This is a genomic window from Myroides albus (assembly GCF_024722315.1).
GTDB classification, from domain to species: Bacteria; Bacteroidota; Bacteroidia; order Flavobacteriales; family Flavobacteriaceae; genus Flavobacterium; species Flavobacterium album_A.
This window is the reverse complement of sequence record NZ_CP102754.1, coordinates 3,192,571-3,307,913: the sequence shown is the minus strand read 5'-3', so window position 1 is coordinate 3,307,913 and position 115,343 is coordinate 3,192,571. Positions and strand designations below refer to the sequence as shown.

96 protein-coding genes (2 of these 96 only partly in view) are annotated in these 115,343 nt (G+C 34.4%); 29 read left to right on the top strand and 67 right to left on the bottom strand.

Features of this window, described 5'->3' with window-relative positions; genetic code table 11:
- Positions 1 to 2,129 carry the 3' portion of a cold-shock protein gene (locus NWE55_RS14665; RefSeq protein WP_258204349.1) on the top strand. The gene continues 1,360 nt to the left of window position 1, outside the view, so 2,129 of the gene's 3,489 nt are visible here — the last part of the coding sequence; its start codon lies off the left edge, out of view; its stop codon occupies positions 2,127 to 2,129.
- A gap of 725 nt (positions 2,130 to 2,854) precedes the next feature.
- On the opposite strand, the gene NWE55_RS14660 is transcribed toward NWE55_RS14665, so the two are convergent.
- Positions 2,855 to 3,403 carry a GNAT family N-acetyltransferase gene (locus NWE55_RS14660; protein WP_258204348.1) on the bottom strand — a complete coding sequence of 183 codons (549 nt, stop codon included), beginning with the start codon at positions 3,401 to 3,403 and terminating at the stop codon, positions 2,855 to 2,857.
- Between the two features lie 286 nt (positions 3,404 to 3,689).
- On the opposite strand from NWE55_RS14660, the gene NWE55_RS14655 reads away from it, so the two are divergent.
- Positions 3,690 to 3,992 (top strand): hypothetical protein, encoded by a 303-nt coding sequence (locus tag NWE55_RS14655; RefSeq protein WP_258204347.1) that lies wholly within the window; start codon positions 3,690 to 3,692, stop codon positions 3,990 to 3,992.
- Positions 3,993 to 5,031: 1,039 nt separating this feature from the next.
- On the top strand, positions 5,032 to 6,342 hold the full coding sequence (locus NWE55_RS14650) for a DEAD/DEAH box helicase (protein WP_258204346.1): 1,311 nt from the start codon (positions 5,032 to 5,034) through the stop codon (positions 6,340 to 6,342).
- Positions 6,343 to 6,416: 74 nt separating this feature from the next.
- Here NWE55_RS14650 and NWE55_RS14645 read toward each other — a convergent pair whose 3' ends face one another.
- Positions 6,417 to 7,565, bottom strand: a complete 1,149-nt coding sequence (locus NWE55_RS14645; RefSeq protein ID WP_258204345.1) for a leucine-rich repeat domain-containing protein — start codon at positions 7,563 to 7,565, stop codon at positions 6,417 to 6,419.
- A 153-nt stretch (positions 7,566 to 7,718) separates the two neighbouring features.
- The gene (locus NWE55_RS14640) at positions 7,719 to 8,768 is read right to left on the bottom strand and encodes an ATP-grasp domain-containing protein (RefSeq protein WP_258204344.1); all 1,050 of its coding nucleotides are present in this window, start codon (positions 8,766 to 8,768) and stop codon (positions 7,719 to 7,721) included.
- 202 nt (positions 8,769 to 8,970) lie between these two features.
- Between NWE55_RS14640 and NWE55_RS14635 the strand changes: the two genes are divergently transcribed.
- A complete protein-coding gene (locus tag NWE55_RS14635; protein WP_258204343.1) occupies positions 8,971 to 10,200 on the top strand; it encodes an MFS transporter in 1,230 nt (409 codons plus the stop codon).
- 46 nt (positions 10,201 to 10,246) lie between these two features.
- Here NWE55_RS14635 and NWE55_RS14630 read toward each other — a convergent pair whose 3' ends face one another.
- The 5 genes from NWE55_RS14630 to NWE55_RS14610 form a co-directional block, all read right to left on the bottom strand.
- Complete coding sequence (locus NWE55_RS14630) at positions 10,247 to 10,741, bottom strand: GNAT family N-acetyltransferase (RefSeq protein ID WP_258204342.1); 495 nt, start codon at positions 10,739 to 10,741, stop codon at positions 10,247 to 10,249.
- A gap of 285 nt (positions 10,742 to 11,026) precedes the next feature.
- Positions 11,027 to 12,343, bottom strand: a complete 1,317-nt coding sequence (locus tag NWE55_RS14625) for an outer membrane beta-barrel protein (protein ID WP_258204341.1) — start codon at positions 12,341 to 12,343, stop codon at positions 11,027 to 11,029.
- Positions 12,340 to 12,903, bottom strand: a complete 564-nt coding sequence (locus tag NWE55_RS14620) for an RNA polymerase sigma factor (RefSeq protein ID WP_258204340.1) — start codon at positions 12,901 to 12,903, stop codon at positions 12,340 to 12,342. The genes NWE55_RS14625 and NWE55_RS14620 overlap by 4 nt, the downstream gene beginning before the upstream one ends.
- 60 nt (positions 12,904 to 12,963) lie before the next feature.
- A complete protein-coding gene (locus tag NWE55_RS14615) occupies positions 12,964 to 13,518 on the bottom strand; it encodes a hypothetical protein (RefSeq protein WP_155092252.1) in 555 nt (184 codons plus the stop codon).
- A 195-nt stretch (positions 13,519 to 13,713) separates the two neighbouring features.
- Entirely contained in the window at positions 13,714 to 15,093 is a 1,380-nt protein-coding gene (locus NWE55_RS14610) for an MFS transporter (protein WP_258204339.1), read from the bottom strand.
- 235 nt (positions 15,094 to 15,328) lie between these two features.
- On the opposite strand from NWE55_RS14610, the gene NWE55_RS14605 reads away from it, so the two are divergent.
- On the top strand, positions 15,329 to 16,429 hold the full coding sequence (locus tag NWE55_RS14605) for an enoyl-CoA hydratase/isomerase family protein (RefSeq protein WP_258204338.1): 1,101 nt from the start codon (positions 15,329 to 15,331) through the stop codon (positions 16,427 to 16,429).
- An 81-nt stretch (positions 16,430 to 16,510) separates the two neighbouring features.
- On the opposite strand, the gene NWE55_RS14600 is transcribed toward NWE55_RS14605, so the two are convergent.
- The 7 genes from NWE55_RS14600 to NWE55_RS14570 all read right to left on the bottom strand — a co-directional run bounded on the left by NWE55_RS14600 (position 16,511) and on the right by NWE55_RS14570 (position 25,968).
- Positions 16,511 to 17,488, bottom strand: coding sequence for a tetratricopeptide repeat protein (locus NWE55_RS14600; RefSeq protein ID WP_258204337.1), 978 nt, complete (start codon positions 17,486 to 17,488; stop codon positions 16,511 to 16,513).
- A gap of 30 nt (positions 17,489 to 17,518) precedes the next feature.
- On the bottom strand, positions 17,519 to 17,704 hold the full coding sequence (locus NWE55_RS14595) for a hypothetical protein (RefSeq protein ID WP_258204336.1): 186 nt from the start codon (positions 17,702 to 17,704) through the stop codon (positions 17,519 to 17,521).
- 112 nt (positions 17,705 to 17,816) lie between these two features.
- Complete coding sequence (locus tag NWE55_RS14590) at positions 17,817 to 18,851, bottom strand: threonine aldolase family protein (protein WP_258204335.1); 1,035 nt, start codon at positions 18,849 to 18,851, stop codon at positions 17,817 to 17,819.
- 136 nt (positions 18,852 to 18,987) lie between these two features.
- Positions 18,988 to 20,019: an efflux RND transporter periplasmic adaptor subunit gene (locus NWE55_RS14585; RefSeq protein ID WP_258204334.1), complete on the bottom strand. Its 1,032-nt coding sequence runs from the start codon at positions 20,017 to 20,019 to the stop codon at positions 18,988 to 18,990.
- Between the two features lie 178 nt (positions 20,020 to 20,197).
- Positions 20,198 to 21,595 carry an efflux transporter outer membrane subunit gene (locus NWE55_RS14580; RefSeq protein ID WP_258204333.1) on the bottom strand — a complete coding sequence of 466 codons (1,398 nt, stop codon included), beginning with the start codon at positions 21,593 to 21,595 and terminating at the stop codon, positions 20,198 to 20,200.
- Positions 21,596 to 21,628: 33 nt separating this feature from the next.
- Positions 21,629 to 24,784, bottom strand: a complete 3,156-nt coding sequence (locus NWE55_RS14575; protein ID WP_258204332.1) for an efflux RND transporter permease subunit — start codon at positions 24,782 to 24,784, stop codon at positions 21,629 to 21,631.
- 38 nt (positions 24,785 to 24,822) lie between these two features.
- Positions 24,823 to 25,968 (bottom strand): efflux RND transporter periplasmic adaptor subunit, encoded by a 1,146-nt coding sequence (locus tag NWE55_RS14570; RefSeq protein WP_155092244.1) that lies wholly within the window; start codon positions 25,966 to 25,968, stop codon positions 24,823 to 24,825.
- Positions 25,969 to 26,337: 369 nt separating this feature from the next.
- On the opposite strand from NWE55_RS14570, the gene NWE55_RS14565 reads away from it, so the two are divergent.
- Entirely contained in the window at positions 26,338 to 26,910 is a 573-nt protein-coding gene (locus NWE55_RS14565) for a hypothetical protein (protein ID WP_258204331.1), read from the top strand.
- Positions 26,911 to 27,031: 121 nt separating this feature from the next.
- Here NWE55_RS14565 and NWE55_RS14560 read toward each other — a convergent pair whose 3' ends face one another.
- The 10 genes from NWE55_RS14560 to NWE55_RS14515 all read right to left on the bottom strand — a co-directional run bounded on the left by NWE55_RS14560 (position 27,032) and on the right by NWE55_RS14515 (position 35,424).
- Positions 27,032 to 27,661 (bottom strand): response regulator transcription factor, encoded by a 630-nt coding sequence (locus NWE55_RS14560; protein WP_258204330.1) that lies wholly within the window; start codon positions 27,659 to 27,661, stop codon positions 27,032 to 27,034.
- Positions 27,662 to 27,663: 2 nt separating this feature from the next.
- A complete protein-coding gene (locus NWE55_RS14555; RefSeq protein WP_258204329.1) occupies positions 27,664 to 29,922 on the bottom strand; it encodes a sensor histidine kinase in 2,259 nt (752 codons plus the stop codon).
- Between the two features lie 12 nt (positions 29,923 to 29,934).
- The gene (locus NWE55_RS14550) at positions 29,935 to 30,525 is read right to left on the bottom strand and encodes a hypothetical protein (protein WP_155092240.1); all 591 of its coding nucleotides are present in this window, start codon (positions 30,523 to 30,525) and stop codon (positions 29,935 to 29,937) included.
- Positions 30,526 to 30,563: 38 nt separating this feature from the next.
- On the bottom strand, positions 30,564 to 31,325 hold the full coding sequence (locus NWE55_RS14545; RefSeq protein WP_155092239.1) for a hypothetical protein: 762 nt from the start codon (positions 31,323 to 31,325) through the stop codon (positions 30,564 to 30,566).
- A gap of 28 nt (positions 31,326 to 31,353) precedes the next feature.
- Positions 31,354 to 31,935, bottom strand: coding sequence for a DUF4303 domain-containing protein (locus NWE55_RS14540; protein WP_155092238.1), 582 nt, complete (start codon positions 31,933 to 31,935; stop codon positions 31,354 to 31,356).
- Positions 31,936 to 31,944: 9 nt separating this feature from the next.
- On the bottom strand, positions 31,945 to 32,460 hold the full coding sequence (locus NWE55_RS14535; protein WP_155092237.1) for a hypothetical protein: 516 nt from the start codon (positions 32,458 to 32,460) through the stop codon (positions 31,945 to 31,947).
- Positions 32,461 to 32,704: 244 nt separating this feature from the next.
- Positions 32,705 to 33,664 carry a hypothetical protein gene (locus tag NWE55_RS14530; RefSeq protein ID WP_258204328.1) on the bottom strand — a complete coding sequence of 320 codons (960 nt, stop codon included), beginning with the start codon at positions 33,662 to 33,664 and terminating at the stop codon, positions 32,705 to 32,707.
- Positions 33,665 to 33,668: 4 nt separating this feature from the next.
- Entirely contained in the window at positions 33,669 to 34,535 is an 867-nt protein-coding gene (locus NWE55_RS14525) for an IS3 family transposase (protein WP_258204062.1), read from the bottom strand.
- A 5-nt stretch (positions 34,536 to 34,540) separates the two neighbouring features.
- Positions 34,541 to 34,840, bottom strand: a complete 300-nt coding sequence (locus NWE55_RS14520; RefSeq protein ID WP_240142878.1) for a transposase — start codon at positions 34,838 to 34,840, stop codon at positions 34,541 to 34,543.
- Positions 34,841 to 34,863: 23 nt separating this feature from the next.
- Entirely contained in the window at positions 34,864 to 35,424 is a 561-nt protein-coding gene (locus NWE55_RS14515) for a hypothetical protein (protein WP_258204327.1), read from the bottom strand.
- 289 nt (positions 35,425 to 35,713) lie between these two features.
- Here NWE55_RS14515 and NWE55_RS14510 point away from each other — a divergent pair, with 289 nt between their 5' ends.
- Genes NWE55_RS14510 through NWE55_RS14495 form a run of 4 tightly spaced genes read left to right on the top strand, consistent with a single transcriptional unit; the run spans position 35,714 to position 38,295 of the window.
- Complete coding sequence (locus tag NWE55_RS14510) at positions 35,714 to 36,130, top strand: hypothetical protein (protein WP_155092235.1); 417 nt, start codon at positions 35,714 to 35,716, stop codon at positions 36,128 to 36,130.
- A 6-nt stretch (positions 36,131 to 36,136) separates the two neighbouring features.
- A complete protein-coding gene (locus NWE55_RS14505) occupies positions 36,137 to 36,796 on the top strand; it encodes a J domain-containing protein (RefSeq protein ID WP_155092234.1) in 660 nt (219 codons plus the stop codon).
- Positions 36,797 to 36,803: 7 nt separating this feature from the next.
- The gene (locus NWE55_RS14500; RefSeq protein ID WP_258204326.1) at positions 36,804 to 37,199 is read left to right on the top strand and encodes a hypothetical protein; all 396 of its coding nucleotides are present in this window, start codon (positions 36,804 to 36,806) and stop codon (positions 37,197 to 37,199) included.
- A gap of 31 nt (positions 37,200 to 37,230) precedes the next feature.
- Positions 37,231 to 38,295 carry an ankyrin repeat domain-containing protein gene (locus NWE55_RS14495; RefSeq protein ID WP_160339925.1) on the top strand — a complete coding sequence of 355 codons (1,065 nt, stop codon included), beginning with the start codon at positions 37,231 to 37,233 and terminating at the stop codon, positions 38,293 to 38,295.
- Between the two features lie 165 nt (positions 38,296 to 38,460).
- On the opposite strand, the gene NWE55_RS14490 is transcribed toward NWE55_RS14495, so the two are convergent.
- From NWE55_RS14490 to NWE55_RS14460, 7 genes are all read right to left on the bottom strand, one after another.
- The gene (locus NWE55_RS14490) at positions 38,461 to 40,044 is read right to left on the bottom strand and encodes a P-loop NTPase fold protein (RefSeq protein WP_258204325.1); all 1,584 of its coding nucleotides are present in this window, start codon (positions 40,042 to 40,044) and stop codon (positions 38,461 to 38,463) included.
- A gap of 113 nt (positions 40,045 to 40,157) precedes the next feature.
- On the bottom strand, positions 40,158 to 40,649 hold the full coding sequence (locus NWE55_RS14485; RefSeq protein WP_258204324.1) for a hypothetical protein: 492 nt from the start codon (positions 40,647 to 40,649) through the stop codon (positions 40,158 to 40,160).
- Between the two features lie 10 nt (positions 40,650 to 40,659).
- A complete protein-coding gene (locus NWE55_RS14480) occupies positions 40,660 to 41,862 on the bottom strand; it encodes an ImmA/IrrE family metallo-endopeptidase (protein ID WP_160339241.1) in 1,203 nt (400 codons plus the stop codon).
- A 683-nt stretch (positions 41,863 to 42,545) separates the two neighbouring features.
- Positions 42,546 to 42,815 (bottom strand): LytR/AlgR family response regulator transcription factor, encoded by a 270-nt coding sequence (locus NWE55_RS14475; protein WP_258204730.1) that lies wholly within the window; start codon positions 42,813 to 42,815, stop codon positions 42,546 to 42,548.
- 73 nt (positions 42,816 to 42,888) lie between these two features.
- Positions 42,889 to 44,058 (bottom strand): IS4 family transposase, encoded by a 1,170-nt coding sequence (locus NWE55_RS14470; RefSeq protein WP_160339887.1) that lies wholly within the window; start codon positions 44,056 to 44,058, stop codon positions 42,889 to 42,891.
- Positions 44,059 to 44,143: 85 nt separating this feature from the next.
- Positions 44,144 to 44,659 carry a LytR/AlgR family response regulator transcription factor gene (locus tag NWE55_RS14465; protein WP_258204323.1) on the bottom strand — a complete coding sequence of 172 codons (516 nt, stop codon included), beginning with the start codon at positions 44,657 to 44,659 and terminating at the stop codon, positions 44,144 to 44,146.
- An 11-nt stretch (positions 44,660 to 44,670) separates the two neighbouring features.
- The gene (locus tag NWE55_RS14460; protein ID WP_230381520.1) at positions 44,671 to 45,783 is read right to left on the bottom strand and encodes a sensor histidine kinase; all 1,113 of its coding nucleotides are present in this window, start codon (positions 45,781 to 45,783) and stop codon (positions 44,671 to 44,673) included.
- Between the two features lie 671 nt (positions 45,784 to 46,454).
- On the opposite strand from NWE55_RS14460, the gene NWE55_RS14455 reads away from it, so the two are divergent.
- The 4 genes from NWE55_RS14455 (at position 46,455) to NWE55_RS14440 (ending at position 53,046) form a co-directional block, all read left to right on the top strand.
- Positions 46,455 to 47,132: a response regulator transcription factor gene (locus NWE55_RS14455; protein ID WP_155092224.1), complete on the top strand. Its 678-nt coding sequence runs from the start codon at positions 46,455 to 46,457 to the stop codon at positions 47,130 to 47,132.
- A 2-nt stretch (positions 47,133 to 47,134) separates the two neighbouring features.
- Entirely contained in the window at positions 47,135 to 48,502 is a 1,368-nt protein-coding gene (locus NWE55_RS14450) for a sensor histidine kinase (RefSeq protein ID WP_155092223.1), read from the top strand.
- A 79-nt stretch (positions 48,503 to 48,581) separates the two neighbouring features.
- Positions 48,582 to 51,659: a SusC/RagA family TonB-linked outer membrane protein gene (locus NWE55_RS14445; protein ID WP_258204322.1), complete on the top strand. Its 3,078-nt coding sequence runs from the start codon at positions 48,582 to 48,584 to the stop codon at positions 51,657 to 51,659.
- 19 nt (positions 51,660 to 51,678) lie between these two features.
- A complete protein-coding gene (locus NWE55_RS14440) occupies positions 51,679 to 53,046 on the top strand; it encodes a RagB/SusD family nutrient uptake outer membrane protein (RefSeq protein ID WP_258204321.1) in 1,368 nt (455 codons plus the stop codon).
- A gap of 226 nt (positions 53,047 to 53,272) precedes the next feature.
- Here the strand turns inward: NWE55_RS14440 and NWE55_RS14435 are convergent, their stop codons facing one another.
- Entirely contained in the window at positions 53,273 to 54,190 is a 918-nt protein-coding gene (locus NWE55_RS14435; RefSeq protein WP_258204320.1) for a helix-turn-helix transcriptional regulator, read from the bottom strand.
- Positions 54,191 to 54,565: 375 nt separating this feature from the next.
- On the opposite strand from NWE55_RS14435, the gene NWE55_RS14430 reads away from it, so the two are divergent.
- The 4 genes from NWE55_RS14430 (at position 54,566) to NWE55_RS14415 (ending at position 57,936) form a co-directional block, all read left to right on the top strand.
- Positions 54,566 to 55,249, top strand: a complete 684-nt coding sequence (locus NWE55_RS14430; protein ID WP_160340120.1) for a response regulator transcription factor — start codon at positions 54,566 to 54,568, stop codon at positions 55,247 to 55,249.
- 2 nt (positions 55,250 to 55,251) lie between these two features.
- The gene (locus tag NWE55_RS14425; protein ID WP_258204319.1) at positions 55,252 to 56,529 is read left to right on the top strand and encodes a sensor histidine kinase; all 1,278 of its coding nucleotides are present in this window, start codon (positions 55,252 to 55,254) and stop codon (positions 56,527 to 56,529) included.
- A 62-nt stretch (positions 56,530 to 56,591) separates the two neighbouring features.
- Entirely contained in the window at positions 56,592 to 57,044 is a 453-nt protein-coding gene (locus NWE55_RS14420; RefSeq protein ID WP_258204318.1) for a PepSY-like domain-containing protein, read from the top strand.
- Between the two features lie 7 nt (positions 57,045 to 57,051).
- Positions 57,052 to 57,936 (top strand): PepSY-like domain-containing protein, encoded by an 885-nt coding sequence (locus NWE55_RS14415; protein WP_258204317.1) that lies wholly within the window; start codon positions 57,052 to 57,054, stop codon positions 57,934 to 57,936.
- Positions 57,937 to 58,219: 283 nt separating this feature from the next.
- Here the strand turns inward: NWE55_RS14415 and NWE55_RS14410 are convergent, their stop codons facing one another.
- The 4 genes from NWE55_RS14410 to NWE55_RS14395 form a co-directional block, all read right to left on the bottom strand.
- Complete coding sequence (locus NWE55_RS14410) at positions 58,220 to 59,050, bottom strand: CvfB family protein (RefSeq protein WP_155092216.1); 831 nt, start codon at positions 59,048 to 59,050, stop codon at positions 58,220 to 58,222.
- Positions 59,051 to 59,061: 11 nt separating this feature from the next.
- The gene (locus NWE55_RS14405; RefSeq protein WP_258204316.1) at positions 59,062 to 60,093 is read right to left on the bottom strand and encodes a DUF8439 domain-containing protein; all 1,032 of its coding nucleotides are present in this window, start codon (positions 60,091 to 60,093) and stop codon (positions 59,062 to 59,064) included.
- A gap of 62 nt (positions 60,094 to 60,155) precedes the next feature.
- On the bottom strand, positions 60,156 to 61,238 hold the full coding sequence (gene dnaX / locus NWE55_RS14400) for a DNA polymerase III subunit gamma/tau (protein ID WP_155092258.1): 1,083 nt from the start codon (positions 61,236 to 61,238) through the stop codon (positions 60,156 to 60,158).
- A gap of 49 nt (positions 61,239 to 61,287) precedes the next feature.
- A complete protein-coding gene (locus tag NWE55_RS14395; protein WP_155092214.1) occupies positions 61,288 to 61,983 on the bottom strand; it encodes a DUF4294 domain-containing protein in 696 nt (231 codons plus the stop codon).
- Positions 61,984 to 62,061: 78 nt separating this feature from the next.
- On the opposite strand from NWE55_RS14395, the gene NWE55_RS14390 reads away from it, so the two are divergent.
- The 4 genes from NWE55_RS14390 to NWE55_RS14375 all read left to right on the top strand — a co-directional run bounded on the left by NWE55_RS14390 (position 62,062) and on the right by NWE55_RS14375 (position 66,457).
- Positions 62,062 to 63,153, top strand: coding sequence for a M42 family metallopeptidase (locus NWE55_RS14390; protein ID WP_160338892.1), 1,092 nt, complete (start codon positions 62,062 to 62,064; stop codon positions 63,151 to 63,153).
- A gap of 215 nt (positions 63,154 to 63,368) precedes the next feature.
- Complete coding sequence (locus tag NWE55_RS14385) at positions 63,369 to 64,148, top strand: enhanced serine sensitivity protein SseB C-terminal domain-containing protein (RefSeq protein ID WP_258204315.1); 780 nt, start codon at positions 63,369 to 63,371, stop codon at positions 64,146 to 64,148.
- A gap of 7 nt (positions 64,149 to 64,155) precedes the next feature.
- On the top strand, positions 64,156 to 64,821 hold the full coding sequence (locus tag NWE55_RS14380) for a chloramphenicol acetyltransferase (RefSeq protein ID WP_258204314.1): 666 nt from the start codon (positions 64,156 to 64,158) through the stop codon (positions 64,819 to 64,821).
- A 109-nt stretch (positions 64,822 to 64,930) separates the two neighbouring features.
- Positions 64,931 to 66,457: an AbgT family transporter gene (locus tag NWE55_RS14375; RefSeq protein ID WP_155092210.1), complete on the top strand. Its 1,527-nt coding sequence runs from the start codon at positions 64,931 to 64,933 to the stop codon at positions 66,455 to 66,457.
- Between the two features lie 51 nt (positions 66,458 to 66,508).
- Here NWE55_RS14375 and NWE55_RS14370 read toward each other — a convergent pair whose 3' ends face one another.
- Together NWE55_RS14370 and NWE55_RS14365 are read right to left on the bottom strand one after the other, a co-directional pair.
- On the bottom strand, positions 66,509 to 67,192 hold the full coding sequence (locus tag NWE55_RS14370; RefSeq protein ID WP_160338896.1) for a phosphoribosylaminoimidazolesuccinocarboxamide synthase: 684 nt from the start codon (positions 67,190 to 67,192) through the stop codon (positions 66,509 to 66,511).
- Between the two features lie 136 nt (positions 67,193 to 67,328).
- Positions 67,329 to 68,108: an OmpA family protein gene (locus tag NWE55_RS14365; RefSeq protein WP_160338897.1), complete on the bottom strand. Its 780-nt coding sequence runs from the start codon at positions 68,106 to 68,108 to the stop codon at positions 67,329 to 67,331.
- A 270-nt stretch (positions 68,109 to 68,378) separates the two neighbouring features.
- Between NWE55_RS14365 and NWE55_RS14360 the strand changes: the two genes are divergently transcribed.
- Positions 68,379 to 68,864: a hypothetical protein gene (locus NWE55_RS14360; RefSeq protein WP_155092207.1), complete on the top strand. Its 486-nt coding sequence runs from the start codon at positions 68,379 to 68,381 to the stop codon at positions 68,862 to 68,864.
- A gap of 182 nt (positions 68,865 to 69,046) precedes the next feature.
- On the opposite strand, the gene NWE55_RS14355 is transcribed toward NWE55_RS14360, so the two are convergent.
- The 3 genes from NWE55_RS14355 to NWE55_RS14345 form a co-directional block, all read right to left on the bottom strand.
- Positions 69,047 to 71,056, bottom strand: coding sequence for a S41 family peptidase (locus tag NWE55_RS14355; RefSeq protein ID WP_155092206.1), 2,010 nt, complete (start codon positions 71,054 to 71,056; stop codon positions 69,047 to 69,049).
- A gap of 18 nt (positions 71,057 to 71,074) precedes the next feature.
- On the bottom strand, positions 71,075 to 71,209 hold the full coding sequence (locus NWE55_RS14350; protein ID WP_258204313.1) for a hypothetical protein: 135 nt from the start codon (positions 71,207 to 71,209) through the stop codon (positions 71,075 to 71,077).
- Between the two features lie 346 nt (positions 71,210 to 71,555).
- The gene (locus NWE55_RS14345; RefSeq protein ID WP_258204312.1) at positions 71,556 to 72,212 is read right to left on the bottom strand and encodes a hypothetical protein; all 657 of its coding nucleotides are present in this window, start codon (positions 72,210 to 72,212) and stop codon (positions 71,556 to 71,558) included.
- A gap of 365 nt (positions 72,213 to 72,577) precedes the next feature.
- Here NWE55_RS14345 and NWE55_RS14340 point away from each other — a divergent pair, with 365 nt between their 5' ends.
- On the top strand, positions 72,578 to 73,096 hold the full coding sequence (locus tag NWE55_RS14340) for a hypothetical protein (RefSeq protein WP_160338901.1): 519 nt from the start codon (positions 72,578 to 72,580) through the stop codon (positions 73,094 to 73,096).
- 130 nt (positions 73,097 to 73,226) lie between these two features.
- On the opposite strand, the gene NWE55_RS14335 is transcribed toward NWE55_RS14340, so the two are convergent.
- The 7 genes from NWE55_RS14335 to NWE55_RS14305 all read right to left on the bottom strand — a co-directional run bounded on the left by NWE55_RS14335 (position 73,227) and on the right by NWE55_RS14305 (position 88,428).
- The gene (locus NWE55_RS14335) at positions 73,227 to 74,807 is read right to left on the bottom strand and encodes a calcineurin-like phosphoesterase C-terminal domain-containing protein (protein WP_258204311.1); all 1,581 of its coding nucleotides are present in this window, start codon (positions 74,805 to 74,807) and stop codon (positions 73,227 to 73,229) included.
- Positions 74,808 to 75,568: 761 nt separating this feature from the next.
- Positions 75,569 to 77,530 (bottom strand): OmpA family protein, encoded by a 1,962-nt coding sequence (locus NWE55_RS14330; RefSeq protein ID WP_160338902.1) that lies wholly within the window; start codon positions 77,528 to 77,530, stop codon positions 75,569 to 75,571.
- An 18-nt stretch (positions 77,531 to 77,548) separates the two neighbouring features.
- The gene (locus NWE55_RS14325; RefSeq protein ID WP_258204310.1) at positions 77,549 to 78,478 is read right to left on the bottom strand and encodes a PorP/SprF family type IX secretion system membrane protein; all 930 of its coding nucleotides are present in this window, start codon (positions 78,476 to 78,478) and stop codon (positions 77,549 to 77,551) included.
- A 15-nt stretch (positions 78,479 to 78,493) separates the two neighbouring features.
- Positions 78,494 to 79,741, bottom strand: coding sequence for a T9SS type B sorting domain-containing protein (locus NWE55_RS14320; RefSeq protein ID WP_155091706.1), 1,248 nt, complete (start codon positions 79,739 to 79,741; stop codon positions 78,494 to 78,496).
- A gap of 17 nt (positions 79,742 to 79,758) precedes the next feature.
- Complete coding sequence (locus NWE55_RS14315) at positions 79,759 to 80,391, bottom strand: phage tail-like protein (RefSeq protein ID WP_155091705.1); 633 nt, start codon at positions 80,389 to 80,391, stop codon at positions 79,759 to 79,761.
- A gap of 103 nt (positions 80,392 to 80,494) precedes the next feature.
- Positions 80,495 to 82,582 (bottom strand): phage tail-like protein, encoded by a 2,088-nt coding sequence (locus NWE55_RS14310; RefSeq protein ID WP_258204309.1) that lies wholly within the window; start codon positions 82,580 to 82,582, stop codon positions 80,495 to 80,497.
- 32 nt (positions 82,583 to 82,614) lie between these two features.
- A complete protein-coding gene (locus NWE55_RS14305) occupies positions 82,615 to 88,428 on the bottom strand; it encodes a DUF11 domain-containing protein (RefSeq protein ID WP_258204308.1) in 5,814 nt (1,937 codons plus the stop codon).
- Positions 88,429 to 90,070: 1,642 nt separating this feature from the next.
- On the opposite strand from NWE55_RS14305, the gene NWE55_RS14300 reads away from it, so the two are divergent.
- The 3 genes from NWE55_RS14300 to NWE55_RS14290 all read left to right on the top strand — a co-directional run bounded on the left by NWE55_RS14300 (position 90,071) and on the right by NWE55_RS14290 (position 94,175).
- Entirely contained in the window at positions 90,071 to 91,273 is a 1,203-nt protein-coding gene (locus tag NWE55_RS14300; protein ID WP_258204307.1) for a response regulator transcription factor, read from the top strand.
- 811 nt (positions 91,274 to 92,084) lie between these two features.
- Positions 92,085 to 92,924 carry a helix-turn-helix domain-containing protein gene (locus NWE55_RS14295; RefSeq protein ID WP_258204306.1) on the top strand — a complete coding sequence of 280 codons (840 nt, stop codon included), beginning with the start codon at positions 92,085 to 92,087 and terminating at the stop codon, positions 92,922 to 92,924.
- A 66-nt stretch (positions 92,925 to 92,990) separates the two neighbouring features.
- Positions 92,991 to 94,175, top strand: coding sequence for a multidrug effflux MFS transporter (locus tag NWE55_RS14290; protein WP_258204305.1), 1,185 nt, complete (start codon positions 92,991 to 92,993; stop codon positions 94,173 to 94,175).
- Positions 94,176 to 94,566: 391 nt separating this feature from the next.
- Here NWE55_RS14290 and NWE55_RS14285 read toward each other — a convergent pair whose 3' ends face one another.
- The 7 genes from NWE55_RS14285 to NWE55_RS14255 all read right to left on the bottom strand — a co-directional run bounded on the left by NWE55_RS14285 (position 94,567) and on the right by NWE55_RS14255 (position 105,330).
- Positions 94,567 to 97,239, bottom strand: coding sequence for a phage tail-like protein (locus tag NWE55_RS14285; protein WP_258204304.1), 2,673 nt, complete (start codon positions 97,237 to 97,239; stop codon positions 94,567 to 94,569).
- Between the two features lie 106 nt (positions 97,240 to 97,345).
- On the bottom strand, positions 97,346 to 100,042 hold the full coding sequence (locus tag NWE55_RS14280) for a phage tail-like protein (protein ID WP_258204303.1): 2,697 nt from the start codon (positions 100,040 to 100,042) through the stop codon (positions 97,346 to 97,348).
- Positions 100,043 to 100,065: 23 nt separating this feature from the next.
- On the bottom strand, positions 100,066 to 101,553 hold the full coding sequence (locus tag NWE55_RS14275) for a phage tail-like protein (protein ID WP_258204302.1): 1,488 nt from the start codon (positions 101,551 to 101,553) through the stop codon (positions 100,066 to 100,068).
- A 341-nt stretch (positions 101,554 to 101,894) separates the two neighbouring features.
- Positions 101,895 to 102,344, bottom strand: a complete 450-nt coding sequence (locus NWE55_RS14270) for a carboxymuconolactone decarboxylase family protein (protein ID WP_155091696.1) — start codon at positions 102,342 to 102,344, stop codon at positions 101,895 to 101,897.
- 107 nt (positions 102,345 to 102,451) lie between these two features.
- A complete protein-coding gene (locus NWE55_RS14265; protein WP_155091695.1) occupies positions 102,452 to 103,033 on the bottom strand; it encodes a Crp/Fnr family transcriptional regulator in 582 nt (193 codons plus the stop codon).
- A 29-nt stretch (positions 103,034 to 103,062) separates the two neighbouring features.
- On the bottom strand, positions 103,063 to 103,902 hold the full coding sequence (locus tag NWE55_RS14260; RefSeq protein WP_155091694.1) for a hypothetical protein: 840 nt from the start codon (positions 103,900 to 103,902) through the stop codon (positions 103,063 to 103,065).
- Between the two features lie 1,041 nt (positions 103,903 to 104,943).
- Positions 104,944 to 105,330: a hypothetical protein gene (locus tag NWE55_RS14255; RefSeq protein WP_160340010.1), complete on the bottom strand. Its 387-nt coding sequence runs from the start codon at positions 105,328 to 105,330 to the stop codon at positions 104,944 to 104,946.
- A gap of 441 nt (positions 105,331 to 105,771) precedes the next feature.
- Between NWE55_RS14255 and NWE55_RS14250 the strand changes: the two genes are divergently transcribed.
- Positions 105,772 to 106,851, top strand: a complete 1,080-nt coding sequence (locus tag NWE55_RS14250) for a hypothetical protein (protein WP_258204301.1) — start codon at positions 105,772 to 105,774, stop codon at positions 106,849 to 106,851.
- A gap of 4 nt (positions 106,852 to 106,855) precedes the next feature.
- A complete protein-coding gene (locus tag NWE55_RS14245) occupies positions 106,856 to 107,650 on the top strand; it encodes a hypothetical protein (protein ID WP_258204300.1) in 795 nt (264 codons plus the stop codon).
- 97 nt (positions 107,651 to 107,747) lie between these two features.
- On the opposite strand, the gene ggt is transcribed toward NWE55_RS14245, so the two are convergent.
- The 11 genes from ggt to NWE55_RS14190 form a co-directional block, all read right to left on the bottom strand.
- Entirely contained in the window at positions 107,748 to 109,424 is a 1,677-nt protein-coding gene (gene ggt, locus NWE55_RS14240) for a gamma-glutamyltransferase (RefSeq protein ID WP_258204299.1), read from the bottom strand.
- 285 nt (positions 109,425 to 109,709) lie between these two features.
- Complete coding sequence (locus NWE55_RS14235; protein ID WP_258204298.1) at positions 109,710 to 110,939, bottom strand: ATP-binding protein; 1,230 nt, start codon at positions 110,937 to 110,939, stop codon at positions 109,710 to 109,712.
- Positions 110,933 to 111,298 (bottom strand): hypothetical protein, encoded by a 366-nt coding sequence (locus NWE55_RS14230; RefSeq protein WP_258204297.1) that lies wholly within the window; start codon positions 111,296 to 111,298, stop codon positions 110,933 to 110,935. Before NWE55_RS14230 ends, NWE55_RS14235 begins: the two co-directional genes overlap by 7 nt.
- Positions 111,295 to 111,642 carry a hypothetical protein gene (locus NWE55_RS14225; protein WP_258204296.1) on the bottom strand — a complete coding sequence of 116 codons (348 nt, stop codon included), beginning with the start codon at positions 111,640 to 111,642 and terminating at the stop codon, positions 111,295 to 111,297. The genes NWE55_RS14230 and NWE55_RS14225 overlap by 4 nt, the downstream gene beginning before the upstream one ends.
- A gap of 3 nt (positions 111,643 to 111,645) precedes the next feature.
- Positions 111,646 to 111,996: a hypothetical protein gene (locus NWE55_RS14220; RefSeq protein ID WP_258204295.1), complete on the bottom strand. Its 351-nt coding sequence runs from the start codon at positions 111,994 to 111,996 to the stop codon at positions 111,646 to 111,648.
- A gap of 10 nt (positions 111,997 to 112,006) precedes the next feature.
- The gene (locus NWE55_RS14215; protein ID WP_258204294.1) at positions 112,007 to 112,408 is read right to left on the bottom strand and encodes a hypothetical protein; all 402 of its coding nucleotides are present in this window, start codon (positions 112,406 to 112,408) and stop codon (positions 112,007 to 112,009) included.
- A gap of 31 nt (positions 112,409 to 112,439) precedes the next feature.
- The gene (locus tag NWE55_RS14210) at positions 112,440 to 113,297 is read right to left on the bottom strand and encodes a helix-turn-helix transcriptional regulator (protein ID WP_258204293.1); all 858 of its coding nucleotides are present in this window, start codon (positions 113,295 to 113,297) and stop codon (positions 112,440 to 112,442) included.
- Between the two features lie 91 nt (positions 113,298 to 113,388).
- Positions 113,389 to 113,991 carry a uracil-DNA glycosylase family protein gene (locus tag NWE55_RS14205; protein ID WP_258204292.1) on the bottom strand — a complete coding sequence of 201 codons (603 nt, stop codon included), beginning with the start codon at positions 113,989 to 113,991 and terminating at the stop codon, positions 113,389 to 113,391.
- A 157-nt stretch (positions 113,992 to 114,148) separates the two neighbouring features.
- A complete protein-coding gene (locus NWE55_RS14200) occupies positions 114,149 to 114,358 on the bottom strand; it encodes a DUF6140 family protein (protein WP_258204291.1) in 210 nt (69 codons plus the stop codon).
- 195 nt (positions 114,359 to 114,553) lie between these two features.
- Positions 114,554 to 114,940, bottom strand: a complete 387-nt coding sequence (locus NWE55_RS14195; RefSeq protein ID WP_258204290.1) for a (deoxy)nucleoside triphosphate pyrophosphohydrolase — start codon at positions 114,938 to 114,940, stop codon at positions 114,554 to 114,556.
- A gap of 47 nt (positions 114,941 to 114,987) precedes the next feature.
- Positions 114,988 to 115,343, bottom strand: the 3' end of a protein-coding gene (locus tag NWE55_RS14190) for a CNNM domain-containing protein (protein WP_155091683.1). Its footprint extends 709 nt past the window's final position; only the last 356 of its 1,065 coding nucleotides appear in the window; its start codon lies beyond the right edge, outside the window — the gene reads right to left on this strand; its stop codon occupies positions 114,988 to 114,990.

Sequence of the window (115,343 nt, the reverse complement as noted above, 5' to 3'; positions counted from 1 at the left end):
AAAGTAACGATGAGCAGAAATACGAACTCTTCCTAAAAGGATATGTAAAAAATGTTCCTCAAAACATAGTAAGGCAAAACATACATCAACTTGAAAATGAAGATTGCAAAAAGGTATTTAAAAACATATCAGAAGATAAGCCTTTCATCAAAGACATTTTAACTGAAAAGGTAACACTTGACAATACAGGTTCTTTGAGTTGGCTTTATGATTTGGCAATAGAATTTTTAGATCAAGAAAATTTCAATTCTTTTGACAAGAGAGTATTTGACACAACTAAGCAATTAGAATATTTTCAATTATGGGAAACGGGAAAAGCAAAAATTTTTCCACAAAGTCACGTTTCAGAATTGCTAAAAGATAGATTTGAAAACTATGCTCAAATTGATAAATGGATTAAAAATAAGGTGACAACAACAGAAGATATATCCAAATTTTTGTTCTCTTTTCTAAATAAACAGATTCCCGTAACAGATAGAATAATATTCTATAAGCACCTAAATCACATAAAATATCTGTTGCAGTCAAATGAATTGCATTTAGAACAGATAAAACAAATCCAAAACGATTTTTACAATATTATTCTATGGACATTAGACAAAGAAAACGTTTTGGATTTTGAATTACTCAAACATAAATTCATCTATTTTGCCCCCAATGAACAAGTAAGAATAGTAAAAAAATTATTCTTCCTTAAAGCGAGTGGTCAATTTGATTTAACCATTGAAAAGCTAAATGAACTTACAAGGTTTGATTTAGATTTATACAAAACGAATTTAGAATTCAATCCTGACATACCAGTTGACATTTCAACAGATGTAGTTATTAAAGCGTTGTTGTCATATCAGCAAAATAGCCGTTTCATTGTTAAAAGCGAACTATTGACCATTATATTTGATGATTTAAAACTTGATAAAACAAGACGCTTTAGATTATCAAACTATTTTGAAGGTTGCTTAGGACGACAGACTGCAAAATTTGATTGGTCAAGAGAAGGCGAAATCAGCAAAGTAAAATTCGGTAACAACCAGTTCTACTTTGCTATCAGCTTTTCAACAGGAGAAACAAGATGGGTAAATAATCGTTGGGGAGGCAGAGAGGTTTATTCACCTAATCCAAACTTTGAAAACCTAAAAGAAGCTGTCAAGAAAATTTCAGGTGTTAAGTGGAACCCAAATGAAAAGCATTGGGGTGTTCCATCAAAATACGAAACAGAAGTTTTGACCTTTGCGAAAGAACAAAGATTTTTCCTTGATTTTGAGGGAAGTAATTATGCAAATAACACTCATTTAGCAAACTTTAAAAGAGAAGACATTCCAAACGGCATTTCATTTTGCGAGGGAAGATTAGCAAATAAACCACACGAAATGTTTAAAAAAGAGTTTTGGTGGTGTGCCGGGCAACCTTGTTTCAGTAAATGCGAAACAATTCACGAAATAAATGCATGGGAAAAATATACATTGCTCGACTTTTGTGAAATTTTGGGCTTAAATACTGATGAAACGAACAGAGTTGGTGACCATATCCCCAAAGGACATTACTATCAATTTATTGCACTTATAAATCGGTTTAATAGCTTACTTGATAAATTGTATTGTCAAGATTGTAATCACATTTTATTTCCTGTTGATACAAGTCATTTTGCAGCCCATACTGTTGTAAGATTTCATTGCGTAAATCAAGAGTGTTCAAACAATGACATAATTTATCTTAACCATTGTCTTAACGGACAGTGTAACTGCATTATAGATAGTAGAATTTCAAAACGGTGCGACAATGGTTTATTTATCTGTGATAATTGCGGTAGTTGCTGTTCTCACAATATGCTACAAAGACGATTATCAAATTTGCTACAAACAGGAGGCTATATACACGACAACTTAGTAAAATGCGTAAATGAAAAGTTAGGACACCTTGAAAGAGCCGAATATTTTTGCTACAAATGCAAATCCGAAATGACGGAAATAAGCAATGACATTTTTCAATGTTCGAATTGCAATGTGAAATATGACACAACAAAATACAAATTCAAAAGACCACATTTACATTTAAGAAAAGCGAGAGCAACGACAGAGAACAATGGAAAAGACAATGAAAGTAATGACGATGACTTTGACTTTCTATTTTAACCAACGCTTTTGGTGGCACATTTGCATTTTTGTCGACACACAAAGCCAAACAGAAAAAGTAAAAGAGTAACCAGCCAACACGCCACGACAGAGTAAATGAACGGACAATAAACATATAGACAAGCAGGGCGAACCGCTAACAAAGTATTGCCAAAAGCGGATCTGAGCGGCTTCTACTGGACATTTGTGCAAGGTTCAACATTCATTCTTCGATTGAACTTTTGTGCTTGAATCCCAGCCTTTGGCAATACCCAAAACGTTAGTAAGTTTTCTAAAATAGCATAAAATATTCCAACAAAGTTATTCTATATAATTTTAATTAATATTTTACTCCTTTTTTCTCCACTCTTTGAAAGACTTAGCGATCTTAGTATTTTCTACAAAAAACTGATTTACATTTTCTAATTGATTTATTATTTGCCGCTTTTTATTTGCTAACACTCATACTGGGCTAACCCTCTTTCTCCGCAAAGAAAACCGATAACGAATGTCATCGGTTTTTTTAATTATAAATAATTCTCTAAGAATCTGTAACCAAACAGTTGCAAATAAAAATAAATACCTGTCCCCCTACCCTATATCACCAAAACCATACAAAAGGGCGTACATCTAAACACAGAAAGAAAAAATAATCTTAACAAAGAATTAGTCAATGTGAATCTTTTAAGCAAGACACTCTTTATACTAAACAAAAAAAACACCTCTATAAGGTGTTTTTTATTCTGCTAACGATTGATTAAAGAATACACAGCTGTATCAATAAACCTACCATTGAAATATTCGTTCTCTGTGAAATGAGCCTCTTTAACAAACCCGCACTTCTCAAGCACACGCATAGAGGCAACATTCTCTACCTGAATAATAGCCTCTAAAGAGTGAAATCCCAATTGCTTGAAACCATATTCGATCAAGCAACGAACTGCTTCTGGGACATATCCTTTACCCTGATATGAAGGGTGTAACATATAGCCAACCTCTGTTCGATAATGATTGAGCTTCATTCGATAAAAACCGATTGTTCCTATCATTTTTGAACTGCCTTTTTCAGTTATTGCCCAATTAATACACTCTTTATCTTCCATGCGCTTTGCTAAGGACTCAATATAAGTCACTGCCTGGTCTTGTTGCTGCGCTAAGGCAACAGGTATGTATTTCATCACATCTGCATTGGAACGCATTTCAAACATTTCTACAGCATCGTTTAGATCAACACAACGCAACGTCAAACGCTCTGTTTCCAAAATAGGAAAGGGAACAATATTTATATCTAACATCTTTTATCTTCTTTTAAGTATCAAAGTAAAAATAAGAATTATTAGGCTTGATAAAGGATAAAATCAATTTCAATTGCACAATTCCTACCGCTATGGAGAAAACGCATGAAGAAGATGAAAATTTACCCCTTAATACACAATTACTTACAACAATCAGTAATTAGCACAACCAATGCCCTCATTACCTAAACTTGCTCTCTGGAAAGCACCTTATCTTTGTAAAGAACCGTTACAAAAGGGCAACTCCTTTTTTTAGCAAAAGTATTAAACACTAAAATTATTGACCATGAAAAAGATTGTTTCGGCATTAGCTATAGCTGTACTATTTAGCTTTAGTTTATCAGCTCAAGATGTAAAGTCTAACACCAAAGAACAAAAGCAAATCTGTACACATGTGTGCACCCAAGATTGCAATCAAGATTGTGAACACATCAAAAATCACTACAATAGACATCTCAATTGTGACCAGAACTGCAAAGCAACACACGATTGTGCAGCATTCTCAAGAGAATACAAACAGAATCACAAGAAACATTGCAATGAACAACAGCATAATCACAGAAGATGCAGTGATCAGAGAAACGCCTAATTTAGTTACATACGAATACAATTATTAAAGCTTTTTAGTTTTCTACTAAGGAGCTTTTTTACGCTTAAAACGTAAATCTAAAAGCATCCTACAGCTGTTTTTAGCCCATTTAAGAGCTTATCTAATATTTTACTACATTACCTCTTTATAGAAATTAGATCGTTTGTGTCAAGGCTAATTTAATCAATGGATTAGCTTTGATTATATGCGTTATAGCACAATACAGCTTGACAGATTTATTATCAGAATATCCACTCCATTTTACTGCTCCTTATACAACTTCTTAATCGGCCTTTCTCTCACTTTTCTTGGGGTATTCTTGCACCTTTCTTCGAGAAAACAGCACTTTTAGCTAAGAACCCCCCAGCAAACCCCTAACATACCCCAAGAAAGTGCAAGAAAAATAGCACTGATTTACAAAACAACACGCTGAAAAGTTGATGATAGCAGGAAAAAAAATTCGGTGAGAAGTTGTATAATAATAACACAAGACAAAATCTAACATAAGTACAGCTCATTACTCTTACCAATAGACATAAGACAAAGTGCAACTCCTCATTTTTGTAAGGGTGCCCCAATTTGACTACAGAGTCAGGATATAGCATTTAGAGCCAACAGCAAAACAACCGATTCCAATCGAAATATTAAATTATAGCAAGTAGCTAATTACGCCTACTCAACAAAGTGAGTATTCCTCGTTATAAAACAGACAGAAGTAAAGAGGTTCCCTTTTCTCCTTTAAAAAGAAAACCGATAACATTCGCTATCTTATTGAAGAAAAAAGAAGTACGAACTCCCTCCACAAATTCAACAACTAAGCTTGGCAGAATATCTTGAATCTGATTCTTACTATCTATTGGGTGTAATAAACTTTTACAATATGAAGATTTCCAATACTTGAGTATTGATAGGCGATCGCAATAATTTTTGCCCAATGCGGGGCAATGTATATGGACTTCAAGACAATCTTTTCGCCTTTGAACCTGATTTAGATTAAAAACTTCCTTTAGCAAATCTATTTATGCACTACCTTTGCCCTATGGATAAAGCACGAATACTAAAGAATTTGGATATATCTGCTCTGAATACAATGCAAGAGCAAACGTATCTTACTGCACAGAAAAATCAAAATGTCGTTTTACTTTCACCGACAGGTTCTGGAAAGACATTAGCTTTCTTATTTTCTATTTTGGATCGCTTGAATGCCAATGCAAAAGGCGTACAAGCAGTTATCTTAGTACCGACAAGAGAACTGGCATTGCAAATAGAAACTGTCTTCAAAAAAATGGGGACAGGCTTTAAGATTAATGCCTGTTATGGAGGTCATTCAACACGTGTAGAAATGAATAACTTTAGTACTCCACCTGCTGTTCTTGTCGGAACTCCTGGGAGAATTGCTTTTCACATCAAACAGAGTTCATTTGAAACAGATAGCGTAAAGAGCTATGTAATAGACGAATTTGACAAGGCTTTAGAATTGGGGTTCCAAGAGGATATGGACTTTATCATTAACTCCTTTGCCAATACGTCTTTTAGAATGCTTACTTCTGCTACAAAACTCGACAAAATCCCTGTTTTCACAGGTATACAAAAGCCTGCTGTAATTGAATTTTTAAGTACTGAAGAAGTTAAACCTGACTTGACATTCAGCAAGGTAATTGCTCCAGCAGAAGAAAAACTGGAAACTACAATTAAACTATTGGCCAAAATTGGCAGAGATACTACGCTGATTTTCTGTAATCACAGAGATGCTGTAGATCGAATTAGCGAGACCTTAACCAATAAAGGTGTTAGCAATAGCGCATTTCACGGTGGTATGACACAAGAGGATAGAGAACGCGCTATCCTAAAGTTTCGAAACAAAAGCTGTCATATTTTGATCTCTACGGACTTGGCTTCACGTGGATTAGATATTCCCGAAATTGGCCATGTCATCCACTATCAAATACCTGACAAAGAGCAGACTTTTACACATCGAAACGGGCGTACTGCGCGAATGAAAAACAAGGGAAAGGTGTATATCATCACAACCAAAGAAGAAGAAATAGACTTCATAGACCCCAATTTGCCAATCGAAGTACTGAAGGGAAATCACAAGATAGATAATCGCACAGACTTTTTGACTGTTTATATCAGTGCTGGAAAGAAAGACAAAGTAAATAAAGTGGATATCGTTGGTTTCTTTATCAAAACCGGAGGTTTACACAAAGAAGATATTGGGCTCATTGAAGTAAAAGATACACAATCGTTTGTGGCTATCAATGCCGTCAAAGTCAAAGCGATTCTGAAAAAACTCGAACAAGCAAAAATTAAGAATAAAAAAGTTAAAATTGCTATTGCCAAGAGTTAATCAAATTGAGTATTGCAAGAACAACATATAGAAATATCGCATCAACCAAATCTGTGGTAGATGCGATATCTTTTTTAATAATCTCTATAAGTATCAAACCATAAATTAGCTTGTTCATCTGTGACGATCCTTTTAGAAGCTTTGGCTAATAAAGCAACAGCCTCTCCTATATCTTCTCGTTCAATGGTTTCAATATCCTCAAGGGTGTTGAAGAATTGAATAAAGTCTTGAAATAGAATTTCAATTTGATTTTCTGTCTGTGCCTTCGCTACCTTCTTTAAAGTTTCCTTGTACTTTTTCGTAGCTGCTTTCTCATTCTTTCCCTCCCACCCCTTAAAAGGCAGGGTATATTCGGTTAAGAACCAATTTTGCTTTTTGAGTTTACTCACATTTGAATAACTCATTTTCCTTTTGACTAGTAACTCTTTCAACTCTTTCTGTAATTGTTTACCTCCTTGTTCTTCAACAATCCATCCAATAAAGCTGGTCAATCCACTCCAAGTATGCAAAGAGGGAAAACCTTGCAAATTAGGAGCATTTCGAATGCCAATGGAATTCAAATGCTTTAGATCACTTAGCACCTCAAGGTTTATCAAATTTCCACTTAGATTTAATACTTCTACATTCGGGAACTGAAGAAGACTCTGACAATCAAAAGGTTTTCCAATGGCTGAATTTTCAATATCAATAATCTGCAGCTTTTCAAAAAGTGAATGAGTAGGCAGACAGTGAATCGCATTTACAGTTGAATCACTGTGCAAGCTATAGGTCAGCCTTTGAAGTGCGCATATCCCTGTAAAAATAAAGGCTTCTAAATCACCTGATAAACACAGTTCTCTAACCTTAGTTCCCAATTGCAAGTGAACTTTATTCCCAAAAGAGTGAATGTGCAATCGAGAAATATTGCATTCACTAGCGTCTAATACAACATCTTCATAGGGTCTCCAAGAGAACATTTCAATTCGCCTATCAATAGACCACTGGGCAAAAGAACAATCATTACCTGAATAGTAAAAAAACCTTGGCCAAGCGTAGGTGCTCTCAAATTGACTTTCTTGAAAAACAGGCCAATTAACTTTAGCTCCAGCATCTACTACGGCATCAAATTTCCCTTGGGAGATACCTTTGGTTCCTATAGAAAAACTACCTTGCCCGTCGGGGATCTTTATCTTGTGACTATCTACTCCTGTCAAAGAGATTAAAAAAGGCTTGCCATTATTCATACACTTCTTGGGTTAAAAACATTAAAGTTCAAAGATAATATTATGTCGGTCTTAATGACTCAACAATAGTAATAATTCAAAAAGGTAAACGGGTATAGAACCAACGACTTGAGCACAAAAAAAGCTCAGTAAGAATTTACTGAGCTTTATATATTATACATACTCCCAACGAGTACCGAGTACGTTTACAATTAAATCTCGATATCCCCATGGTACTAATCTCGCGGCGATAGAGGATAAACTATCTTGCTCTTTTCGGTGAGATCTTGAAGCACCAGTCATATTCGGTTTTAAGTTGACGTCAAAAATGAAGTACTTCCCTTGTTTATTAGCGCGACAATCAATGCGTATCGGCGCGTGACCATTAATAATACTTGCCGATTTCTCACACTGTTTTAAAATATCTACAACTTCCTGCGAAGATTGTAAACTTGCTTGTAAGACTTCACTATTCTCAGTAACAGCAACCACACCATTATAGGGCATCACATTGTTTATGTGATTAAAACGCCTTAAAGCAGGAAAACACCAATAAGTTTTTTGTATGCGTATTTCACCTTGTACTACATAAGTCCCTGGAGGTAATACTGTAACAGTGATTTCCTCTCCAGGTAGAAAGTCTTCTGTGTAAATAGTATCGCCAAATCGACCAGAATTAATTAGCTCCTCAGCTGTCTCTACAAACTGTTTTTGATTCTCCACAACCCTTACCCCCTCACTTCCTCTACCTCTTATTGGTTTTAGGACGTTTGGATATGTGACTATTTTCGATAACTCTTTGTGATTGTCAAGACTTATCATCTTAGATTCCAACACAGGCAAACCTTTGCTTCTTAGCAAATTATTAGTATACACTTTATTGTCAAATAGATCAACTGCTTCCGTTGATTGTCCTACTATTTTTAGCCCCTTGTCTTTATACTTCTCTATCGGATGCCCTTTATACAAAACAGTATTCAGCCAAATTATCTTGGCTCCTTTTGCGATTGCCTCATCAATCCCTTCTTCTGTATCGGGAAACACCCAATCTAAATCATTTGTATCTTTTGGATTGTCAACTGGAGTGACTACCTCTATACCTGATAACTTCAGTGAGAACGCGATATCAGCACCACTATCAGCATATCCTCCGACCTTCATAGGTTTTATAATATTGTTCTTACTCGCTACGGGATTAGCTTGATAAACTATTGCTACTTTCATGTACAAATGGGATTAGATTAAACTTTTCCGACAAATAGCAATTATTATACCTTTGCCTGTAATAAAGTTACTAATTTTAACAATGACATGCTTTATTCTTCTCAAATTAATTTTTGCGAAATACCAAAGTCATTGGTATAATTCAGAATTAATCAAAACGCATAATGCAGTATCTTTGCTCCCCTATAGCAACCACAAATAAATGACAACAATAAGCAAACAAACTTTTTCAACCTACGACAAATTTGTCATATTCATTTTATCGATCACCCAATTTACTATTATCCTGGATTTTATGGTAATGGCTCCTCTTGGGGATCTCTTGTTAAAAGACTTACACATAAGCCCTAAGGATTTTGGAATTGTCGTATCAGCCTACGCTTTTAGTGCAGGAACTTCAGGTCTATTGACTGCCGGATTTGCAGATAAATTCGACCGTAAAAAATTGCTGCTACTATTTTACTTTGGGTTTATTATCGGAACATTCTTATGTGGATTGGCCAATTCATATCTCACGTTAGTTATGGCAAGGATAATCACAGGTCTTTTTGGTGGAGTGATAGGTTCTATCTCTATGGCTATTGTCACTGATTTGTTCTCATTACAACAAAGAGGAAGAGTAATGGGGTTTGTACAAATGGGATTTGGAGCAAGTCAAGTATTGGGGATCCCCATTGGTCTTTACATAGCCAATAAGTTCACTTGGGAAGCACCTTTCTTTATGATAGTGGCTTTATCCTTGTGTATTGCCATCGCCATTGTTGTAAAGCTCAAACCCGTTAATGCCCATTTACTTGAGAAAACAGACAAAAAACCCTTGTTACACCTTTGGCACACTATTAAAAACAAAGAATACCGCATTGGTTTTTTAGCTACTGTGTTTTTGTCAGTAGGTGGATTTATGATGATGCCCTTTGGAACAATCTTCGCAGTAAATAACTTAGGGGTTCACCCTGATCAACTCCCCTTCTTATTTATGGTTTCGGGAACTTGCTCTTTGGTTATCATGCCATTTATAGGCCGATTAAGTGATGCAATGAGCAAATATAAACTATTCGTAATCGCAACTTTGTGGATGCTCTCAATCAGTATCATCTACACTAACTTATTTGCCATTCCTTTGTGGTTAGTAATGATATTAAACGTCTTGCTAATGATAGGAATTATGAGTAGAATGGTACCATCACAGGCTTTGACAAGCGCGGTACCTATGCCAAAAGACAGAGGAGCTTTTATGAGTATCAACTCGTCTATACAACAAATATCAGGAGGTATTGCTGCTGCAGTAGCTGGGTTTATTGTCTATCAAGACACGGAGACCTCGCCTTTGATGAATTACAATATCGTCGGTTACGTTGTGGCAGGTATTGGAATCTTGGGAATTATCCTAATGGGTAGAGTCAATAAAATGATTGCTAAAAGACAATTGTAACGATAAAAGAGGTTTGTACACGCGATGTTACAAACCTCTGTTTTTATTATTCGCTTAGACTCAATGTTCTAAGCATCCATATTGTACATGAGAAATGCCCTGTATCTCCAAGGGGTTTGTCCAAAGATACAAAACCAAGCTTCTCGTATGCAGACACTGCAGCACTAAGTTCAGGCATCGTTTCTAAGTATATCTTTTCATAGCCGAAATCCGATGCTTTCTCAATACATTGTAGCATGAGTTTCTTGCCCACTCCTTGCCCTCTGCAAGAGGACTTAACATACATCTTTACAAGCTCGACCGTATCTGAAGGCAATCCTTGAGTGGGATATAAACCTACCCCACCCACAAGCTCTCCATTGAGCTCTGCTACATAATACACTTGCTTATCTCCTTGAAAACTCTGATAAAGTCTATCTGTACTTTCATCAAAATAAGCTGTTCCAGGGATGTTCAATCCAAAATCTTCTAAACTATCGCGAAGGATCTTAGCCATCTGCTCATTGTCTGAACAAGTAATTTCTCTAATCTTTAATTCCATATATTGTTTTTAGGTTCGTCTAATTTCAAATATAAAATAAAAAAAGTGAATCAAAGTACGATGAACAGTGGCGTTCGTATAATTGTATTCTACATTCACTACACTTTTGTCAACCCAGTATAAGCTAACTTACTCACAGACAAAAGTTAACTCATCGAGCATAATCCGTCTGCTGTAAACTATCTTTTTTAAACTTTGAGCAATAGTAGAAAGCATAAGAGCCAAATGAAATAAATCATTTGGCTCTTAAAGGTTATTAATAATAGTTAAAGTATGTTTCTTGTTTTAAAAATTAAAGCGCAAACCAGCTTTCATATTGAAATTGAATGGTTTCTCTTTATAGATTGTACCAACATCACTACTGTTTTCAAAGTGATACTGAACACCTGGTTCCACATAGATACCTACAAGCTTAGATAATTTGTACTCCATCCCTATAGCTGTATTAGCAGATACCTGTAGTGTTTTGATATTTACATTACCTGTTACGCGATCACTCACTACATTATTGACAATATAACTGGTCTCTGTCTTTCCTGATACAGACTTTTCAAAAAGTGTACCAACTGTAGCATAAGTTGAGAAATCACCTACTTTAAATAAATTGTAATTAACTTGTAAGGGAATACCGATAAAATGTATGGTTTGTTCACTCACCATACGGTTTGACCCCGCACCCGCTTTTAACTCAGAAGACAAACGTGTATAAGTCACTCCTGTTGCTAAACTCCATTTATCTGTCAACTGGTATCCTATCGAAACTCCTGCTGTAATAGGAGCTTTGTGCTTTACATCTGTTGCGATACTTTTATTGCGATTCGCTTTATAAATATCCGAAAAGGGATTACTCCCCGGGGTAATATAATCTAAGACATTCGCATCAAAGGTCAACATATTTCCATTCATCTTCGCATATCCGCTAATTGATTGACTTGCATTAGAGAAAGTTCCATTAGTTTCAACTGCTCCAGTCCACCCTCTTTTATTTAGTTTGTTTTTAGACGTAGTCGCCATTTTTTCTTCATCTTCCCAATATTGTTTCTCCTGATCAATTAACTCCTCTAAAGTCTCTGATACAATTTTACTTGAAAAAGGTAGAGTAGTTTCATGTAGAGAGTTAGCCATATCCCCCTGGCTTTCTAACTGTTCTAATTCAACAAGATCACTTAAGTAATCTTTGCTAAAAAAAGGATACTCCTCTGCTCTACCCTTTACACCATTATTTTGTTTCTTTGTTTTTGAATCCTTTGTTTGTTCAGCTATAGAAACATCGCTTTGATTGTCTTTACCAGCTTCAATCTTCTCTAAATGCTTAAAATTCAAAAGACTTGAAAAGTACTTCTGATTCTCAACCACAATAGGTCTAACTACCAAAAATACTATAATAGCTGCGGCTGCAACAGATAAGTCAACACCAAACATAGGTAGCTTCCCTCTGTACCAAGCCTTCTTAGTCTGTTTCTCAATGGGAAATACAATCGCTTTTTTCACCTTTGGAGATTCAAATAGCTTGTGCTCTATTTCTTCCCATAATCCTTGTGGAGCCTGTTGTCCAAAACCATCCATCTTATCGCGTAGCTGCTCTTTCCAATCTTTACTCATAATGCCACTTTTAGTTTTTTAAACTCTCTTATTCTCTGGCTCAACATACTCTTTGCTCTGTGAAATTGTGAAGCAGATGAGTTCTCCGCAATTCCCAGTAAATGTCCAATCTCTTTATGACTCTTTTGCTCAAATACATAAAGGTTAAACACGGTTCTATACCCTTCTGGTAACTCTCTAATCATCGCAAATATTTCTTCTTGACTTAAGCCATCAAACTCAGGCTCATCTTCATCAGCTATATCGACAATATTATCTTGATTATAGATTACCTGGTGTTTCTTTTCTTTTCTTATAAATTTCAATGCCTCATTGACTACTATACGAGTAGACCAAGCCTGTAAAGCTCCCTTTCCTCTATAGTCAAATGATCCGATAGCGTGATACATTTTAACAAAGCTCTCCTGTAATACATCTTCTACGTCATCTTGTTTGTCAAGATAACGCATACAGGCATAGGTCAAGCTGTTGGAGTAAAAGTCATAAAACTCTTTCCAAGCACTTTGCTCTTTCTTACCTAATCGATCAACCAAAAGTCTCTCTTGATCCTCTGTTAACATCTATCCTTTTTAATGTCTTGTTTTGTAAAGAAAAAAGGAACTATCTCTTTATATCTATAGTTACTTTCGACGGGCATCTATATGATACACAATAGTTTTTGACAAAGCTAATACTTTATTATCTACAACAATATTTTTGACTTCTAACTCAAACTTTAACTTGTGTCCTAAATCTACGTATAGCCCTTTTTCCTTTGGTTCAAACAACAATCTTAATTTCTTTTCTCGACCATCTACTATTTTTTGATTAACTTCTATATCTTTTGATCTTAGCATAACTTCAATACCTGTTTGGTTCTCTGTTAACCATTTATCAAACTCCATGCTAAAACTCGTATAACCACTGAGCCCAACTAATTCTTCATTGGATTCTATAATCGGGGACAACGGAAATGCATCAAAGAATATACTATTTCCATTAATTTCAAAATTCACTTCTTCATTTTGAAAAGTATTAAGTAAACTAACGTATTGACCATTAATACTTTCTATTGAAACTCGGTCCATAATGGTCAAATCACTTGTATCTGATGTACTGCATCCTAATGCACTAAATAACAGCACACTTAATAACCCAATTGTTAGTTTACTTATTAATACTTTTCTTAACACCATAGTTAACGAACTATTATTACAAACTACTTTCCTTTTCAGCTTGTACTATATAAATCCATGATGTTGAAAATCTTGCATCACAATTCAAACTTTTTTTTTAAAAAAAAATAACACAAACATAAATACAATTGTAAATCAAATAGTTAGCAAATAAAATATTTTTATAAATCATATACTTTTTTATATTTAATCACTTTACTTCTCCTTGATTAGCATACTAAATCCTATTGCAATAAGTTGTACAATAGTCAAAACCAGCAGAACGATACCAAAAGCATGTGAGTAATCACTTTTGTGAGCTACTATAAAAAAGACACTACCTATGGCCGCTACTCCAAAGGCTGAACCTATTTGAAGAGCACTATTAATCAACCCAGAAGCTAAACCTGCAAAGGCTGAAGGCACACCTTTCAAACTTAATCTTACAACTGAAGCTAAAGTTAGCCCCATTCCACATCCTATAATCAAAAGAGAAATACGCAGTAAAACAGAAGAAAAGCAATAGAGATTAAACAACATCAAAGCAAATCCCAATGCATAAGTACATAGACCAATTATAAGCGCCTTGCTCTTAAAATAAGTATTGAGGTGACTTGAAACTAAGGATGAACATAAAAAGCCTATACCAAAGGGAATTATGGCTTTACCTGCTTCTATTGTGCCCCACCCTAATTCTTCTTGTAAGTAAATACCAAATGCTAAGTAGAAAACTCCACTACAATAATATAAGAAACAGACTATGATACCATATTTCAAATTGCTGTACTTAAAAACTGACAAGTCTATTAAAACACTCCTCTCTTGCTGTTTGCGCTTTCTTTGGAGCTTAACAAATAGAACAAGTAGCATAATAGACAAAATAAAATACATTGCAGTAGTAAGGGTAAAACCAGTATTGGACAAGGTTACTAAGGGATATATACCTATAATTAATCCAACAACTAAAACAATAGAACCAAGTGAATCAATAGAGCTAACTCCTTGATTTATTTCTGATTTTGGAAGAGTAAATAGTCCTGCCATAAAAGCTAATAAACCAATTGGAAGATTAATAAGAAAGATAATCCTCCATCCCAAGTTAAATAGATTCCACTGTATCAACACGGCTCCTAAATACTGACCAAATGCAGCAGCAAGACCAAATGTAAAACTGTACAATGCCATTACTTTTGTCTTTTGTTTGTCCTGGAAAATCACGTGAAGAATTGCCAAAACTTGAGGAATCATAATAGCTCCAAAAACTCCTTGCAATATCCTTCCTATAATCATCATAGTAGTACTAATTGCTAAGCCACATACCACAGAAGACAGTATAAAACCCAGTAAACCAAATAAGAACACTCGCTTTTTGCCAAATATATCACCTATCCTTGCTCCTGATATCTGAAAAACGGCATAAGCACACGTATAAAAAGAGATAATCATTTGCAGTTGACTATTGTTTGCTTCTAATGATTTTCCAATAGCTGGTAGGGCCAAGTTAACAATATAAAAGTCTAAAGGCGATAAAATAGTTGCCATTAACAAGATAAATAGAGCAAACCATTTGTTGCTAAAAATTTTACGTAACGTCATTTCATTATTTTTTAATCTTGTAAATTTCCCTATTCTACTTAGTAGCATTACAACGTTAAAAGACATTTAAATAACCCTAACGGTTATTTATAAATTACTTAACCGATTTAAAGCAACAGAAAGCTAAAGCAATATATAGCTGTACATTCTACTTTTAATTAAGGGACTATTAACAGGCTGTTTTCTTGTATTGCAGAAAATTTATGTAACTTTTGACTTTAAAAACCACAATACTATGAATGTTATACTAAGCGAAATAAAGAATCACATTGGCATTATAACCCTAAACTCAGAGCGTACCTTAAATTCCCTATCCTTAGAAATGGTAGAAGGTATCTTAGCACTACTCGACAAGTGGAAACAGGACGACTCAATCAAAAGTGTATTTTTACAAGGTAGCGGTGAGAAGGCTTTCTGTGCTGGAGGAGATATCCGCCAGATGAGAGAAGCTATTATTGAACAACAAAAGATAGATCCTACTCAAGTACCACAAAAATGCGCAGACTTTTTTGAGAAAGAGTACTTGCTGGATTATACTATTCACACTTATGCAAAACCAATTATAGTTTGGGGAGATGGTATTGTAATGGGAGGTGGATTAGGTTTACTGGCTGGAGCTTCACATAGAATTGTGACAGAGAGAAGTAAACTGGCTATGCCTGAGATAACCATCGGTCTATACCCTGATGTGGGGGCATCTTATTTCTTAAATCAAATGCCTTCTGCCTATGGACTTTACCTTGGAATGACGGGAACGCGATTTGACGGGGCAGATGCTTTATTCTTAAACCTTGCTGATTACCATATAGATGCTGCCCACAAGCAGGCTCTATTGCAAGATTTGACTCAACTTTCTTGGAGTAACACACCTGCTGAGGATATTGATCTGCTTTTGCAAAAGCATTCGTCTAAAGACATCCCTACTTCTCAAGCTCAAGAAAATGAATCTATCATTCGAGAATTTGAATCAGTCAAAGATACTTTAGCTTTCAGTGATCTTATCCAAAAACACGCCTGTGACAATACGTGGGTAAATGCTGGATACCAAATATTCAAATCAGGCTCACCAAGCTCTGCTTTTGTCATTTTTAAACAAATAAAAGACAACAATGGTAAGTCCTTAGAACAAGCATTTAAATCAGAGTTAAATCTATCTTGCCAATGCAGTATACATCCCGACTTTCCAGAAGGAGTCCGCGCTTTATTGATAGATAAAGACCTTTCTCCAAAATGGCAGCCGAGTTCATTAGATAAAGTTTCTCCTGAATGGGTAGAGAGTTATTTTACCCCTTTATGGTTAGAAAACGAACACCCTTTTAAGGATTTAGGAAAATAATCCAATTAAAATCCCCTTTTACAGTATGTAGTATACATATTGCAAAAGGGGATTTATATATTTTGTGCTTGTTTGAGCTACTTATTTAATATTCAAGTGTTTTAGAATTTGTGGTAGTTGTTCTTTATAAGTATCAATATTCCACTCCTGACCAAGCATGGTAGACATATATTCCTCTATGGTCTGTGTAATACCCATTTGCTTTCTCAATTCATTAATTTTACCAATATCCTCTATAGGCCACAATAAGATTTCTCCCTTTTCTATACTGACAACTTGCGTTCCATAGATTTGTTTTCGACCTTCATACATAGCTATTCTATCAGCCATTGTCGCATAATCTTTGGCATCTACCTTACCCTTTTTTAAAGCGTCAGCAATCATTGTTTGATACTTTTGTTGTACAGTTAAATCGGCGTGTTGAATCACAAGAAAAAGTGTTTTATTCGCTTTATATCCGATCTGATCTGCACCAAGCCATCCGTGCTTTACCAAAATAGCCTCCACTTCTTGTAAATTTGCTTGATCAATCTTTTTCATTTCATCACTTACGGCTTTGAGCTCATTGCTGTAATTACCGTGAATACTTTGGGTTTGATTATATTGCTTACGAATAGATTGATCGCGGTCAAAGATTGTTTCCAATTGACTAATTATACTCGCGTAAGGACTGTTCTTCTTGATATCTTGTTCTTTTAAATTTTGGACAAATAATTTCCACTCGTCAAGTTGATGCAAACTTTCGAAATCTGGAATAAATTCAATAAACTCAATTAGCTTAGCATCTACTGCCTTAGCACTTGTATAGGCATTGAGGTAAAGCATCGCTTTTTCTTTATCACCTAACTTAGCATAGACCCGTGCGATCTCAAAATTGTAATCTTTTGACTTTGTACGCACCAATAAGTCTTGAAATAAAGGCAAAGCTTCTTGATATCTCTCTTGATTGAATAAGTCACCCGCTTTAGCCTTTACAGTCATAATAGACTCTTGAGCATACAAGCTCATCATAGAGAAAAAACACAAAGCTGTAAGTCGTTTTTTTGTATTTAATAACATAAGGAGAATTTTACAATTATAAGGTTCTACTTAATTAACCTCTGCCAATTTATATACCATAGTTTCCATCATGGCATCTATATCAACTTCAATTAATGCGTCTAATGAATGATAATTAGTACTTAAATTACTGAACTCTTTAGTGGAATCAGTCAGTATATACTGACCTAATTGTGTAGATAAATAAATCATCACAATATGAAATAATTTAATCATAGTCCGTGTTTATTAAAAATAGTTAGGTGAATACTTACATCTTATAACTATTTGGCATACACTTTAGTATAAATCAAATCACAAACCACTACTTTTTTAACAAACAATTAAGTTATATACTATCAAAAGCATTCAATACTGCAATAAATTGGTTTACAGCTTCTTGTGTTGTAGCCCAAGAAGTAATCAATCGAACAACTGCTAATTCCTCATCAACTTCTTGCCAAATGTAAAAATCAAAATCGCGTTGTAAGACACTGATTAACTTCTTGGGAAGAATTGGAAAAAGCTGATTCGTTGTCGAATCACCTGCGAAAGAATATCCTTTGTTGCCAATGGCCTCTTTTAAGCGGTATGCCATCGAGTTAGCATGCGCAGCAAGTGTAAAGTATAGCGAATCTGTAAACAGTTCCATAAACTGTATTCCAATTAACCTACCTTTGGCTAATAGCGCTCCTTTTTGTTTTAAGTTGTAATCGAAATATTCAGCCAGAGTAGCATTGCTAAAAACGACTGCCTCTCCTAAGAGTGCTCCATTTTTAGTAGCTCCAATATAAAATACATCAACCAAGCTTGCCACATCTGCCAAAGTTAAATCGTTATTCTCTGCTGTTAAAGCATGTCCTAAACGCGCACCATCCATGAACAAATAGATACCATGGTGACGACAACACACAGATAGTTCTTCGAGTTCAGATTTGGTATAAATAGAACCAGTCTCAGTCGAATTTGATATGTAAACTACTTTGGGCTCAACCACATGGGGTCTAAGTGAAAACTGCTTTAGAGTCTGCTCTATAGCAGCGGCAGTCAGTTTACCTGTATTCGTTTGAACAGGGACAACTTTGTGTCCAGTTGCTTCAATTGCACCTGTTTCGTTTGCATAAATATGTCCTGTTTGTGCGCTAATCACTGCTTGATGATTCAGCAAAACACTCGAGATAACAAGTAAATTAGTCTGTGTACCTCCCGAGAGAAAGTATATCTCTGCTTGGGGTAAATTCGTTTGTTCTCTTAATAACTTCTTTGCTTGAAGTGTGAAACTATCCTCTCCATACCCATGTTCCTGCGTTAAATTAGTTTGTACCAATCGCTCGAGAATCTTTGGATGACATCCCTCCGCATAATCATTTTTAAAACTGTACATAGCTGTTAAATATTTTACCGGCTATAAGCCTATAGATACAGCTAATATAAGGCCTATTTAATCAAACAAGTCACAATATTATATAAAAAAAAGTAAGGCCATACTACCTTACTTTTCGAACTAATATATCTTAATCTTACTTCTTATCCAGAACAGCAGGAGTGAGTAAAATTGTTTTATCATCTAATTTACCGTGAACGAGATAGTTTTCATTCACCTTTCTAATCACACTCACTTTTAATTTTTCATAATCGCCTTGTTTACCTTTTACCCAAACGTACTTTTGGTTATCTTGCTCAACAATAGCTTGTATAGGAACTTCAACGACCTCTTTGTACACAAGGGTAATAATCCCTTCGACTTTTTCTTCCTTAAGGTAAAAGCCTTCTAACGAGGTAGGAATAGGTATAGAAATACTTTCTGTATCTTCACTTTCCTCAACTTCTAACTTACTTGCTAAATCAGCGTCTTTTACTTGATAAGTTGATCCACCATACTTAATCGATAATTGCTTGCTAATATAACTTGTTTTGGTAGGCTTAAAACTCTCCATATCATCACGGTTGAGCTTAGCAGTAAGTGTATACGGCAAAATATAGGTCAAGATATGCCCTTTAGCTACCTCTCCTCCTAAAGCTACAGATATCATATCAACTACTCCGTCATAAGGAGCATAGACATTCTCAAGTAATGCCTCATTTTGCAACTCGACAGAATCCAATGCTTGTTTGGCAAGTGTGATAGCCTGAGTCAAAATATCTCTTCTGGAATTAAAATTAACTCGCTGTGCATCATCGACAAAGTCACCTTTCTCAACTCTTTCATTGACAAGTTTGAGTTCTTCTTCTAACTCGTCTATTCGACTTGTAGCTTTCTCTAATCGACTTGTAGAGGATTCTCTTTCAATCTCAAATAGCAATTGCCCTTTCTTTACAAACTGTTTATTCTTGACAAGTACTTTAATTATGGACCCTCTAAACTTAGATTGTATAGTTGTTTTAGCCCCTACAGTAATATCAGCTTCAAAAGAATTTGAAAAGGTCTTATCTGCTGTATGTAAAACAGCCGTTTCTTCAGCAATAGCAGTTGTGTCTGTCTCGCCAACATGCTTGGTTTTATGACCATAAATACCAACTCCTATAAGAAAAATGACAGTAATTATTGTCATTATGTATTGCTGTTTCTTCATGTTTATCTTATAAATCAAATCTTTATCTAAAAGAGTACAAATATAATGAAGTGTTTTTTATTTTTAATAAAAACAATTTGGCTCAGGCATTTGTCCATAAAAAAACCAGGGTTTCCCCTGGTCTTTTCCCCAATCAAAAAAATCCAAAAATAACTTATTAATGGCCTCCCATCGCACGGTATAATTCTACCAAAGAAACTAAATAGTTACGCTTTAATTCAGCGTAATTTAAGTTTGCTTGTAATGCTAAGGATTGAGCATTAATAACTTCTAAATAAGAAGCTTTGTCAATTTCGAACATATATTTAGTATTTGTTAGAGAAGTGTTTAATACTTCTACACGCTTATTCATAAGCGCTTCTTTATTCTCTAACTTATCTATTTTAACCAATGTGTTTTGCACATCTGTATAACCTGTGATTACAGCATTTTTGAATGCAATAGCTGCCTTTTCTCTTTCCACTACTGCTACTTGATAAGCAGTTCTCAATTTCTTTTGATTGAAAAGCGGTTGAACTAAACCACCTGCTACCATACCAAACAAAGAAGCAGGAGTTTTGAACCAATCCGATGCTTCAAAACTATTTAATCCACCTTGAGCAGTAATCGTAAGGCTTGGATACATCTGACCTTGAGCAGCTCCAACTTTCGCATTCATCGCTTTAAGTTGATATTCGGCAATTTGAATATCTGGACGATTACTTAAAAAATCCACAGGTACTCCTTTGTTGAGATCAGTCGCAAAGTTCAGATCCTTTAAAGTTTTGGTTCTTGCAATCGCCTGTGGATAGTTATTCAAAAGTAAATTCAATCCATTTTCTTGTAGTGCTATTTCTTGCTCGATTGACGGAATTAATTCCTTCGATTCAATCCATTGCGCTTCTGCTTGTTGTACGGCAAGAATTGTTTCATTACCTACTTCAAACATTTTCTTTGTCAAAAGGTAAGTACTCTCTCGCAATCCAACTCCTTCTTGTGCAATCTTTAGCTGCTCATCTAACATCAAAAGGTTAATGTAAGCTGTAGTGACTTCAGATACTAAGTTATTCTCGATTGCTCGCTTTACCTCCTCTGTTTGCAATAGAGAAGCTAATGCCGCCTCTTTCTCTCTGCGTATTTTTCCCCAAACATCAAGTTCCCATGACAAATTCAAACTGGCATTAAAGTCATCATTTACACGATCAGCTCCACTTGCTGCAAGCTGACTATTCTTTGAAGATTCCATTCTACTGGCTGCTACATTAGCCGTTAATTCTGGTAACAAAGCTAACTTCGATTGTGTGTACAACAACCTTGTTTGCTCAATATTCTTAATAGCAATCTGCAAATCTGCATTTCTCTCTAAAGCAGTTTGAATCAAGAAGTCTAATTCTTCATTTTGAAAATACTCCTGCCAAGAGACTTTTGCTAACTTATTTGCAATCGTATCGGTATTTTGAGCAGTTTCTTTTGAAAACTGCTCTGGAACTTCAACTGTTGGTCTTTCATAGTTCTTACCTACTTTACATGCTGTAAGTAAACTCGAACCAATCAATATATATACAATTTTTTTCATTTGAATATCGTTTTTATACTTGCCTATCACGGCTTATGCTTCTTGATCTTCAACAAATCTTGGACCTGATATCTTTTCCTGTAAGTACTGGAAGAGAACGTATAATACTGGAATAATAAAAATACCCAATACCACACCTAAAACCATTCCTCCTGCTGTACCCACACTGATAGAGTGGTTACCTTCTGCTGATGGTCCTTGAACAAACATTAAGGGTACTAAACCTGCAACAAAGGCAAATGAAGTCATTAAGATTGGTCTTAGACGCAAACGAGCTGCTTCTATAGCTGAATCAACAATTGAGTATCCTAATCCGCGACGTTGTACAGCAAATTCTACAATTAGAATCGCGTTCTTGGCCAGAAGTCCGATTAACATGATAAGTCCTACCTGTACATAAATATTATTGGAAATTCCGACAAAGCCAATTGCTAAGAATACTCCAATTATACCAACTGGCAAGGATAACAACACTGCTAATGGTAGAATATAACTCTCATACTGAGCCGCAAGAATGAAATACACAAATAAGATTGACAAAGCGAATATAAATACCATTTGTCCTCCAGATTCTTTTTCTTCTTTACTCAATCCCTTCCATTCAATACCATAACCTGCTGGTAATTTCTCTGCCGCTACTTGCTCTACTTTTGCCATTGCTTGTCCTGTACTAATACCAGGAGCTACAATACCATTGACACTAATCGCATTGAATAGATTATGTCGGCTAATAGCTTGTGGTCCATACGTTTTTTCCAACTTAGCAAACGAACTTAACGGGATCATCTTACCGTCTTTTCCGTGTAAAAACAATGTTTTAAATGATTGCTCATCTGCTCTAAACATCGCATCTCCTTGCATAAATACCTTAAACTGTTTTCCAAAACGGTTAAAGTCATTTACTTGAGCACTACCATAGAACAATTGTATTGTATTGAGTAAATCTCCTACTTCTACACCATACATCTTTGCCTTAATAGGATCAACTTGAATAGTGTACTGAGGGAAGTCTGCTTTAAACATCGTGAAGGCAGCTGCGACCTCTTCTGTTGCACTTAAATCTGCATTAAACTGATTCACAACTTCCGCAAATTCTGGAATGCTTCCTCCTCGTCTATCTTGAACTACAAGTTCTAATCCATCGAAATCACCAAATCCAGGTACTGTCGGAATAGCAAAAACAAAGAAATCTCCTTCCTTAATAGTCGTTAAACTACCGTTGATAATTTCAAGAAGTTTATTGATATCTTGTTCTTCACCGCGCTGTGTACGCTCTTTAAACTTAATGAATCCCATTGCATAAGCTGGACTGGCAGCATTCCCCAAGATATTAAATCCAGAAATACTCGTCACTGTTTCAATAGCAGGGTTCTGACGTATAACTTCTACTCCTTCTTCTAAGGTCTTCTTCGTTCTATCAATACTTGAACCTGGAGGAAGAGATAATGCAAACATGGCAAAACCTTGGTCCTCATTTGGAATAAATCCCTTTGGTGTAGTATTCATTAAAAATACAGTCAGTACGATTGAACCCATTAGAATACCTATACTAACAACCTTATTTCTGATAAAGAACGATACTCCATTGATATACTTATTAGTCATCGCTGTAAACCCAGCGTTAAAAGAACGGAAGAAACGCGTCTTGAATCCTTGTTTGTTTTGCTCTGGAGCATGTTCCAAATTGTGGTGTTGATTCTTTAACAATAACGCACACAAGGCTGGACTCAAAGTCAAGGCATTAACAGCAGAGATCAAAATAGCTATCGCCAAGGTGAATGCAAACTGCTGGTAGAATAACCCCACTGCACCTTCCATGAAACCTACAGGGAAGAATACCGCAGACATTACAAGCGTAATTGAAATAATAGCTCCTGTAATTTCACTCATTGCCTTTGTCGTAGCCGCTTTGGCATCAAGCCCTTCGTGCTCCATTGTACTGTGGACGGCTTCCACCACTACAATGGCATCATCCACAACAATACCTATGGCCAGTACCAGAGCAAACAGTGTCAACATATTAATCGAGAAACCAAGAAGGTTTAAGAAAAAGAATGTTCCTATCAGGGATACTGGTACCGCAATTGCCGGAATAAGTGTAGAACGAAAATCTTGTAAGAAAATATATACGATAATAAACACCAAGATAAAAGCCTCAATTAAAGTAGTCTTAACTTGATTAATAGATTCATCTAATTGTGTTTTATTGGCAAAAGTTACATTATATCGCAATCCTTTTGGCAATTGTGGTGTTAACTCATCTAACACTTTATATACTTCCTCTTGAATTTGGTTCGCGTTTGATCCTTTAGTTTGAAATACCGCTAAAGTTGTTGCAGGTAATCCATTAATTGCCGTTTCCTCATCGTATGAAATAGAACCAAACTCAATACGTGCAATATCTTTTAGATAAAGTACATTTCCACTTTCATCTGCTTGAATAACAATCTTTTCAAATTGCTCTGGTGTATTGTATTTCCCTGGATAGGTTAACGTATATTGAACAGAACCTCCTGCATTTTGTCCAAGGTTACCAGCGGCAACCTCCTTACTTTGACTTGCAATAGCAGCTGCTACATTATCAGGTGTCAAACCTCTATTAGCCATTTTATGTGGATCAAGCCACACGCGCATAGCATATTCTTTTTCCCCAAAAGTCTGAACGTTACCAACCCCTTTAATACGCTTTAAAGCACGTACAAGGTTAATACGTGCATAGTTCTGCACGAATGTTTCATCATATAGTTCCGCATCTTCACTAATAAGATCCACAACCATAATCATTCCTCTTTGTTCCTTTTGAGTAATTACCCCAGCTTTTACAACTTCCTCCGGTAAAATACCCATTACTTGAGCAACGCGGTTTTGCACGTTTACTGCTGCCTGGTCAGGGTCTGTTTCTAAAGTAAAGTAAACATTAATCGCTGCAGTACCATCGTTACTGGCTGTCGACTCGATATGAGTCATATTCTCTACCCCGTTAATTACCTCCTCTAATGGAGTAATTACCGATTTTAAAACTGTTTCAGAGTTACCTCCTGGGTAATTTGCCATTACCGTTACACTTGGTGGTGCAATATCCGGGAACTGTGCAATAGGTAACTGCATTAATCCAACCCCTCCAAGAATTACCAGGATAACAGAGATTACAGTTGCTAAAACAGGTCTATGTATTATCTTTTTAAGCATAATCTTCTTAATTCTAATTTATAATTCTATTGACAGTATTAATTAGACGCAGTTTGTTGTTGCTCTAATACTTTTACTGCCGCACCATCTTGTAATTTATCTACTGCCGTTGCAGCAATTACTTCTCCTGCTTCTACACCACTCTCAACAAAGTACGTATGTAAATCTCTACCTAGAATTTTTAATTGTCGTTGCTCTACTGTATTCTCTTTTGTTAGTACAAACACAAACACTTTTTCTTGCAAATCAATAGTCGCTGAAATAGGCACTTGAATTGCATCTTTATGAACTACATTCAAGTAAACAATTCCCGTTGCCCCATTGCGTAGTACACGGTCTGGATTTGGAAACGTAGCGCGAACAGTCAAAGCATTTGTTACTTTGTCAAACTCCCCATTGATTACATCTACTTTACCATTTTGACCATATTTATCCCCATTGGATAATTCTAATTCAACTGGAATCTTCAATACATTCTCCGCACTTCCATTCTCTTTAATCAGATCATAGTAATCAGCCTCACCAATTGAAAAGTAAGCATACATTTGAGAGATATCTGAAAGTGTAGTTAGCGGCAATGGCTCTCCTGCTGCTACAAGGTTCCCTACACGCTTATTGATTCTTCCAAGAAAACCATCTACAGGAGCCTTTACTGTCGTATAACTTAAATTTAATCTTGCCTCGTTAACAGCTGCTTGTGCCTGACTTACAACTGCTTTTGCATTATCTAAAGCTGCATCAGCCGATTGAAGTTGTATAGGTGATACAAATGAATTCTCAAGTAATGAAGCTACTTTATTGCGCTCTAACTCCGCCGTAACTAAAGCTGCTTTTGCCGCTTTCAATGTAGCTTCTGTATTTTGTAGTTGAATGCGATATGGCTCTGAATCTATCAAGATTAAAGCTTGTCCTTTTTTGACAAATGATCCTTCTTCAACTAATATTTTCTCTATATATCCAGCTGCTTGAGCTCTAACCTCAACATTAACTTTACCTTCCAATGCTGCTGTGTACTTTTGAACAACAGTAGCATCCTGTTTTTTAATCAATGTCGTCTTAACCTCAGGTGTCATATCAAATCCACCTGCATCAGCTTGTTTATTACAACTTACAGTTAATAATGTTGTCCCAAGTAACAATCCTCCAATAATCAAAAACTTTACGGTTCTATAAATTTTTCTCATTATTTATCTTTTTTACAAGTACAAAAGTCTACAATAACTATGCAGTTTTTTGAGATATTAATTTGAAACGTAAAAATTAACGACTGAAACGTAAAATGAAGTCGCTAATCTGAATTTTATTGGGAATTCTATTGGGTAAATAAATTACTAAGAATGAAAGCTATAGAGCCGATGAAGTTATGAACTAAACAATCTACCAAGTCTGTATTTTACAAAAAGAGAAGAGCTATCACTCATTGAATTTATCAAACCTGAAATCGTATTCAATCCGCTAACCCCCAATCGCTGAAATATCACCAATTACAGCGACTACTTTAATACTTTAACTATCTTATCTTTGCAATAACAAAGTTCACAAAGAAAAAAATTATGAAAAGAATTGGTCTGAGCATACTATTGCTGTTTTTCGTACAAATAAGCAGTTGGGCTCAAGAAGAAAATCTACAGGTAGAGGTAATCCAGAAGGGAAAAGTAATTCCAATGGACAATGGTATCATCAACCTAAAAAGTGATGCATTTGCATTTGAAATTACTTCTAATAACATTGAGGGATTCTTAATAGGTGCTACTTATGATAGAGGTTTATACCGCTCTGCTATAGGAGAAGCAGACTTAGAAGTGCCTTGGTTTAATTCATTTGCCATTGCTGATGAGAACCACAATCCCAATAAAGAATTAATCATTTCGGATGAAGTGCCTACCTATTGGTTTTATAAGAACGCTATAGAACACCGCTTTGATAGTGCTCCTAAAGGAAATGCAGAAGAATGGGTGGGACAAAGAACAATAGAAGTACTCAATAACTTATCCAGTTATGAAACAGTTCCCTTATCTAAATTTAAAGATACAGTATATGTATATTTCTATTCTCCTGTATATGATGAACAGTACAACCTTACAGAGGCGATCATTTTATATCACGCAGCATTAAAATTTAAGTAAGAAAATGATAGATTACTAAAAAGCCAGATTCAAATGAATCTGGCTTTTGTTATATAATCAGCTCTATATTAATCCACTGTGAACATGTATTGCCATATTCATACATGGTAACTTTACAAGCCTAATTTTTAATCAAATTATACTCTATTGCCATTTTAATAGCAGTACTCAAATTAGAAGTTTGAAACTTCTCGATTAAGTTTTTGCGGTGACTCTCTACCGTATGGTGACTTATAAATAACTTCTCTGCTATTTGATTGGTTGTTAGACCTAATGCAGCCTCTATTAAGATCTCTTTCTCACGACGAGTCAGTTTTGGGATTTGTTTTAAACCCACTTCTTCTTTCTTATCCAATACAATAGTGGACTGAGAACACAAATACTTCTGACCTGTGTGTACAGCCTGTATACCGTGGATTATTTCTTCTACTGAAGCATTCTTCTGAATATATCCCTTGGCTCCTTCTGCTAAGCTACTATTGATAACAGCATATTCGTTGTGTACACTTAACATGATAATCTCTATGTGTGGAAATTTCTGTTTAAGCGGTTTTATTAATTCTAGGGTATTAATATCTGCTAAATTGATATCTAATAGTATGATATCAGTGTTTATAGTTAGCAGCCCCTGCATCATACTTTCTTTATCCGAAAAACATGCGACTACCTCTATTTCTACTTGGTTGCTCAATATATTCTTTAATCCTTCTAATAACAAAGGATGATCATCTGTAATAGCTACTTTTATCATAATTACTTTTTAGGAAATTTAAATTCTACACTTGTTCCTATATTTTCTTCTGAGTGCACAGCTAGTGTCCCTTTCATAAACTGTATGCGCGATTGTATATTGTGAAAACCAGCTGACTTCTTCAAATCTAATTTATTAGTATCAAAGCCTTTTCCGTCATCTTCAACTGTGACAATAATTTCGTGTTCTTCTTCTACCAATTGAATAATAATCTGAGAGGCCTCTGCATGCTTAATAGCGTTGTTTACTAACTCTTGTATAATGCGATAGACCAACAATTGTTTGTCTTGGGATAGAAAACTCGTATAGCTCAGAAATTCGATATGAATATCTAAAGTCTCATTAGACATACGAATGCCAAATTCGTCTAGCGCTTCTTTGAGTCCGTAATTAACTAATAGATCAGGCATCAGATTATGCGCTACTTTGCGCAGCTCTGTGACTGCAGCATCTATTTGCTCCACAGACTTATTCAATCCCTCTTGTGCTGACTCACCTACTTTCTTATATAATTGTGTAAGGTGTAATTTGGTACCTGAGAGTAGTCCTCCCAAACCATCGTGTAAATCACGAGCCAAACGCCCTCTCTCTTGTTCTTGCCCTTGTAAAAGAGCTGTTAAAGTAGATATTTTAGAGTTCTGTTTTTCCTTCTCGATGGCTAAGTGATGTAGTGTATCTCTCTGTTTCATAGTCTTTAGACGTTGTCTATAGGCATATAATAATAGAACAACCACTACTATAAAGAATATCATAGAAGCTACATAAAAAGTGTTGAGCTTATCCTTATAAGCCACAATACTCTTATATGTCAATAAATCTTTATTCTTTTGTTCTGTTTCTAACTGTGATAGACGTAGCTGTTGAGCATTCTTCTGTGCTTCTAGCTCAGAGAACTTCAGCCTGCTACGTTGATTCTCCTCTATCAACTTTAGATTGCTCAACAGCTGCTCTCTCTGCTGAGCTAAAACGTGCATTAGCGCAATCTGTTGTTTGTTCTTCTCTGATTCATATTGAAGTTTGACCAACCTTTGTTGTTGTCTCTCCTTGTCAAACTGAGCTTCTAACTTTCTTACTATTTCTAATTTGTCTTGGTTATACAACTTCTTGAATAACTCCAAGTACTCCTGTTGATAGTGAAAAGCCTCTTTATAATTGCCGTACTCTGCGTATATCTCTACAAGAGATTCATATATATTTAATTCTATATTGCGATCTGCGATACTTGATTTTTCTAGAGCTTGTTTTGCTTCTAACAAGTAAGAAATAGCTCTCTTAGCATCCCCCTCAGCTAAATAAACAGAGGATATAATCCCATAAGATGATGCTATGTGATCTGCCCGCTGTGTTTTTAGTGCAATAGCATTAGCCTTTTTAGCATATTCTAAAGCTTTACAGCGATAGGTGTCAGGAAAAGAATACAGGTATAAACTAGCTAAGTTATTATTGGCAAAAGACAAATCAGAGAGATTATACATGACCTCTTTATTCTGATTAAAGATATCTATGGACTGTAAAAAGTAGCGCTCCGATAAATCTCTATAATTCACATGATCAGGATGAGTACTATACAATCGATCATATAAATTACCCATTTGCATAAAAGCCGAAAACTTAGTCTGCGGCTCGTGTTGTAATAAAGCGTAGCTTAGAGAAGCCTTGGCATATTTTTCATTCAACTCCTCTTCACCTAAACGGTTATAGATAACGCTTAGCTCGCTATTAGCAACAGACTTTCTCTTGTTCAGCGTATTTGAGTTAGGTGCTGATTCGTAGTGCTTGATCGCTGTAATGATGTACTCTACAGCCTTCTCATGATAACCATTACGACTACTTAACCATCCCTCGCTATACGCTAGGTATCCCTTAGTCTCAGCATCATTTGCTTTTATACTGTACTGCTTAGCTAAGTCAAGACTCTTCTCTGCTCCTATAGTATTCTCCATAATGCGCAAATTCATCGCCTGAATGCAGTACAGAATACTGACATCACTATAGTTTTCGCTTTTTAATGCTGTATCGATACTTCGGGTAAGCACACGTTCTGCCTGTTCAAACTCTTTATTGGCATAAAGAGCAGATAGATAAGAGATAACGATGTTGCTCTGTGCTTTATTTTTGTCTTGAATTGCCTTATATTGTTTCTCCCAATATTGTAAGGACTGTGCGTACGCAGACGACGTAGATAATGTACACACTACTACAACCGCGATACCAATTAAATAAGGCCTTACAGACACAATAAGGATTCGAAATATCTTCAAAAAATAAAGGGATTAGGTGTTACGCTCAATGCAAATATATTTATTCTGTTTCTTATTGAAATAAATATCTATAAAAGGTTCATACTGTAATCCTATCTGATATTTAAACGTTAAGTTTTCATCCCATTGCATTGGAGTATCTTCTTCTGGCCAGATCATAGCCCAGCCTTCTGCATATCCATATACTTCCTCATTATTATACATCGGATGGCTCTGCATCCATAAGTCTATATAATTGTCGTTATAGATAGATTGTAAATCAGATAGATCATTGCTATTACAATCATTATCTTTAATCCACTGCTGAACTTCAACATCTCCAAAATGCATTAGATGCTCGAAGTTTGGGTATATTTGTTGAGTTTTAGTCGTTAGAGCTGTGTATTTCGTTAAATCTATTAATTGGATATCAATGGGGTCAAACGAGAATACCTCATCCTTCTCTATTAAAGCCATCCATTGATTCATACATTTGACTATAAAGCTAATACTTTCTTCTTCATTAACATAAGCGGCTGGCTCATCACCTGTTATTGCTTTCACAAAAAGGTGTGCTTCTCTAATCAAAGTCTGCGCTTTCTCTTTTAATTGTTCTATATTCATTTATTATTACTTTAGCACAACAGCTTATTATTTTAGTTTTAGGTATATTCTAAGCAAATCACCGCTTTATTTATAGTTGGGTCATAGAATAAGAATAACATATCAGCAGCACTCTGTTGAAAGTCATATCCTTCTATCGTAGCGATGTGAGGCAGTACTTCACCATTGTGACAAGGCTTTTCTGTTATGTTTTCTCCGCCGTATTTACAGTCTTCTAAAGGAAGGCCTGCTGTATTTAACTCTTCGAAAAGACCGTAAATCTTCCGTTCTAAACGCTCTATATAGTAATCTGAATGTTTTCCATTATCCATATCCTCTACCGTAAGTTGACGCATACGCTCTAAACTGCGGATGTCTTCTACGTGTAAGCCTGGACGATCATAATCTTTATCACATAACTTACCATACTTTTGATAATACGCTTTTTTAAGCTGATAGATGGTCTCGTTCTTATTGTATTCTATCTCTAATCCCGAATAGTCTTGGGCATAATCTTCTGCTGTTATTACAGTATCTACTGAGAAGTAGTTCCAATCAGCATCAAACTTATATTTACCATCTATTACATCAAAACCAAACATATCTGCTTTAGTAAATGTGGTGTGATAATCTGTTGTATCTTCTCCTACACGGCCATCATAAATCTCTTTGACAGACACGATGTGCAACCACGTATCTTTAGTGGTATCTATTAGTTTTAAATTAAAAGAACAGATCGGCAAGAAATACTTCTTGTGATTTTCTATATCATCATAAAATACCTCTTCGTATTCAGGGAATATTTTTATTAATGGGTTCATTTATATACTCTACTTTTTATTTGTTATTCTATTTGCGCCAAGTTTTCATCCAGTCTAGATATTCTTGTTGATAAGGATTGTCATTTAAAGTAATGATCATCTCCTCTAATTCTTGACGATCATACTCATAATCTGTTACAGAAAACATCAAAAAGATGTCTTTTCCAACTATCTGCTTAAAGAATTCTTCTTGTTTTAACTTGACCAAAACAGCAATACAAGTCTGATATAGTGTTTGTTGAAATGCCTCAAACTCTTCATCATCTATTTCTTCGTATTCCTCTTCTTTAAAATCTTCTTCTTCAGCCCAAAAGTCACCTTCCAGAGCATTGTAAAGTGTATTACAGATAGCCGAGAAATCTTCATCTGCTCCATCTCCTTCATAACACCACTCAGCCGGTTCATACTTATAGTACACATAATCTTGTTTTGGCTTGGTCTCTAAATAATCTTGCGTGTTGGTAGAAGGACAAACCGTCATCGCTCCCTCATCACTATATAGAGCGAAACCATAGATATCTTCGCTACCATGAACCGTTACTATTTCTTGAAAAGCCTTACGTGTAGCTGCTTCTATTTGGATAGCTAATGCCTTAAAATCTATATTCATTTCTATAATTTATATCTTCGCAAAAAAGTCAAACTTATTCTTTGCAATTAACTTAGGTTCTTGATTTGGATGTTCTTCATATACTTCTATATGGATTACTTTTACATCATGAGGTATCTTATATTTCTCTTCCTTGCTATAATTGTAACCTGCTATAGTAGCTCCTTCTTTACCAGGTATGTGTTTAATATTTACATAGTACTTAAGCGTTATACCATTGCCTAATTGCTCTGCTTGTTCAAAGCGTATCTTAGAAACTTTGCGAATCTGTAACCCTCTAGAACTAATATTTCCTTGTATGCTAAATCGCAATACATTATCCTCTTTAGACACTAAAGAAACAGCAGGTACAGATCTCTTTGTAACCTCCTGATAAGTGGTATAAGTATGTTGTTTACCCCTATCGGGTACTTGTTGAGTTACTCGTTTTGGCTCAATATGTATAGTTGTTATTTCCAGTGTTTGAGCCTTAGTCTGACAGCCAAACAAAGCAAATATTGACACTAAAATCATAAGGTATTTCATTGCTATATTTTGGTTAAAAGTACTGCTTCTTGTCTTAAAAACGTCTCACTGATAGTAGTGGTTTTCTAATTTTACTACAATATGTATGAAGTAACAAGGCATCTTTATTAATAATAAAGAGAACTTAGATATAAACCTATTGCTTTGATAATCCAGTACATCTACTCTATACTCTTTACCATTCACAGCTATTAATTTCAGTTAGTCAGCCTCACTAACTAGCTGAGTATTCTCTTTCATCTCTTTATTGTTCTAAATACGCTCTACCAGTATAAATATCGATATAATAACTTACTGTTTTATCTTCAAGTTTTACTTGAACTAAACCGTCTGAACGAATGTATTGATAAGCCTTCACACCTAGCTTCTCTTGCTTTTTACTGTCATAGAGTGTATAGTTTTCCTCTTTCTGCAAGGCATAAATACCTTTCGAAATATCCAAAGCAAGTATAGAAGTATACTCTGGTTCTATACTCCATAGTTGAGCTTTTCTATCCCAGACCCCATACTCACTATCACCTTCTTTGCCCTCTATGTTGACAAGATACAATTCATCACTACCTGTATAATACTTTACAGAGGTAACTTTCTGATAAGGTATAACCATTTCTTTAGAAGGCCATACAAGCCTGCCTATTTGATCTGACACCTTAAAACTATCCAAATCAAACTGTTCTACCACCTGACCATGTATATCTAGATAAAGCCAATCATAAGCCCAAATATCGTGATCATAGTTAAAAACACCTATTAAAAAATAAGGAGAATTAGCAATAGAATAAATCAAAGAGGCATTCTTTATAAAGGCTGCTTGCTCAGGCGTTGCTGTTTTAATCTCTTTAGGAAAAGCCTTGTCATACTGAGGATATGGATAGACACTCCCAGTAGTAACATCCTTTAACAACTTTGGTACAATAGGCTCAAAGCGTTCTTGCATCAACTGATCCAGTATAAGGTCTTCATTACCATACTTTATACTAAACGTATTAACACCTTCTAAGTCTTGATGTATTGCTTCCTTCTGCTGTACATCATAAATAGAAAAAGAGTCTTTAAATCCCTTTATAAATCGCTTATTGTCTAAGGTTGTTATCACATCAACATCCTTTTTCTTTAAGTATTGATTCTTAACTACATAAAGTGTCTTGTTCCAATAAATATGCTCATCATCTACTGCCTGGATATCCAAACGAAATCTGGACAATTAGTTAAGCAGCTTTATTACTATTTATTATTTGATTAAATTCGTTGATTGTCTGGTAGTTTAAGTAGGAGTGTCTGCGTCTTTTATTATACCACATTTCGATATATTCAAAGACTTTAGACTCCATTTTCTTTGTACTTAGTTGTAAATTTCCATAAACCATCTCCACTTTTAAGGATTTAAAGAAGCTTTCCGCTACGGCATTATCCCAACAATTTGCTTTTCTACTCATACTTCTAACAACCTTAAATGACTTCAGGTAGTTGGCAAATTTGTAGTTTGCATATTGTACTCCTTGGTCAGAATGGAAAATTAGTCCTTCTTCAAAAGCTCTGTTCTTTTTAGCCATTTTAAAGGCTGCTAAGGTGGTGTTTTCTGTTGACATATCTTTACTCAAACTCCATCCAATAACCTTTCTATCATATAAATCTATTATTGTAGTTAGGTAAATAAACCCTTCTTTAACAGCGATATAAGTAATGTCAGACACCCAGGCTTTCCCTGGTTCAGTTTGTTTAAATTGTCTATCTAAAATATTATCAACCACTAAATAATTGTGTTCAGAGTCTGTGGTTATTCTATATCGTCGAGCTACTTTACTACGTAATCCTAACTCTTTCATATACTTAGCAACGGTAGGTTTTGATATCTTATATCCTCGTGCATTGAGTTCTATTGTAAGACGAGGACTGCCATAACGCTGTTTAAATTCTAGATAAACTTCTGTAATAACACGTTTTAGATTTGCTTTGGCTTGTTGTCTTTTATTAACAGGAGACCGTTTCCAATGATAATAACCACTTCTACTTACCTCTAAAACCTTACACATAATCCCAATCGGAAATTCATGTTCATGATCAAATATGAACATGTAAATCATTTGCCGGTCTTTGAGAAAATGCCGATTGCTTTTTTTAATATTTCATGCTCTAATTCGACAGCTGCTAACTTCTTCTCTAACTCTTTAATTCTTGCTTGTTCTGGAGTAAGTTTTTGTTTCCCATTGCCTGGAAAACTAGCATCGCCTAACTCTTGAGCTTCTTTACACCATTTATACAATAATGTAGGTCTGATTCCAAGCTCACGAGCCAATTCTGATTTGTTTGTTCTTTCCTTAGCCAGTTCAACGGCTTGCTGCTTAAATGCAGCATCGTAGGCCTTTCTAATTCTTTTCATAATTCAAAGATAAGTTTTTATGCTTAACTTAATGTCCAGGCTAAGTTACCAAGTCCAGCCACTGGATTTAGAGTGTAACTATCTTCTAAATAAGGGACTTGTTTTTGCAGTAAGACCTGCTTGGTTTCAATCACCCCAATCTCAATGCTATGATAGGTTTGTTCTTTTTTAATAGCTCCTCCTAAGATATTCCACTCCCAATTCCAGATAGGCATCTTTCTCTGGTATTCTCTACTTTTCTTATAGAGTGTCAATCCATTTACAACTTCTATCTCTATCTCACTCTCTCCTACTTCAAGTACTTCTTTTCCATTGGTATCTATAACAACAAAAGCTCCCTTATTATTTATAACCATCGCATAACCTGTCGAAGTATACATAGACGCACTTTTATACTTTATCCCATTAATAGGCTTTAAACTATCCCTATCTACATAAATAAAGTCATTTTGCTTAGTTAAAAACGCAATAAGTTGAGTAGGTTCTACTTCAGGCATATTGAAAGAGGATTTGTCTTTTCTTACTTGAGCATAAGTTATGATAGAGATCAATATCAAAAGGGTACTTAACACTGCTAGTTTCATACTTTACATTTTTGTATTTGGTAAGTAACAATATTAAAGAGATAAGTAGAAGGAGATAATCCCTATTAGTGGGGAGGTTTTTAATATTTAATAGTTCTGTTATTTTCTAAAACAAACAACTTTAGTATTAAACTAAGATTCATATAGTCAGTAGGTATGGTCTAAAAAAGCTTAATAAAAACATAAATATTTAAACTAATTTAAGGATTGAATTACTGCATACAACTAAACAAAAATAGTCTTTTTGATAAATTAATGTAATTTTGCAAATGTTATTAGCAAATATATCATGGAGAAAGCAGTAAAACCTGAAGAACCTCTTTTCTATATAGGACTATTAATAGTCTTAATTTATTTCATCTATTTGTACTTTTTAGATACTAAACAAAAAAGAAATAGTGCTAAGAAAATAGAGTCTTTAGAAAATAAAATACTCAAAGCAAAACAGAATTACTTAAGCAATAATCAATTATTAAAAGATGAATTGACTAAATACTATCCTGTTGATTGGGTTGAGAGTGCATTCAACGGACAAATTTATAAAGGTATGCCTATAATACTACTTAAAGTTGCTTTAGGAACACCCAAAGATATCGTTTTTAATGGATCACAAGGGCAAGTTTGGAAATATGATTCTAAACAAGAATATAAGTTGCTTATCAATATATGGGATGAGCAGATCACTACTTGGCAACAAATAAATTAAAAGCAAATGAATAAAAAAGAATCATATACTATATTAGGCCTTGAAGAAAATGCTTCTATTGATGAAATTAAACTAGCTTATAGAAAATTAGCAAAACAATATCATCCTGATAGAACCGGTGGAGATGAGTTTTTTACTAATATGTTTAGGAAAATTAATCAAGCATATGAGAATCTACTCTCTAACCATGACCTAAATTACAACTATAAAACACACTCTTCCCAAGAAAACACCAAACATAAAAGAGTTATTCTCAATCCTAATGTTGATAATTGGATTGAAAAACGTCATCAACTATTTGATTTTATAGACTATTCAAAAAGGCAACTAGACTATTTAAAAAATAGAAAGACAAAAAGAGCTTTATCGTTAGCTAATATCTTAAAACTTGTAGGAATTGCATTACTAATTGCTATTGTTTTCAACCCTTACACAGTAGAGAAAGTAACTGCTAAACCCAAAGATATAAAAACTACAAAATGGAAAACAACTTCTAAAACTAGTTTATATCCTTCTCCTGATAGTCAAACACACCCTATAGGTGAATTAGCACAAGGACAACCTTTAGATAGTATAGGCGCTACTAAGTATTTTTTTAAGGTTCAAGTTCTCAATGCAGATAATATACAAACTGGCTATGTCTTAAAACGAAAAATAAGTAAATAAAAAGACTATGAATGAAAAATATTACAATCTTTTACAAAAAAAAGAACGTCTAAAAAAAGATAATAGAGATATGTTAATCGCTGGAATAATCGGTGTTCTATTAGCATATTTTATGATAACAAGTCCATCCTACCCCTCGAAAGATTCTTTTACATGGAACAATCTTTTATCACTTTATGCTATGGCTTTTTATATTGGCTTTTCTTTTGTAGCTGGTTGGAAATTACTACATAATTTTACTGCTAAATTCTTTTTATTTTTACCTATTATAGGTTGGGTTATTTATTTATTTATAAAAATAGCTTTATCCCTAGTTATTGGTTCTTATTTATATGGTATATTTCGTTTTTTCAATAACTTATATCAAACCTATCTAATTGATAAACAAACATCTGATTATTAAAATATTATTTATACTTAAAACACCATAAATCATGGTAAGCTTAAAGGATATTGGGACATTTAAAACCGTTCCCCCTATTGTCAATGCAATTATATCAGGAGATATTACTCTATTAGATCAGTATTATGCTGAAGGTTGGGATATTGAGAAACAGATTTCTATTGGAAAACATACCGATGAGTCTCCTTTAGATTTAGCTCTAATTATGGAAAACTTCGATACTCTTAAATGGCTTATTAGTAAAGGGGTAAACCTAAATGCAAAAGACAATCCCAGCTTTTTAAGTGCTGTTCGCTATTGCAAGGCGGATATTATCAATTATCTAGTAGCACATGGAGCTAAAGTAAATGTAGTAAATCACCTCAAATCTGATGCTTTTCAGCAAGCTTTATATGGCAAGTCTTATGATAATTTAGCTCTTATCCACAGCTTAGGACATACAGTAGAGAAATATGGTGGTCTAGCCTTTCGTCAAGCAGTTAGCGATCGTAACTATAAAGTATTAGACTTCTTTATTTCTTTTAATGTTGACATCAATTACAATAAAGCCGATATGGTGTATCCCTTTAAACCTACTGCGCTGTGTGTAGCTGCAAGATATGTAGATCTTCACATGTGTAAATACCTTGTCCAACACGGTGCAGATGTAACACTCGCTGAGAAAGATGGCATGCGTCCATACAGTATTGCTTTAGAGAAAGCAGATAGTGAAATGGCAGACTACTTTAAGTCTATAGAACCAGCAGATTTCCACAATCTAAGTAATAAACTCGATGAGTTAAAAGCCTATAAGCTACCTAAAGTCCTTTTAGAGTTCTTACAAGGAGATAATTTACGCATTGACTTACCTGATTCAGACTTTGAGTATATTGAGTTCTTTACCTTACTCGAGACAGCTGCGTTCAAATTTGCAAGGCAGAAACTACTTCGCATTTCTAAACAAACTGGAGATTACACAGATACTATTATTGTTTGGAATCCAAAGGCTAAGAAAATAGCTTGTTATGATTTAGAACATCAACAGCTTACAGATCTGTGCACTTTCGAAGAGTTTATTGCAAGTCCAACTAGACAATTAGATAAGTTCTTTAATTAGAAAGAATAGAATTAAATAACTATCAAAAAAGGTTACCTTACAGTACCTCTTCCTCCTCTACGGAGTCTCCCGACTTCGTAGTTATCTATAAATGCCAAAAGCCACTGTATTCAATACTATAGATTTATCTGAATATGTATTACATATATGATATTCTACATGGATTTACTTAGTATAAGGAATAAAGCCATATCCTTGTAGCTTTCTAAATGCCTCTATAAGCAATAAATCATAATTCACTTTATAATCTATATCCTCATTACCCCCTATTTCTCTTATATATTTGATTCTAAAATCATCTATATCTTCATTATTTAAATTATAAATAACATTTAGTTTAAATTCATGTAGTTGAATATATTTATCTCCTTCTATTGTCTTGTCTTCATTGTTTAAATATTCGGCTACGAAAACTTTAAAAACTTCATCCCTTATATCGTCTATTTCATGTCTATAACGAGATGGGTAAGTAACTAAACTATATTTTTTTAGAAATTCCTGATTTTTATCAAAATATTGTTGATTATAGAAATTATCCTTCACTTTAAGTAATGCTTTCTCTAAATGTCCCCATCCACCTAACATCTCACTTATAATTTCAAATACTATTACAAGAGATATTTTATCCTTCGATAAAACTATGCCTCTATTAATTTTAACATACCTTTCTATTGATAATATAAAAGTATTGCTCTTAAAAAGACTTCTTAAGTTAATAGTTCTATTCTTTGATAAAATCTTCAAAACCGCTGATAATAAATGCACTACCAAATCTTGTTTAACTATCTCTTCTTTTGATGAATTTATAAATACTGATTGATCTATAATAGCAGTAATTTTCTGTGTTAAATACTTGAAATTATCATAGATAAAAGGCTTCACAGAATAGAACTTATCCATATACCCCGAAAAGTCAACACCTACTCCATATTTATGTGCATAGATCTTACGGATATTCTCTATATCACAGACAAAAACAACCTTGTCAAAACCAAACTTATTCTCTCCTGTTATTGAATGTGTATGAGCAGAAAAGATATTAAACAACCTAAAGATATGGTCAGGGTCTAAACGATCTAAATCATCTATAACTAATACTGTCTTATTCGTTCTCTTCTTACCTTCTTCTTTAGTTATTTTATCCTGATCTGGTAATACATCCCCTTTTAATCTATCAACCAAATTAAAGATAAACTGTGAAGTCGCATCCATTTCATAAGGACTACCTTTCTTACTTTCGAATGTTTCTAAAAAGCCAAATACATCACTTGACTCGTCTATATTTATTTCCTTACTATATTCTTTAAAGTCCTTTACTAAAGGTTTTACTACTTCGATAAACTTTGCTACAGGTTTACCGATTGTCTCATGAAGAGAAATAATATGCAAAAACAAAGGCATTAAATCTGCCTTATTCTGCATAAACATGGACATACGCAACCAAAAGTCAAAGTCTACTTTTGCTAAAGCTATTTCTTCATTATGATGCGCCATCAGCTCATACAGAATATCAAACTTGATTAACTCAAATATATCCTCATTAGCAGATACAGCATAGTTTACTGGATACAGTCTTATAAAGCGATATTCATCTTTATACTTATCTTCAAAGTCATTAATAAATGTAGACTTCCCTGCCCCAAAAGGAGCAGTGAATAATATGCGTTGGTTAAACTCTAAATCAAGGTGTTCTTTAAACTCCGTTATAATAGAGTCGTTAGGTATTTTTATACTTTCTTTTTGTGTCATAATCTTCTATTTCTCTTCCATCCACATCTTATTAATTCCATGAATCTAATTGCATGTTAGACGGAAGTATTCCGTCTATACTGATGTAACGAATATATTAATTTAAGAATCTACTATTTCCTCCCCTTCACATAATCCCCTAACATTCTCTCACTTGGTACATAACCTAACTCTTTATTCTTCTCTAATAACAAAGTTGCCAGTTTAAAGAAATCATGAGGTGTAGTACTCCACAGTGACAATGTATCGATCATCGCCTCCATATCTTTAGTTTTAGACATACGAGAGTCAGCACCGCGTGTACCACTACTTATGCTACTCAGCTCTTTACCTGTTAGCATAATAGTTTTTAGCTCTAAGATCACACTTCGTTGCTCTCCTTTAGGCAGTAAACTAAGTAAAAGTGATTGAATACCATTATAAAACAAATCATACGATTTCTCTGGATCTTGTAAAGTATCTTCTTCCAAAAGGGCTGTCCAACGAGAATCCTCTTTGTCTTGTCCAATTTCTATCAATAGTGCTTCCGAATTACCTTTTTGTGCCTCTGTAATGCGTTTCGCAGTAGAGATTAACTCTTCTATCTTCTTTTTTTCTATTCCCATAGCCAACTGATTAAGCTGTTAGTATATTTAATTTCTTTTTCATTTCTTGCACAGCAGCATCGATACTCTTCTTACCTATAGCATCGAATATGATTGGCTTAATAGCAGCTGCCGAATTTGGCAAATACTTAGCAAAACGGGGGAAATCCCTCGTCTGAGTTGCTCTATCTGCACAATCTAAGTAAACGCCGTATAACATCGAAGGATGCATATCTAACCCCTTTGCTAATTTATTAATCTTAATTGGGTTATTTATTAGCTGTTGTAGCATCGGCATTTTATCCTTACTCACAAACACCTCACGAGCAAAAGCATCGGCATTGTCCTCTGATACAAACAAATCTTTATTCTCCATATCTGATATGTGGTAACTCGCTGTCTTGAGGTAATCGTAATCTTCTAATACGTGATAAAGTTCATGTAGCAGAGTAAACCACAATTTATAATACTGTTTTCCCATATCGGTAATCACGATACAAGGCTTATCATTTACAATCATACTTACCCCAAAAGCCTTAGTTTTGCTCAAATAAGATTGCACAATGACAGTAATCCCCAATTGAAAAAGAACATACTGAGCCTGACTAAAACCATCTTTAACATCATTCGTCAGTGTCTTGATTCGTTTCAAAAACTCAATCAATAGCTCTCTATTATATTCATTTGGATTGTCAATTCTACTGAAACTTAAGAGATTAGATTTAATCCAAAAATCTTGTGCTTTTTGTTCTTTACTGGGTCTAACACTCATCTTAGACTTACTAAATAAAGGAGTTTTAATAGATTGGTCACCATATTCTGTGATATGATTATAACCAAAATAAGTACACAATTCTTTATCTATCGTACTATAGTCTGTAGTGCTACTGATAACCTTATTCGCTTTTAATTCTGCTAAATCAAAATGTTCTAAAAGAAAAGATACCTTAGTTGTAAAATCAAAGTACGCACCACTTTCCTCTTTCACTTGTCTCTCAAAGCTATGCACTAAAGTATCTTGACTAATATTCAACAGTTTTGATATCTTGATTGCTATACTCATCTTCATATCCTCCCCTTCAAGAATAGATCGAAGTGTTTTCCTATTAATATCTAAAATAGTTGCTAAGCCTAACTCAGACAGATTATTTTCTTCTATATAACCACTGAGCATCTCGGCAATCGACAACCCCTGATACCTATCGTCTTTAAAATTACCCTTTACAATTCTCATAACATGTCCATTTTAGGACAAAAATACAAAATAATTTTATATAAAACAAAAACCATTGTCCCAAAAAGGACAATGGTTTGCAAAATAATTCATTTAATAACTAATATTCTTACAGAAATCCGTAAACACCTCTATTATTTGAGTAAAGTGGTTTGTCGGAAATACCGACAGACCACTGTTCAAAGTTTTTAAAATTGAGTATCGTTTATTTGTTTGACAGTTTACGATTAACCGACAAAGAGTTTTCCCTATTTAGACTGCTGAGGACGATAAGACAATTACAAAGTTCGAAGCAAAACTACTTATAAGAATTAGACACGATATCGGTAGTCAATACCAAGCTGATAGGGGGGGTGTTCGGAGATAGTGGGAGGATGATTCGGAGAAACGCCTTCATTCCCAGTAAATACCGTACATTGTCGCACCAATATCCGAACAAAAGCCGCTGCATCAAATTAGTTAAATCAACGAAAGTAAGGCTATTACTGGTTTCAGTGGTAGTTATGTTTCAATAACGAAGGGGTGAAATAAGCTGATTTTGGCTTATTTATGTCGGTTTTTACCAAGTAGAAAAAAAGGGAAGATACAACCAAAGAAATGTGTTATATCCAAAATTTGGATACACTACTTCTAACGAAGTTAATTGCAAAATCATTGAATAAAGTTACAATAAAAAAATTGGCTTAGGAATTAAGCCAATTTTTGAATAGAGGCGCCTTCTCACGACTCACAATAATTTCTCTATCGGGATCATTTACAAGTACTACTTTTAATTTTCCATTAAAGTAATTGTGGATACTCCCTATGCTGTCAATGTGTAAAATATGTTGTCTATTTGCCCTAAAAAAAACGGTAGAGTCAAGTTCTTCTTCTAATTCATCCATCGTTTGACTTACAATCATTTCAGACTTATCACTTAAACACAAATGCGTAATTTTTTGTTCTGAATCAATAGCGTCCTAAATAAATTTAGTACATAGAATATCCTCCCACTTTAGTAGGATACGAGTATATATATGATGATTTTTAAAACAGAACCCCCTGTTGTAATTTAGGAGGTGGTTTTTCTACTTCATTTAGCGGATTATCGAGCCATAATTTCAGCTGAATCTTCACAAAGAGATTTAATCTTATAAAAGCGACTAAATTGGATAAATGCCACTTGAATTTAGACTGTGCTCGCAATGCTTTTAGTATTAAAATGGTAATTAACGCCGTCCAAATTTGTATCATCACAGCGTTTTCAGATGTTCCTATAAAAGATTTGATATGCAGTAACTGCTTTAAATCTCTAAAGAATATTTCTACCATCCATCTACTTTTATACAATTCACTTATAGTATTTGCAGTCCAATTAAATTGATTGGTAATGAGTTCAATGACCTGATTATTTTGCTCATCCCACACTGCTACACGCCTTAATTTTTTCGGATATATCTGCTTTGACCTTGTATTAGTTAAGCTAATTAACTCATCTTTTAAGATGTTTTGATGTCTGTTCTCTGGAAGCTCTAATTCCTTAATAGTTTCAAATTTCAAATTGTCTTTATGTCTAATCACAAAGAATACTTGTTTGCTGTCCCAAACATTTAAAAGGCTAAAATCATTGTAGAATCGATCAGCAACTATAACACTGCCTTTGAGTAATGGGATATCATAAGCTCCTTTATTATCAGCCGTTTTACCATTTGTAATATTAATATAGGCTGGTAAATTCCCATCAAAATCAAGGAGTGTATGCATTTTAACAGCACCTTTATTGGTCTTGTATTTTGCCCAATCAAAGATGCTCAAACACAGAGATATGGTTGTGGAGTCTAATAACAGGATTTTTGACTTGATTCGGAACTTCACCTGCTTAAACTTGGGATGCTGTCCTAAACTTTCGAGCAAAGTAAAATAGTACTCTTTAAAGAGCTCATGGGATCTTTTTTTATTCTGATAACTGATTGATGATTTAGATGGGGCTATAGTTAAACCTAAATGATTTAAGTTTCCAGTAGCAGAGCGAAGGCCATTACTAATATCACGAACAGATTTACTACGGGCAAAATGGCAAAATAGCATAGATACTAAATGACTCCAACTATCAAAACCCTTGTTGTGTTTATCTGTTTGCCTTTCCTTTACTATTTTCTTAAACTTTGAACGATCTAGTTTTTGGATTATTTGAGAAAATAAAGTTACATTTGTCATAGAGAGAGTGTTTTTTGGTGTGCAACTCAAAGATAATTTGAGATCCTTAATTTACTCTCTTTTTTTGTACCTTTTTTTTAAACGTTTAGGACGTTATTGGTTCTGAATAAATAAAATCTACGTCCTCTACCTTTACGGTTTTAAATCCATCTTTGTAAGGTATCAAAAAACGAGAGCGATGCGTGACCTCTTTCTTGTGTAGATGTCCCAGGATATCCTTGATAGAATCAGTAAATGACGGGACAACTTGTCTTGACTTGAACTTGTTCAAGGCTCTCTCTAGATCTTCCTCTTGTACGGGTTTCATGATATAGTCAATGCTGTTGACTTTAAACGCTTTTAGCGCGTACTCATCGTAGGAAGTAGTAAAAATAACTGGTACTTGAATATCTATCTCCTCAAATATTTCGAAACACAAACCATCTTCTAATCGAATATCCATAAATATCAAATCAGGAGCTTCTGACTGTTTTAACCACGCTACACTCTCCTTCACACTTTCCAGTACGGTAATAACCTCTATTTGACTATCTATACTTTGCAATAAACGAGTTAATTTATTTGCATTTCTAATTTCATCTTCAATAATTAATGCCCTCATACTATCCTTTTTTACTTTGCCTGTCTGTTTAATAACAGAGGCAATTTTACTTTAAAATAAACTTCTGTTTGCTCTACAATCACTTTAGCCTCACTGAGCAGTCTATAGCGATCATCAATATTGCTCAATCCTACTTTCGAAGAAGGAATAGAAACCACCAAGGGCTGTATATTGTTCTCAACGATTACAAAATTGCCATCAATGTAAATATCTATCACTAATGGACATTCTTTTGATGCTCTATTGTGCTTTACAGCATTTTCAACCAATAGTTGCAGTGAGATTGGTGCAACATAAAACTGCTGACTAAGTTCTTTATCTATATTAATGTGCAATTGCACCTTTGCTCCCATTCGCTCGTGAATCAAATAAAAATATGATTCGACAAAAGTCAATTCCTCCTTTAGGCTAACCACGTTCTTTCGTATGTTGGATAACATATAGCGGTAAACTAAAGACAAATTATCGATAAATTTGATAGCTATAGCCTGATCTTCAACCACCAACTCAGAAAGCGTGCTAAAGTTGTTAAACAAAAAATGAGGATCTAACTGCATGCGCAAAGATTCAAGTTCAGCTTGACTGGCGATGCGCTCAAGCTTTTCGGCTTTTAGTTGTAGCTCAGCCGCTTTCATCATAGAATCCCTCCAATTCTTTATCAAGAAATACCCTGTGTGAACTGCACTGATAAAAATAGCCGTATTAATGCTGATAATCAAAGATTGCCACAAGTCAATTTTGTCCTCTAAAGCCAAACCGTTACTTCTATCTATAGGTATCCAGACCAAAAAAGCCAAATTAATCCCGAAGTACACGATAAATATCAAGCCTATTAGAGCCAGTACTTGTACAATGGCACGAAGAGCCGCCGACTTATCCCAGGGGATCCACTTATTAAGTACTCTACTTACCCATAAGCTAATCTCCGTAATAATAGCACAATAGGCTATCAAAAAGAGAATCGATTCAAATATCTCGCTTTCTCCCTCTATGTAATACCACTCTGGATCGTAAGGATTCAAAAGAAAGTGAGAAAATAGGTATAGAACTAATACCAAAGGAATCACCATCAAACGATAGTGTTTGATGAACATGGATTCTTCAACTTTCTTGTTCTTAGCCATTGTTTCTATTTTGATACAAAAATAATAGTTGTTTGGCTTTAATCATACAAAACTTTAACTCAAACTGAAATTTCACAAGATGAAACGTAAAAATAAGCCGCCAAAATACAAAGTAATTTTAACTTATAAGCCAAACGTACAATTATCCAGTGACAGTATATACTTTCTCCTACTAAAAAACAGATAAACTTCTCTTTATCAAATAGTTTGTATTTTACTGCGATAAGCACGCCTTCTCATCTTGGGGTATAGGGTAAGAAAAAAGAGCCATCACTTTTAGCAATGGCTCTACTTAAACCTAGAACACTTTTAACAAAACCTATGAAGAAATTTCTGATTTGAAAGTGGATAGAGGGAGCCGCCCTCTATCCGACAAACCAAAACAAAAAATTACAATTTGTAATTAATTCTTTCTTGTAAATACAAAAACCTTTCCATTTTTAAAATCAATAGATAATAAATTGCCTTTTTTCAACTTCTCAAGTAAAAAAATAATACCCAAAACGCATAAAACTACCTTGTAAACAAACACTACAGATCACAAAAACAACTAATAATCAAGGCTTAAAGCAAGTATTCTAATCTAACTCTAATACTACATTAAATTTCTTTAATGCTGAAAAACAAGTATTTATATATTTTATTTTTGCTTTTGAGAAACAACAGTTGCTATGAATATCTTATTAATTGAAGACGAAGTAAGCGTATCGAACTTCATTCGCAAAGGCCTTGAAGAAAGCCAACACTGTGTGACCTTAGCCTATGAAGGTACAATGGGGTTAAAACTTGCCATGGAACAGGAGTTTGATTTAATTATCATGGATGTCATACTGCCTAATATGAATGGTTTTGAAATCTGTCACCACGTAAAAAAATACAAATCAGACATCCCTATTCTGATGTTGACAGCTTTATCAACTATTAAAGATAAAATCAACGGTTTTAACCAAGGAGCAGATGACTACTTGACAAAACCTTTTCACTTTGAAGAACTGCTGGTGAGAATTAAAGCTATCACAAGAAGGAATCAAATGGCTATGCCTACCTTGAGTTATACAGCAAGAGATCTAAAAATGGATTGCTATAAGAAAATAGTAACTCGTGGAGATACAGAAATTAGCCTTACCCAAAAAGAGTACACCTTATTGGAATACTTTTTGGTTAACAAAAACAGAGTTTTAACCAGAACTCAGATAGCAGAAGCAGTTTGGGGAATTGGTTTCAACAGAGGAACAAATCTAATAGATGTATATGTCAATTACCTGAGAACTAAGATAGACAGGGACTTCCCTACAGCTTTAATTCACACGGTTATCGGAATGGGATATATACTTAAAGACGCCGATTAAAAATGAAAATACGCACCCGTTTATCCTTGCAATTTCTTGGGTTATTTGCCATTTTACTTCTTGGAGTATTAGCCACAATCTATATGCTTGTCTCCTCTCATTGGCAAAACAACTTTTTTCGCCAATTAGAAGAACGCGCATTTACTGTTGGGCATAACTACTTAGCAGAAGACAATTTTACAACCGAACAATACAGTGAAGTCTTGATGAAGTTTCCGCGTACACTTCCCCAAGAGCAAATTAGGATATACAATGCTGAAGATTACTCTCCTACTTTTATCCAAGAAGGACAACTTAAATGGGACAGAGCAACCTTAGAAACGATTAATGACAAACACAAACTTTACATTAAAAATGGCGATGAGTACATCGTTGGAATTTACTATAAGGATAACGAAGGCAATTTTATAATCATTGCAAAAGCCAGGGATGAAGTGGGGACAGCAGCCCTAAGCCAATTGCAAACAGTCATGTTAATTAGCTTAATCATCGCGCTATTAATCACTTTTTTCTTATCGCGTTTGTTTGCCCAATACCTCCTTGCCCCCATTACCAATATCATTAATCACATCCAGGATAAAAATGTACAGACCCTCGAAAGACCCATTCCAACAGAGGATATGTCTAAAGATGAGATTCACACCCTTAGTATCACTATCAATTCCCTGTTCAAACGCTTACACGAAACCTTCGAAAACCAACAAGCTTTCGTCTCCCATGCCTCTCATGAACTAAAGACACCTATTGCCTCTGTACTTGGCAATGCAGAAATAACCCTGCGTCAGAAAAGAGATACACAAGAGTATCAACAAGTCCTTCAAGGTATTGTCAAAGATGCCATACACATGGATAAGATTATTAGCAATCTGCTGGCTCTATCGCAAATAGACAGTAGCGTATATCCACTGAACAAAGTCTGTTTTGAAGAATTTTGGTGGTCCACCATAGATCACTTAATTGCTCATAAGACGGATATAAATATCAACCTTTCTATTCACACCAAAGAAGACTTACACAACTTATACTTTCAAGGAAATAGTCAATTATTAGAATTAGCCATTTCTAATATCATCTTGAATGCTGATAAGTTTTCGAATAATAAAACTATTGATCTAACCTTGCATACAACCCCAACCCATATTGTCATAACAGTAAAAGACTACGGAATAGGGATTAAGAAAGAAGACTTAGATAAACTGACTTTGCCCTTCTTTCGCTCAAGCAACGCCTTTGGAATTAAGGGAACGGGATTAGGTTTATCTCTTTCCTCAAAAATTATAAACCTACACAAAGGCGATATGAAGATAGAATCTCAGTTAAACCACTATACGATAGTGACAATTTCGGTGCCGCTTATAAAAAGAGATTAAAACTTTTTAATCTCTTTTTAATCACTCTCTAAAGTCTTCTTTAACTCCCTCTAATTAGGTGCGCGTAAGTTTGCCAAGTATGAATCGAAATACTTATAAGACTTATTATATGCGTAGAATTAAAACAACTTTATGGATCGCTATACTGTGCATTGGGTTACAGAGCCCTATCTATGCTAATGACCAGCGAAAACCTATTTTGGTTAGAGATGCAGAAACCCAGTTACCTCTTGTAGGGGTTACTATTGAAGACATCACTCACAACCAATATTTGTTCACCACGGAAGATGGAACCTTCCAAATCGCTGATCAGAACACGGATGAAGTAAAACTTAGAATTACTTATTTGGGTTATTTAACCAAAGAGATAACCTTATCAGATAACAATATACCAACCATTATAGACTTGGATGTAGAGGATAATCTCTTAGATGGTATTATCATCACAGGATACACCAAACAATCCAAAGCAAGAACAACAGGATCAGTCGGAAAAATAGCGGCAGCAAGTATCAATAAGGTACAAGTAAGCTCTATGGATCAAGCGTTGCAAGGACAAGTTCCAGGCTTATACGTTGCCTCTCCTTCTGGTCAACCCGGAACACCTGGTCGCGTAACTATAAGGGGAATAGGCTCTTTACAAGACGAGCAAACAACGCCGCTGTACATTCTAAATGGCATGCCTATCTCGGCAGCTACCTTCACTGCGCTAAACCCTGATGACTTTGAAGACTTAACTGTCCTAAAAGATGCTGCAGCTACGGCACAATATGGTTCAAGAGGTGCCAATGGAGTCATTGTCATTACAACTAAACGCGGAGATCGCGAAAGTGATTCTATGCGAGTAACCTACCAAACGCAATACGGATTCTCCAATGTCAACAATTCTAAATGGGACATGATGAATACAGACCAGCGCCTGCAATTTGAAGAAATGTTACAAGACCAAGATATGCCAGGCTGGGCATACTCAAGACAAAATCCCTATAAAATAGTCAACGCTCAAGAAGTGCTGAAAACAGAACAAGATTATATTGAAGGAGATCAAAAATTAGCTGCACTGAGAAACACAAATACCAATTGGCGAAAAAAGTTGATGCGAAAAGGCATTACACAATCACATAATCTAACTTTCGATGGGGGAAACAGCAATACACAACACTACACTTCTTTAAACTACTACAAACAAGAAGGTGTACTGTACAATTCAGGCATTGAAAAATTCAATGTCAATAGCAATATACACCATCAATCTGGAAGATTTAATTCCAACTTTTTTATCAACCTTGCCAATATCAATAGTCAAGTGTCTGAATCGGACTTTGACGTAAGTGAAACAAATCCTGTTGCGTCACTTTACTTTGCCTTGCCCTATGAAAATCCTTATGATCAATATGGCAATCTAACTCCTGGAGTGAATCGATTTGGAACCAATGCCTTGCAAATGTACCAAGATGTAAAGAGAAAGGAGAAACAACAAAGAGGAGTCTTGGCAGGAAACTTTAGTTTCGAGCTAACAGATGACTTAAAGTTAACCAGTACAATAGGTGTTGACTACTCCAAAATAGCCAATACTCATATTATAAAACCAGATACATACTTTGGAGATTTGGTCGAAGAAGGCGGCAAGGGAATGTTTAGTCAAGGAGATCAAACCAATATAGGTCTGATGGCCAACTTCGGGGTTAACTATAAATACCGCTGGGATGCACATGAAATCGAAACGATGGCTTTGGTAGAGATCAATAGACAGAAGTACAACTACCATGGATTCACTGGTTATGGTCTAATAGATGGGTTAGATCACACCGCAGGAGGTATAACTCCTGGTACTCCAGAGAATGACTTTATTCCCAAAGTCAGTGGTAGCGCTACAGAGAATCTATTACTCTCCCAGTTAGCACTGGTCAGATACTCGTTTGAAAACCGATTTACATTTTCGGGTAGTATTAGACGCGACGGTTCATCACGTGTTCCTTCAAATAATCGCTACAAATACTTCTATGCTTTTGGAGCAAGCTGGAATATCAAACAAGAAAGTTTCCTTGAAGATATTGATGTACTCTCTATGGCAAGAATTCGCACCAGCTATGGTCTAACGGGAAATGCCAATGGATTTGCCAGTGATTTTGGATATAGACGTCTATACGGACCTGGACAATACAATGGGCAAACAAGTCTGGTACCCACAACACCCGGTAACCCTCATTACAACTGGGAGATGAATAGAATATTGGACATAGGTGTAGAATTTGGTTTATTCAAAAATCGCTTAGTCGGTGAGATTGACTTCTACAACCGAATTACCAGCGACTTGTTTATAGACAGAAGCCTATCGATGACCTCTGGATTTGAATCCATATCAGACAATATGGGAAAGATTAGAAATCGAGGGATAGAAATCCGCCTTTCAGGAGATCTTATCAAAGAGTCAGATTGGAATGTGAATATAGGAGTAAACTTTGCCTACAATAAGAACAAAATATTAAGCTTAGGAGAGGAAGATGAAATAATCACAGAGGACTACTCTATTCATCAAGTGGGTAAACCGTTGGGATACTTCTACATGGTGCGATGGGCAGGTGTAGATTCACAAACGGGCGCTGCTCAATATTTAGACAAACAGGGCAATATCACAACAACCTATGATCCTGATAATGCCGTATTGGTCAAAGGCTCCTATGACCCAGCCATCAAAGGAGGATTCACTACTAACATTAGATATAAGAACATAGAAGTAAGTGCTTTGTTCTCTTTCATTCACGGTATGTATAGACTCAATACGGGAGAGTTTTATCGCACTGCAGCTGATCCAAATTACCGCATATACAACCAATCTACTTCCATGTTAGATATGTGGCAAAAGCCAGGGGATCAAAGTAAAAATCCAGGGGCCAACTATGCTCGATATATGACTGATAGAGAACTTCAAAGAGCAGACTACGTCAAACTTCGAAACTTGACTGTTAACTATAAGTTCAAAGACTTTGGAAGGTACAATAAGTTTATCAAAGAAATCAATGTATTTGCACAAGGTCAAAATTTAGTTACATGGACCAAATGGAAAGGACAAGATCCAGAAGACGACAACAATTGGTACGAATACGAGTATCCCCTACCTCGTACTTTCACAGCAGGGGTAAGAGTTATTTTCTAATACATACACAAAAATAAAAATGAAAAACACCTATAAATTATTTGCACAATCTATATTGAGTTTACTGTCTCTACTAACATTTACAAGTTGTGACAAGATGCTTGATATAGATTCAAAGGACAATGTAGATTCAGAGCACATCTTCAAGTCTGTCAAGAATTTTGAATATGCTGTATTGGGAACCTATGCAGATTTACACTTAGAATACAGTGCGTTGATTGGTTCCATATTAGCTGATGAATGTAAACTATCGCCTGAGAATAATGGCGTTGATGGATATGGAGTTAATCTACATCGATGGACTTACTCCTCAGATGACGAAATACTTTCCGAAATATGGAGCAATTACTACAATCACATTTACCGCATCAACAATTTACTAATCAATGCCCATAAAGTACCTGTAGAAAGAGCGTCAGATCAAGCAGCTTTGAACTCAATGCTTGCTGAGTTACACGGTCTTCGCGCCTTAATTCACTTTGAACTGCACAGAATTTTCGGCCCTGGGGATTATCAATCCAAACAAGCCCTAACCATTCCTTATATCACCACAACAGATGTTTTCTACAAACCTGGTAAAATTACGCTACAAACCTTCTATGATAACTTGTGGTCAGATATAGATCAAACTGATCAACTAACCCATTCGACCAACAACAGACTAAGCGAAAGTGCTATTGCTGCACTATCTGCAAGAATAGCTTTATATGAAAGAGATTACCTAAAAGCTATACATTACAGTAGTTGGATAATTGAACATCAAGCTTTGGCTAATGTAAAAAACTATGCAAACATCTGGACAGATAGCAATGAAGATGAGGTTCTCTTTAAACTAAAGAGAAACGCCCAGGACAAAGTCAGACCCAATACCTTATGGTATAACTATGCCACAGGTAAGACCTTGTTCTACAGCTCTGAAAAAATAAGGGAATCCTACGATCAAAATGATGTGAGAAACACTTGTTTTCTTGGACAAGAAAACAACAAATACATTGTCAAATACGGAGGAAATCAAAGCAATAATAGAATAAACGACTATAAGGTTTTCCGAACAAGTGAAGCTTATCTTATTCGCGCCGAAGCTTATTTAGCAACTGGTCAATCTGACAAGGCGCTAAGTGATGTCAACACAATTTTGACAAACAGATACCTAACCGAAAAGCAAATAGAATCAATCAATCAGAAAGTAATTGAACAACAACGCTTACTTGAATTTGCCTATGAAGGGCATCGCTACTTTGATTTAAAAAGATTGGGAAAAGATATTCAACGCAACCAAAACGACTTAGTAAGTCCCATGGATTCCAACCTATTGAGCAATAGTGATGAGCACTACCTATTGCCTATTCCACAAAAAGAAATACAAGCGAATCCAAATTTAAAGTAATTGAATTTTTCATTATATAGTGATTGGGGATTGATCAGCAATGGTCAATCCCTTTTTTTGAATAGTTACTTTGAATCAGATTACCAATGCGGTAGTGAAAATAAATAGCAGACCCCCGCCTGCTATTTATAGAAACAAACTAACCATATTACTTGCTTAACATTGAAAAACACCCATAGTACAAGTAATATAAACATTAATTCCCCAATTAATGTATTGTAAGTGCTTACGCATGGACATCAATGGCTTGGCGCAGTTCACGTATAATTTCTTCCTTTAAAGCTACTGGCTCTTCAATTTTTACAGCTTTGCCAAACTTTAAAATTATTTGTTTTAAATCGTCATTCGGTCTAACCATTAAATTCACTCTAAGTCGACCATTCTGCTGCTCCTCTATCACTTCTTGGGAATGGTGCAATGGAAGGGATTCTAAATAGTGCTTGTGATTTCTATCAAATGACAATACAATCTTTTGTAACTCTTCTTCTACAAGGTGCAACCCTATCACTTCAGAATACTGTAAGCGAATCTTTTCTACATTGTCTCTAAACCTATCCTTAGTCATCGAAATATCAGTCATTCTCTCAAGATCAAAACACTTCAACTCTTTGTCTTCTTTGGTAACCACAAACCACGTTCCATGATGTTGCTTAAAGAACAAAGGAGAAACTAAATGTTCTTCTTCTTTGTTCTCATACAAAGTATGATAGGTAAATTTAACCTTGTAATTCCTTAACATAGCTCTAAATAGCAACTGAATTAACTCAATAGGAACTGTTCCTGCTCTATCAGAAAACTCAACATATGGTGTAATAGAGGTTCTCTTTTTGGGTGTGGTAGCTAAAATATCAGCCGTAACCGCATTCTTTAAACAATTGAGAACTATTTCAGTTTCTACTTGATATTTTGTTGGGATATAATATCCTTTTTGTCTATTGTCTAACTTAACATCTACACCAAAATCAGTACTCAATTCACTTAATGCTCGATATAAAGTTCTTTCGCTAATTTCGATATCGTACTTTTGTAAATGTGCTAATAATTGCTCCCGCGAAGGATATTGATTTTTTTGTAAGAAATTTAAAATTAGAAAGTAGTAGCGCAATTTTTTCATAGTTCCAATTAAGTTGTGTTGTTTGAACATTAAAAACCTATATTGGAATGCGAAAGTAAGTTTTTAAGAATAGAATTAACAAAAATATTTAGTGAAGCAAGCGATTTTATGAGTAAACAAAGCTTTTTAAAAGTTCGTTTTGCGAATAAATACACTGTACCAAATAAAAATTACACATATTAAAAGTAACAATGTCTTGATTTACAAGTAAAAACACAACAATTAAAGAGGCGTGCCAAAATTTGTTAAATTATTTTAAGTCGCAATTGGAGAATACTTATACTTTAAGCACTATAAGGGCAAATTTCGCCCCTGAGTTCACAATTGATTTGATACTTTTATTTAGCCTATTCATTTTTATGTAAATGATAAAAAACTTACTTTTATAACAAATTGCATCAAAATATGAAGGTATTAATAATAGAAGACGAAAAAGAATTACAGAAAACGATTCAAGAGTCACTACAAAAGGAAATGTATGTAATCGAAGTAGCTAATACTTACAAAGATGCACTACACAAGATATCATCTTTTGATTACGATTGTATTTTACTCGACATCATGTTACCTGATGGCAATGGCATTGACTTACTCAAAGAAATAAAAGAAATAGAAAGAAGCGATTCAGTAATTATTGTTTCTGCCAAAGACTCCATTGACGACAAAGTAAGTGGATTAGAGTTGGGAGCAGACGATTATTTGACAAAGCCATTTCACCTATCAGAACTTCACGCAAGGATAAAGTCGGTCTTGAGAAGAAAGAATCAAAATGGAAATAACAGTATTAAAATAAATAATTTAGAACTATTTCCAGACGAATTTACAGTTCTTGTCAATGGCAAAGAAATGGAGACGAACAATAAAGAATTTGCTTTATTACAATATTTAGTAATCAACAAGAATCGATTGTTAACCAAAGCTGCAATTGCTGAAAATATATGGGGTGATTATATGGATGAAGTAGACAGTTACGACTTTGTTTATTCTCAAGTAAAGAACTTGCGCAAAAAACTAAAGCAATACCAAGCCGATTTAGAGATTAAATCTATTTATGGCATGGGGTATAAATTAACAACTGAAGGGGAATAACAATGAAACTGCATCACCATACTCAAAAGTATCTAACTATAGGAATACTCATAGTCTTATCTATTTGGGTAGCACTTTTCTATACAATTTTACTTGATGAGGTCTACGATAATATAGACGATGGTTTAAAGAATACCAAAATTGAAATTATCAAGAAAGCTTATGATAACCCCGAAATTAGGAATAAGCCACAGTTTGGGCTAAATAACTTTCGCATTACTGCTCTTCCACCTGGAGAATATTCAACAAAAAATTCCTTTGTTACAAAAATGGTCTTCCTCCCTTATGACGATGAAGAACAACCGATGCGTATTTTAACCACCTTCTTTCAAGATAGCAATGAGAATAATTACAAGTTAGAGATAAGAACCTCTACAATCGAAGCAGATGAATTACTACAAGATTTTGGACTTGCTGTATTAGCACTTTACTTTATGTTATTGCTCAGTATTTTTTTAATCAACTATATCGTTTTGAGAAGAGTTTGGAAGCCTTTCCACAGTTTGCTTAGTAAATTAAAAGCATACCGAGTAGGTAATGACTTCAAGCCTGAAACAACCAATAAAGTAACAGAGTTTAAAGCTTTAGAAGATGAACTTAAGCGAATGATCCACAACATAGAGAATACATTTACCCAACAAAAGATGTTTATCTCTAATGCAGCCCATGAAACGCAAACCCCTTTGGCAATTGCTACTAACAAACTTGAGCTACTATTTGAGGATACAAATTTGACAGACAAGCAAATCGAGCAGTTAGTCAGTGTACACCAAAGTTTAAATCGCTTGATTAAACTAAATCGATCACTATTGATGCTCAGTAAGATTGAGAATCATCAATACACACAGGTTGAATCAATTAACTTTAATGATTTAATACAACGAACTATTGAAGAATTTGAAGACATCTATGAATTCAAAGAAATAAGTGTCGCAGTAAATAAGATTAGTCCCAATCCACTAATTATCACTATGGATAAAGGGCTGGCAATTACCTTATTTAATAATTTATTCAAAAATGCTATTAACCACAATTTTGAATCTGGAAAGATTGAGATTGAGATAAATTCAGATTATTTTTTAATTAAAAACACCAGTTATTCACCAGCATTAGATCCCGCCCTTATTTATAATAGATTCTATAGATCTACTACAAATGAACAGTCCACTGGGCTTGGACTTGCTCTTGTTCAAACGATTATCAAGGAAACAAGTGGATTGTCTATCGACTATTATTATCATCAAAATTATCATTGTTTTAAAATTTCTTATTCTTTTTAAAATTCCCAATTCTTTACAGATTCTTGTTTTTACTTTGCTATCAAATAAACAAAAACAATGTTATGAGAAAATTAAAAAGATTATTCGTGAGTGCAAGTTTTATAGCTATTGCTTTATTAAGTATTAACACTACGCAAGCACAAACAGTTCAAATTCAAAAACAAGAACTTCCAAAGAACGCAATTGAGTTTTTAGACAAAAACTTTACTAAGCAAACGATCTCTTATATCACTCAAGAGAAAGAGTGGTTCAGTACAGATTACACTGTTGTATTAGAAGATCAAACTAAAATCGATTTTGACAAAAATGGTAACTGGGAAGAGGTTGAGAATAAAGCAAAGGGAATTCCTACAGATTTTATCTTGCCAAGTATTTCTAAGTACGTTACAACAAACTTTCCTAATACTCAAATCATTAAAATTGAGAAAGACAGCAACAAGTACGATGTAAAACTATCTAATAGCTTAGAGCTTGTTTTTAACTTAAAAGGAAATTTTACAAGAATTGATGATTAATAACACTATGAAAAAGAGAATTTTATTATTAGCAACCGTATGCTTATTAGGTTTAAACTTCACAGCATGCTCATCAGATGACAACAGCAACGATTCTAATAGATTCGAAACAATAGATCAAGAACAACTACCTGCTACAACCAAAAATTTTTTAAAAGGAGTATTTCCTGCAAGTTTGGTTAAGCAAAGTGGAAAAGTAAATCATGAGAACTACTATGGTTCAAAGTACACTACTACTTTGGATAATAACGTAAAGATCGACTTTAATGAAAATGGAGATTGGACTGAAGTAGAAACAATAAATAAAACAGCTATTCCTGAAGCTTTCTTAGAGCAAGAAGTTGCTAAAATCAACCAATACGTAAAGACTAATTATCCAAACTATTTCATCATTGAAATTGATAGAGATTATAGAAGAGGATACGAGATTGAATTGAACAATGGATTAGAGATGTTCTTCGATATAAACCAAAACTTCATTGCCTTAGATATTGACAAACACGACAACGAGCAAGTAGTTTCTGCAAATGAGTTACCACAAAAGGCAAAAGACTTTGTAAGTGCTAATTTTGCAAATGAAGAAATTACATTCGTGAAAAAAGAAATAGATGACAACCGAGTAGAATTTGACATCTATTTATCTTCAGGAACATCAATCGAGTTTAACCAACAAGGAGATTGGAGAGAAATCGAAGCAGGAAGACAAGCAACTTTACCAACAGCTTTCTTACCAGCAGAATTAGTACAATACGTAACTAGCCATTACGGAGAGTATAAATTAGCATCTGTTGAAAAAGATTACAATAGATACAAAGTGGAACTTGAAAAAGGAAGACAAGAAATAGATCTTGAATTCGATTTAAGTGGTAAGTTCTTAAGAATAGATTATTAATAGAAAAGCAGGTAGTTGGGACTACCTGCTTTTTGTATTTCAACAATTGACAACCAATCAAATTGGTTTTTGGGGACTCAATTGTCGACACTGTGTAAAAAGAAAAATTATACCCGCAAGCTACTCTTTTATTTCACAAAATGAGAATTAAATTAGTTAAACCTTCGTGTTTTTTGAGTAAAAATAATACCATATAATACTAAATGCGACTTTTACACTATTCCAAATACACATACAAAAGAAAAGGCCTTGTAATTCATTTTACAAGGCCTTTTCATTCTTATTACTTGACAAGTTCAATTCCCTTATCTGTAATAACTATTTTCTTTTCTTTATACAGCGTACCAACCGCTTTCTTAAATGTCTTTTTACTCATATTAAGCACTGTTTTAATGTCTTCTGGATGACTGTTGTCCGTTAATCCTAAAAAGCCATTATTGCCTTCTAATTCAGCTAAGATTATACCTGCACTATCCAACACCCCGTCATATCCTACCTTACTTCTCGTTACATCTATTTTGCCATCAGGTCGGATAGATTTAATATATCCTATTACTCGATCTCCTGTACGCAAATCTTCAAATACCTCGTTTTTATAGATTAACCCTTTGTGCTTGTCATTGATAATGACATTAATCCCCAATTCCGTAATATGTGAAACTACCAGTTCAACTTCATCACCTTCATTTACAGTTAATTCAGAATTGTCCAAGAACTGATTCAAACGACTTGATCCTACCAAGCGATTTGACTTTTCATCTAATGACATATATACTAAGTATCTGTGTCCTTCTTTCATAGGTCTTGCTTGTTCTCTGAAAGGAACAAATAAATCCTTCTCTAAGCCCATATCCATAAATGCACCATACTCGTTGATATAGCTAACTTGTAAAAGAGCAAACTCATTGATGTAGATATACGGTTCTAATGTAGTAGCAATTAATCGCTCCTCTTGATCTAAATAAACAAATACTACAATTTCATCTCCTATCTCAAATTTCTTTGGTACATATTTATTTGGAAGTAAAATATCTTTCTCTCCATCTGTTAAGTATAAACCTACACTCGTTGTTCTGGCTATCTTTAGCGTATTGTCATCTCCTATCTTAATCATATACTTATATATTAAAATTCTAAATCAAATGTTTCTTTAAGCAAACGAACATTCTCATTCAACTTAATAAAATGATCTAATTTATCCTTATTATCAAATACTTTCTTTACTAATTTTATTTCTTCATTCACTTCTATGATAATTTCAATATCATAGTTGCTCAGTTTTTTTCTTAAGTGATTTACTAACTCATATTTATTCTCATCAAAGCTCAGTTTCGAACCATGATTTGGCAATTCCAAATAAATTATGTGTTTTTCCAACCTTGGTTGAGTCATTCCCATCAACGAAGACATCAACATATAACCAGTTCGACTTAACTTCTGCATATATAACTGCCATTCGTTCATCATTTGCTCGAATGAAAACAACAGCCTTGGCAAATCTTCAGGATCGACAATATTCTTTTCTAAAGACGACTCTAACTCCCGTTTCTTTCTGATACTTGAAAGTGATAAAGCATTTACGCGTTTATTGTTTTGAGCAAATGAACCTTGAAGATTCTGTTGAGTAGTATCTTGCTGCAGTTGATTATTATCAAATGACTGATTCTGCATTGGAGCGCCACCTTGCTGCATTTGGTTATTATCAAATGACTGATTCTGCATTGGAGCGCCACCTTGCTGCATTTGGTTATTATCAAATGACTGATTCTGCATTGGAGCGCCACCTTGCTGCATTTGGTTATTATCAAATGACTGATTCTGCATTGGAGCGCCACCTTGCTGCATTTGGTTGTTATCAAATGACTGATTCTGCATTGGAGCGCCACCTTGCTGCATTTGGTTGTTATCAAATGACTGATTCTGCATTGGAGCGCCACCTTGCTGCATTTGGTTGTTATCAAATGACTGATTCTGCATTGGAGCGCCACCTTGCTGCATTTGGTTGTTATCAAATGACTGATTCTGCATTGGAGCGCCACCTTGCTGCATTTGGTTGTTATCAAATGACTGGTTTTGCATTGGAGCGCCACCTTGCTGCAGTTGATTATTGTCAAATGACTGATTCAGATCAACAGCTGCACTAAGAGGATAAAGCATCCCTTCAACATTTACGGGTGGTAATTGCTGTAAGATTTCTTTTAATCGATCTGGAGAAACAATTATTGATTCATCTTTTTTTTTTCGCCATCAATGGCTAAAGAAGCTAACTGCATCAAGCAAAGCTCTACTAATAATCTTTGATTCTGACTGGCTTTGTACTTTAAGTCACAGTCATTAGCTAACTCAATTCCACTCAATAAGAAAGGGAAAGGTGCTCTTTGCGACTGTTGAACAAACAATTGTTTTCCATGTTCTCCTACTTCCAGTAATGATACTGTTTCAGGAGTTTTAACAACCATCAGGTTTCTAAAATGAGAAGCTAAACCAGCAACAAAATGATGACCATCGAAACCTTTTGCCAAGATGTCATCAAAAGCAGTCAATAAAGCCGGAATATTACCTGATAAAATCAAGTCTGTTACACGAATATAGTATTCAAAATCTAATACGTTTAAATTCTCAGCAACTGCTTGTCTAGTTAGGTTTCTACCACAATAAGACACTACGCGATCAAAAATAGAAAGCGCATCTCTCATCGCTCCATCAGCCTTTTGAGCAATGATTCTCAAGGCGTCTTCTTCATAATTAATTCCCTGACTTCTTGCCACAAGTGCCAAGTGATTTGCTGCATCGTTAATCGTGATTCTCTTGAAGTCAAAAATTTGACAACGCGATAAAATCGTAGGAATAATCTTGTGTTTCTCAGTAGTAGCTAAAATAAATATAGCATGTCTTGGAGGTTCTTCTAACGTCTTTAAAAAAGCATTAAAAGCTGCTGAAGATAGCATGTGAACCTCGTCAATAATATACACTTTGTACTTTCCTGTCTGTGGAGGTATTCTTACTTGATCTATTAGATTACGTATATCATCAACGGAGTTGTTTGACGCGGCATCTAATTCAAAGACATTAAAAGTAAAATCCTCTGTAGGATCATCATAACCTGGTTGGTTTATCTTTCTTGCTAAAATACGGGCACAAGTAGTCTTTCCAACTCCCCTTGGACCAGTAAAAAGCAAAGCTTGAGCCAAGTGATTGGTCTCTATAGCATTTAGCAAAGTATTGGTAATAGCTTGTTGGCCTACAACATCTTGAAATGTTTGTGGTCTATATTTTCGGGCAGATACGATAAATTGTTCCATTAGCATAAATATTAGGGCAAAGGTAATTTTAATTTTCATATTGCGAAAATTATTCGCGCAACTCTAATGGGAAAAATTGATCTTCTGTTATTTTCTCTTGCCACAATAATCTCAAATCGTTAAACTTTATTTCTCTTGCTCCCCTACTATATTCTATTTCATATCGATAGAACAAATATTGGAGTTGAGTTTCAAGATAAAAGTCGTTTAAATCTATATCTGGATGATATTCACTTTTGAGATTCAAGCTAAATGTTCTCGCGGTTGTATTAGACCAAAAGGCAGTCCAACCGCTTTTAAACTCTTTGATTAGCTGAAAGGCAGTTTGACCTGTTTCACGGTCAATCAGTTTTAATAATATCTTACCATCGTTACGCGAGAGCTTTTTCAGTTTTTCTTTAAACTGCCCTTCCAGATACTTTTGAGATCGCTTGATATAGGTTCTCTTATCTCTTTTTGACTCTATCTTCTCTAGGTTTTCGTTCAAGATTATCAAATTCTGAGCTGTAGCTTTAGCATAAGGATAAACACGGCGAATGCGATTGCGAAGAATTATCATATCTCTACGATACTTTTCTTCTTTCATGTCTACGCCAATAAATATTTCAGGCATAGATACACTTTGAATTGTATCTCCATCAATAATCACTTCAGAGGGAATTTCCGGTGTAGGCAATAGCTCTTTTTCCTGTCCAAGACATGGATAAATTGCGAAACAAACAATAAGCAAAACAAATCGTTTCATAAGGTTAAATATACCCAAAATTAGCTATTTTAATTGAGTTATAACACTTTTCTAATTAAATTAGCGAAAAAACTAAACATGAGCACAAACAAGATTTTGAATGAGGATTCAATGGCTTTTTTAGAAGCTTATTTAAACAATACTTCTGCTACAGGACACGAGGTAAATGGACAAAAGTTATGGATGCAATACCTTAAACCTTATGTAGACACCTTCATCACGGATACCTATGGAACAGCTGTCGGGGTTATCAATCCTGATGCTCCTTATAAAGTAGTAATTGAAGGACATGCTGATGAGATTTCTTGGTATGTAAAATACATCACTGATGATGGGTTTATACACGTGATAAGAAACGGTGGTAGTGATCATATGATTGCACCTTCAAAACGCGTACATATACATACTAAAAAGGGAATTGTAGAAGGTGTATTTGGCTGGCCAGCAATCCACATTAGAAATAGAGCTGGAAAAGAAGATGCTCCAAAAATTGAAACAAACTTTATCGATGTAGGATGTGAAACAAAAGCTGAAGTAGAAACACTTGGTGTTCACGTAGGCTGTGTTATCACATACCCTGATACATTTACAGTGTTAAACAACAACAAATTTGTCTGTAGAGCAATTGACAATAGAATTGGAGGTTTTATGATTGCTCAAGTGGCAAGACTCTTAAAGGAGAACAATAAAGTATTGCCTTTTGGACTTTATATCGTCAATGCAGTACAAGAAGAAGTTGGTCTTCGCGGAGCTGAAATGATTACCCAGACCATTAAGCCAAACGTTGCTATAGTCACAGATGTGTGCCACGATTCTAATACTCCTATGGTAGAGAAAAACATCGAAGGAGATAACAAAATCGGTAGAGGTCCTGTTATCGGATATGCACCTGCTATTCAAAATAAACTAAGAGAGCTAATTGAAGATACAGCTGTAGCAAACAATATTCCATTTCAGCGTAATGCAATGTCACGCGTTACAGGAACTGATACGGATGCTTTTGCTTATAGCAATGGAGGTGTTGCCTCTGCACTTATTTCTTTAGCATTGCGTTATATGCATACAACTGTTGAAATGGTTCACAAGGATGACGTAGAAAATACAATCCGCTTGATTTATGAATCAGTACTAAAAATAGAGAATAACGAAACTTTCTCTTACTTTAAATAACAAATATGGAGGCTGTTTTAAATAACAGCCTCTTTTTTTAATTGTAATTGATCAAGACCATTGCCCATTAGTAAACCGAATAATACTCCTGCATAAGATCAATGCAAATCTCATTTCTTACTGCGTTTGATCCAATATATTCCCATTCAATTTCGCTGTATTTCTTGACTTGAACCAATTAATTAATGTACTTTTGAATAAAACAAATTAAGAAAATGTCTTTCTACAACAAAAGCAAAAAAAACACAGGTAAAATCAATAAGAATTTGACTTTAGCTCAAATTATTGAGGAAGCTGCAACCAAGCCAGAATACAGAGCATTGTTCTACGAACGCATGCTTAAAGATTATATATATGTTTTAGTTGAACAAGGTTATACTAGTTCTGAACTAACAGTTGGTATTGACCCTCATGTTCCAATTATAGCCCTTGACAATGGTGTAATCCCTGTATTTACAAATCCCGACAGGATTTATGATTCAGGAGCAATTACACAAGAAATGGATTATATAAAAGTTAGAGGCCGTTCTTTCTTGGAATTGACCATCGGAAATCAAATCATTGTCAACCCTTTCTCTAAATACTACAAAGAGTTAATTCCGATAGAAATTTCTGAAATGCTAAACGGATCAATATTTACTCCAAAACACAGTCCTGTTATTCACACGAGAATGAATGCCCTGATTGGGGCACCAGAACAAAGTCCTACAGCGTTACTCAGTGATTTGTCAAATATGTTTAAAAGCATTATTGCAATTACCCACGCTCATATAGGATGGACTTTTATGGATCAAATTGATACAAATGCTCATTATATTATCGCCATTGAAACCGAAGGAGAATTGCCATTTAGCCAGATAGCAAAACTCACTTCTACAATCTGTCAACAACATTTAAAAGCAGATGAAGTAATTGATATAGTAAAACTTGAAAAAGGAGGTGACTTTAGTGAGTTCTTTTACAATCAGTCCACGCCTTTCTATTCGAAAAAATAATTTATAAATGCACTCTAAAGCGATATTTCACCCTATAGATCTTGAGAATTGGCCACGTAAACCTTACTTTGAGTATTATCACAATAATTTAAAATCAAAGTATACTGTCAGTATTAAAATTGACATTACTACTCTTTTTCACAAATACAAGGATAGTAACTACAAGTTCTTCCCTATTTTCCTATATGTGATTATCAGAGCCATTAATAACAGCGAATCCTTTCGCACTGTTATTTACAATGGACAATTAGGACAGTGGAGTTTTATGCAACCATCTTTTACAATATTTCACAAAGACGATTGTAGCTTCTCGGATTTATGGAGCGAGTATCACGAAGACTTCCAAGAGTTTTACAATATAATCATTCAAGATATTAACACGTACAAAGATAAAAAGGGAATTAAAATAAGAGAGAATCAACCTGCTAACTTAATTCCCATATCTTGTGTACCTTGGATAAACTTTGAATCCATTAGTCAAGACACGATACAAGACTCTAATTTCCTTCAACCTATTATTCGATTTGGCAAATACTATACAGAAGGAAACAAAGTTAAAATCAGCCTAAGTATATATGTTAATCACGCTATTGCTGATGGTTATCATACATCTATGTTTTTACAAGATATCCAGAATCTATGTGATCATGTTGAGAATTGGATGACTCCCTAATTATTGGGCATTAGCGCAACCATTAAGAAAATTTTCTGTTTTATTATAATTATTCTTAACATAACGAAAAAGTACTATATTGCGACTTTTAATTAATTAAGAATATAGAATGAGTACAGAAACAAAGAAAAGTTTAGTAGATCGGTTTTTATCTTCGGTAGAGCGAATCGGAAATCTACTACCCCACCCAGCAACCTTATTTGCAAGTTTTGCACTATTAGTTATTGTTGCTTCTTGGATAGCTAGTTTTTTCAATTTATCGGTAATACACCCTGGAACAAAAGAAGAAATACAATCTTTTAATCTTGTCAGTGCAGAAGGACTTCATTTAATACTGACTAAGATGGTGACTAACTTCACCAACTTTGCCCCACTCGGTACAGTACTTGTTTCCCTATTGGGAATCGGTATTGCGGAGGGATCTGGACTTATTGGGACGGTACTTAAAAAGATCGTTCTATCCTCACCTAAAAAGCTTTTAACCTTTGTAATCGTATTTGCTGGTATTTTGTCAAATACTGCAAGTGAAGTTGGTTACGTATTGCTTGTTCCTTTAGCTGCTATTATATTCCTGGCAGCAGGAAGACATCCAATAGCAGGATTAGCCGCAGCATTTGCGGGAGTATCCGGAGGCTATAGTGCTAACTTATTACTTGGTACTATCGATCCTTTATTAGCTGGATTATCTGAAGAAGCGGCACGAATTATTGATCCTACCTATGTAGTTAACCCTGCTGCAAATTATTACTTCTTATTTGTCTCAACCTTTCTTATTGCCATTTTAGGTACTTGGGTTACGGAAAGAATTGTAGTTCCAAGGTTAGGTGAATACAAAGGTGACGAAGAGGCTATATCTATTGAACCATTAACTAAACTTGAAAAAAGAGGACTTATTTACGCGCTAATTGGCGGGTTGTTATTCACTGCTTTTATTCTTGGTGGTTTGATTCCTGAGAACGGATATTTAAGAAGTGAAGATGGACAAATACTAAAATCTCCTTTTATGTCAGGAATAGTTGCCTTATTATTCATTGGTTCAGCAATTGGAGGTATTGCTTATGGAATTGGTGCCAAGACAATCAAAAATGATGAAGACGTTATGAAGGGAATGTCTAAGGCAATGCAAACATTAGGCTCATATATTGTTCTTGTCTTCTTTGCTGCTCAATTCGTAGCCTATTTTAACTGGACAAACCTCGGTTTAATATTTGCCATAGAAGGAGCTGAAACACTTCAAAAGTCAGGTTTGGGTGCAATCCCATTAATGCTTGCTTTTGTGATTGTATCTGCATTGATTAACTTGATTATGGGAAGTGCATCTGCTAAATGGGCGATTATGGCACCTGTTTTTATACCCATGTTTATGCTATTGGGATACTCACCTGAGTTAGTTCAAGTAGCTTATCGCATTGGTGATAGTGTTACTAATATAATCTCACCGATGATGAGTTATTTTGCTCTTATTGTTGCCTTTATGCAGCGATACGATAAAAAAGCTGGTATTGGAACTATTGTATCCACTATGCTCCCATACACTATTGTATTCTTTATTGGATGGTCTATCTTACTGATCATTTGGATATGGTTTGGAATACCAATTGGTCCTGGAGCACAATTAGAAATAGCAGTACAATAAAATTACTTATAGATATAAAAAAAGCCCTCACACAATGTGAGGGCTTTTGTTTTATTTAAAGAACTCCTTTTCGAGTTCTAATGGTTCAATATACTTATCTCCTTTATAAACTCTCATATTCCCACCAGATATTTCATCTATTAGGATAATATCATTTGTAGCTTTATCACGTCCAAACTCTAACTTGATATCATATAACTCCAATCCTTTAGTTGCTAATTCCTCTTTAATATAGCGACAAATCGTTTTTGTTAATTGCTTTAATGCTTCATATTCTACATCACTTAAAATGCCAAGCATACTCAAAGTATCTTTTGAAATAGTAGGATCTCCTCTTTCATCATCTTTAATTGTCAATTCAACCAGACTATCTAAGTGATCTCCCACTTGCACATATGCCCCATATCTTCTATAAAAGCTCCCTACTGCTCTAAATCGACAAATGACTTCTAAGCCTTTACCAAATGGAATTGCTTCTTTGACAACCATTGAAACATCTTCTATATCAGCTGACACATAATGTGAGGGTACCTTCTTTGTTTTTAATAATTCAAAAAAGTGTTTTGTCATTCTAAGTCCACTCTTCCCAACTCCTTCAATAGAAAGTCCTACAGTATTTGCTCCAGGGTCAAACACCCCATTCTCTCCAGTTACATCATCCTTAAACTTTAATAATACTTGATTACCTCCAATTGAATAAACATCTTTTGTTTTTCCTTTGTACTTAAGTTCCATAAAATTGTTGTGTTGTTATTATTGACCAAAAATAAGATAATTCAACCAACCTCGCACATTATAAAGCACAAAAAAAGCTCCTTATTTGTAATATTTTCAAATAAGGAGCTTTATACTATTTCAACAAACTAAATTTTTACATAATTTCAAAATCACATCTTCTATTCTCTTGAGAAGAAGATCTTGCATAGCTATCTGATTTTCTTGGAATATCACTATTAATAGTCTCTACTCTTGTACCTAATCGATCTCTTGAAATTCCCTTAGCAATCATATAGTCGTACACTCTAGTTGCTCTTCGTTCAGTTAACCATTCATTGTACTTTGAATTTCCTCTTGTATCATTGTAAACGTGAATTCTAATTCGAATAGAGTTGTCTTGTCTCATCAAACTAACAATTTGATCAACAACTGATTTATTCTCAGGTGTCATATACGAACTATTAAAATCGTAATAAAAAGTAGGCAAAGTCACAAAGCTATAATCTTTTCTACTTACTGTTAAGCTCCTACCATTGTCTACCGTCTCTTCTTTAAATCTTGCACGCGCCTCAGTTTCTTTAGCGGTATAAGACGTGTTATTTTTTAAAGTGCCTTTATCCTTTAAAAGACCAAAATTAGCAACAACTCCATTTTCTATTTGATTCACTAGCACTTCTGCTTTTGTATAATCTTTTGCTGTTCCCACTATCTTATGCACTAAGGCCAAGTCTTTAGGCTCAAACTCATACTGACCACTTGTATTGGTATAAACAGTCGCAATTCTATCTCCTTTCTTACTATAAAAAGTAATATCCCCATCAGCAATTGGAGCATTCAGCTCCTTATCAAATATCTTTCCTTCAATTTTTTGAGCTGAGACAGTAGTGCTTCCCATCAGCAATACACCACATACAATTAAATACAAATTTTTCATAATTACTTTTTTCCTAGAATCTACTACACTCAAATATACAAAAATAGTTAACACTTCAATAAAGAAACATTTTTTATTTATAAAAGCAACTAATCAAATAATACACTGTAGTGTAAATTATTAATATCAAATAAGGTTAACATTCTTACTATACTCACAAACCAAACACTTTAATATAATATTTACTAAAAACCACACAAACACAAGCTTATTTTAATAATTAGTTTTTATACAAAGCAAACAATTATTGTTATTCATTATCAAAAAAAAATGAGACAAATACTTCTACTACTTATCCTTTTCAAGGTTGCTTTAGCATTCAGTCAAAAGAACAACCATGACAATAAACCATATCGCATTGTACCTGTCTACGAAAAAAGTCTTATTCGCATTGACGATATTCTTGAAGGTAATGATAACTACAAATACCTAATGAAAGAGAGAAAGCTTAAACAAGAGCTACTGACCTACTTTCAATCCTATATTCCTACTTTATCCAGTATCAAGAAGATGGAAATAAAAAACGAACAAAACCTTTATTACCTCGTTCTACAAACCAATACTCATACAATTGTATCTTTATTACACCTTGTTACAATTCTCCGTAGTGAAGCAACCTTTTTCATGCTTGGCAAGAACCATTGCATTAACCAACATCCATTTACAAGTTTATGTTTTCCAAAGGATGATGGGCTCACTTGCCTCAACAAACAAAGCTCTTGTCTAAAGTTTGTTAGAGATATTACTATTAGATAAACTATCAATAATAGGAGGTTCTAATTTGTAAGAATTATTAAAGGGTAAAGGACTGGACTTGCTAAGCAAAACTGTAACGCAAAGTCGACTCCTTAAATTATAAAAATAAATACTAGCAAGGTTTCTGACAGTGAAAAAATCCAATAGATAAAATATTTCATCGTTGATTTAATATAAAAAAACTACCTCATCAATAGCTCTTTTGCTTTTTCTAATACTTCATCTTTACCCTCAATAATTCCTTTACGAGTAATATTTACTTCTACATCGGGTTTAATCCCCTCACGTTGTGTAACATTACCACTAGGGTAATAAATTCCTGCACCTCCTATTAGAGCCACTCTATTACCTGGCAAAACTACTTGAGCTGTATCTCCATTGGTTCCTGCTGTATGTGCTCCTACTAAGGTAACATTATCACCTGCTTTTAAAGCCATGATAGCGTATTCTGAAGCACTCTGACTAACTTCGTTAATCAAAACAACTACTTTTCCTTTATACTTAGTCTCTCCTGGTTTTATAGTTAACTCCTTACTAAATTCAAAAGCCCCTGGAAAGCTTAAAGTAGGAAATAAATTTTTTAAAAAAGGAGTCGGTTTACAGACAAAATAGCTTCCTAGGCTATGAGGTACAAATGCAGATGGATAATTACGAGCATCAATAATAATACCTTTAGTGTCACTAAACTGCTTCTTTACTTCCTCTATATCCTCATTAGTTACATTTGCTAAAGTGATATACCCTATATTATTATTTAAAAGATAATAGCCTTTTTTGGTTCTATCTACTTTGAAAGTATAGTATATATTTAATTCTTTGCGTTTATATAATTTGAGATCAATACTTTTAGACTTATTTCCTGATAAGTATGTGATATTGAGAATCTCTTTTGGCGAGCGCAATAAGTCTCGTTGTAAATCTCTATAATACACTGCATCATTAGAGGCTGGATAGCGATTCTTATTTCTAATCTCTATCGATGCTAAAGTTTCTTGATTGATATGAGTTACCTCATCCCCAACTTTAATTTCTATACCATTCAATAATTCTGGATTGTATATTTCTGTGACTATCCATTTACCTTCTATCTTATTTAAACGTATAGGTGCATGATATTCTCCTAATGATTGTTCAATAGCATTATTACCTGCTAATAACAATGCATGTGAATCATTCAATTCAGTTAGCAAGGCTGTTAAAGCTAATTCATAAGCTAATTCTGTTGAAGCATCAATAAATGGTCTTAAGTGAGTGCTTAATACCTCTGACCACTTATTATCAATCAAACTTTTATATGGATAGAAATACTCTACCATATTCCAATAACGATATAAAGCTAGTAATCTAAAACCAGTATCTGGCAATGCAAATTGCTCATATGGTCGCTCATTTATATAATCTGCTATAGGAACATACCTACCCTGAGTAAGGTAATAATGATCTTCTGTTAATGGAAAATTTGCAATTGTTTTTAATCTACTTTGCAGTTCATGGTTCAGGTCATACTTACTTATCCAATCCATAGCAATAGAGTTTTCTATTTCTTTTGAAGAATGAGGTAGTGTACCCAAACTATCAATCCAATTTAATAATATCTGCTGTGTTTGCTCCTTCGTCTTAACTGATAAATACTTTGGTAGTATTCTAAAAAGTTCATAATCCCAATTATACTCACCTTTAGCTATCATTGGATGATGATACTTTAAAAAGCCCCAAAACTGTCCAAGTAAAGCTAGTTTATCCAAATCTTCTTCATTGTAATTACTTGGTATCTCAACTTCAGAGCCATTATCAAACATCTTATCTAAGTCTGCCTTATAGATAGGTTTAGTATAAACTGTACTATTTTTATAATCTTGACCATCAATTTTCAATTCTACTTGATCTACCCAAATAGTACCGCTACCTTTCAACATTACGCCTATACCTATTTGATCAATATGACTCTGCTTAATTGCTTTCTTTAAACTAATCTTCTGCCAATCATTAGTACCTTTGACTCCTTTAACCTCAGCATATTGGATAGGCATACGAGCATCTGTTTTATAAAAAACTCCAGCTGTACCAGTAACTTCATTTGTTTTTAAATACACAGTGAGTTCCATTTCCTTACCTATATAGGTATTTGGAAACTCAAAATACACACCTCCAAAATCTCCATATGATGATTGCTTGTCTTGATTATTAATCACAAGGGACTGTTTTCCTTCTTAAACAACATCAACGCTAACAGTATAAGTATATTTATTACTTCCTATCTGTTGCCATAAATTAGTAGGTAGATCTACATTAGAAGATTCAAACCCAAAATTGTCTGCTAAAGATTGAGCAGTAGAATTTATCATTGCCAAAATGGTAATAATACAAAGTATTATTTTTTTCATCACTATAGTGTTTAAGTTGGTTTAGCTTTGGAAGTTAATTACAAATAGTTAAAAAACAAAACCCGCCGTACAAAGTCTGTAGACTCTCAGCTATATAACTGCACACTACACTAACCTTCACTGCCCAAAGTCTCACTACTTTGAGCTATATAACTCTGACTTCTTTATTGCCATTTTAATTCTTGTATTTTTTCAGTGTAAATATACTCATCAGACCGCTTTTAGCCTAATGTTTACCTCGCCTATATCCGTCCCTATCTTGCCTTTATTAAGACAACTTACAGTTAGTCGACCTTACACTTATAATCTATTGTCTGATGTTAGTGATCTGAAAACTATTCGCCACTTTATTAAATGATGACTCCCATAGTTCCGAATCTTTTACGCGATAAGATACAATCAACCTATGTTGCCTATCGTAATTTTGAAAAATATATGTGTGAACCTTCACTAAGGGATTCTGGCCTAACTGACGGATGTAAGACATTTTGAAAATAGTATAGCCTTTAATCTTCACCATAGAAACACCTAACCATTCTACGATCTTCAAATTCGTATCATACAACATATCCCTCATTTCATTCTCTGCAAAAGAACTAATTTCAACTAATTCACTTTCAGGCAAATCTTCCACATCCTTCAACTTAAAATAATCTCCAGGGCCGGATATGTCTGTTTCTATGATAATTCTTGCATACATAGCAAGACCATCCTTTGTAAAATCATTAATTCCCTTAGGTTGGAAAACAATGCGATTCTCAGAAACTTCTTCACCTAACATTCTTGTACCTGCTTCAACAAACTTCTTGCTAAACTCCTCGTACTTCCCTTTTTGTAGTTCCATTGTACTTGGGATCAAAATAGTACCAATACTTGGTAACTCAACTTGTTCATAAGTAACATCTTGAGCATAAACAGATCCTCCTAAAAACAATATCACAACAAAAGACAATAACTTTCTCATAGTTAATACTTCAATATATACCTCAAATTTATAACATTATACCTTTATGCTCTTATAGTTTTGCGTAAACCCTATCATTATCTGAATAAGATCGCAGCGACCGCCGGGCAAAGTCTGGGGAACTGGAGGACCGAAAACGGGAAACGGGGAACACTATTAAAACAATAAATAATACCATAATATCACTGACAATTAGAAGAAAACACCATTTTGACACTTATTACACTACTTGCTAATTTCTTGAAGACAGATAGATCATTCTCTCTGTTCAAACCATAGCTTAACAAAGCTCAGGTATTGATACTAATTCAAAAAATGAGTAACTTTAGAGTAGAAAAAATAGAATAACATTAAATACTGTAATTATGAAACTCGAAAATAGAAGTTACGAATTGCAACAAATTACAAGTTCTGACGAGCAATTGATAGTGTTATTACTTCTGCAAAAGAGATACATTGAAGCGTGTAAACTCTGTGAACAGGAAGAAGATTCAGTACAGAACTTTTTCAACAAAGGAATAGCTTACTATTATTGCCAAGGCTATGAACTTGCACTTTCCTGCTTCAAAGAGGCGCTGTCATCGATTGCTCATTTACTAGGAGATAGCTCTGAGAGTATGTTAAGTAAAGAGAACATCGAAAAACATTTTTACAACAAAGAAAGAGAAGACGTAGAAACGCTTTGCATGCAGGGAGTCACAAGACTATACGTCAATCACTTCACTGAAATTACTCGGTTTTACTTGCTGTGCAATATTCTAATGTGCATGGAAAAATTGGAAATGTGGGCCGAGATAGACACCCTAAGCAGTACGATGTATGGCAAGCAAAAGATCAGTTTTGTTCAAAAACTACTTGCTAAATCAAATGCCGAAAAACAATAAAGTCATTTATACTCTAAACAAATAGCCCAACAGCAGATGCTGTTGGGCTACTTTAACACAACGAATTTGCGTAGGCATATTCTTTTAAAAGCCAATAGACTTTTTAAAAGATAACACCTTATGAAAAAATTTAATACTTACTCTTTTCTATTCTGTAGGTTTTCTTTTCTGTGTACTCTCTACCAAACATGTCTTTTACTCTTACTTCGACCGTATGCTCACCAACTCCAATATTGAAAGGCAATTTAGCACTCCATAGATGTGATGAGTTTATTGGATTTGAAGGTTTTCTACCTCCAAGTAGTTCATCTGTCAAGTCATATTTTTGTACTTCTGCATAAAAGGCTGGATCTACCCCATTCTCTTTATTCATTTTCTTCCATTGTCCTTCATTGACTCTGTACTCCACTTGATCGCGCTCTGTTCCCATAAAGACATTAGCATAAACACGATAGTTACCTGCTCTTTTGTCTGCCATAACCTTTGGCATGAACAATTCCATTTTGTAATCTTCAGATTCTCCAGAAACCTTATAATCCAGTGCATACTCATTCCCTTTTACAACTAAAGTAGCATACCCTCTTGGCGTACCATCTCTCATGGTAGAAGCAGGAACCCCTAACTCGTTAAACTCTCCAGAATACCAATCTCCAGAAGTAGTTCCAACATTGTATTCGTGAATCGGCTTAACTCCTGACCATCCATGCTCCTTGGTATAGAATTGGTGCATTTGATAATGCGTATGAGCAGATAATACCAAAATATTCTCATGACCACTTAACACATCTAACAACTCTTGTCTTGACTCTTGATCAAAGTGCTTTTCGCCTCCGATAAACAAAGGGATGTGTAAAGAGATAACAACAAGTTTATCCTTGTCTACGTACTTTAAATTATTCTTGACAAACGCTATTTGATCTTTTCTAAAACCTCCTAAATATCCTTTCTTCTTGATAGGGTGTGGGTATAGAATATCGTCTAATACGATAAAGTGTGCTTCTCCATAATTAAAAGCATAGTTTGCTGGTCCGAAGTTTTTCTCGAAAGTTTCGTCAGAGTATATATCTTCTGTTGCCTCATAGTTCATATCGTGATTCCCCATCACGTTGTACCACGGTAAGCCCACTTGCTTCATCACATCCTTATAAGGCGTATGCAAGTCTAACTTATCCCCCACTAAATCTCCTAAGCTAATCCCAAATGATATTCCATCTGTTTTGTGTTTCACCTCATCGACAATTGCCTTTTTGAAATAATCCAATTCTTGTAAACTATAAGGTTGTGGATCTCCAAAAACAAAAGCTTTAAAATCAGCAGACTCCTCTTGTGGTATCATGGCAAAATTAACCTCTTTTGGCAATTTTCCCGTTGGAGCCACCCCTTCGTACTGAGTACCTTTAGGCGATCCTTTCGGCTTATGAGTTACATAGGTTTTCGGTAAATTATACTGATCAACAGCTGTAGTGTATTGACTTGGTTTAATCACAAATATTTGGTTATCGCCTGTTAAAGGTAATTCGTAAAACCCCTTATGATCTGTTTGTACAACATCAACTCCGTTTGATACACTAACGCCCGAAAGTACTTCCTCTTTTCTTTCTTTTTTGCCATTTTGATTTTTGTCTACAAATACATACCCTTTTACGCTATTTTGTCCTACTGCAACAACTGCAGTCAATACAAAAGCAAGAGTGTAAAATCTTTTTTTCATCGTTTTATTGGTTTATAAGAGTAATGATAGCTTGTATATCTATTCTTCATATTCTAAAATTAGATAGTACAAAACCACTACTGAATCATTACACAAAAGTAAATATGCAATATTAACTGACTTTTACCCTATTGTTAAGATTAGAGGGCGTATATTAAATTACGATGATTTAACAGGATGAGATATGAAAAGAGCAAGACAATACTTCAATACACCATAAAAAAATAAAAGCTCTAAGTGATTTAGAGCTTTTATAAGGAAACAACATATAACTTAATAGAAATTGATTCTATAATAGTTCAAATTAAAAAAGAGTAAGGTCTTATAAGATGTAGACAAACTCAAATAGATATAAACGAAAGAGTTAAGTATTTACCTCTTATTCATTTATCACTTTACAAAAGTAGACAAAGCTCTTAGGCTCTGCTAATTTTTTTCCTTAAAAAGTCTATAAAAATGATGAACTAATGTCTTTTTGCGAATATGTAGAAATAGATGTTAATCTCTATTTTAAATGATAGCCTTTTTTGATAATATTTTTTTGTTAGTCCTTAATTTTTTAAAGTATAATTCGCTTTCTTTTTTCGAAATATTCCATATTTGGTACTTTTTAGATATTTATTAAGATAATTAGGTACTTTTTATCTTATTTCATCTCCCTAATGGGTACAAAAAAAGGAGTTGCTAAATAATTCAGCAACTCCTTTAGGTTATTTCCTTACAAAGTAGATCCAAAGACCTAACTATGCATAATCAAGTGGTTAAATATCTAAAATAATAAATTCACTTCTTCTGTTCTCTTGATGTTGTGCTTTAGTACAAGGAACATTGTTCTTACACTTATTCACTAACTGTGATTCACCATATCCTTTACCAGATATTCTATCACTCTGAATACCTTGTTTAACCATCCAGCTGATTGTAGATTTGGCACGTCTATCTGATAGTTTCAAATTATAAGCATCGTTACCACGACTATCGGTATGCGAGCGAACATCTATTTTAAGTTGAGGGTACATTTGCAAGACTTCCACAACTTTTGCTAATTCAATTGCTGCATCAGGACGAATATTCGACTTGTCAAAATCAAAGTAAATTGGCTCTAATTTCAACTTCTTGAACAAGTCATCGTCTTTTTCAATCTTCTCCACAATCGGATCAAGTCCGATATTCACTTCATTAAAAGCGTCAAATTCACGGCCAAGTACTGTTGTAACTTCATTGGTGTTATATCCCTGTGCACTTGCTTTTAATCTAAACTTGAAGTTACACGGTAGTGATTCAGTGATATAAGCACCATTCTCATCTACGTTATACTGACCGATTTCTTTGTAGTTATTGTCATATAGAACAACAGTGGCAGTTGGGATAACAAAAGTTGTACTGTTATCAAATACCTTACCTCTGATTTGTTGTTTACAATCCACTACTTGAAAGAAGTAAATATCATCTCCACCCATACCAGCTTCTCTATTAGAAGAAATGAAACCTTTGCGGTTTTTATCATTGATAAAAAAGGCGAAGTCATCACCAGGACTATTAATTGGTGCTCCAACATTAACAACTTTAGACAGGCTACCATCTACGTTAATCTTAGCTTTATAAATATCCAATCCTCCAAGACCAGGGCGGCCATCTGAAGAAAAGTATAAGAAATTGTCATGAGATACAAACGGGAATGTTTCTCTTCCTTCTGTATTTATTTGACTTCCTAAATTAACAGGCTCACCAAATGAACCGTCATCGTTGATTGCAACTTTAAAAAGGTCAGATTGCCCAAGGCTCTCTTTTCTATCTGAGACAAAATACAAGAGCTTTTCATCAGGAGACAACGCAGGATGAGCTGTATTGAAATCATCTGAGTTGAATGGCAACTCCACTGCTTCAGACCACGTACCATCACTTAACCTACTTGCCTTGTATAATTTGAGTAAGATGCTGTACTGTTCATTGTGAACTTTCTTGCCTTTTTTGAAGTTATTACGCGTAAAGTACATGGTTTGCCCATCTTTAGTAAAAACAGCAGAAGCTTCGTTAACCTTTGTTTTGACAGATTTGTCAAATAACTCCGGTTCAGAAAACTCACCATTTTCGTTTACTTCGGAGAAGTATAGACTTGTAAAGGCCTCATTGGTCCATTTGTGTCTTTTTCCCTCTCTTGTACTTTCTGTATCTCTTGCCGAGGTAAATACAAGCTTATTGTCCAACAATGCTGACCCATAATCAGAGTACTCGCTATTGATTGGTAAAGGCTTCACGTCATATCGCTTAATAGTCGCGTTTATTTCATCAAGGTAAGTATCCTTATCAGCTATAAACAACTTTCCTCGACTATCCTCTTGCTCAATACGAGCAAATTCAGCCAAGTACTTGTCGGCACTCTCATAGTCTTCTATTGCTCTAAAAGTCTGTGCAAATCGGTAATAGTATTCAGACTCTAACTTTACTTGTTCTTGTTCTGCCAAGACAAATAAATCTTTATACCACTGATGAGCACCCTTTAGCTCTCCTTTAAAGTAATAAGCATCCCCCAGCTTAGAGAGTATATTTACATTTTTATATCCTTTCTCAACAATTCGCTCGTAAACCTCAATGGCATTTACATATTCGAACTGATCAAAAGTTTTGTCAGCCTTTCTCACTTTAGCTGTTTGCGCTTGGAGTCCGTAAACTCCAAACAAACAAACTGCAATAGAAAGTGCTCTTACTATCCTTTTTTTCATAATCTACTCTTTTTAGTTTTAGAAGAATCTCGGCGTATTGATACGCGTTCTTCTATTAAATAATTCAAACTTCAAGAATATTTCATGTGAACCTGAATTATAGTTGGCTAGCTTTGTTGTTTCTGCATCATAAGAATAACCTACAAACAGATTTTCATTCACTTGGAACCCTACAAGTCCACTTACTGCAGCATCCCAACGGTAAGCTGCTCCTAGAGTAAACTTATCCATGAACAAGAAATTCGCAGTCAAATCTACTTGCAGTGGAGCCCCTTCCACTACTTTTATAAGAGTTGCTGGTTTGAACTTCAAACTTGGGTTGAGTTCAAATACATATCCCCCCATTAAGTAAAAATGTGCTTTTTGACGTAGAGTAGTAAACTCATTGTCATCATAACGGTCTGTTGTTAAAAAGTTTGGAACAGAAATACCAACATAAGATTTATCAGAATAAAGGTAAACCCCTGCTCCAATATTTGGAGTAAACTCATTGTTGACATTGTCATTTACTTTGTCACTACCGTCAAATATTCTAAGCTTTGTAAAATCTACACTCATTAAATTAGCTGTGGTCTTTAATCCAAAAGCCAATTTATACTCATAGTTAATATCAATTGCATAAGATAAGTCAATCGAAATATTGTTCTCATCCATTGCCCCTAATCTGTCATTGGTAAAATTAACTCCTAATCCCATACCTGATTCACCAATAGGTGTGTTGGCAGAAACACTTGCTGTCTTTGGTGCCCCCTCCATACCTACCCACTGGGTTCTGTAGTGTCCGAAGATATTCAGTGTCCCTCTGCTCCCGGCATAAGCAGGGTTTATCTGTGAGGGATTATACATATACTGTGTAAATTGAGGATCTTGTTGAGCTGTAGCTACCTGTGCGCTACCTACCAAGACAAGTCCCAATAAACTATTCTTTAATAATGCTTTATAATTCATTTTGAATTTATTCTATTAGTTAGTCTCCAAATGTAAGTAACCCGCTTTCTTAATAGTACGAGATCCTTTGTCATCCTTGTATTCATAAGTAATTACATAGTAATAAGTTCCCGTAGGTAAACTCTCACCTTTACTAATAGTTCCACGTCCATCTGACTTTCCAACAAATACATTTCCTCGAGAGTTATAATTTGTCGTTTCATACACCCTCACTCCCCAACGGTTGAATATCTCAACTGTATTATTTGGAAAACGCTCTATATTGTCAATTCGAAAGAAATCGTTTTTGCCATCTCCATTAGCAGATACAAGATTGTAGATCACGACATCCCCGTCCAACAGCCAATCTTTATTAACTGTAGCCAGTGTAAAGAAACCATATCCTTTCACAGAAGTTGGAGTAGAAATACTCTTAGTATCTACATCTACTATTCCGCCTTCGTCAACCCAGATCTGAAGCTTTTCATCCCATCTCACGATGTGTAATTCCCTTACAGGATCTTTCAACAGTTCAGCTGGCGTGGTGCGCTCATCCCAAGTCAAAGTCAAGATGATATCACTTTCTGTATTTGAAGTACGATCAATCAGCCAGTATTCTTTCGTATTTAATTCTTCTATTACACCAGCAGTATTAGCTCTTGCTTTAAAGAAAGGTGCATCATCAAAAGAATACTTACTTACAAATAAATCTTTCTCCTTTTCGGGAGCTGAAATAATTGCCTTTCGATAAAAGCCTTGATCTCCAATTGGGAAAATAAACTCATTGTCTCCCTCTTTATCCACTTGCCCTTGAATATGACTATTATCTTTAGTCAAAGAAGCAGCTGCACCTTTAAGAAAGGTAACTGATCCTTTCGCTTCATCCACATGGGCTATCCCCTCGTTAAAAGTCATTTGGCCAACTACCACAACTGGACTTTGGATATCGAAAGCTTTCTGCTCTGTGGGATTTACCAACTCTAAATTATTAAACGTAGTAATAGAATTTCCGCTTAATATCTGTACTTTCTTGCCTTTCAAAAGTGTGGTTCCTTCTGGAGTATTGCCCTTGTAATCAAAAAATGCCCCATTGTTTATCAAATTATCCTCAAGGATAAGTGTTCCGTTGTTTCTAAAATTAGCATTGTCAACATTCTCAAATACATACTTTGATGATACTAAAGAACCTGAGCTAATATAGAGATCTCCTTTGTTGACTGTCTGTGCATGAACTCCTGCATAAGACAAAGCAAAAGCCATTAAAAGTGCTCTATAATCTTTCATACTATTTCACTTTTAAATTACTTAACTGAGAATACGATATTCATGATCGAGGTAGGAGTTCCATTTGATAAAATTCTATACTGCATGATCCCCTCATTACTGATATTTACAATCTCAAAAACAGTTGGATCGTAATCAGTAACATAGTAATCTAACTGATCAGCACTATGAAAATAAGGAATGCTTTCAGGAGCACCATCATTTTTAAATGTTCGTGATTTATCTTTCATACCGAACTGATTTACATACTCTTGATATAGATTCACTTCTTTCACTGTCGCAGGATCAGTGATAATACTCGTATCAAAAACAATAGAAGGCATATAGAAGAACTTCACAGCTTTGTTATCTGTAGTTACCATTTGTTGCCATTTTAAACCATCATTATAGTAAAAACCTGGAACTACATCATTCTGTTTTTTAGTATTATAGACAGTCATCCCTTCAACATGTGCGTTTAAAGGAGTTGCTTCTGTTGTTTTGGTTAATTCCACACGAGGTAATAAAAGGCCTTTATTTATTGCATCTAATTCTAATACTGCATTAGTGTTTACATCTGGATTAGAGTTACCTACAACACCTATTTTAGTCTGTGCAAAACCAGCTGTTGCCAAAAGGGCAAGAGTTATACTTAAATATATTTTTTTCATAATTGTGAATTTGTTTTAAATAAAGGGAGGAGCTTATTTGTGGCTTGTACTCCTCCCCTTTTCAGAAAAGATTAATTGATTGTTGTTTGTTGTTTGATCTTTATTATTTTACCTCTTTACCAAGGTATTCTACTACTACTTCATAAGTATCTTTTGGTAAAGCTGTATAGATATTTCCTACACCGATATTAAAGTCAATCTTAGTACCCTTTACTTCCACGTCTTTTGTAGATTCAGTAACTAACACACCTCCTTTTAGTACCTTGATAGATAACACACCATTGATAGCGTTATCACCTGTAGCATTAGCTAATTCTACACCTGTAGTTTTAGCAGAATCACCATTGGTTGTAGTACTTCCTTTAGCTAATAATACTTGACGACCATTATAGATATTCCCAGTGAATACGATATCTCCTTCGTTTGTGATATTATCTCCTAAAGCTTGTTTAATTATCTCTTTATAATCGTTGATAATCTTTAATAAGAATGAAGCTGGTAATTCAATAGGAGTCTTCTCTTCTTTACCATTTACAATTTTCATTGTATAGAATACTAAATCAGTATCAGTATCTTTAATCTTACCAAAATATACGTTACCACCTTGGTTTAAGATATTAGTCAATGCATTCTTCACTTCTTCATTGTTGTTAATAGAAGAGATGATATCAGCCGTCATATTGATGAATTGCTCACCTTTATCTTCATTGTTATACTTATAGAAGATTTCTCCTTTCTTAACATTAGCTTCTATTGGTGCTCCTGCAGCTGCATAAGCTTCTAATTTACCATTATCTATTGCTTCTGTTCTTAAGATATTAGTCTTAGTTTCTACTGAAGCAACCAGATCTGTTAAGTTAATTGTTGTATACTCTCCTTTAGTTTCATCCCAATACTGTAATACCCAGTTTGGTTTATTAGGGTCTGTACTAATGTTTTTGTAGATAACATTACCTTCAGAGAACTGAGTGATGTACTGTAAGTACTCTTCTACAGAATTAAAAGTCATATCTTTTCCTCCTACTTGGACAGTGATATTTCCATTCGTAGTTAAAATCTCCTCGATATTATTAATCACTCCACCTACTACGTCTACATGAATAGCTCCTGCTGGAACAGCAGTCCATTTAGTCACATCTAATTCTCCTCCTCCTACAATGTATGCTTCAGATAAGTAATATTGTTTCTTATTATAAGTAACAATAGTAGTTTTAGACTCCGTTTCTGCTACTAAATCACGTAAAACAATAGTCTCATATTTTCCATTAGCTTTGTCGTAGTATTGGAATACCCAATTAGGGTTAGTAGTATCTCCTAAGTTTTTATAGATTACATTACCATCAGCAGATTGAGAGATATATTGTAAGTACTCTTCTACAGTTGTGAAAGTCTTGTCTCCTTCTTTTGTAGTAACAGTAATTTTAGTTGGTGCTTCTAAGATTTCTTTGAAGTTGTTTACTACAGTTCCTTTTACATCAATCTCAATAGCTCCTTTTGTACTTCTATCTAACTTATCAAGTATATCTTTAATCTTATTAGGATCAGTTTCTGTACCAATAGCTTCGACAATCGTTTTCTCGTTGAAATATACATAACCAGTTATTTTACCATTTTCCTTAATCTCTTTAAAGAAAGTATTCGTTTCTTTTCCTTGGATCATCTTTAGTAAGTCGATCTTTTTAGTAATGTATTCTTTAGTTGTAGCATCATATACTACCTCATACATATCTCCTGTCGTATTATCATATACAATTGTAGTATGTCCTGGTTTAGTAGGATCAGAATTATCAGGATTAGATGGCAAAATGTAGTTAACAACAGCTTGTAGGTTCTTAACGTCATTTGTGATAGTAGTGATATTATCTCCTAAGTTTTCTACCACTGTATTTAATTCAGTTTTACCAATGATTCTATTCCATTTAGCACCATCCCAGTAGTAAAAACCTTTAGGCATAGAAGTAGATTCTACATTGTTATACACCAGTAAACTCTCTTGTTGAGAACCTGTAATAGGAGCAAATACACTCTCTGCTGTAAGAGTAACACGAGGAATTAAGATACCTTTATTTCCTGATTTAGCTACGATGTCTAATTCTGCAGAAGTAGCAGGGTCCGGCGTACCGATCCCTACTTGTGCATTTGCAAAATATGTTGTTCCTAATAATGCTGCTAATAATGTGATTCTTTTCATCTTTTGTTATATATAAATATTGTTGTTTCTAATTATTTAATTTTTGTTGTGATGTTCAGGTTTGTCTTAACTGAACAGTTTCTCGTATCAAGCTTAATTGGAATACGTCTACCAACAGGGCACCCATTTCTAAATGTTTGAATGTAAACTACCTTGTAGAACTCTCCTGTTCCGTAGCCTTTATCATCCAACTCTTCATGTTGTTCTAAGTCTTTAGGTAATCTAAAAGTAAATTGATTTACAGATACATTCTTTTCATTTGTAACTATATCTACTTTACCTACTATAGGTTGATCTGGTTTATTCGGATCAAGCTGTCTTTCATTAGTAAACATTTGATACTCAGTACAAGTATCTATAGCTAAGATTATTAAATCTCCTTGTTCACATACCTCTTTAGTATCCTCATTCACATCAAATCCATTACCTAAATCCATTTTAGGAGCTACACTTACTTCATAGATTTTGGTAAAGTTCCCAAGTACTCCCACAACGTTACCATAAGAAATTTTTACTCGATCAAAAGGTTCATTTGTTTCTTTAATTATCATCTTATACTTATTCTTATAACCTAAGCCTAATAATTTAAGATCTAAAAACTTCACTCCATTTGTACCGTCAAGTTCAGGTCCAACTTTCTTATCTCCTAAGTATCTCTGGATTGTATATCCTTTAATTAGTTCGAGACTTAGTATTGGATTACCAGGTACTTCAGTTACAATATGCAGTTCATCTCCTGGCATTGCCTGCTGCTTAAATACTACAGTTAAAGTAGCAGCATTCAATACTGCAACACCCCTACTGATTGTCGCGTGAGAATTAGGATCGTTATCTACAGCATTCCAAGGATTAACAACTGAGGCAGTAGCACTTGCTACTCCAAGACCTAAGTCTTGTACTCCATGCAATACGTCTAACACAGATGGATGTACCCCATTAGATACAGGCTCGCAATATCCCTGTGGGAACGAAGCTACTGGCTTATCGTAATAAACACCATATATCTTAGCCAACTGCGCTACTCCTACTAAAGCACCTAACGAAATCTGTACTCCATAGTACTCTTGTGGTCCATTCTTATCAGATGGTACAAACGTGTATTCTACCACATTGTCACCTGTTAATAGATCTAATAATCCTCCTGCAACAGGTTTTATTGTACCGATACGTTTTCCGCTTTTTGTTAAGCCCACTACTGACATACCTCCTGCAACAACTAATCCACTGTATTCCTTACCTAACTTAATCGTTACTGGAGTTCCTGCTTTTACAGGATGGTCAAAATAGATATTCTGCCAGGTTGTTCCTAACCCAAGTAGTGCTACTGTAGTCGATATAGTCGAATGCGTTGTTGGGTCTCCATCTACTGCTTTCTCTTTATTAGCGACAAATCCTGCTAAAGTAGTATACCATGTAGTATTCATGTCTGTACCATCTGCAGCTTTGCCTCCGCGTGCATACACCCTTTCTAATGTAGGTGGACATAGTGAATCATCTAAAACAGTAACAAGTAAATTCTCATAACCTTCACATCCATTTAATTCACTAAACACAGTCAATGTATAATTACCTGAAGCATTGAACTCAACCTGATTTCCTTGTACAAGTTTGTTGTTTTGATCTAACCAGTATATACCATTTCCGTTTGTCTGAACTTTAGGCAACTGCAAAATAGCCTTACCGCTATCATCAAGTTTAACAGTTACACGTTGACTTCCATCAATAGCTATAGTTGGCCCATCTTTCTCTATAACCTCAAATACATCAGATCTCTTTGAAATAGCTTTATCTTTGGTGATAATTACTGTGTAATTACCAGGAGTTTCTGTTTCTAGAGTGCGCTCAGTTCCAAGGTTTGGATTATCTGTATTATCCTCGTTCTCTTGTGAACTTGGTGTAATAGCGTTTCCGTTAAAGTACCACTGATAAGTATCTCCTTCTTCTTTTACTTTAAGTGTGATTGAAGTTCCTTTACAGATTTCATTGTTCAAACTTTCTACTCCCTCGTCATCTACTGATACAATTGTTGGTTTGTCTAACGTACTATCTGAAGTTACTTTAATCACAGTCCCTGGCGCCTTAGTTCCATCAGGTTGTGTTGGATTCGCATTATCAATTGGAGGATAAGAAGGATAGAATACTTCCTTACCCACTTCTTGTCCTGCCTCACCTACGTAAGCGATATTCTTAATTTCCACAATCCCTTTCAAACTTGCATTTACATTTACTTTAAAAGTAAATGTAGTAGTTGCTCCTGGGGCTAAACTTCCTTTATGACTGAAGATAACTTCACCATTATTGTATGTTCCCTCAACACTTGATTCATAACTTACTCCTTCTGGCATTTTATCTTTTACAATAAAATCTGCAATTGGAGTAGTTCCTTCATTGCGAACATGGATAGTATATTCTACTACTTCTCCCCCTTTTACTGCGTTGATTGTAGCATCATTATTTACTTTATATGATTTCCAAGAAACTAACGATTGGTTAGGGTTAACAATCCTACATGTACGTGCAACATCATACAAATGCAAACTTGCACCTACACTTACACCTACTAAGGATTTCATTCCTATAGAAATACGATCATAAGCAGCTTTTGGTCTAAAAGGTAATTCTACCATCTGATTGTTAGTCAACAGATCTAAAACATTGATTCCATTGATTAACCCATTAGCACTTGATAATGCATCTACTTCTTTCTCTCCTTTGTAAGCTTTAATCTCTAAAGCACCTATTAAATCAACATTTACTTGACCACCTTGAGTTTTAAACTTAATCAAGGTTTCTTCACCCGCTTTTGCATCACTATTAAAGTAAATGTATTGTCTAACTGCTCCTGCAATATTTAATGTACCTGAAGATATCTCTGAATAACTTGTCGTATTATCATCAATTGCACGCTCTGGATATTTCACGCCTGCACCGGATAAATCTTTAACATCAAGGGCTAAACCACTATATTCATAAGAAGTAGCAAATGAAGGCACACAAGAGTTAGTATCACTTTCATAACACATACTATACACATTCATAGTATTTGGCTTAGCTAATAAACCTAACTGACTATTAGTCTTGTCAGTTAATCTAACTGATTTATAAGGTACAGTAGGAGTAATCGCTAAATAAGTACGTCCTAATTTATCTGTTACTACTCTGATAGTACCTGCACCTTTAGCTGAGTTATTACTCACATTGCTTTTTCCGTCAAGAATTACTTTTTCTGCAGCATTCTTTACTTCAACTTCGAAGAAATGATCTCCTAACACAAGTCCATTTACTAAACCATTCACTACATTACCTAAGCTTCCACCTAATAATGCATTTAATAGTTTCTCATCAAAGTCAAAACGTACATAAGATGTAGTATTAGCAGCTACCTCTTTTTCATATCCCAATTCGATATGACCTGAATATTTATCTCCTAAGCCTAATAATAATCCTGCTCCAGAATTTATAGTTGCATAAGCATCAAAATTATCACTGAAGATATTATCAATATCATCTACATTAGAGGCGCTGATTACTGTAGTAGCACATACAGGCTTTATAAATGGTGATACTGTAGTAGTTTCAGGACAAGTAGAGCTTACTCTTTTCACATCATACAAACGAATTGAAGGGGTAACTGAAACACTAAGTACTGTTGTTACTTGAATATCAACTCTATCAAATACTTTTCTAGTATCAAATGAAAGTGTCTGAACACCACCTGATTTAAATAAATCTAGTAGATTAAGGCTATTAATGAGACCTTGTTGTAAGGTAAATGACTCCTGTTCTTCGCCTCCTAGTGAAGTAACTATTTTATATCCTCCTAATAAGTCTAAAGATAAAAGAGAGCTAGGATCTAACTGTAGTCTTACTTTTAACTCATCTCCTACTTGAGAAGGTTGATTAAAATAAACTGTTTGTTTAACTAAACCTCCTACTGATAATAGACCATTACTTATTTCTGAATAATTTGATGAGTTACCACTAATAGCATGATAAGGATTCTTCACCCCTGCCTTACCTAAATCAGATACACTTAATGAGATACCTTTTTGATCATAAGAAGTAAACTGAGCAGGAAAACATAGATCTGTTCCAATATCAGTACACATATTATACACTTTAAGTGTACGATTCTCTCCTGTAGGCAACAAACTACTTACACTATTCGATACAACAATACTTTGATAAGCTTGACTTGGAGTAACTGCTAAATAATATCTACCAATATTATCTTGTACTAATTTAACTACTCCATTTGCAGTTCCTTCAAATTGATTTGAACTTGAACTTTTTAAAACAGAGGTACCAGCAGCATTATATGCTTCTACTTTAAAAATATGATTTCCTAATAGTAGCCCTCCCAAATCTGCAACTAACTTACCTAAAGTCCCTCCTAAAAGAGCATTAAGCATATCTTTATCTGCATCAATACGAATATAAGATGTTTTATTAGCAGGTACTGCTTTATCATATTTCATATGGATACTACCACTTTGAGGCCCTGAAACTAATAGATTTCCATTAAAAGCAGTCAATGTAGTATAAGTCTCATTATTTCCATCTACAGCATTAAAAGGAAAATCCACATTCTTAAAATCTTCTAAACTTGTTGAACATAAAGCTACATCAAAAGGTTGTTCAGTAGCTTCTGGAATCGCAACTAATGGATTCTTACAAGTAGTACCATCAAAACGTTCTACATCATAAATACGTACAGAACTTCCTAATAAATCAACACCAACAGGTGCTTTAAGGCGAACTTCTAATCGGTCAAATGCCTTACCAGGTGCTACAGTAATATCAACAGCCTTACCACTCTTAATTAAGTTTAAAAGATTTAAATCTGTAATAAGGCCACCTGATAAAGATTTTTGATAAACTGGTGCTGTACTTTTACCATGATAAGCTAATACCTCTACTCCACCTAATAGATTTAAATCTAATACTCCAGTACTCCCTACAGCTAATCTAATATTAACAGTAGCTTTCTCATCTGATGTAGTTGGAAAATAGAATATCTGAGACATTGAACCTCCAACCTTTACACTCAATAGACTTCCTTTATTCAATGTAGAATAAGTGCTTTTATCACTATCTATAGCATAATTTAGCTTTGGATCTTTAGCTGCTAAAACATCTAAATCAAGTCCTGATCCGTCAAAAGATGTAAAAATAGGTTTACCACAATCTGCTCCCGTTTCATCATAAGTAAAAGCATGGAATACATCAAGTTTTTTAATAACACCTAATCCTAATAAACCTCCAGTCTTATTTTGAAGTTTTATACGATCATATTTCTTAGTTGGTGTTATGGCTAAGTAATAATAGTTATCCTTGTCTTTAACAACGTTAATAGTTCCTACATCTGTTTTAAAAGCCAATGTACTACTACCAAATAGAACTGGTTGTTGACCAAGTCCTACTGTTATATCAAATTCTTGGTTACCTGTTAATACAGCTCCTAAAACTCCTGATAAAAGTTCTCCTAAGCTCCCACCTAATAATCCTTCCAGTAATCTTCCATCTGGCTGAAGTCTCACATAAGAAGTTTGATTTGCTTCTAATGTCTTAGGAAAGACTAATTCTATAAATGACGTATATGCTCCTAAATCTACAGCTTGACCAGGCGAGGCCACTAAACGAGCATGGTTATTATCAAATTTATTTACGTTCTCAGGATTCTCTACCACTGGTTTTGAGCCACCAAGAATTCCAAGATCTGTTTTGTCATACTCTCCTAATTTAGCGTCTACACGAGCTTGCCCATAAGACTGTACTAAAGGAACGAACAGGATGAGCAAAAGCAGTAACCTCTTCCATAGAGAAAAAGTAGTTTTTTGTTTCATTTGTTGTTTGTTAAAATTATGTTTGATTGATTTCCCCTATTCAATCCTGGATCAAATAGAGTGTATACCCAAAGAATATGGAGTGTAGATAGAGAATAACATTACGGAGTGTTTGAGTTTGAGTTTGTAATGTGATTCTAAAAATAGTTTTCGTTCTACGATGTCAACTTAAACTACTGTATAGAAACAACAATGTCCTACCTATAGCCAATATGGGTACACAGTGTTTACGTTAAGTTTTGAGTTTAGATAAATTTGCCATACTAACTTTATTAATTCATATTCAGTCATTGCTCCCCACTAATTTGCCCAGGGTAAGCCATGCTATTATACTATGCTTTACATCGCGTCGCAACTGCATTCAATATTGAAAATACAGTGCAACAAAGAAGCTTAAATTTGCCTCTATAAATAATTTCGTTTCGTTAGTTGGTTATGGTGTTGGAATACTATCTCGATCATCCCTCTCTCCGTATTACCTAAGAAATCCTCTACAAGAAGTACTCCAGAAATTACAAGCCAAAAGCAATTGATTTAGGTGTTATAGAAAACAATTGTATTAGATGTAATTTTCAACTTCAAAAATACTCCTTCCCTATAGGGTGTAACCTATACTAAAGAATGGTTTTTCTGTTAAAACAAGGTTACAAAAGTCAATTAACAATTAGCAGAAACGAACTAACCCTTTTATGGCAATGTGAGAACAATACACATAACCCTTTAGTTTTCAATATATTAAGCAGTTAAAAAAGTACCAGTACTATCCTAAAATGTCTTTTAAAGACAAAATATCCAAAGACAAGAGCCTTGTAAATTTTCAAGAAACACTTAATTCAAAACAAATGAGTAGACTAATTATTACAAACATCTGATACTGTTAAACACATCGTAAATCTTTAAGTGTATCCCCTATCTCGTTCTTTACTGCAAATACACAATAGACACATAACCGAAAAGTAATAACACAAAACAGGTCTGCATGCCCCATGCAAGCATGCCATAGTTTGCTCATAAAACCGATGTAAGCGCTAAGAGGTAGCATGACTTTAAAAGGTTTTGATTAATATGAATTTTAAGTTTAATTAGAATGAATAAAACAACTTGATAAAAATGACTCTGTTGCTTCAATTGAAAAGCTTATTCTCACATTGAGGTTGTGACTTTTTTAACACAAACCTATACTAAAGAACAGGCACAAATTGTCCCACATCCGTTATATTGCGACATCAAAACAAAACAACATAGAAAAACAATGAAAAACTCTCAAACAACGTGGATTCAAAAGTTTAAAGTTCCCATTTCCAATAAATCCAAGAATGACATAATTAGACAATAAAGTAGATTTAAGAATTCTTAAATTAAGACCAGTACTTAATTTACTATCAAAATCTTAATATAATCACAAAATTGTAATAATTAAGTAACGAAATAAGCAAGATTAAACTAAACGGATCCCTTTTATATTTCGCAGAATTTGAAACTCAAACTCAACTCACCTTATATTCTGTGTATTCTATAGATTTACCCCCCTTTTAGTTTAAGTTATTATGATGGAATATATGGACGGGCTATCCTATATCTTCTACATACTGATTCAATATGTCTTGCGTATTTGGATTACTTGTCATTAGGACATTCAAAAATGGAATCGAAAAAAAAATATCATTATATCATCATTGGTATGCTTTCTCTATTGAGTACCGTATATCTCTACGCAAAAGTTGCCTTAAGTTTAGATCTTGACCTTTTTGATATACAACACAACAGCTTATTACTAACAGACAATGACTTTCAAGATGAAGCAATACAGTTACTCGAAGATAGTCTCCCTATATCCATCAACTTCTTTTTATCGGGTGTATTTTACGGTATCGCACTCTTAGGAATCATCTCTACTATTGTCATATACAAAATATTCAAGATTCGAAAATGGGCTGCCATTCACGCCATTCAGCTATTAATGTTCTGCTCGATAGTTTATAGCGATGTGTTGGTACACACCACATACAGAATAACTTTGATGGAGAACTTTATGCAAAAAGGCATTATCATCAGCTTGCTGTTTCTACTTTCCTTAATCGCAAGCAGCTATGTACCTTTCTCTATTAAAAGAAAATTATATCAAAACGAATTCAAGTTTTATAGTTTCTCCACTGTTTTAGCTATAGGTATCTATATAGGGCATATCATTATCACTCAGTGTCATAGCTATTACCTGGATTTACTCGTAATCACCATTGTTGTCGTATCTCAATACTTGATGCGAAAACTACTAAGGCGAAAAGTTTACAGACAGTATATTTTACTACTATTACTTTTAATAATATTTTATACGATTTGTCTTGCAGATACAGGTGTAAAGTTTAGCTTGACTCAGTATATCGACAAGATTACTACCTTGAAGATTCTAAGTAGTATTGTCATTCTACTCTCCATATTCAACAATTACTTCTTAATAAAGAAGTATCACCATCGTCAAAAGAAAACAGAAATGTTTAATTCGCAGTATGTTTTATTAGTAAAGAACTACCACAATCTTCTACTCAAAGCGAAGGGCAATAATTCATTGGAAATAGATGCAATAGGACAATCCCATGTACAAACCCTATCAGGGACGCAAGACAATTTGCAAGAACGAGAAGAAGATCCAAACATCAGAAATATTTACAAACTAACAGAACGCGAAATAAATGTATTGGAATTAATTTGGGAGGGATTGACAAACAAAGAAATAGCTGCTGAATTAAATATTTCACTTAGTACAACCAAGTATCACATAAGCAATATCTTTATAAAACTCAATGTCAATTCAAGAACACAGTTATTTACACTGAAAGCTAAATAGACACTAAAGCCTTGTAGTTGCAAGGCTTTAGCTTTACTATACCCTATAGAATAAGCCTTTCTCCTTGACGAGTGACAACAATAACAAAAGTGTACGATATAAAGGATTAGCTCGAGTTCAATGAGGACATCGAGCTATTTTCTATTTGGAACATTCTTTCAACCTTCCTTCTCAATCAACAAATTAATACAAACAATTTACATCGAACCCTGCAAAGCTACACTGGCCTTCTCTCTTAGAACCAAATAATTTCCCTACCTCGTCTTATTAACTTGCTAACTATTTTGCCGTACAATCAATGGATTTAGCTCTGACAATGTTATCCCAATCAACTACTACTGCCTTACAGATACTAATACAAACTAAACAAATAGACTGAAGTAATATCCTTCCCAACTACTAATTTATCCCCTACACCAATCTGTTTGCTATTCTATTCATTGTCCCATCAATTAAAACCTGGAAGAACAATTGATAAAATCCTATAAAGATGAAAAGTACGAAGGGACTTTCTTCCTACTGATACCCTTATGCTCCTATATTGTTGGCATAGTGGTCGCATATTTTTGCTATATAATCATGTGACCACTATGCGATCAGTATGCGACCACTATGCGACCACTTCCAAATAACTATGTCTCGTCCTAATATAGCTGTACAGTTATTGTTTATAATCCTGCTTTTAACTGTACAATACTTTCACAGTAGAACAGCTTGAATAACTTATCTATCCTCCCAAAGGCTTTTCGAACACAGTGAGACACTTTGTACTTAATTTTACTAATTTTGTGCATTTCATATTTGTATTGCAATGCCAATTCACAAAATTATCAAAGTACAGCAGTTTGATAAAAACATACCGATCGAGTTTTACTCCATAGAAGAACACCCCGAACTCTTTGATTTTGATTATCACTATCAATATAACTTTTACCAGATATACTGGTTTACATCAACTTGTGCACAGCGTCAAGAAATAGATTTTAAGTCCTATCCTATTACTCAAAACCAATTGTGGGTTGTCTTTCCTGGTCAAGTACAGTTTTTTAATCCGACCCATGTTACAGGATACTATATGGCCATTGACAAAGATTATTTCAACAGGATAATTTATCAAGAAGTAGCAGAGCACGATTACTACAAAATTCCCCCTTTGCACTTTGAGATCACTCCTGATCTAATTCCCATATTTCAATCTATTTTCCAATTGATCAATATCGAATGGAGTACCAAGCGAAGAACGGCTATAATGGAGAAATACGTCAGCCTGTTTTTGTGTCATACATTGGATTTAAAACAGTTGTCCGATACCGTTTCCAATTATGACCCAAGGGTGTACAAACTATTGAATCTGGTAGAATTGCACTATTGTTCACAGTACAGCAATGAGTTCTATGCCAGTAGCGTTTCACTATCCATTAAGCGAATGAATGAAATACTTGTGAATACCACAGGTGATACACTCAATATACACTTAAAGAACAGATTGCTATTAGAGGCCAAGCGCATGCTAATTTACAGTGATCTCACTGTTCAACAAATTGCCTTCTCTCTTGGTTATAGTGAAGTCAATTACTTCAACCGCTTTTTTAAGAAAAACACCAGTGTCACACCAAGTGAATTTCGCAAGAATATCAAAAAAGTCCAATAACTTCAGCACAACAGATAGTTTAGCTCCTTATTTGATAAGCTACATTTGCCCACTCAAAACAAAGAAATGAAAAAGCTTACAAAAACTCAGTTTGTAGTGGTAATTATCTTATCGCTACTCTCAGCATTAGAACCCTTTAGTATTGATCTATACTTACCGGGATTCTTAAAAATCTCACAGACTTTCAACACTGATTTAAAGTCTGTACAACTCTCTATTTCCTTCTTCTTAGGAGGATTTGCTATAGGGCAATTATTTTGGGGAATTATTTCAGATAAATACGGTAGAAAAATTCCCACTATCATATCCTTACTTGTCTTCATTTTGGCTACCGTTGGATGTATTTATGCCCAAACGATAGAACAGTTTTGGATAGCGCGATTCTTTCAGGCTTTTGCCGGTTGTGCGGGAGTAGTCATTGCCAGAGCGGTAGTCAACGAGTTTTACGATACAGATCAGAGTATGCATGTATTTTCCCTATTGGCTATTATAGCAGGTATAGCGCCAATTATTGGACCTGTCATGGGAAATTTCTTAATCAATCACTTTGTATGGCAATCTGCCTTTGTGACCCTATTTATTTTGGGAGTAGTATGCTTAATCTCTGTGATACTCTTTTTGCCAGAGACAAGAATAGTCAGCACCACATCAAGCAAGACAAACATGGTACAAGATTTTAAAGAGATTGTGCAGAACAATACATTTATAAAGTACACCCTAATCGGAAGTTTGACTTATAGTATCTTAATGATTTACTTAGCTAATGCACCTTATCTGATTATGGAATATGGAGGGTTATCTTCCAATATGTTTAGTTCCATCTTTGCATTCAATGCCATAGGATTAATACTCGGTGCATGGCTTGCCAATTCGGTTTTATCAAGATGGTATACAGTAGAGCAAATAGTTAAACTAACCGTTTACTTTGGTATAGTGGCAAGTGTTGTTTTTCTGATTATGTGCAGTTATAAATCAACTATCGAATTGATGTTAATTCCCCTATTCTTTATTGTGTTAACCCTTGGCGTATTGTTTCCCACGACAACAAAGTTAGCCTTAGCCCCCTTTACCACCAATAGTGGCTCGGCTTCTGCCTTATTAGGAACATTGCAGTTAACCCTTACTTTCATTATTTCGGCCTTGACCAATATAATTCCTCTTGATCTAATCACACTAACGGGAGGCTCCTTACTTCTTTGTCACCTACTTTACCTTTTTTGTTATTTATTTAAGGATAAAAAGGTGGGGTAATACGAGTAAAATAGAGAGTAAAAATATAGTTAATATAATAGATAAAGAGGTTATCTCATAGTGAGATAACCTCTTTTCTTTTAGTAAATGAAAACTCACTGCCTTAATCTACAGTTCCTCATAGCACAGCACAAATAAGCTATTAGCTACATAAACAACATACAGAAAACCAGGAAAAGACCAAGCTCATTCAACACATATGAAAATACCTAAATTCACATGTCTAAAGATGCAACCTTGAGGTTATTTCTTGCCTAACATTTTACTCTAAGGAAGTATTTCAATCACAACAAATAAGAAAGGCAATGATACACAAACAAAAAGGGCTGCTCCTTATTATGAGGAGACAGCCCTTTTAGTCCTATCATTGAACTAAATTCAATTGTTCAAATTACTTCATTAAATCTGTAATTATAGTAGTAAATAGGTTTCCTAAGAAATAGGAATTTTGGTAATGAGTATCATATCTTGCATTATACTCCTTAAACTTAGCAGTTACCATTTCACCATTTACATAACTGTAACGATCAAGTAATCCTCTATACTGAACATCATTCGTCATCGGCAAAATAACTATCTTCTTCGTCTTGTGAATCATTGTCATTGCTTCTACTGGTGAAAGATCAGCTTTCAAAGTAGTCAAAGGCTCAAACTGTGAACCTGTAAGGTCATAAGTTAATGGCTCTACACTCGCCTGCCATATACTATAATTATTCACATAGGCATACTTCGTCATTATCGTAAAATGAGAGTTCGTTGGCACTGCATATCCTACTGGTGTGGTCTCTCGATTAACATTTGGGATTACAGCCATAGGTGTATCTACTCCACCATTGAACTTCATTAACATGGTACCAAACCCTCTCGATTCTGGTGAAAGATCTGATCTATTAAACCCTTCAAATAATTTTTTATATCTTGCAATATCCGTTTCTTGTGAAACAACAAACCATCCTTTACCGCTGTTGATATAATTCTCTATTGCTGTGTGAACTGCAGCATCAAGAGCAATAGCTGCAATAGGTCCTCCATCAATAATTACTAAATTGTAAATTCCCTTGTTCAATTCAGTCACAATTTCAGCTCTACGCTGAACACCTATCTCACTATTATAGCCTGAACTATAATCAGTCCTTACAGCAATCGTTTTCACTACTTTAGGACCAACCTCTACATGTTCTCCAGTCTCACTATAATACCTATCATTCTTTAAGTACTCTGCTAACATTTGAACGAAATTATCTGTAGGACGATCATTTCGAATATATAAAATATTTAATGGAGCATTTCCAACGCGTACAGGGAAGGTAGCGTTACACAAAGTTTCGCTATTACCATCGTTATTTATAAAAGATACATCAGTAACACCTCTATCGTGAGGGGCAATAGTTTTTTGTTCTGCATACAGCACAATATCATTAGCACCTAACGTTTTAAACTCCTGTTTTACACCGTCACGGGTACTACTAAATGTAATTCCTTGAACAGGAACTGTCGTTTTCAATTCATACTCACCTAACTCGGTTACATTTGCTTTGACTATAATAGTATAAGTGTCTTGAATCTCCTTATCGAGTAGAATCGTTGATCGGTTTGAACTAATTGTTGCACAATCAATTGTATACGCAACAGGCTTAACCTCTAAGTTAAACGTGATTACATTATCACCTTCCACTTCAAAACGCCCTTCCTCAGCACTAATCGTAAAATCAGATGTTGGCGAAGAAGGCATTTGTATACCATTCACATTAGCTTTAAATTCCACAGGTACCGTTTGATCTGGATTTGCTTTATTTCGAACAAAAGTCTGTGAATCAGAGACAAACTCCACTCCTTCAGCATTGGTCAGTTTTAGTTTAGTTATACCAGGCGCAACCACCTTAACAGGAACTGTAATCGTATTTCTGGCATTAATAGCAGTACCACGATATAATGGTTCACTGCCAAAGTTTACTTGCGCAGCATCATAGGCAACTGTCGTTGGCTCCACCTTAACAGAGGCTTTCGCTTCGTTGATGGTAACATCAATATCTTTTAAAGGAACACCATCTACTTCAAAAGTTAACTCATAACTCTCTAAGTCATTCTTTAAAGGTTTGACATGACCTGCTACAGGTAATAGAGTAACGGGTTGTTTTGGCCCGTCTAAAGTAAACTCTTTTTCAGCGAAGAAATGCAGCCCAAGCGCATCATTCTTAGCCGTAATTTTAGCTGTACCAATAACATCCACATTAACTAATAGATCAATCTTATTACCAGCATCCTCACTCATATCCTCATTGAAGTAATACTTGCCAAGTGCAGGATAAGTCGCTTTATTAATCTGGAATTTTAAAAATGCTGGAATAATGGTTACATCATACCCTGTATCACACTTTTTAGAAGGCAATCCATTAAAGGTGAACTTCAATTTATCTTTTTCACCACTTGATTGTGGATATCCTTTCTTAGGCATACCACGTCCTTTTAAATAGATAGTGTAATTACCAATAGCTTGGAACTGCCCCTCAGCGGAGAAGAAATAACCGTTGCCAGAATCTGCACTAATACTGTACGTACCAATCTGTGAAACATAAACCTCTATTTGAAGAAAGTGCTTCGTAGGATCTAAAGCAAAACCTTGCTGCCAACTTGGAGCAGGTATCCCCTCAATCGTAAATCCACCACTTGGTTTTATATTCTCACACCCCGTGATAAAGTCAAACTTAGCAGGAGGTAAACTTCCACATAAACTTCTCCATTTTCCCGTACTCGCATGCCAATACTCAATACAGTCATTAGACGTATTAAATATCACCATCCCCGTAGTTTCTTTTCCAAGTGTCTCATCCGCCATTAGCCGAGCAGCTAACTGATCTCGTTGAGTTGTATTCATTCTTGGCATATGGAATCCACGTGTGGAACTGTCCAAATCCAATATAGCTGTACTTGTTAATTCTTTATTCGTTGTTTTATCTGTAATACGAGTCCCTACACTCTTTTCATTTTGCGCCCAAACAGTAGAACAAATAAGCAATAAAAGAACAACAGCAAGCTGCTTTATACTATTTTTTATCTTATTCATAAAATATAAGTTTGATAAGTCTTAGCCATTCCAATAAGTACAGAAATAACCAAGAATAAAAACCCCTAATCTAAAACCAATTAGGAGTTTTTATTTTATCTATTAATTATTCATTCATTAATTTAGAGAAGATAGAGATTATTAAATTCCCCATATACGCATCATACGTTTTTTTATAGTTATTGTGATCAGGCGCATTTCTCGTAATAATATCATAATCAGGACTATTTATTACCCTATTTTTATCGAACATGAAACGGTCTTGTGTGCTCTCAAGCACAGGAGCAAAAATAAAATCATAATCATTATGCATAATTATACTTGCTTTAGGCGAATCTTTAGTTACAGTTGTCAAAGCAAAAAAGTTTCCTCCTTTAAGATCTAAAGATGATACCCCAGAATACCACATAATTCCATAGCCTGGCATATAGCTATAATGCGTAATCATCTTTAATCGATCCGTTGGAGCTATAAAACCAAATACATCTTTATCCTTATTATCAACAGTTACTGGTATAGAAGGAAAATCTTTACCATTATTTAACTTTACTAATAAATCAAGAAGAGCATACTTCTCAGGATAGGTTTTTCCATCATTCCCCCAAGAACTCATGGTTTTCATATTATGTACATAAGACTCATAATGAGTTGACATATGCGAAGTCGCTAATACAATCCCCTTCTTGTCTTTCAAGTATTGCTCAAGTGCATCTGCGACCTGCTTATCTAAACCATAATTAAAAGTCGCTCTACCTTCAATGAAAATAAAGTTGTAATCACCAGTGCTAATTTTATTGGCAAGATCTGTTCTAAGGGCTTTTCCATCAGCATGTCCATAACTATTGCGTTGCATTACTTTTCTCTCAATACGATCGGCATAGTACACAATCACTTTATCTACTTTTAACTGACCTGTTTCAAGTATTCTACCAGTCTCTCCAAATTTATTTCCACGCAATACATAACGGTCAAATACATAAAAATCAGCTTCGTAATCAGAACCTATATATAAAATATTCAAATCAGGATTTCCGACTTTTACTTTGAACTTAGCCTCACACATCGTTTTTGCATTACCGTCAGTATTGATAATACGAACGTCGTAAGTTCCTTTATTAGCTGGTACAACATTTTTGTTTACAGGATAAAGAATCACTTGTTGTGGTCCTGTTCCAGGAAACACTTGTTTTACTCCATTGACAGTACTACTAAAGAATAATCCATCAGCAGCGTTCTCTGTCACAATTTCATATTCTCCCGCAACATCAACATCTACAGGAACGATGATGTGATAAGCATCACCAATCTCTTTATTATAGGGTACAGTTGAACGGTTTGATTTAATCTTAGCACAATCTACAGTATAAGATACTGGTTTTTGAGCAAGATTAAATTTAATAATCTTATCACCTGTAATTGTAAATCGAGAAGCCACACCAGACATTGTAAAATCAGAAGTCTCCTCTGCCGGCATTTTCTTATCATTTAACACAGGAGTGAACACGACATTCTGCGTTTCATTAGGATTGTCCAATTTATTAAACACCACATCCTTAGCTTCAAACTCAACTCCCTCAGCATTTTTAAGCGATAAAGATGCTTTACCAGAAGCGATTACTTTAACAGGAACCGTAATCACGTGATTCTTATTCATAGGAGAATCCTTGTAAATAGGCTCTCGACCAAAGTCAACTTTAGTTGGGTCAAAAGAAATTTCCGTCCCTTCTATTTTGATAATTGCTTTAGCACCGTTAATTGTAGTTGTCTTATCAGCTTCCTTCACAGAAATATCAAGCTCAAGAGGATAACTTGCATCATCATTGTTATTTGGAAGAAGTTTACCACTCATCGGCGTCAACACAACCTCCTGAATACCAGCTTGCTTAAACTCCACTACTTTTACAAATCCAATCCCCAATGTTTCATTTACAGCACTAATAGTTGGAGTACCAGGGATCTTAACATCTACTTGTAATGTCAATGTATTTCCTTCATCTTCACTTGCCTCTTTACCTACGTAATATTTACCTGCCGCTTCGTAAGTAGTTCTAACAATTTCTAAGCGCAAATCAGCAGGAACCACTTTAATTTCAACTCCATCAGGACATTTCTTTGAAGGAACTCCATTAAAAGTAAACTTTACTTGGTCTCCTTTCTTACCTGTACCCCCTTGATCATATCCTTGTTTAGGAGCTCCCATGCCCTTTAATACTACAGTATAATTTCCTTCTGCCTGAAATTGTCCATCAGCAGTAAAGAAATACCCGTTACCAGAATCAGCACTGATTTGATACGTACCAATCTGAGAAACATATACGCGAATAGTAATAAAGTTTTGATCTCCATTTAAAGATATCCCTTGTTGCCAAGCAGGTCCTTGTACACCCGGAATCTGAATAGACCCATCTACATCTATATTGCTACAACCATCCAAGAAGTCCAGTTTTGCAGGTGGTAAACTACCACATAAGCTTCGCCATTTTGAAGTCTCAGCATTCCAATACTCAATACAGTCCGTCGTCGTATTGTAAATAGACAAACCTGTATTCTCTTTTCCATTTGCCATTTCTTCTAATAACTTCTCGCCTAACTGATCGCGTTGAGCAGTATTCATCCTTGGCATATAGAATCCACGAGTAGAGCTATCTAAGTCTAAAATAGCTGCCTGGTTTAATTCCTTTTCTGTAGTGACATCTGTAATACGTGTACCTGCAGTCTTATTTACCTGAGCAAAAGCTCCAATACTCAAAAACAGCATTAGCACTACAGCAAAGTGTTTCACTATATTTTTTATGTAATTCATAATCATATCTGTTTTTTATTGTACTACTTTAATTGTTTAAGATACTCTTCGATCGCTTGAAGGCGATCTTCTTGCATTTTTAACTGCTCACGTTGTTCATTGATTATCTTGTGTTGATCAATAGTGTGCAGATAAAGTTCCTCTACCTTCTCTAACAATTGGATAGACAATTCTGAAACATTAATTAAATATCCTTCCTCACCACTTTTATCAAGAGCTGATACAGGTGTAATACCTGGTAAGTGATAGTTTTCTTTAATAAATGATTCTACCGTAGATAAATCTTTGAAGTTATAATCGTATTTTAAAGACGAAGCCTCTTTAGTAAAGTAATTCTCAAATACGTAATCGGCATAGTAACTATTTCGAGCATAGATGCTTCCATTTACGCGCAATTTCTCATCTGGTTTAGGACTTGTAATTGCCTCTTGAGCTTCAGCTGCACTCACTCCTACTCCTACCCATCCTTGAGTAAAAATATTCTCAGAGTTTAAAGTAGCTTCTTTGTTAGTCTCGGCAACTCTCCATGGCTCACGTACGATCGTACGCAAGGAGAAACGGAAAGTAGAACCTCCACCAAGTTCGTTGATATAGATCAATTCATCATCAGCTGTAATATCAAGAGACGTTTTAGCTTCTAAGTTTTTAACTAATTCTACTAAGCTAATTTTCTTCTCTGTTCCTTTATCATCTGTAAAGTCTAATCCATCTAAAGTACTGTTTACATCTAATTTAGTAATCGCCTTTACCTCTTCATTATCTGCTCCTAATAAATCTCTAACAGCATATTTGTGTACATTTTGGTTTTCATCTCTAAAGATCAACTCCAACTCGGTTGTTGGGTCTCCTTCTTGAACTGTGCCTAAATCCAATTCCTCCTCTGGAGTTAAAGGTTCTCTGTATGACTTACCATTATCATAGTGGTATAAGAGATAATGTCCTAATTCAAAAGAGGTCAAAGTCTGAGACTCTTTCACAATTTCAGGAACATCAATATTGACGATATCTTCTGTTGGTTTTAGCTTATCTGGAGCATAAACAACAAGACCTTTAATCTTTAATGTTTCTGTTTCAGGCTGACCTTGAGCATCAAGTTTAATCTTACCATCTGTATCAAGTACATATTTTTCAATATCTTTCTCTTCGATTGTAAACTTCTCTTGTATTTGTCCACCTAAAATTTCACTTGCATCATCACTTGTAATTACTCGAACCCATTTACTATCTCCTTTTGCATTCGTTGTCCAATAGTAGTAACCTTTAGCTACATGTGTTGCATCATTGTTATATACTAATAAACTTTCTTTTATTTCCCCTTCAATAGGATCTTTCTTACTAAGGTCTTCAATAACAACATTTGGAATTAACACCCCTTTATCAGTGGATTCCACATGTAAAATAGCGCTTGGATCTGGTAGAGAAACACCTATTCCAATTCGCTTTTGAGATTCTTGTGCGTTTACTAATCCGATAGCAAACAAACAAGATAACAACAGTAGTTTTTTCTTCATTCTATTTTATTTTTTTGTGAACAATATATTTACTCTATACTATATGCGCTATAAAAGTTAACATAATATCCTAAATTCAAATATTTAAACATTAAAATTAAATCATTGAAACTATTTAAGTAAATAAACAACATTAAAAACAATAATCAACTTAAATTGCATATATTTAAGTTAAATAAATTATACTAAAACAGTTAAAACATAAATAGACCATTTACCACTTTCAACACATATATATCAATATTTAACAAAAATTACACACATAAAGACAAATAAAGCCGTTGCAAAAATACTTTTACAACGGCTTTCGTTAACATTAATTTCAGAGTATTAAATAAATACTATTCTCTTTTCTCTTTAGCCTTCATTTGAGTACTAACTCCTATTCGATTCCAAGCATTAATAGTTACCATACACATAATTAATTGAACAAGGTAATCTTGTCCAAAAAGCAATAGCGCTCGATCGTAAACACTATCAATAATACCTCCCCTATGGATATATGCTATTGACTCAGTCATTTCTAAAATAAGACGTTCTTCTTCTGAGAAAAGCTCTGTTTCTCTCCAGGCTGCTAAAACTAAAAGTCTTTGAATACGCTCTCCGTTTTTTAGAGCATCTTGACTGTGTATATCGAGGCAATAACCACATCCATTAATCTGAGATGTTCGCACTTTAATTAACTCTTTGTGAATTGGCGTTAAATCACTTTGATCTAAATACTGCTCTAATACGATCATCCCCTTATAAGCTTTAGGGTCCACCTGGTTGATTTGTCTTCTATTACTCATCATTTTTATTTTTAATATTACCCTACAAAGCTCAGTAAAGCAAATAGCAAAAAACTTAAACAGGTTTAATAAAACAACCAATGTGGAAAAAAGTAAAAGAGACGATATTAACGCAAACTGTTCTTTTTAATCTCACTTAGATATTCAGGAGTAAAACCTAAATAAGAGGCAAGTAAATATTGAGGTACTCTTTGTACAAATTCGGGGTAATGCGAAGCAAAGTGAAAATAGAGTTCTTCTCTTGAATATTGATATAAGAACTGTACTCTCTTTTGTGCGGCTGCGTAACTTCGCTGAAATATTCTTCTAAAATATTGTTCCATCACAGGATGATGCTGTAATAACGCATCAAGGGATTCTCTACTTAGAGACAAAACAATTGAGGTTTCAACAGCTTGTATAGTCAAATCACTCAAGCTACTGTTTTCAAAAGCCATATAGTCACAGATCCACCAAGATTCAATTGCAAAATCAAGAGTTTGTAAAGAGCCGTTATCTTTTATATAATAGCTGTGAAGACAACCCTTGCAGACAAACAACATAGACCTACAAAGTTCTTCTTCATGCTGAACTATCTCCTTTTTCTTTAGATTAAGTTCTGTAAAATAAGTATAGATTTGCTCAACTTCACTTTGACTTATAAAAGGTATAAACTTTTGAATATGTTTAAATAAGAACTCTTTACTCATTTGAAAACAAATTATCACTCACTATTTAATTACTTATACTGTCCTGGAATTTCTATGACGTGATAAAGCTGTACTTGAGCAATACTCAACAACATCTTACAATTGGTAGCTGTTATCCTATTATCTCTAAGCTTGAATAGAAAATTTGAATTGGATTGAAACAGCTCTGACTTAAATAGGGCTACATAATCTAATAGTGAAGTAAACTCATTTTCGCTACGATCGCTGTAATAGTCAAAAATATCTGTAAAGTCTAACATCTTTAAATACTTCATATTTTGACTCTTGGCAAGGTTGTATATAAAGTTTTGATGGTGATATCCCGAATGAACTATTAATTGCTCTAACCGCAAATTTGGCACTTCAAAAAAGGTTGCATCGGGTGCCGAAGGAACTTGAAGAATCTTTAATTTAGGCATTTTTGACACTAACTTAGCAATCATTCCATCTTCGAGATCACATTCACCAATTAAACAAAGATTGTGATCGCCCATATCTGTCAAATTTACTTTAAAAGACCGAACATTATTTAAAGTAATATCTGCTTTAGCTAAACGACTAAAGTCCCAATTGCGAAAGCCATTTGCACCAGCATCTGGTCCATTAAAATTCAATGAAACAAAAGCATCTGGATTAGCGATAATCAAATCTAAAACTGCACAAAAGCCAAAGTTGTATCCTTCCTCTTGTTCAAAAACTTCGCTTGATACATCAGTATCCTCATCATATCCATCTCCAAAATAATTTAACTCAAATAACTCACCAATCTTAGAAAAACTAATTCGAGGCGAATATATCAGACTATACGGATAGTCTTTATTGTAGTATTTATAAATTCTATCTTGTAATGCTAATAACTTTTCTATCATGCCTTATCTATTTTAACAGTAATATCCAATAGTTCAATACTGTGGTATCAATATATTGGTAATCTTTTTTTATTGTTTTGAAAATAAATCTAACTTTTTAAAATACACCTTTTGCCTTTTAATTTTATTGTATTAATAATAATTACCTACAATTAATAACAAAATTAAAAGCAGTACAAAACGGCAAACTTAAGTTAGTTAATTAAACTTCAGCAACACTGCAAAGCACTGTTGCTGAAGTTTAAATACTTATACACTTAAATACACAATTAAACGTCTATTAATTAGTCCTAATGCCCTTTTTAAGACCTACGTTCAAGTATAAATAAATGTACTTTACTAAACTTTTTTCTAAAATATTAATAGTTATGATTTGCAAACTGTTGCAATACTCAAACTTGTAACCAAGCCTTGATTAATGAGCTTACAGACTATCTATTTAACTAAGTCCTCCAAGCTTATTTATATCCTTTTAACTTAAAAGTATCAAACACATATTTACAAAAAACACTAACCACTACTCTATACAAATATAGTGCAGTATTAAATACACTTTCAAAAGATTCATATACAAATCACACATTTTGTACCATATTAAAACACAAAACGCATATTACATAAACTACTTAATGCTATAACCACAGTAGTCTGTTCTTATTAAACTTATATATTAAGTTGAAAATTACTTTGAATAGTGAACTTTACCTCTTGAAATCCCACCTATCAATTTTAAATTAAAACTGTCTTTACTACTTCGTCATTTTATAATACCATAAAAAGCAGTTTAGGGAATATTTTGACAATAATACACCTAATTAGTCACAATTATTCAATTTTCAAACACAAATGTAATTGATAAAGTAAAAAATAATACTTAGAAAAACAATAAGATCTATCACTACTAATATTGTTGATTAAAAAGTTAATAGACTAACAATAATATAAAACAGTAGCAAACAATATTTAAAAATATAGGCTGCTTCAACAAGTTGAAACAGCCTATATATAAGTTAACAAGGTTACTAATTAATTGTAGAACGCTTAGAAAGTTATATTTCCAACTAGCACACTACCTGAAGCTTTTGACTCTTTCTCCACTTTTCCATTTTTTAAAAGTTGAATAGTCATCTCTGCAGTTTCATCATTCATATCAATAGCATGACCAGTAACAGAAACGGCAACATTCGAGGCTTTGTCAAAAGTCTTAGTCCATTCGGTTTTACCCAAGTTTGCAATAGTTTCAGTAGTGCCGTTATTCACAACAACAATATTACCTAAGTAAGCATTATCTGTTGTTTTGGCAACTACTACATATTTACCCTTTTGTTCTGGAGTTGCTGTATCTGATGAATTATCATCACTACTACAAGAGATCAATCCTGAGAATGCTATGGCACAAACAATAGCCAATTTCGCTTTTTTAAACATAACCTTTGATATTTTATTTTTTACGCAACAAAGTAAAGTATAAATACAAATATTCGCAATAAAAATATCTAAATCGGAAAATTATCTACAAAACGAACAGATATTACACACATCGAGTAACAGAATACACAAAAAGACCTATTGTGCCATTTTTTTTCAATATAAAATCTAAAAAACACATCCACTAAATTCTACAAATCATTCCTTTATAATTTTAGTATTTAGCGGTAATATTCTTTGCAATACTACATTTATTTAACTAAAATATCACTTCATTTGATTTTATAACACATCACTACTGTTTATTCAAAACATTCTTTGTTTACTATACTTAATCACATCATTTCTATTTGTTTAATGAATTTAACACTCTAATTGTTGTTTTACTTTCACCAATATTATGTTAACATAAATAAAAACAACTTAAATAATCTAGAAATTATGAAAAAACACATCTCTACTGTTATTATGATTTGTTGTGTGGTCTTCTCTTTTGTTTTTGGAGCTTGTTCAAGCGACGACAACGACTCGAAAGACTCAACACAATTAGTATTACAAGCAAGTGCAACCAAAGCACTTGTAGGAGAAACTATCACCTTTACTGTATTGGCTGATAAATTACCTATTGAAGGGGTGACAATTACCGAAAAAACTTTAGGACAAATTAAAGATTTGACTTGGACACCTACAAAAAGTGGTACCTATCAATTCACAGCAAAGAAAGAAGGTTATCAAGATAGTAAAACACTTACAATTGTTGTAGAAGAGGGAATTGGCAAATTAAACATCGAAACGAATCGAACATTCGGAAAACCTAATGATGTATTTGAATTTAAAATCACATCTAACGGACAACCTGTCCAAGACGTAGAAATTGAAGTGGTCGGTCTTGAAAGATTTACAGGAAATACTTGGACTGCTAAAGAGTTTGGCACTTTCAAGTTCATTGCGCATAAAAAAGGATTCGCATCCAGTGATGTCTTAACAATTGAAATTAAAAACTACAGCTACTTCACTTATAAAGATGAAATCTACCTATTGGATAAATCATACTTTAACTTCTATAGAACAGTTACTGAAGATTTTGGAATATTTGATGTCTGGGGATTAGTAATGATGTCTGATGACTTTGAAAACAAAATCGTTTTCTTAGCTGGTTTTGAAAGAAAAGATCCAAAAGAATTGACTTTCCCTGAAGAAGGTGAAGTATTATTCGGAGGTTTTGCTGCAGCTCAATTCTATGCCAATGGTATGCAACTTAGAGAAATAAGCACACTTGATTCTACTATGTTTATTACAAAGGTTGAACCTTTCAAGCCTCTTAGAGAAGATTTCTATGTATCTGATAGAGTTGCTATAAACTTTGACTTTGTTCTTGAGAACAATACTTCTATTAAAGGAGAGTTAGACGGACCATCTGAGCTTGATTTTGAAACAGTTCAAACAGGTACAACTAGCAAAAATATATTATCATCACTGTCTGACAAAGAGGTGCTTCAACTAATTAAACGTAAAAAATAAAACTATGATAAACAAAATTAAACATTCACTATTACTGGGTATTAGTTCTGTATTTATACTTTTTAACCTTGCTTGTTCAAGCGACGACAACGAGACTAAAACAGATCCTATAGACGAGGTTAAAACAAAACTTGAACTTACAGTTGATAAAAACACGGGAAAAGTAGGAACTTCTTTTGAGTTCACTGTCAAAGCCAATGGTGCTATAGTAGAGGGCGTGAGAATAGAACTAATAGGAAAGTATCCACTTGAGAAAAATACTTGGGTTGCTTTAGAAGAAGGTGAGTTCTTATTTAAAGCAACTAAAGTAGGATTTGAAGAGAGTAATATCATTAAGGTCAATATCAAAAATCCAAGCCTTTTTACTTATGATGGAAAAGAATATGTATTAAATTCACTGCGTTTTAACTTTAAAACTCCTTATGCATACGGACCGTATATATACGATATATACAATATGATTCTAAAGTCAGAGGACAATAAAAACACAATTGAAATACAAGTAGCATTCTTAAGAGAGGATAATAATGTAATTATCAATCCTTTTGCTCACCAAGTTGAATTTGCAAAATGGGCAGAAGCTACCTTCATTGTTAACGGTCAAAAGTTAAACGAAGTTATTAATATGGAGTCAAAAACTTTCATCAATATTAAAAAACTGGATGCTTTCGATGACCTTGGAGATTACAAATATCTTTCACCTGTAACTGAAATAGACTTTTTATTCCAGTTTGAGAGTGGAAAAGAACTTAAAGGGGAATTCTTTGGTAAAGCTTCTCTTGATTTTGTTAGAGAATAAAAACTAAACCAACAACACACTATAAATTACTAAAGCCTATTACAATGATTGTAATAGGCTTTTTTATATAGAAATTACTTTAATTGGTATTTACTTATTAATATCCTTTTGCAATATCATCTCCTCTTGGATCTGCTCCTGCTTGATATTCTCCGTTGGGCAAAACTAAAACTCCCTCCACTCTACCATAAGGTTTGCGCTCTTGTAATAAATACTCTTTTTTAGTTAGCTGCTCTTTAACTTTTTGATCAATTGCCAATGGTTCAAAATCAATGCGATCAGGCAACCACTGATGGTGAAAACGCGGTGCTGCAACAGCTTGTTGCATATTCATTCCAAATTCCACAACATTCAAGATAGTCTGAAATACAGAGGTTATAATAGTCGAGCCTCCAGGAGTTCCAACAACCATATATAATTTGCCATTGTTCTCTAAAATAGTTGGAGTCATAGAACTTAACATACGTTTATTGGGCTGAATTGAGTTAGCCTTTCCTCCTACAAGTCCGTACATATTTGGTGTTCCTGGTTTTACTGAGAAATCATCCATTTCATTATTCAACAAAAAGCCAGCTCCCCCTACTACAACTTTAGAACCATACGAATCATTCAATGTTGTTGTTGCCGATACAGCATTTCCCCATTGATCTACTACACAATAGTGTGTGGTTTCTTCGCTTTCTTTAGCTGCGATCTCACCAGCTTTAATATCAGAACTCTTGCTAGCTTTTTCAAAAGACATAGTTTCCATGCGTCCTACATTATAGTCTTTATTTACCAATTGACTCACTGGCACTTGATAAAAATCTGGATCTCCTAAGTGTTCAGCGCGATCTGCATATACACGACGCTCTGCCTCAACCATAACCTGCACAGTTTTCTCGGCTTGAAAACCCCATTTTTTTAATGGATACTTCTCTACCGATTGAAACAGTGAAATCAAAGCAATTCCCCCGCTACTTGGTGGAGGCATAGAAATGACTTTAAGTCCTTTGTACTGTCCAATAATAGGTGTTCTCCAGACTGCTTGATAGTTTTTCAAATCCTCTAAACTCATCATTCCATTGCCTCTTTTCATTTCTGCAACGATTAACTCAGCTGTTTCTCCTTCATAAAATCCTGCTCTACCTTTCTCTTGTATGCGCTTAAGTGTATTGGCTAATTCCCTTTGTACAAATACATCACCAGCCACCCACTTTGTCTTACTTGTTAAGGCAGTTTCCTTGGTATTATACTTTAAAAATACTTGATGATTCTTAGTAAACTCATCAGCTTGTTTCTCTGTAATTGAAAAGCCCTTTTCAGCTAACTCAATAGCAGGTTGAACTAAATCACTCCAAGGTAGACTACCATATTTTGCATGTGCTTTAACCATTCCATCTACTGTACCTGGCACTCCTGAGGCTAATGTCCCTTTCATACTCAGCTCTGTGATTGCTTGTCCATCACCTGACCAATACATGTTCTCTCTTGCCTGTGACGGTGCTTTTTCTCTATAATCCAAAGCGTCAACTTGACCATCTTTACCCCTGTAGATCATAAAACCTCCACCACCGATATTTCCCGCATTGGGATAAACCACTGCTAAGGCTAACTCAACGGCCACTGCCGCATCTACAGCATTACCTCCTTTTTTTAGGATTTCAACTCCCACTCGACTTGCCTCTGGATGAGCCGAAACGATAACTCCATTTTTAAAGGTTTCAGGGGTCTGGGCGATTACCTGCATCACTCCAGATGCTAAAATAAATAACCCAATTGCTATTCTTTTCATATATGTGTTTTTGATTGTTTATTACTTCTCAAGTACGATAACTACTTACTTGAAAAGTGAAAGATAATACAATTGAGAAATTCTCAAAAGAATCAATCAAAAAAACCCCACAAAGCGTGGGGTTTTGATTATCTGTTTTAAATTGATTTAGTCAATCTAACTCAATTAACTTCCTTTTTTAATTTCAATCAAAATCTGGATAGACCTATCTGTTGATTCAATGCAAGTGTACTTTTTCTTGTAAAGCAAGATTGATCTTAAAAGGGATGTGATTGAGACAAGAGATTAACTAGTAATATTTTGTTTAATTTTATCTGTTAACTTTTTCTTTACTTCTTCAGGAAGAAAGTTTCTCTTATCAGTATTCAAAGAAATCTTTTTTTTACTAAAAGCCCTAAAATTATCAGTAAAAAGCTTTTCACTCAGAATATTCTCATTCTTATAAGCAGCTAGAGTTAAACACTCTAACAATGCATTTTTAATTTCTCTTCCTGAAAAACCTTCACTTATAATTGATAATTCATGAAGTAATAAACCACGATCAATATGTTTATCAATAGGAATTTTATTAACAAGCATACGATCTAAAATTTTTACTCGATTCTCTAGATTAGGTAAACTAAACTCAATATGTTTTAATATTCTTGATTCAAAAGCCTTATCATAATTTTCAACTAGGTTAGTAGCGAAAATAACAACTCCTTCAAAATCTTCTAATAATATTAGCATCTGACTTCTCAATGAGTTAATTGCTTGATCTGAACTAGCAGAAACAGATTCTATTCGCTTTCCTAAAAAGGAATCTGCTTCATCAAAAAATAGAACTGAATCAGTGTTTCTTGCTTCTTCAAACACTTTAACTAAGTTCTTTGGAGCATCTCCAACAAACTTAGACTCAATATCTGAGTAATTTATCAATAAAATATTCTTCTTAAGTTCACTTGCTACTGCATGAGCACTCATTGTTTTACCAGTGCCAGGGACGCCAAAAAAGTTTAATATTAATCTTGGTTTGTTATCTATTTCTGAAAAACCCCATTTATCATAAATTAATTCTCTGTTCTCTATTAAGATTAAAGAACTTCTAATATCATTTATCTCACTTTCATTTAAAATAACATCATCTAAACAAAATTTAGGCTTAACTGTCTTAACAAGAGTATTATTATCTTCAATTATATCGCTTTTTTTAGCCTCTTTGTATATTTTCTTAATTTCATCTATTCTATCAATTTCTATAATCAATAAATTATTAATTAAACCATTAACACCTATAAGTTTTATAAAAGTAATTAATTCATTAAAGTCTTTTTTATTCTTTCTCAAATAATTTGATATGTATAATGTATCATTTCCTATACTTAGACCTACGATATTAAAACTATCTATGAAAACCTTGAAACTAGAACTTGATCTCAATAGAATATATCTATCTTCCAAAGTAGTCCGTAACAATTTTACTAATCTTTGCTCAAAATTATCTCCATTTTCTTCTATTCCAACCTCAATCACCATACTAATATTTTCTCTTTTTTTAGTTCATTATACAAATCAGAATCAATCTTTTGATAATCTACCTCTGTAACATTATAATACTCTTTTCCTGTTTCCCCTATTTTACCAATATAAATATAATCTCCTTCGCAAACAGCAAAATCTCTTAGGGAGAAAACTGGAGTATCACTATCTTTCAAACCCCTTTTTATTATGTTATTAATATTTGAATTATTAATTGCTGTAATTTCTTTTTTATCCAAGAAATAAACCTTCACAGTATATTCAACTAATTTAGCTATTGCTATACCACTTAAACCTCCAATAATACCTCCCAATAAAACTGGAGCCAAAAACCAAAAAAACAAACCTACTATCATCCTTCAAATACAATCATATTAGTATTATTAAATGCCAATAGAAGGTTTTCATCAATCCTGTTAGTTTCAATAATAAGTGTATTATCATCCAAAACATTTTCAGACATTTTATCATATACTGTCAAGACGTAATAATCTTGTTCTCTCAATAAAACTACAATTTCATGTTCCTTTAGATTTTCTATTTTATTCCTTTTACTAGCTAATTCAACTACATCAGAAAACTTTAAAATATCATACTTAATTCTCTCTTGTTTGGTTTTTCTTTTTTTTGATAAAATCAAAACTCCAGCTCCTACTGCTACAATTCCAATCGCTATTCCTAATATAAACCTATTATCCATAAATTAATTTTTTATTATTATCATATCTCTATTTCCAAATGCATTCTTAGTCTGTTCATCTAAACTTTCAAATGAAATAATCTCTGTTTCCTCTTCAATAATTTGATCTGTTTCAACATCGTAAAATGTATTTACAATATAATCACTCATACTAATAGGGTTAAAATCATTACTTTCCAATTTTTCTTTAATCTTTATAGAAACTGCAACTGCATTTGGTTTCTTTCTAAGTACTCTTGCTAATCTCTCATTAAAAAAAGTGAATACGTTTTTTATGAAATTGACAACCTTTACAAATACTTTCTTTATAAATTGCCATACTTGTTTTAATACTTTTTTTATTGACTCTACCATGTTACTTCTATTATTTTTTTATTAAAACCATATCCTTATTAGCAAACCATTTTAAAATTTGAGAATCTACATTTGTTGTATAAACACATAGTATCTCATATTCATTAACTTGTTTATTCTCCCCATTTAATTTCTGGATAAAATAAACACGTTGGTCTTTATCGCTATCGTAATTTCCCTTTAGTATTACAACATTCTCATATTCTTTTGCTCCATACTCTTTAAATATTTGCTTAAGTTTATCTACATCAAGAAACTCAACATAAAGAACTTCACAGTCTTCATACTCATCTTCAAAGTCAAAAATTTTGATACTACCAAAATTTTCTAATTGTTTTCCAAGCAATTCTAGGTTTTCTTTTGTTAAATACTTCTTAACAAAACTTAATCCCTTTCCAATTGATTTAATCATATTTATATAAAATTTTAAATTAAACTTTCTATTAATAACACTCCCACTCCCCTTCTAACACCTCAGCTAAGCTTCCAAACTTTTGGATTTGCTGCTGGAGTTCATAGTTAGGTTTGACAGTTATTTTTATTTTATATCTATGTTCTGTATCCTCTAAGACCGTTTGGCTATGGTGAAGTTTTAGACTCTCGAGGTAAGGCTTTTGATCAGGTTCAAAGAGGATGACTATATCTTGTAACTTCGTTGATTTATCTCCTAAAGTCACTCCAACAACCTGACTATATGCCTTTTTCGCCTCCTCTAAACGGCTTTTGAACTTCTTCCCTGTAGAGAACACATCGTGGATTCTATCCATACCAAAGCTTCTAAACTCTTTATCCTTCACCGACTCAGCGATGAGATACCACCTATTCTGATACTGCTTAAAATACAGTGGATTAACCGTTATCTCAGACGGAGTAGCCTTGGTATATCCTTGATGGGTAATCACAACAGATTCACACTTTAACATCGCCTCTTGTAAGTCGTTTAAGTGGCTTTCCTGCCCCACTTTCAGACCCTCTTCAAAATCCAAGTGATCAATCATTCGCTTATCTCCTTTGACATAGCGTTGGAGTAGATCAGCTGTATTAAAGTGGTGAATCATCCCCATCAGCTGTCCGTAATCCACCTTGTGATGCTCCAACAAATAAGACATATCTTGTGCCTTGTCGTATATCACTTCAAAACCATAATCTAAATCCATTCGCTTGCGCAAGCGATTCCACGTTTCATAACTTATCGTTTTATCTTCAGATTTACCTACAGCCTCAAGAATCTCCTCTTTTGTACAATACTTCTTTCTCTTAAAGAGTTCCAGTACATTGTATATTCTCAATAAATCTCTCATTCTTTCATTGTATTACAGTGACAGTGCAAACATATTGGACATGACTGTCAAAAAACACCAGTCTATTTTATTTTTATAATTTATTTCTATCTTAATACTTACTTACCATAAATGCCTCAATTACCTCATGCCAATAATCCCAGCTATAGGCAGCAGACGGATGAGTCATTCTTAGCATAGGGACAACCTTCTGATTAGACAATGTATAACACCATACCTCGTGTCGGTCCTCCTCAGACAGCATCACTTCTTTTCCTTGAGCACCAGCATTAGGCAAATTATCAAATAAGCGATTTCCCCACACAATTACATAATCGGGCTGTAATTGTTCTAATACCTCAAATAAAGCACTCTCTGCTGCTCTAAACTCCTGAGCCGTTGGCGCTACTCTGGCACCCGAAATAGGAACTTGTACATAATTGTAAAAGGCTATAGAGTTCCACACTTTCTCTTTTCCCTTATAATCCAAATCTGTTCCTGCTATCGCCTTCGCAAACTTGGTATACGTATTCTTATACCCTTCATGCGGACTATTAGAATCAAATAAGTCCTTAATAATCTCTTGTGTTAAAGTCGGTACAGCATCACTTGCGTTTGCACAATAGTGACTTTCCCCTAACACTAATACTTTTTTTCCTTGTATTCCTTTTTGATAACTATTGCCAATCCACGGCTGAAACTTTACTAAACTCATCTCTACTCTTTTTTTAAATGTTTGACTTATCTACCATCACTCATTGTATTACAGTGACAGTGCAAACATATCAGCAGTGACTGTCAAAAAACACCAGCCAACTTTTTATTTTTTTTGTAAAACCGTAAACCGTCAACTATAAACCCTTGTCTCCAAATTATATTTCCACTACCTCAATAAAAGCAGGTGAACATCCCCCTCCTTTAGTAAAGTCAACGCCATAGACGCGCATGAAAGCTTCCTGTACAACCTTTCCATTATCAATCCAAGGATGAGTAAAAGAAACAAACTCGACACTCATACCCTTTTCTATATAAACCTGTTCATTATTGTAATTTCGAACAACTGTCGCTTTATATCTTGCCATTATCTAACAATTTTATACTTACGAAATTATAATACAATAGAGTACCAAAGAAGAAATAAAGGGTGGAGCATAGCGTTTTTTGAGTAAAAAATTATTCCCTCAAAAAAACCTATACTTCACCCAATTTTTATTTTTAAAAATTCCATTTACAAGATATACTACTAATAAAAAAAGCCGACCTAAATAGGTCGGCTTTTATAGCTTTTGCAATATATACTCTTTCATTATTGGGATATCTGCCTCAGCCCAATCATAAAAAGGCAATTGTTCTACTGTTGCCCATTCTACTTTACTGTGCTCATACGCATGGTAATGTTCACTGGAAACACGGCAAACAAAAGGGATGAGCTCTAATGAGAAGTCTTCATAATGATGAATAATGGGGGTAAGTTCTTTTACTACCTCTACATCCATTTGTAACTCCTCTTTTATTTCTCTTACGATACACGCTATGGTGCTCTCTTCTGGCTCTACCTTCCCTCCAGGAAACTCCCATTTTAGTGGAACCAGTTTTCCTGAAGGTCTTTGAGCAACTAATACCTTGCTATTGTATTCAATAATAGCACAGCAGACTTTCAACATTTACTTTTTAATTTATACCTCTAAAAGTACAAATAGTTTGAGAGATACTAAGCGTTGTTTTCATCTTGTGAATCCAAATACTCGTATTTCTTCTTTTTACTTTGCCAGCGGTCATAAGCGTACTGTCTTAAATCGACAATTTTATCTTTCTCATCTACAATCTCAAACCCCAACAAAGTTTCAATTATATCCTCTAAAGTAACTAAACCTTCTACTTCTCCATACTCGTTCAACGCAATTCCAATATGTTCTCTTTTTTCAATAAACTTACCCCATACTGAAATCACACTCATTTTCTCAGAAAAGTGAATTAGTTCCCGCTTCAAATCTTTAAGCTTAAGGTCAAACTTATCTTCCGCTAAATATTCAAATACTTGTTCGCGTAAGATATAACCGGTTACAT

What these genes read in the sequence shown, in the direction of transcription:
- NWE55_RS14440 (WP_258204321.1), top strand. Translation starts at nt 51,679, where the DNA reads ATGAAAAACACCTATAAATTATTTGCACAATCTATATTGAGTTTACTG.
- NWE55_RS14600 (WP_258204337.1), bottom strand. Translation starts at nt 17,488, where the DNA reads ATGTTATTAAATACAAAAAAACGACTTACAGCTTTGTGTTTTTTCTCT.
- NWE55_RS14415 (WP_258204317.1), top strand. Translation starts at nt 57,052, where the DNA reads ATGAAAAAGAGAATTTTATTATTAGCAACCGTATGCTTATTAGGTTTA.
- NWE55_RS14515 (WP_258204327.1), bottom strand. Translation starts at nt 35,424, where the DNA reads ATGAAACTAGCAGTGTTAAGTACCCTTTTGATATTGATCTCTATCATA.
- NWE55_RS14510 (WP_155092235.1), top strand. Translation starts at nt 35,714, where the DNA reads ATGGAGAAAGCAGTAAAACCTGAAGAACCTCTTTTCTATATAGGACTA.
- NWE55_RS14285 (WP_258204304.1), bottom strand. Translation starts at nt 97,239, where the DNA reads ATGAATAAGATAAAAAATAGTATAAAGCAGCTTGCTGTTGTTCTTTTA.
- NWE55_RS14455 (WP_155092224.1), top strand. Translation starts at nt 46,455, where the DNA reads ATGAATATCTTATTAATTGAAGACGAAGTAAGCGTATCGAACTTCATT.
- NWE55_RS14295 (WP_258204306.1), top strand. Translation starts at nt 92,085, where the DNA reads ATGCCAATTCACAAAATTATCAAAGTACAGCAGTTTGATAAAAACATA.
- NWE55_RS14265 (WP_155091695.1), bottom strand. Translation starts at nt 103,033, where the DNA reads ATGAGTAAAGAGTTCTTATTTAAACATATTCAAAAGTTTATACCTTTT.
- NWE55_RS14290 (WP_258204305.1), top strand. Translation starts at nt 92,991, where the DNA reads ATGAAAAAGCTTACAAAAACTCAGTTTGTAGTGGTAATTATCTTATCG.
- NWE55_RS14235 (WP_258204298.1), bottom strand. Translation starts at nt 110,939, where the DNA reads ATGGTGATTGAGGTTGGAATAGAAGAAAATGGAGATAATTTTGAGCAA.
- NWE55_RS14200 (WP_258204291.1), bottom strand. Translation starts at nt 114,358, where the DNA reads ATGGCAAGATATAAAGCGACAGTTGTTCGAAATTACAATAATGAACAG.
- NWE55_RS14325 (WP_258204310.1), bottom strand. Translation starts at nt 78,478, where the DNA reads ATGAATTATAAAGCATTATTAAAGAATAGTTTATTGGGACTTGTCTTG.
- NWE55_RS14520 (WP_240142878.1), bottom strand. Translation starts at nt 34,840, where the DNA reads ATGAAAAGAATTAGAAAGGCCTACGATGCTGCATTTAAGCAGCAAGCC.
- NWE55_RS14595 (WP_258204336.1), bottom strand. Translation starts at nt 17,704, where the DNA reads ATGATTAAATTATTTCATATTGTGATGATTTATTTATCTACACAATTA.
- NWE55_RS14420 (WP_258204318.1), top strand. Translation starts at nt 56,592, where the DNA reads ATGAGAAAATTAAAAAGATTATTCGTGAGTGCAAGTTTTATAGCTATT.
- NWE55_RS14540 (WP_155092238.1), bottom strand. Translation starts at nt 31,935, where the DNA reads ATGAATATAGATTTTAAGGCATTAGCTATCCAAATAGAAGCAGCTACA.
- NWE55_RS14625 (WP_258204341.1), bottom strand. Translation starts at nt 12,343, where the DNA reads ATGAGTAAAGATTGGAAAGAGCAGCTACGCGATAAGATGGATGGTTTT.
- NWE55_RS14210 (WP_258204293.1), bottom strand. Translation starts at nt 113,297, where the DNA reads ATGAGAGATTTATTGAGAATATACAATGTACTGGAACTCTTTAAGAGA.
- NWE55_RS14495 (WP_160339925.1), top strand. Translation starts at nt 37,231, where the DNA reads ATGGTAAGCTTAAAGGATATTGGGACATTTAAAACCGTTCCCCCTATT.
- NWE55_RS14320 (WP_155091706.1), bottom strand. Translation starts at nt 79,741, where the DNA reads ATGAAAGATTATAGAGCACTTTTAATGGCTTTTGCTTTGTCTTATGCA.
- NWE55_RS14225 (WP_258204296.1), bottom strand. Translation starts at nt 111,642, where the DNA reads ATGGATAATAGGTTTATATTAGGAATAGCGATTGGAATTGTAGCAGTA.
- NWE55_RS14460 (WP_230381520.1), bottom strand. Translation starts at nt 45,783, where the DNA reads ATGGCTAAGAACAAGAAAGTTGAAGAATCCATGTTCATCAAACACTAT.
- NWE55_RS14450 (WP_155092223.1), top strand. Translation starts at nt 47,135, where the DNA reads ATGAAAATACGCACCCGTTTATCCTTGCAATTTCTTGGGTTATTTGCC.
- NWE55_RS14565 (WP_258204331.1), top strand. Translation starts at nt 26,338, where the DNA reads ATGAAAAGAATTGGTCTGAGCATACTATTGCTGTTTTTCGTACAAATA.
- NWE55_RS14375 (WP_155092210.1), top strand. Translation starts at nt 64,931, where the DNA reads ATGAGTACAGAAACAAAGAAAAGTTTAGTAGATCGGTTTTTATCTTCG.
- NWE55_RS14570 (WP_155092244.1), bottom strand. Translation starts at nt 25,968, where the DNA reads ATGAGAAAAATTTATAGAACCGTAAAGTTTTTGATTATTGGAGGATTG.
- NWE55_RS14250 (WP_258204301.1), top strand. Translation starts at nt 105,772, where the DNA reads ATGAAAAAACACATCTCTACTGTTATTATGATTTGTTGTGTGGTCTTC.
- NWE55_RS14410 (WP_155092216.1), bottom strand. Translation starts at nt 59,050, where the DNA reads ATGATTAAGATAGGAGATGACAATACGCTAAAGATAGCCAGAACAACG.
- NWE55_RS14395 (WP_155092214.1), bottom strand. Translation starts at nt 61,983, where the DNA reads ATGAAACGATTTGTTTTGCTTATTGTTTGTTTCGCAATTTATCCATGT.
- NWE55_RS14305 (WP_258204308.1), bottom strand. Translation starts at nt 88,428, where the DNA reads ATGAAACAAAAAACTACTTTTTCTCTATGGAAGAGGTTACTGCTTTTG.
- NWE55_RS14435 (WP_258204320.1), bottom strand. Translation starts at nt 54,190, where the DNA reads ATGTTCAAACAACACAACTTAATTGGAACTATGAAAAAATTGCGCTAC.
- NWE55_RS14310 (WP_258204309.1), bottom strand. Translation starts at nt 82,582, where the DNA reads ATGAAAAGAATCACATTATTAGCAGCATTATTAGGAACAACATATTTT.
- NWE55_RS14425 (WP_258204319.1), top strand. Translation starts at nt 55,252, where the DNA reads ATGAAACTGCATCACCATACTCAAAAGTATCTAACTATAGGAATACTC.
- NWE55_RS14640 (WP_258204344.1), bottom strand. Translation starts at nt 8,768, where the DNA reads ATGAAAGTAGCAATAGTTTATCAAGCTAATCCCGTAGCGAGTAAGAAC.
- NWE55_RS14605 (WP_258204338.1), top strand. Translation starts at nt 15,329, where the DNA reads ATGAATGTTATACTAAGCGAAATAAAGAATCACATTGGCATTATAACC.
- NWE55_RS14585 (WP_258204334.1), bottom strand. Translation starts at nt 20,019, where the DNA reads ATGACAATAATTACTGTCATTTTTCTTATAGGAGTTGGTATTTATGGT.
- NWE55_RS14580 (WP_258204333.1), bottom strand. Translation starts at nt 21,595, where the DNA reads ATGAAAAAAATTGTATATATATTGATTGGTTCGAGTTTACTTACAGCA.
- NWE55_RS14615 (WP_155092252.1), bottom strand. Translation starts at nt 13,518, where the DNA reads ATGGTGTTAAGAAAAGTATTAATAAGTAAACTAACAATTGGGTTATTA.
- NWE55_RS14330 (WP_160338902.1), bottom strand. Translation starts at nt 77,530, where the DNA reads ATGAAAAAAAGGATAGTAAGAGCACTTTCTATTGCAGTTTGTTTGTTT.
- NWE55_RS14245 (WP_258204300.1), top strand. Translation starts at nt 106,856, where the DNA reads ATGATAAACAAAATTAAACATTCACTATTACTGGGTATTAGTTCTGTA.
- NWE55_RS14430 (WP_160340120.1), top strand. Translation starts at nt 54,566, where the DNA reads ATGAAGGTATTAATAATAGAAGACGAAAAAGAATTACAGAAAACGATT.
- NWE55_RS14270 (WP_155091696.1), bottom strand. Translation starts at nt 102,344, where the DNA reads ATGAGTAATAGAAGACAAATCAACCAGGTGGACCCTAAAGCTTATAAG.
- NWE55_RS14500 (WP_258204326.1), top strand. Translation starts at nt 36,804, where the DNA reads ATGAATGAAAAATATTACAATCTTTTACAAAAAAAAGAACGTCTAAAA.
- NWE55_RS14525 (WP_258204062.1), bottom strand. Translation starts at nt 34,535, where the DNA reads ATGTTCATATTTGATCATGAACATGAATTTCCGATTGGGATTATGTGT.
- NWE55_RS14300 (WP_258204307.1), top strand. Translation starts at nt 90,071, where the DNA reads ATGGAATCGAAAAAAAAATATCATTATATCATCATTGGTATGCTTTCT.
- NWE55_RS14315 (WP_155091705.1), bottom strand. Translation starts at nt 80,391, where the DNA reads ATGAAAAAAATATATTTAAGTATAACTCTTGCCCTTTTGGCAACAGCT.
- NWE55_RS14275 (WP_258204302.1), bottom strand. Translation starts at nt 101,553, where the DNA reads ATGAAGAAAAAACTACTGTTGTTATCTTGTTTGTTTGCTATCGGATTA.
- NWE55_RS14655 (WP_258204347.1), top strand. Translation starts at nt 3,690, where the DNA reads ATGAAAAAGATTGTTTCGGCATTAGCTATAGCTGTACTATTTAGCTTT.
- NWE55_RS14620 (WP_258204340.1), bottom strand. Translation starts at nt 12,903, where the DNA reads ATGTTAACAGAGGATCAAGAGAGACTTTTGGTTGATCGATTAGGTAAG.
- NWE55_RS14560 (WP_258204330.1), bottom strand. Translation starts at nt 27,661, where the DNA reads ATGATAAAAGTAGCTATTACAGATGATCATCCTTTGTTATTAGAAGGA.
- NWE55_RS14445 (WP_258204322.1), top strand. Translation starts at nt 48,582, where the DNA reads ATGAATCGAAATACTTATAAGACTTATTATATGCGTAGAATTAAAACA.
- NWE55_RS14205 (WP_258204292.1), bottom strand. Translation starts at nt 113,991, where the DNA reads ATGAGTTTAGTAAAGTTTCAGCCGTGGATTGGCAATAGTTATCAAAAA.
- NWE55_RS14575 (WP_258204332.1), bottom strand. Translation starts at nt 24,784, where the DNA reads ATGCTTAAAAAGATAATACATAGACCTGTTTTAGCAACTGTAATCTCT.
- NWE55_RS14390 (WP_160338892.1), top strand. Translation starts at nt 62,062, where the DNA reads ATGAGCACAAACAAGATTTTGAATGAGGATTCAATGGCTTTTTTAGAA.
- NWE55_RS14545 (WP_155092239.1), bottom strand. Translation starts at nt 31,325, where the DNA reads ATGAACCCATTAATAAAAATATTCCCTGAATACGAAGAGGTATTTTAT.
- NWE55_RS14610 (WP_258204339.1), bottom strand. Translation starts at nt 15,093, where the DNA reads ATGACGTTACGTAAAATTTTTAGCAACAAATGGTTTGCTCTATTTATC.
- NWE55_RS14255 (WP_160340010.1), bottom strand. Translation starts at nt 105,330, where the DNA reads ATGTTTAAAAAAGCGAAATTGGCTATTGTTTGTGCCATAGCATTCTCA.
- NWE55_RS14260 (WP_155091694.1), bottom strand. Translation starts at nt 103,902, where the DNA reads ATGATAGAAAAGTTATTAGCATTACAAGATAGAATTTATAAATACTAC.
- NWE55_RS14385 (WP_258204315.1), top strand. Translation starts at nt 63,369, where the DNA reads ATGTCTTTCTACAACAAAAGCAAAAAAAACACAGGTAAAATCAATAAG.
- NWE55_RS14335 (WP_258204311.1), bottom strand. Translation starts at nt 74,807, where the DNA reads ATGAAAAAAAGATTTTACACTCTTGCTTTTGTATTGACTGCAGTTGTT.
- NWE55_RS14230 (WP_258204297.1), bottom strand. Translation starts at nt 111,298, where the DNA reads ATGATAGTAGGTTTGTTTTTTTGGTTTTTGGCTCCAGTTTTATTGGGA.
- NWE55_RS14480 (WP_160339241.1), bottom strand. Translation starts at nt 41,862, where the DNA reads ATGAGAATTGTAAAGGGTAATTTTAAAGACGATAGGTATCAGGGGTTG.
- NWE55_RS14195 (WP_258204290.1), bottom strand. Translation starts at nt 114,940, where the DNA reads ATGTTGAAAGTCTGCTGTGCTATTATTGAATACAATAGCAAGGTATTA.
- NWE55_RS14405 (WP_258204316.1), bottom strand. Translation starts at nt 60,093, where the DNA reads ATGCTTTATCCTCTTAGTGCAGCTGTTGATCTGAATCAGTCATTTGAC.
- NWE55_RS14590 (WP_258204335.1), bottom strand. Translation starts at nt 18,851, where the DNA reads ATGTACAGTTTTAAAAATGATTATGCGGAGGGATGTCATCCAAAGATT.
- NWE55_RS14350 (WP_258204313.1), bottom strand. Translation starts at nt 71,209, where the DNA reads ATGATAAATTCTACTGCTCAATCTTTAGCAGACAATTTTGGGTTTGAA.
- NWE55_RS14485 (WP_258204324.1), bottom strand. Translation starts at nt 40,649, where the DNA reads ATGGGAATAGAAAAAAAGAAGATAGAAGAGTTAATCTCTACTGCGAAA.
- NWE55_RS14340 (WP_160338901.1), top strand. Translation starts at nt 72,578, where the DNA reads ATGAAACTCGAAAATAGAAGTTACGAATTGCAACAAATTACAAGTTCT.
- NWE55_RS14215 (WP_258204294.1), bottom strand. Translation starts at nt 112,408, where the DNA reads ATGATTAAATCAATTGGAAAGGGATTAAGTTTTGTTAAGAAGTATTTA.
- NWE55_RS14635 (WP_258204343.1), top strand. Translation starts at nt 8,971, where the DNA reads ATGACAACAATAAGCAAACAAACTTTTTCAACCTACGACAAATTTGTC.
- NWE55_RS14490 (WP_258204325.1), bottom strand. Translation starts at nt 40,044, where the DNA reads ATGACACAAAAAGAAAGTATAAAAATACCTAACGACTCTATTATAACG.
- NWE55_RS14535 (WP_155092237.1), bottom strand. Translation starts at nt 32,460, where the DNA reads ATGAAATACCTTATGATTTTAGTGTCAATATTTGCTTTGTTTGGCTGT.
- NWE55_RS14280 (WP_258204303.1), bottom strand. Translation starts at nt 100,042, where the DNA reads ATGAATTACATAAAAAATATAGTGAAACACTTTGCTGTAGTGCTAATG.
- dnaX (WP_155092258.1), bottom strand. Translation starts at nt 61,238, where the DNA reads ATGGAACAATTTATCGTATCTGCCCGAAAATATAGACCACAAACATTT.
- NWE55_RS14380 (WP_258204314.1), top strand. Translation starts at nt 64,156, where the DNA reads ATGCACTCTAAAGCGATATTTCACCCTATAGATCTTGAGAATTGGCCA.
- NWE55_RS14370 (WP_160338896.1), bottom strand. Translation starts at nt 67,192, where the DNA reads ATGGAACTTAAGTACAAAGGAAAAACAAAAGATGTTTATTCAATTGGA.
- NWE55_RS14345 (WP_258204312.1), bottom strand. Translation starts at nt 72,212, where the DNA reads ATGAGAAAGTTATTGTCTTTTGTTGTGATATTGTTTTTAGGAGGATCT.
- NWE55_RS14505 (WP_155092234.1), top strand. Translation starts at nt 36,137, where the DNA reads ATGAATAAAAAAGAATCATATACTATATTAGGCCTTGAAGAAAATGCT.
- ggt (WP_258204299.1), bottom strand. Translation starts at nt 109,424, where the DNA reads ATGAAAAGAATAGCAATTGGGTTATTTATTTTAGCATCTGGAGTGATG.
- NWE55_RS14630 (WP_258204342.1), bottom strand. Translation starts at nt 10,741, where the DNA reads ATGGAATTAAAGATTAGAGAAATTACTTGTTCAGACAATGAGCAGATG.
- NWE55_RS14365 (WP_160338897.1), bottom strand. Translation starts at nt 68,108, where the DNA reads ATGAAAAATTTGTATTTAATTGTATGTGGTGTATTGCTGATGGGAAGC.
- NWE55_RS14660 (WP_258204348.1), bottom strand. Translation starts at nt 3,403, where the DNA reads ATGTTAGATATAAATATTGTTCCCTTTCCTATTTTGGAAACAGAGCGT.
- NWE55_RS14465 (WP_258204323.1), bottom strand. Translation starts at nt 44,659, where the DNA reads ATGAGGGCATTAATTATTGAAGATGAAATTAGAAATGCAAATAAATTA.
- NWE55_RS14470 (WP_160339887.1), bottom strand. Translation starts at nt 44,058, where the DNA reads ATGACAAATGTAACTTTATTTTCTCAAATAATCCAAAAACTAGATCGT.
- NWE55_RS14220 (WP_258204295.1), bottom strand. Translation starts at nt 111,996, where the DNA reads ATGGTAGAGTCAATAAAAAAAGTATTAAAACAAGTATGGCAATTTATA.
- NWE55_RS14650 (WP_258204346.1), top strand. Translation starts at nt 5,032, where the DNA reads ATGGATAAAGCACGAATACTAAAGAATTTGGATATATCTGCTCTGAAT.
- NWE55_RS14360 (WP_155092207.1), top strand. Translation starts at nt 68,379, where the DNA reads ATGAGACAAATACTTCTACTACTTATCCTTTTCAAGGTTGCTTTAGCA.
- NWE55_RS14550 (WP_155092240.1), bottom strand. Translation starts at nt 30,525, where the DNA reads ATGAATATAGAACAATTAAAAGAGAAAGCGCAGACTTTGATTAGAGAA.
- NWE55_RS14645 (WP_258204345.1), bottom strand. Translation starts at nt 7,565, where the DNA reads ATGAATAATGGCAAGCCTTTTTTAATCTCTTTGACAGGAGTAGATAGT.